The 115,343-nt window shown below is 43.2% G+C and carries 116 protein-coding genes, 2 pseudogenes and 1 riboswitch (2 of these 119 cut by a window edge); of the genes and pseudogenes, 45 read left to right on the top strand and 73 right to left on the bottom strand.

Going from position 1 to position 115,343, the window contains the following annotated elements:
* The 15 genes and pseudogenes from mnmM to AAIG11_RS02710 form a co-directional block, all read left to right on the top strand.
* Positions 1-359 carry the 3' portion of a tRNA 5-(aminomethyl)-2-thiouridylate-methyltransferase MnmM gene (gene mnmM, locus AAIG11_RS02780; protein ID WP_343184747.1) on the top strand. Its footprint begins 229 nt before the window's first position, so 359 of the gene's 588 nt are visible here — the last part of the coding sequence; its start codon lies off the left edge, out of view; the stop codon is at positions 357-359.
* Between the two features lie 88 nt (positions 360-447).
* Complete coding sequence (locus tag AAIG11_RS02775; protein WP_343184746.1) at positions 448-1,845, top strand: oxaloacetate decarboxylase subunit alpha; 1,398 nt, start codon at positions 448-450, stop codon at positions 1,843-1,845.
* A 55-nt stretch (positions 1,846-1,900) separates the two neighbouring features.
* Positions 1,901-2,668 (top strand): 5'/3'-nucleotidase SurE, encoded by a 768-nt coding sequence (surE, locus tag AAIG11_RS02770; RefSeq protein WP_343184745.1) that lies wholly within the window; start codon positions 1,901-1,903, stop codon positions 2,666-2,668.
* A 480-nt stretch (positions 2,669-3,148) separates the two neighbouring features.
* Positions 3,149-3,370, top strand: a complete 222-nt coding sequence (locus tag AAIG11_RS02765) for a 4Fe-4S dicluster domain-containing protein (RefSeq protein ID WP_343184744.1) — start codon at positions 3,149-3,151, stop codon at positions 3,368-3,370.
* Positions 3,363-4,502 (top strand): 2-oxoacid:acceptor oxidoreductase subunit alpha, encoded by a 1,140-nt coding sequence (locus tag AAIG11_RS02760; RefSeq protein ID WP_343184743.1) that lies wholly within the window; start codon positions 3,363-3,365, stop codon positions 4,500-4,502. The genes AAIG11_RS02765 and AAIG11_RS02760 overlap by 8 nt, the downstream gene beginning before the upstream one ends.
* A gap of 1 nt (position 4,503) precedes the next feature.
* The gene (locus AAIG11_RS02755) at positions 4,504-5,343 is read left to right on the top strand and encodes a 2-oxoacid:ferredoxin oxidoreductase subunit beta (RefSeq protein WP_343184742.1); all 840 of its coding nucleotides are present in this window, start codon (positions 4,504-4,506) and stop codon (positions 5,341-5,343) included.
* Entirely contained in the window at positions 5,336-5,893 is a 558-nt protein-coding gene (locus tag AAIG11_RS02750) for a 2-oxoacid:acceptor oxidoreductase family protein (protein WP_343184741.1), read from the top strand. The genes AAIG11_RS02755 and AAIG11_RS02750 overlap by 8 nt, the downstream gene beginning before the upstream one ends.
* Before the next feature lie 164 nt (positions 5,894-6,057).
* Positions 6,058-6,924, top strand: coding sequence for a MurR/RpiR family transcriptional regulator (locus AAIG11_RS02745; RefSeq protein WP_343184740.1), 867 nt, complete (start codon positions 6,058-6,060; stop codon positions 6,922-6,924).
* Positions 6,925-7,123: 199 nt separating this feature from the next.
* Complete coding sequence (gene aroH / locus AAIG11_RS02740; RefSeq protein WP_343184739.1) at positions 7,124-7,486, top strand: chorismate mutase; 363 nt, start codon at positions 7,124-7,126, stop codon at positions 7,484-7,486.
* A gap of 33 nt (positions 7,487-7,519) precedes the next feature.
* Positions 7,520-8,338, top strand: a pseudogene (ispH, locus tag AAIG11_RS02735) (4-hydroxy-3-methylbut-2-enyl diphosphate reductase); the annotation flags it as partial.
* 12 nt (positions 8,339-8,350) lie between these two features.
* On the top strand, positions 8,351-9,046 hold the full coding sequence (gene cmk / locus AAIG11_RS02730) for a (d)CMP kinase (RefSeq protein ID WP_343184923.1): 696 nt from the start codon (positions 8,351-8,353) through the stop codon (positions 9,044-9,046).
* Between the two features lie 128 nt (positions 9,047-9,174).
* Positions 9,175-10,497 carry a 30S ribosomal protein S1 gene (gene rpsA / locus AAIG11_RS02725; protein WP_343184738.1) on the top strand — a complete coding sequence of 441 codons (1,323 nt, stop codon included), beginning with the start codon at positions 9,175-9,177 and terminating at the stop codon, positions 10,495-10,497.
* A gap of 33 nt (positions 10,498-10,530) precedes the next feature.
* Entirely contained in the window at positions 10,531-10,995 is a 465-nt protein-coding gene (locus AAIG11_RS02720; protein WP_343184737.1) for a CheR family methyltransferase, read from the top strand.
* On the top strand, positions 10,967-11,377 hold the full coding sequence (locus tag AAIG11_RS02715) for a beta-eliminating lyase-related protein (protein WP_343184736.1): 411 nt from the start codon (positions 10,967-10,969) through the stop codon (positions 11,375-11,377). Before AAIG11_RS02720 ends, AAIG11_RS02715 begins: the two co-directional genes overlap by 29 nt.
* A gap of 146 nt (positions 11,378-11,523) precedes the next feature.
* On the top strand, positions 11,524-12,366 hold the full coding sequence (locus AAIG11_RS02710) for an IclR family transcriptional regulator (protein WP_343184735.1): 843 nt from the start codon (positions 11,524-11,526) through the stop codon (positions 12,364-12,366).
* 190 nt (positions 12,367-12,556) lie between these two features.
* Here the strand turns inward: AAIG11_RS02710 and pgmB are convergent, their stop codons facing one another.
* Positions 12,557-13,207 (bottom strand): beta-phosphoglucomutase, encoded by a 651-nt coding sequence (pgmB, locus tag AAIG11_RS02705; protein WP_343184734.1) that lies wholly within the window; start codon positions 13,205-13,207, stop codon positions 12,557-12,559.
* Positions 13,208-13,344: 137 nt separating this feature from the next.
* Here pgmB and AAIG11_RS02700 point away from each other — a divergent pair, with 137 nt between their 5' ends.
* From AAIG11_RS02700 to AAIG11_RS02630, 15 genes are all read left to right on the top strand, one after another.
* The gene (locus AAIG11_RS02700; protein WP_343184733.1) at positions 13,345-14,703 is read left to right on the top strand and encodes an MATE family efflux transporter; all 1,359 of its coding nucleotides are present in this window, start codon (positions 13,345-13,347) and stop codon (positions 14,701-14,703) included.
* A 474-nt stretch (positions 14,704-15,177) separates the two neighbouring features.
* The gene (locus tag AAIG11_RS02695) at positions 15,178-15,588 is read left to right on the top strand and encodes an ATP-binding protein (RefSeq protein WP_343184732.1); all 411 of its coding nucleotides are present in this window, start codon (positions 15,178-15,180) and stop codon (positions 15,586-15,588) included.
* Positions 15,585-15,887, top strand: a complete 303-nt coding sequence (locus AAIG11_RS02690; protein WP_343184731.1) for an STAS domain-containing protein — start codon at positions 15,585-15,587, stop codon at positions 15,885-15,887. Before AAIG11_RS02695 ends, AAIG11_RS02690 begins: the two co-directional genes overlap by 4 nt.
* 26 nt (positions 15,888-15,913) lie before the next feature.
* A complete protein-coding gene (locus AAIG11_RS02685) occupies positions 15,914-18,949 on the top strand; it encodes a hybrid sensor histidine kinase/response regulator (protein ID WP_343184730.1) in 3,036 nt (1,011 codons plus the stop codon).
* Entirely contained in the window at positions 18,946-19,401 is a 456-nt protein-coding gene (locus AAIG11_RS02680) for a chemotaxis protein CheW (protein WP_343184729.1), read from the top strand. The genes AAIG11_RS02685 and AAIG11_RS02680 overlap by 4 nt, the downstream gene beginning before the upstream one ends.
* 25 nt (positions 19,402-19,426) lie before the next feature.
* Positions 19,427-20,554: a chemotaxis-specific protein-glutamate methyltransferase CheB gene (gene cheB / locus AAIG11_RS02675; protein WP_343184728.1), complete on the top strand. Its 1,128-nt coding sequence runs from the start codon at positions 19,427-19,429 to the stop codon at positions 20,552-20,554.
* A gap of 5 nt (positions 20,555-20,559) precedes the next feature.
* Positions 20,560-21,405: a CheR family methyltransferase gene (locus AAIG11_RS02670; RefSeq protein WP_343184727.1), complete on the top strand. Its 846-nt coding sequence runs from the start codon at positions 20,560-20,562 to the stop codon at positions 21,403-21,405.
* A 5-nt stretch (positions 21,406-21,410) separates the two neighbouring features.
* A complete protein-coding gene (locus tag AAIG11_RS02665; RefSeq protein WP_343184726.1) occupies positions 21,411-21,794 on the top strand; it encodes a response regulator in 384 nt (127 codons plus the stop codon).
* On the top strand, positions 21,787-22,278 hold the full coding sequence (locus AAIG11_RS02660) for a chemotaxis protein CheX (RefSeq protein WP_343184725.1): 492 nt from the start codon (positions 21,787-21,789) through the stop codon (positions 22,276-22,278). Before AAIG11_RS02665 ends, AAIG11_RS02660 begins: the two co-directional genes overlap by 8 nt.
* Before the next feature lie 41 nt (positions 22,279-22,319).
* A complete protein-coding gene (locus AAIG11_RS02655) occupies positions 22,320-22,676 on the top strand; it encodes a response regulator (protein ID WP_343184724.1) in 357 nt (118 codons plus the stop codon).
* 11 nt (positions 22,677-22,687) lie between these two features.
* Positions 22,688-23,167 carry a chemotaxis protein CheX gene (locus tag AAIG11_RS02650; RefSeq protein WP_343184723.1) on the top strand — a complete coding sequence of 160 codons (480 nt, stop codon included), beginning with the start codon at positions 22,688-22,690 and terminating at the stop codon, positions 23,165-23,167.
* Entirely contained in the window at positions 23,167-23,634 is a 468-nt protein-coding gene (locus tag AAIG11_RS02645) for a chemotaxis protein CheX (RefSeq protein ID WP_343184722.1), read from the top strand. Before AAIG11_RS02650 ends, AAIG11_RS02645 begins: the two co-directional genes overlap by 1 nt.
* Positions 23,635-23,645: 11 nt before the next feature.
* Positions 23,646-24,800 (top strand): PP2C family protein-serine/threonine phosphatase, encoded by a 1,155-nt coding sequence (locus AAIG11_RS02640; RefSeq protein ID WP_343184721.1) that lies wholly within the window; start codon positions 23,646-23,648, stop codon positions 24,798-24,800.
* Between the two features lie 140 nt (positions 24,801-24,940).
* Positions 24,941-25,468 carry a PspC domain-containing protein gene (locus AAIG11_RS02635; RefSeq protein ID WP_343184720.1) on the top strand — a complete coding sequence of 176 codons (528 nt, stop codon included), beginning with the start codon at positions 24,941-24,943 and terminating at the stop codon, positions 25,466-25,468.
* 5 nt (positions 25,469-25,473) lie between these two features.
* Positions 25,474-26,358: a LiaI-LiaF-like domain-containing protein gene (locus AAIG11_RS02630; protein ID WP_343184719.1), complete on the top strand. Its 885-nt coding sequence runs from the start codon at positions 25,474-25,476 to the stop codon at positions 26,356-26,358.
* 25 nt (positions 26,359-26,383) lie between these two features.
* Here AAIG11_RS02630 and AAIG11_RS02625 read toward each other — a convergent pair whose 3' ends face one another.
* Entirely contained in the window at positions 26,384-27,130 is a 747-nt protein-coding gene (locus AAIG11_RS02625) for a LexA family protein (RefSeq protein ID WP_343184718.1), read from the bottom strand.
* A gap of 386 nt (positions 27,131-27,516) precedes the next feature.
* Between AAIG11_RS02625 and AAIG11_RS02620 the strand changes: the two genes are divergently transcribed.
* Both AAIG11_RS02620 and AAIG11_RS02615 read left to right on the top strand, forming a co-directional pair.
* On the top strand, positions 27,517-27,669 hold the full coding sequence (locus tag AAIG11_RS02620; protein WP_343184717.1) for a hypothetical protein: 153 nt from the start codon (positions 27,517-27,519) through the stop codon (positions 27,667-27,669).
* A 206-nt stretch (positions 27,670-27,875) separates the two neighbouring features.
* A complete protein-coding gene (locus AAIG11_RS02615) occupies positions 27,876-28,706 on the top strand; it encodes a ThiF family adenylyltransferase (protein WP_343184716.1) in 831 nt (276 codons plus the stop codon).
* Positions 28,707-28,730: 24 nt separating this feature from the next.
* Here the strand turns inward: AAIG11_RS02615 and AAIG11_RS02610 are convergent, their stop codons facing one another.
* Positions 28,731-29,903: a cation:proton antiporter domain-containing protein gene (locus tag AAIG11_RS02610; RefSeq protein WP_343184715.1), complete on the bottom strand. Its 1,173-nt coding sequence runs from the start codon at positions 29,901-29,903 to the stop codon at positions 28,731-28,733.
* An 85-nt stretch (positions 29,904-29,988) separates the two neighbouring features.
* A riboswitch (Fluoride riboswitch) is annotated at positions 29,989-30,051 on the bottom strand.
* Between the two features lie 384 nt (positions 30,052-30,435).
* Here AAIG11_RS02610 and AAIG11_RS02605 point away from each other — a divergent pair.
* The 9 genes from AAIG11_RS02605 to AAIG11_RS02565 all read left to right on the top strand — a co-directional run bounded on the left by AAIG11_RS02605 (position 30,436) and on the right by AAIG11_RS02565 (position 43,610).
* Entirely contained in the window at positions 30,436-31,428 is a 993-nt protein-coding gene (locus AAIG11_RS02605; protein ID WP_343184922.1) for an isocitrate/isopropylmalate dehydrogenase family protein, read from the top strand.
* Positions 31,418-32,866: a citrate/2-methylcitrate synthase gene (locus tag AAIG11_RS02600; protein WP_343184714.1), complete on the top strand. Its 1,449-nt coding sequence runs from the start codon at positions 31,418-31,420 to the stop codon at positions 32,864-32,866. The genes AAIG11_RS02605 and AAIG11_RS02600 overlap by 11 nt, the downstream gene beginning before the upstream one ends.
* A 173-nt stretch (positions 32,867-33,039) precedes the next feature.
* Positions 33,040-34,224, top strand: a complete 1,185-nt coding sequence (locus tag AAIG11_RS02595) for a trans-sulfuration enzyme family protein (RefSeq protein WP_343184713.1) — start codon at positions 33,040-33,042, stop codon at positions 34,222-34,224.
* A 497-nt stretch (positions 34,225-34,721) separates the two neighbouring features.
* Complete coding sequence (miaB, locus tag AAIG11_RS02590) at positions 34,722-36,065, top strand: tRNA (N6-isopentenyl adenosine(37)-C2)-methylthiotransferase MiaB (protein ID WP_343184921.1); 1,344 nt, start codon at positions 34,722-34,724, stop codon at positions 36,063-36,065.
* A 43-nt stretch (positions 36,066-36,108) separates the two neighbouring features.
* Entirely contained in the window at positions 36,109-38,871 is a 2,763-nt protein-coding gene (gene mutS / locus AAIG11_RS02585) for a DNA mismatch repair protein MutS (protein ID WP_343184712.1), read from the top strand.
* 60 nt (positions 38,872-38,931) lie between these two features.
* The gene (gene mutL, locus AAIG11_RS02580; RefSeq protein ID WP_343184711.1) at positions 38,932-40,893 is read left to right on the top strand and encodes a DNA mismatch repair endonuclease MutL; all 1,962 of its coding nucleotides are present in this window, start codon (positions 38,932-38,934) and stop codon (positions 40,891-40,893) included.
* Between the two features lie 157 nt (positions 40,894-41,050).
* Positions 41,051-42,016 carry a tRNA (adenosine(37)-N6)-dimethylallyltransferase MiaA gene (miaA, locus tag AAIG11_RS02575; RefSeq protein ID WP_343184710.1) on the top strand — a complete coding sequence of 322 codons (966 nt, stop codon included), beginning with the start codon at positions 41,051-41,053 and terminating at the stop codon, positions 42,014-42,016.
* A gap of 51 nt (positions 42,017-42,067) precedes the next feature.
* Positions 42,068-42,319, top strand: coding sequence for an RNA chaperone Hfq (hfq, locus tag AAIG11_RS02570; protein ID WP_343184920.1), 252 nt, complete (start codon positions 42,068-42,070; stop codon positions 42,317-42,319).
* 19 nt (positions 42,320-42,338) lie between these two features.
* Positions 42,339-43,610, top strand: coding sequence for a methionine gamma-lyase family protein (locus AAIG11_RS02565; protein ID WP_343184709.1), 1,272 nt, complete (start codon positions 42,339-42,341; stop codon positions 43,608-43,610).
* A gap of 105 nt (positions 43,611-43,715) precedes the next feature.
* Here AAIG11_RS02565 and lexA read toward each other — a convergent pair whose 3' ends face one another.
* The 12 genes from lexA to AAIG11_RS02505 form a co-directional block, all read right to left on the bottom strand.
* A complete protein-coding gene (gene lexA, locus AAIG11_RS02560; RefSeq protein WP_343184708.1) occupies positions 43,716-44,336 on the bottom strand; it encodes a transcriptional repressor LexA in 621 nt (206 codons plus the stop codon).
* 110 nt (positions 44,337-44,446) lie between these two features.
* Entirely contained in the window at positions 44,447-45,622 is a 1,176-nt protein-coding gene (locus AAIG11_RS02555) for a tyrosine-type recombinase/integrase (RefSeq protein ID WP_343184707.1), read from the bottom strand.
* Between the two features lie 100 nt (positions 45,623-45,722).
* Complete coding sequence (scpB, locus tag AAIG11_RS02550) at positions 45,723-46,289, bottom strand: SMC-Scp complex subunit ScpB (RefSeq protein ID WP_343184706.1); 567 nt, start codon at positions 46,287-46,289, stop codon at positions 45,723-45,725.
* A gap of 64 nt (positions 46,290-46,353) precedes the next feature.
* Complete coding sequence (locus AAIG11_RS02545; RefSeq protein WP_343184705.1) at positions 46,354-47,142, bottom strand: segregation and condensation protein A; 789 nt, start codon at positions 47,140-47,142, stop codon at positions 46,354-46,356.
* A 13-nt stretch (positions 47,143-47,155) separates the two neighbouring features.
* Entirely contained in the window at positions 47,156-47,785 is a 630-nt protein-coding gene (locus AAIG11_RS02540) for a site-2 protease family protein (RefSeq protein ID WP_343184704.1), read from the bottom strand.
* The gene (locus AAIG11_RS02535; protein WP_343184703.1) at positions 47,778-50,405 is read right to left on the bottom strand and encodes a CBS domain-containing protein; all 2,628 of its coding nucleotides are present in this window, start codon (positions 50,403-50,405) and stop codon (positions 47,778-47,780) included. Before AAIG11_RS02535 ends, AAIG11_RS02540 begins: the two co-directional genes overlap by 8 nt.
* A 59-nt stretch (positions 50,406-50,464) precedes the next feature.
* Entirely contained in the window at positions 50,465-51,772 is a 1,308-nt protein-coding gene (locus AAIG11_RS02530; RefSeq protein WP_343184702.1) for a pyrimidine-nucleoside phosphorylase, read from the bottom strand.
* 13 nt (positions 51,773-51,785) lie between these two features.
* A complete protein-coding gene (locus tag AAIG11_RS02525; RefSeq protein WP_343184701.1) occupies positions 51,786-52,607 on the bottom strand; it encodes a purine-nucleoside phosphorylase in 822 nt (273 codons plus the stop codon).
* A 13-nt stretch (positions 52,608-52,620) separates the two neighbouring features.
* Positions 52,621-53,439 (bottom strand): purine-nucleoside phosphorylase, encoded by an 819-nt coding sequence (locus AAIG11_RS02520; RefSeq protein WP_425499400.1) that lies wholly within the window; start codon positions 53,437-53,439, stop codon positions 52,621-52,623.
* A 108-nt stretch (positions 53,440-53,547) separates the two neighbouring features.
* A complete protein-coding gene (locus AAIG11_RS02515; RefSeq protein ID WP_343184918.1) occupies positions 53,548-54,723 on the bottom strand; it encodes a phosphopentomutase in 1,176 nt (391 codons plus the stop codon).
* Positions 54,724-54,795: 72 nt separating this feature from the next.
* Entirely contained in the window at positions 54,796-55,671 is an 876-nt protein-coding gene (gene xerD / locus AAIG11_RS02510; RefSeq protein WP_343184700.1) for a site-specific tyrosine recombinase XerD, read from the bottom strand.
* 24 nt (positions 55,672-55,695) lie between these two features.
* Complete coding sequence (locus AAIG11_RS02505) at positions 55,696-56,220, bottom strand: NUDIX domain-containing protein (RefSeq protein WP_343184699.1); 525 nt, start codon at positions 56,218-56,220, stop codon at positions 55,696-55,698.
* A gap of 160 nt (positions 56,221-56,380) precedes the next feature.
* Between AAIG11_RS02505 and AAIG11_RS02500 the strand changes: the two genes are divergently transcribed.
* Positions 56,381-57,061, top strand: a complete 681-nt coding sequence (locus tag AAIG11_RS02500) for a regulatory protein RecX (RefSeq protein WP_343184698.1) — start codon at positions 56,381-56,383, stop codon at positions 57,059-57,061.
* On the opposite strand, the gene recN is transcribed toward AAIG11_RS02500, so the two are convergent.
* The 23 genes from recN to AAIG11_RS02385 form a co-directional block, all read right to left on the bottom strand.
* Positions 57,058-58,773, bottom strand: a complete 1,716-nt coding sequence (gene recN, locus AAIG11_RS02495) for a DNA repair protein RecN (protein ID WP_343184697.1) — start codon at positions 58,771-58,773, stop codon at positions 57,058-57,060. The genes AAIG11_RS02500 and recN overlap by 4 nt on opposite strands.
* A gap of 23 nt (positions 58,774-58,796) precedes the next feature.
* Entirely contained in the window at positions 58,797-59,246 is a 450-nt protein-coding gene (locus AAIG11_RS02490) for an arginine repressor (RefSeq protein ID WP_283408510.1), read from the bottom strand.
* 40 nt (positions 59,247-59,286) lie between these two features.
* Entirely contained in the window at positions 59,287-60,096 is an 810-nt protein-coding gene (locus AAIG11_RS02485) for a TlyA family RNA methyltransferase (protein WP_343184696.1), read from the bottom strand.
* Entirely contained in the window at positions 60,077-62,014 is a 1,938-nt protein-coding gene (gene dxs, locus AAIG11_RS02480) for a 1-deoxy-D-xylulose-5-phosphate synthase (protein ID WP_343184695.1), read from the bottom strand. The genes AAIG11_RS02485 and dxs overlap by 20 nt, the downstream gene beginning before the upstream one ends.
* Before the next feature lie 166 nt (positions 62,015-62,180).
* Positions 62,181-62,777 (bottom strand): CNNM metal transporter family protein, encoded by a 597-nt coding sequence (locus AAIG11_RS02475; RefSeq protein WP_343184694.1) that lies wholly within the window; start codon positions 62,775-62,777, stop codon positions 62,181-62,183.
* A 709-nt stretch (positions 62,778-63,486) separates the two neighbouring features.
* Positions 63,487-63,939 (bottom strand): divergent PAP2 family protein, encoded by a 453-nt coding sequence (locus AAIG11_RS02470; protein ID WP_343184693.1) that lies wholly within the window; start codon positions 63,937-63,939, stop codon positions 63,487-63,489.
* Positions 63,940-64,000: 61 nt separating this feature from the next.
* Positions 64,001-64,888, bottom strand: coding sequence for a polyprenyl synthetase family protein (locus AAIG11_RS02465; RefSeq protein WP_343184692.1), 888 nt, complete (start codon positions 64,886-64,888; stop codon positions 64,001-64,003).
* Positions 64,888-65,127, bottom strand: coding sequence for an exodeoxyribonuclease VII small subunit (xseB, locus tag AAIG11_RS02460; protein WP_343184691.1), 240 nt, complete (start codon positions 65,125-65,127; stop codon positions 64,888-64,890). Before xseB ends, AAIG11_RS02465 begins: the two co-directional genes overlap by 1 nt.
* A 23-nt stretch (positions 65,128-65,150) precedes the next feature.
* Positions 65,151-66,371: an exodeoxyribonuclease VII large subunit gene (xseA, locus tag AAIG11_RS02455; protein ID WP_343184690.1), complete on the bottom strand. Its 1,221-nt coding sequence runs from the start codon at positions 66,369-66,371 to the stop codon at positions 65,151-65,153.
* Between the two features lie 21 nt (positions 66,372-66,392).
* Positions 66,393-67,337 carry a tRNA (adenosine(37)-N6)-threonylcarbamoyltransferase complex transferase subunit TsaD gene (locus AAIG11_RS02450; protein WP_343184917.1) on the bottom strand — a complete coding sequence of 315 codons (945 nt, stop codon included), beginning with the start codon at positions 67,335-67,337 and terminating at the stop codon, positions 66,393-66,395.
* 49 nt (positions 67,338-67,386) lie between these two features.
* The gene (gene nusB, locus AAIG11_RS02445) at positions 67,387-67,809 is read right to left on the bottom strand and encodes a transcription antitermination factor NusB (RefSeq protein WP_343184689.1); all 423 of its coding nucleotides are present in this window, start codon (positions 67,807-67,809) and stop codon (positions 67,387-67,389) included.
* 22 nt (positions 67,810-67,831) lie between these two features.
* Positions 67,832-68,212, bottom strand: a complete 381-nt coding sequence (locus tag AAIG11_RS02440) for an Asp23/Gls24 family envelope stress response protein (RefSeq protein WP_425499399.1) — start codon at positions 68,210-68,212, stop codon at positions 67,832-67,834.
* A gap of 74 nt (positions 68,213-68,286) precedes the next feature.
* The gene (locus AAIG11_RS02435) at positions 68,287-68,778 is read right to left on the bottom strand and encodes a CD1247 N-terminal domain-containing protein (RefSeq protein WP_343184688.1); all 492 of its coding nucleotides are present in this window, start codon (positions 68,776-68,778) and stop codon (positions 68,287-68,289) included.
* 72 nt (positions 68,779-68,850) lie between these two features.
* Positions 68,851-69,408 (bottom strand): elongation factor P, encoded by a 558-nt coding sequence (efp, locus tag AAIG11_RS02430; protein ID WP_283408521.1) that lies wholly within the window; start codon positions 69,406-69,408, stop codon positions 68,851-68,853.
* A gap of 43 nt (positions 69,409-69,451) precedes the next feature.
* The gene (locus AAIG11_RS02425) at positions 69,452-70,519 is read right to left on the bottom strand and encodes a M24 family metallopeptidase (RefSeq protein WP_343184687.1); all 1,068 of its coding nucleotides are present in this window, start codon (positions 70,517-70,519) and stop codon (positions 69,452-69,454) included.
* 376 nt (positions 70,520-70,895) lie between these two features.
* Positions 70,896-71,978, bottom strand: coding sequence for a TRAP transporter substrate-binding protein (locus AAIG11_RS02420; protein ID WP_343184686.1), 1,083 nt, complete (start codon positions 71,976-71,978; stop codon positions 70,896-70,898).
* A gap of 109 nt (positions 71,979-72,087) precedes the next feature.
* The gene (locus AAIG11_RS02415) at positions 72,088-73,344 is read right to left on the bottom strand and encodes a TRAP transporter large permease (protein WP_343184915.1); all 1,257 of its coding nucleotides are present in this window, start codon (positions 73,342-73,344) and stop codon (positions 72,088-72,090) included.
* A gap of 26 nt (positions 73,345-73,370) precedes the next feature.
* Entirely contained in the window at positions 73,371-73,949 is a 579-nt protein-coding gene (locus tag AAIG11_RS02410) for a TRAP transporter small permease (RefSeq protein ID WP_343184685.1), read from the bottom strand.
* A 47-nt stretch (positions 73,950-73,996) separates the two neighbouring features.
* Positions 73,997-74,875 carry a shikimate dehydrogenase gene (aroE, locus tag AAIG11_RS02405; protein WP_343184684.1) on the bottom strand — a complete coding sequence of 293 codons (879 nt, stop codon included), beginning with the start codon at positions 74,873-74,875 and terminating at the stop codon, positions 73,997-73,999.
* A gap of 69 nt (positions 74,876-74,944) precedes the next feature.
* A complete protein-coding gene (locus tag AAIG11_RS02400; protein WP_343184683.1) occupies positions 74,945-75,757 on the bottom strand; it encodes a sugar phosphate isomerase/epimerase family protein in 813 nt (270 codons plus the stop codon).
* A gap of 20 nt (positions 75,758-75,777) precedes the next feature.
* On the bottom strand, positions 75,778-77,604 hold the full coding sequence (locus AAIG11_RS02395; RefSeq protein WP_343184682.1) for a thiamine pyrophosphate-binding protein: 1,827 nt from the start codon (positions 77,602-77,604) through the stop codon (positions 75,778-75,780).
* A gap of 16 nt (positions 77,605-77,620) precedes the next feature.
* The gene (locus tag AAIG11_RS02390) at positions 77,621-79,093 is read right to left on the bottom strand and encodes an aldehyde dehydrogenase family protein (RefSeq protein ID WP_343184681.1); all 1,473 of its coding nucleotides are present in this window, start codon (positions 79,091-79,093) and stop codon (positions 77,621-77,623) included.
* A gap of 97 nt (positions 79,094-79,190) precedes the next feature.
* Positions 79,191-80,102 (bottom strand): hydroxymethylglutaryl-CoA lyase, encoded by a 912-nt coding sequence (locus tag AAIG11_RS02385; RefSeq protein WP_343184680.1) that lies wholly within the window; start codon positions 80,100-80,102, stop codon positions 79,191-79,193.
* A 279-nt stretch (positions 80,103-80,381) separates the two neighbouring features.
* Here AAIG11_RS02385 and AAIG11_RS02380 point away from each other — a divergent pair, with 279 nt between their 5' ends.
* Positions 80,382-81,293: a LysR family transcriptional regulator gene (locus AAIG11_RS02380; RefSeq protein WP_343184679.1), complete on the top strand. Its 912-nt coding sequence runs from the start codon at positions 80,382-80,384 to the stop codon at positions 81,291-81,293.
* Between the two features lie 88 nt (positions 81,294-81,381).
* Here the strand turns inward: AAIG11_RS02380 and AAIG11_RS02375 are convergent, their stop codons facing one another.
* From AAIG11_RS02375 to AAIG11_RS02250, 26 genes and pseudogenes are all read right to left on the bottom strand, one after another.
* The gene (locus AAIG11_RS02375) at positions 81,382-82,248 is read right to left on the bottom strand and encodes a shikimate dehydrogenase (protein WP_343184678.1); all 867 of its coding nucleotides are present in this window, start codon (positions 82,246-82,248) and stop codon (positions 81,382-81,384) included.
* A 4-nt stretch (positions 82,249-82,252) separates the two neighbouring features.
* Complete coding sequence (gene aroD, locus AAIG11_RS02370; RefSeq protein ID WP_343184677.1) at positions 82,253-83,041, bottom strand: type I 3-dehydroquinate dehydratase; 789 nt, start codon at positions 83,039-83,041, stop codon at positions 82,253-82,255.
* A 31-nt stretch (positions 83,042-83,072) separates the two neighbouring features.
* A complete protein-coding gene (locus tag AAIG11_RS02365) occupies positions 83,073-83,894 on the bottom strand; it encodes a shikimate kinase (RefSeq protein WP_343184676.1) in 822 nt (273 codons plus the stop codon).
* Between the two features lie 428 nt (positions 83,895-84,322).
* Positions 84,323-84,595 carry a late competence development ComFB family protein gene (locus AAIG11_RS02360; protein WP_343184675.1) on the bottom strand — a complete coding sequence of 91 codons (273 nt, stop codon included), beginning with the start codon at positions 84,593-84,595 and terminating at the stop codon, positions 84,323-84,325.
* A 53-nt stretch (positions 84,596-84,648) separates the two neighbouring features.
* The gene (locus tag AAIG11_RS02355) at positions 84,649-85,233 is read right to left on the bottom strand and encodes a hypothetical protein (protein ID WP_343184674.1); all 585 of its coding nucleotides are present in this window, start codon (positions 85,231-85,233) and stop codon (positions 84,649-84,651) included.
* A complete protein-coding gene (locus tag AAIG11_RS02350) occupies positions 85,230-85,733 on the bottom strand; it encodes a prepilin-type N-terminal cleavage/methylation domain-containing protein (protein ID WP_343184673.1) in 504 nt (167 codons plus the stop codon). The genes AAIG11_RS02355 and AAIG11_RS02350 overlap by 4 nt, the downstream gene beginning before the upstream one ends.
* 19 nt (positions 85,734-85,752) lie before the next feature.
* Positions 85,753-86,142: a prepilin-type N-terminal cleavage/methylation domain-containing protein gene (locus AAIG11_RS02345; protein ID WP_343184672.1), complete on the bottom strand. Its 390-nt coding sequence runs from the start codon at positions 86,140-86,142 to the stop codon at positions 85,753-85,755.
* A gap of 47 nt (positions 86,143-86,189) precedes the next feature.
* Positions 86,190-86,648 (bottom strand): prepilin-type N-terminal cleavage/methylation domain-containing protein, encoded by a 459-nt coding sequence (locus AAIG11_RS02340; protein ID WP_343184671.1) that lies wholly within the window; start codon positions 86,646-86,648, stop codon positions 86,190-86,192.
* A complete protein-coding gene (locus AAIG11_RS02335) occupies positions 86,645-88,519 on the bottom strand; it encodes a diguanylate cyclase (protein ID WP_343184670.1) in 1,875 nt (624 codons plus the stop codon). Before AAIG11_RS02335 ends, AAIG11_RS02340 begins: the two co-directional genes overlap by 4 nt.
* Before the next feature lie 73 nt (positions 88,520-88,592).
* Positions 88,593-89,783, bottom strand: a complete 1,191-nt coding sequence (locus AAIG11_RS02330; RefSeq protein ID WP_343184669.1) for an S-layer homology domain-containing protein — start codon at positions 89,781-89,783, stop codon at positions 88,593-88,595.
* Positions 89,780-90,334 carry a PilN domain-containing protein gene (locus AAIG11_RS02325; protein ID WP_343184668.1) on the bottom strand — a complete coding sequence of 185 codons (555 nt, stop codon included), beginning with the start codon at positions 90,332-90,334 and terminating at the stop codon, positions 89,780-89,782. Before AAIG11_RS02325 ends, AAIG11_RS02330 begins: the two co-directional genes overlap by 4 nt.
* A gap of 14 nt (positions 90,335-90,348) precedes the next feature.
* On the bottom strand, positions 90,349-91,461 hold the full coding sequence (gene pilM, locus AAIG11_RS02320; RefSeq protein WP_343184667.1) for a type IV pilus assembly protein PilM: 1,113 nt from the start codon (positions 91,459-91,461) through the stop codon (positions 90,349-90,351).
* Between the two features lie 16 nt (positions 91,462-91,477).
* Positions 91,478-92,242, bottom strand: coding sequence for a prepilin peptidase (locus AAIG11_RS02315; RefSeq protein WP_343184666.1), 765 nt, complete (start codon positions 92,240-92,242; stop codon positions 91,478-91,480).
* 60 nt (positions 92,243-92,302) lie between these two features.
* Positions 92,303-95,359 (bottom strand): InlB B-repeat-containing protein, encoded by a 3,057-nt coding sequence (locus tag AAIG11_RS02310; protein WP_343184665.1) that lies wholly within the window; start codon positions 95,357-95,359, stop codon positions 92,303-92,305.
* Between the two features lie 11 nt (positions 95,360-95,370).
* Positions 95,371-96,867, bottom strand: a complete 1,497-nt coding sequence (locus AAIG11_RS02305) for a VWA domain-containing protein (protein WP_343184664.1) — start codon at positions 96,865-96,867, stop codon at positions 95,371-95,373.
* 30 nt (positions 96,868-96,897) lie between these two features.
* On the bottom strand, positions 96,898-97,353 hold the full coding sequence (locus tag AAIG11_RS02300) for a hypothetical protein (RefSeq protein ID WP_343184663.1): 456 nt from the start codon (positions 97,351-97,353) through the stop codon (positions 96,898-96,900).
* A 294-nt stretch (positions 97,354-97,647) separates the two neighbouring features.
* The gene (locus AAIG11_RS02295) at positions 97,648-99,015 is read right to left on the bottom strand and encodes a copper amine oxidase N-terminal domain-containing protein (RefSeq protein WP_343184662.1); all 1,368 of its coding nucleotides are present in this window, start codon (positions 99,013-99,015) and stop codon (positions 97,648-97,650) included.
* A 151-nt stretch (positions 99,016-99,166) separates the two neighbouring features.
* Complete coding sequence (locus tag AAIG11_RS02290; protein WP_343184661.1) at positions 99,167-100,153, bottom strand: PilW family protein; 987 nt, start codon at positions 100,151-100,153, stop codon at positions 99,167-99,169.
* Between the two features lie 15 nt (positions 100,154-100,168).
* A complete protein-coding gene (locus AAIG11_RS02285) occupies positions 100,169-100,519 on the bottom strand; it encodes a type IV pilus modification PilV family protein (protein WP_343184660.1) in 351 nt (116 codons plus the stop codon).
* Positions 100,520-100,536: 17 nt separating this feature from the next.
* A complete protein-coding gene (locus AAIG11_RS02280; RefSeq protein WP_343184659.1) occupies positions 100,537-101,682 on the bottom strand; it encodes a type II secretion system protein in 1,146 nt (381 codons plus the stop codon).
* 217 nt (positions 101,683-101,899) lie between these two features.
* Positions 101,900-102,523 (bottom strand): hypothetical protein, encoded by a 624-nt coding sequence (locus AAIG11_RS02275; RefSeq protein ID WP_343184658.1) that lies wholly within the window; start codon positions 102,521-102,523, stop codon positions 101,900-101,902.
* A 391-nt stretch (positions 102,524-102,914) separates the two neighbouring features.
* Positions 102,915-103,226: pseudogene (locus AAIG11_RS02270) on the bottom strand (phage tail protein); the annotation flags it as partial.
* A 75-nt stretch (positions 103,227-103,301) separates the two neighbouring features.
* Positions 103,302-103,535, bottom strand: coding sequence for a hypothetical protein (locus AAIG11_RS02265; RefSeq protein ID WP_343184657.1), 234 nt, complete (start codon positions 103,533-103,535; stop codon positions 103,302-103,304).
* Between the two features lie 18 nt (positions 103,536-103,553).
* A complete protein-coding gene (locus tag AAIG11_RS02260; RefSeq protein ID WP_343184656.1) occupies positions 103,554-103,979 on the bottom strand; it encodes a hypothetical protein in 426 nt (141 codons plus the stop codon).
* A gap of 73 nt (positions 103,980-104,052) precedes the next feature.
* Complete coding sequence (locus tag AAIG11_RS02255; protein ID WP_343184655.1) at positions 104,053-105,030, bottom strand: MarR family transcriptional regulator; 978 nt, start codon at positions 105,028-105,030, stop codon at positions 104,053-104,055.
* Between the two features lie 398 nt (positions 105,031-105,428).
* A complete protein-coding gene (locus tag AAIG11_RS02250; RefSeq protein ID WP_343184654.1) occupies positions 105,429-106,208 on the bottom strand; it encodes a transposase in 780 nt (259 codons plus the stop codon).
* Between the two features lie 264 nt (positions 106,209-106,472).
* Here AAIG11_RS02250 and relB point away from each other — a divergent pair, with 264 nt between their 5' ends.
* Together relB and AAIG11_RS02240 are read left to right on the top strand one after the other, a co-directional pair.
* Entirely contained in the window at positions 106,473-106,691 is a 219-nt protein-coding gene (gene relB / locus AAIG11_RS02245; RefSeq protein ID WP_343184653.1) for a type II toxin-antitoxin system RelB family antitoxin, read from the top strand.
* Positions 106,688-106,954 carry a type II toxin-antitoxin system RelE family toxin gene (locus tag AAIG11_RS02240; RefSeq protein ID WP_343184652.1) on the top strand — a complete coding sequence of 89 codons (267 nt, stop codon included), beginning with the start codon at positions 106,688-106,690 and terminating at the stop codon, positions 106,952-106,954. The genes relB and AAIG11_RS02240 overlap by 4 nt, the downstream gene beginning before the upstream one ends.
* Before the next feature lie 251 nt (positions 106,955-107,205).
* On the opposite strand, the gene AAIG11_RS02235 is transcribed toward AAIG11_RS02240, so the two are convergent.
* The 9 genes from AAIG11_RS02235 to AAIG11_RS02195 all read right to left on the bottom strand — a co-directional run.
* Complete coding sequence (locus tag AAIG11_RS02235) at positions 107,206-107,595, bottom strand: type II secretion system protein (protein WP_343184651.1); 390 nt, start codon at positions 107,593-107,595, stop codon at positions 107,206-107,208.
* 23 nt (positions 107,596-107,618) lie between these two features.
* Positions 107,619-108,821 (bottom strand): type II secretion system F family protein, encoded by a 1,203-nt coding sequence (locus AAIG11_RS02230; RefSeq protein ID WP_343184650.1) that lies wholly within the window; start codon positions 108,819-108,821, stop codon positions 107,619-107,621.
* A gap of 15 nt (positions 108,822-108,836) precedes the next feature.
* On the bottom strand, positions 108,837-109,898 hold the full coding sequence (locus AAIG11_RS02225; RefSeq protein WP_283408553.1) for a type IV pilus twitching motility protein PilT: 1,062 nt from the start codon (positions 109,896-109,898) through the stop codon (positions 108,837-108,839).
* An 11-nt stretch (positions 109,899-109,909) separates the two neighbouring features.
* Positions 109,910-111,592, bottom strand: coding sequence for a type II secretion system ATPase GspE (gene gspE, locus AAIG11_RS02220; RefSeq protein ID WP_343184649.1), 1,683 nt, complete (start codon positions 111,590-111,592; stop codon positions 109,910-109,912).
* Between the two features lie 279 nt (positions 111,593-111,871).
* Positions 111,872-112,378, bottom strand: coding sequence for a YqeG family HAD IIIA-type phosphatase (locus AAIG11_RS02215; RefSeq protein WP_343184914.1), 507 nt, complete (start codon positions 112,376-112,378; stop codon positions 111,872-111,874).
* A gap of 29 nt (positions 112,379-112,407) precedes the next feature.
* Positions 112,408-113,028 carry a uridine kinase gene (udk, locus tag AAIG11_RS02210; RefSeq protein ID WP_343184648.1) on the bottom strand — a complete coding sequence of 207 codons (621 nt, stop codon included), beginning with the start codon at positions 113,026-113,028 and terminating at the stop codon, positions 112,408-112,410.
* Positions 113,025-114,290 carry a peptidase U32 family protein gene (locus tag AAIG11_RS02205; RefSeq protein WP_343184647.1) on the bottom strand — a complete coding sequence of 422 codons (1,266 nt, stop codon included), beginning with the start codon at positions 114,288-114,290 and terminating at the stop codon, positions 113,025-113,027. Before AAIG11_RS02205 ends, udk begins: the two co-directional genes overlap by 4 nt.
* Positions 114,291-114,301: 11 nt before the next feature.
* Complete coding sequence (locus AAIG11_RS02200; protein ID WP_343184646.1) at positions 114,302-114,970, bottom strand: O-methyltransferase; 669 nt, start codon at positions 114,968-114,970, stop codon at positions 114,302-114,304.
* A gap of 26 nt (positions 114,971-114,996) precedes the next feature.
* Positions 114,997-115,343 carry the 3' portion of a LysO family transporter gene (locus AAIG11_RS02195; RefSeq protein ID WP_343184645.1) on the bottom strand. Its footprint extends 250 nt past the window's final position, so only the last 347 of its 597 coding nucleotides appear in the window; its start codon lies off the right edge, out of view — the gene reads right to left on this strand; it ends in the stop codon at positions 114,997-114,999.

Below are 115,343 nucleotides of genomic sequence, written 5' to 3'. Positions count from 1 at the left end.
ATGAAGAAATTTCTCTCATCAACGACTGTCATAGCCGTCTTGCAAAATACTTACCCAGAACAGTGAATGCTGCCATGTTTAATCTGGGATATTTGCCGGGAGGCATAAAAGACACCACCACTTCTTGGAGCAGCCTGCAACCAGCATTACAATCTCTAATAGCGGGAGGGCTGCTTGAAAATGGCGGACTGATCTCCATTATGTCTTACAGCGGCCATCTGGGTGGCGCAGAGGAACAACAAAAATTGCTTGAGTATGTTAGACAGTTAAAGGAACCGGAGTGGCACGTAACAGAAATTACTAAAATAAACGCTGGCAGGAGTCAGTCCCCAATTTTAATAATCATTCAGAGGAACTAATAATACTCATTGCCGAAATCTGGTTCATCCAGTATAATAGGATTTAAATACCCTGAAACATTAGCAGATAAAAGAAGGAGGCACAACAATGGGACAGGTAAAACTAACAGACACAACCTATCGGGACGCCCACCAGTCATTAATGGCCACCCGAATGCCAACAGACGTGATGCTGCCCATCGCAGAAAAAATGGATGCAGCCGGCTACCACTCCCTGGAAATGTGGGGCGGAGCCACTTTTGATTCCTGCCTGCGCTACCTGAATGAAGACCCCTGGGAACGACTGCGCATCATCCGAAAAGCCATCAAAAACACCAAGCTGCAAATGCTGCTGCGAGGACAGAACATTCTGGGATACAAGCACTATGCCGACGATGTGGTGGAAGAGTTTGTCAAGCGTGCCATCGGCAACGGCATCGACATCATCCGCGTCTTCGACGCCCTCAACGACGTGCGTAATCTGGAAACCGCCGTCAAAGCCATCAACAAAGAAGGCGGCCATGCCCAGTGCTGTATCTCCTACACCATCAGCCCCGTCCATAACACCGCCTACTACCTGGAACAGGCCAAAGCCATGGCCCAGATGGGCGCCGATTCCATCTGCATCAAAGACATGTCTGGTATCCTGCCCCCCTACGTCGCCTACGAACTGGTGTCAGCCCTGAAAAAGACCGTTGACCTGCCCATACAGGTACACACCCACGACACCTGCGGCCTGGGAAGCATGACCTACATCAAAGCCATCGAAGCCGGTGCCGACATCGTCGACACCGCCATCTCCCCCATGGCCCTGGGAACTTCCCAGCCCGCCGCCGAACCCCTGGTGGCTGCCCTGCAGGGCACCGAATACGACACCCAAATGGACCTGGTACACTTGGACGAAATTGCCCAGTACTTCCGGCCCCTGCGGGAAAAATACTTTAACGAAGGCCTCATCGACTTGAAAGTCATGAGCGTGGACACCCGCACCCTCATTAACCAAATTCCCGGCGGCATGCTGTCCAACTTCATCTCCCAGCTGAAAGAACAAAAGAAGATGGAAAAAATGGATGAAGTACTGGCAGAAGTGCCCCGGGTCAGAGAAGAACTGGGCTATCCTCCGCTGGTGACTCCTACCAGCCAAATCGTGGGCACCCAGGCCCTCTTCAACGTACTGGCCGGCGAACGGTACAAAATGGTTCCCAAAGAAGTGAAAGACTACGTCAAAGGCCTCTACGGAAAACCCGCCAAAGAAATCGACACCGCCATGATTCAAAAGATTATTGGCAACGACACCGTCATTACCCACCGGCCGGCAGACGACATTCCGCCGCAGCTGACAAAAATACGGGAAGAAATGAAAGAATATGAAGAGCAGCCTGAAGACGTGCTCTCCTACGCCCTCTTTCCCCAAATCGCCATGAACTTCTTCAAAGACCGCTGGTCGAAGAAGTATCAGATCGAAACCACCCTCTACAACGAAGAAGAGAAGACGCATCCGGTATAAAGCCTGGTGGTGACATCATGCTTTCAGAGCGGTTCAGATTAAAGGAGCGGATACGATGCACATTCTCATCACCAATGATGACGGAATCTATGCTGAGGGTATCTACGCTTTGGCGATGGAGCTGAAGAAAATGGCTCGGGTAACAGTGGCTGCACCCAATCGGGAAAAAAGCGCCACTGGACATGCTATTACGATGCACTCTCCCATTACCGTTAAAAACATCAGTCGATTTGGGAAAGATGTGAAGGCTTTTTCAATAAACGGAACGCCGGCTGATTGTATTAAATTGACAATGGATGTATTACTGAAAGATGATTTGCCTCATTTGGTTGTTTCAGGCATCAACAACGGGCCTAACCTGGGTACTGATGTCATTTACTCCGGAACCGTTTCGGGGGCTATTGAAGCAGCGATTATGGGATTACCGGCTATTGCAGTTTCCATGGCACATCATCAGATTTTACAGTTTGATGATGCCGCAGCTTTCATCAGAGATATGATTCCACGAGTACTGACACCAAAGCAACGGTCACCAATTATTTATAATGTTAACTATCCGGTGTGTGATAAAACTTTCATTAAAGGTGTTAAAGTCACCCGCCTTGGGATACGACGATATGTCAATAACTTTGTACACCGTACAGATCCTCGTGGTAATTCTTATTACTGGATGGCAGGCGAACTAATGGACTTGCCACAGCAATCAGACAGTGATATGACAGCTGTCAAGAATCATTATGTCTCTATCACACCACTGCATTATGATATGACAGATATCTCATTGATTCCAGATATGGAGAAATGGGAGTTGAAAATTAAATAACATGAGTGAAAAAACGGTCTCTAGCAGGCCGTTTTTTAATTGCATATAAATATGTCTCACCGTTTTCAGATAAACACGGGGGATTAACTTTTACCAGGATGACTGCTTTCATAACTTTTTTGAAGCTTGCAGTCTTTTGACAACACTGTAAAGATGCTTACAACATATCTTATTTGCAAGATTCACATCCCATCGATGCACAAGCCAACAAGAAAACGTTTTCTTTAATGGCTAAAATGATTGATAAATCTCAATAGTAATATTGACACATAATTAACAAGCCTGCACGAATCATCAACTTTCTGCAAAGAATGAAACTATAATTGCAAATAGTGATAAAAGTAATAAGAAATGAAATATTTATTGCATTTATTGCGATGTTTTGCTATGCTTAGTGATAGATGATTCCGTCAAAATGATCTGAAAAACAAATGCAAGCAGCAAGAACCTAGTGAATGAAAATGCGAAAGGGATGAGATGATGGCTAAAGAACGAAAAAAAAAGCAACTGAAGACAATTACTTCATGGTGTAAGGGGTGTGGCATATGTGTAGCCTTCTGCCCTGTTAAAATTTTAGCGATTGAGAACGATAAAGTTCAAATTGTTAATCCGGAAAAATGTACCAGTTGTGGTTTGTGTGAAATGCGCTGTCCCGATTTTGCCATATATCTGGAAGAACAGGAGGATGAAATTAATGGGTGATAGAGTCGTCAAATTAATGCAGGGAAATGAGGCCTGTGTAGAAGGAGCAATTGCTGCTGGGATGCGGTTTTATGCCGGTTACCCCATCACACCATCAACAGAAATTGCTGAACTTTGTGCAGAAAAACTTCCTTTATTGGGAGGAAAGTTTATACAAATGGAAGATGAAATTGCCGGTATGGCGGCTACTATTGGTGGGTCACTGGCGGGATTAAAATCGATGACCGCAACCAGTGGGCCTGGTTTTTCTCTTAAACAGGAAAACATTGGCTACGCTGCAATGGCACAGATTCCTTGTGTTGTGATTGATGTTATGCGTGCAGGACCAAGTACTGGTCTTCCAACAGCGCCATCCCAGGGAGATGTGATGCAAGCAAAATGGGGGACTCATGGAGATCATCCCACAATTGCATTATGTCCTTCATCAGTGAGAGAAGCTTATGATTTGACAATCCGTTGTTTTAACTTGGCCGAGAAGTACCGCACGCCGGTATTTCTGATGATGGACGAAATTATTGGTCATTTGCGGGAAAGAATTGAAGTACCTAACTCGGATGAGTATGAAATATTTGATCGGTTAAAACCAAAAGCCAATGATCCCAACTACAAAGCTTTTGAGGTTCAACGCGGAGAAATTGTGCCACGCATGGCAGCATTTGGTGATGGATATCCATTTCATGTGACGGGTCTGGTATATGATGAGTACGGTTTTCCAAAAACTGACACTGATGTGGCCGAAAAACTGCTGTGCCACTTAATGAATAAAGTCTCGGACAATGTTGATGACATTATTACTTATGAAGAGTTTGAAACAGATGATGCTGAACTGGTCATCATAGCATACGGCGGTGTTGCAAGAGCTGCTCGCCAGGCGGTAAAAGAATGCAGAAAAGCAGGAATGAAAATTGGTTTGTTCCGCCCCATAACCCTTTGGCCTTTTCCAGAAAAACGCGTTCATACATTGACACAAAAAACCAAAAAGATACTGGTGGCTGAAATGAATCTGGGACAGTATGTGATTCCAGTGCACCGAGTTAAAACACCAGATTCAAAAGTATTCCAGTACGGAAAAGTGAACGGAGAAGCAATTACTCCCGAAGAAATAATCGCTAAAGTAAAGGAGGCATATTAAGATGAGTCAGGGAAGTCAATTGATCCAAGATAATTTCAGAAGTCATCGACTGCCACACATATGGTGTCCCGGATGTGGTCACGGGGTGATTATGCGAGGGGTTGCACAGGCAATCGAGAATTTAAAGCTGGATAAAACGAAGGTGTGCGTTGTTTCGGGAATCGGTTGTTCTTCACGAGCTACAGGATATATGAACTTCAATACATTGCATACAACTCATGGTAGAGCACTTGCTTTTGCCACTGGCGTTAAGCTGGCCCGACCTGAACTCGAAGTGATTGTCATCACTGGTGATGGCGACTGCACGGCCATTGGCGGCAATCATTTGATACACAGTGCACGTCGAAATATTGACATCACCACAATTGTATTCAATAATAAGATTTACGGAATGACAGGCGGGCAATCGTCACCTGCCACTCCATATCATGAGAAAGGGACAACAGCTCCCTACGGAACCATTGATCCAGACTTCGATATTTGCAAACTATCGACGGGTGCAGGTGCAACTTATGTGGCTCGGTCTACAGCCTATCACGTACCCCAGCTCATTAAGTACATTCAGACGGGTATAGCCCATAAAGGCTTTGCGATGATTGAAGCTATCAGTGGATGTCCAACCTATTATGGCCGTAAAAATAAAAAAGGGAATGCAGTTGACTTGATGAACTATTATAAAGAGAATGCCATTGATATTAAAATGGCCGACAAGTTGCCGCCCGAAAAGAAAGAAGATAAGTTTTTCATTGGTGAGTTCACCCGGGAAGAAAAGCCGGAGTACGTTTCAGAATATCAAAAAATCATTGATAATCTGCAAAAGGAGCTGACGGATCATGAGTGAAAAAATTGAAGTTAGATTGGGAGGATCCGGTGGGCAAGGGCTGATTCTGGCAGGCATCATTCTGGCAGAAGCAGCCATTTTGGAAGGCAAGAATGCCATTCAGGCCCAGTCATATGGTCCAGAAGCGAGAGGCGGAGCCAGTAAAGCGGAAGTGATTATTAGCGATGATGAAATTGATTTTCCAAAAGTACAGAATGCCGATGTTTTACTGGCTTTAACCCAAAAGGCCTGTGACAAGTACCTGTTGTCGCTCAAAATGAATGGTCTTTTGATTCTGGATGATTCCATTGATATCAATCCAACTACCTTTGAAAACTATCAGGTTGTCAGAATCCCAATCATTCAAACCGCAACAGAAAAGCTGAAACGTGTGATGGTGGCAAATATCGTGGCATTGGCTGCCATTCGTGAGCTTACACAGGCTGTGACAAGGGAATCTCTGGAAGCTGCAGTACTCAAACGTGTTCCGCCGGGAACAGAAACCTTGAATCGACAAGCTTTGCAAGAGGGCTATAAACTGATTCAGTCGGTTGATGATCTATCACGTTAACCATTAGCTTTCAAGGGTTTTGCTAGTTGAGAACGACTGTACCCAAATGTAATTATGGTGTATAATCATATAGACGGAAACGTTTTCAGTATAGACAGAGGAACCGGTACAGGTCTGATCAAGCACATTAACCAGAAGCATTATCTGACGACGGAGGTGACCCAATGGATGATCAGCATGATTTGATTCTCAGCATCCAGAAACAATTCCCCAAGCTGAGCAAGGGCCAGAAACGCATTGCACAGTTTATCATTGATCACTATGATAAAGCGGCATTTATGACAGCGTCAAAGCTGGGGGCTCAAACAAACGTGAGTGAGTCGACGGTTGTTCGATTTGCCAACAGTCTTGGGTTTGAGGGATACCCACAGTTGCAGAGATCACTTCAGGATATAATTAAAACCAAACTTACAACAGTTCAGCGGGTGGAAATGGGGAAAGACTACTCCAGTGATATGGAAGTGGTCGAAAAAATCATGAAGTCAGATATGGAAAATGTTCGACAGACCATAGAAGGTATTAATTATAATAATATAGAAAATGTCATTGATGAAATGATGAAAGCTGAACGTATCTATATTATTGGTCTTCGGAGTTCAAAATCACTGGCGGATTTTCTGGGATTCTATTTGAGTTTGATTCTGGGAAATGTCAGCATGGTTGGATTTGGAATAAGTGACATTTACGAGCAAATGTTACGCATCTCCGAAAAAGATCTGCTGATTAGTCTTTCTTTTCCCCGCTATTCAAGTCGAACCATCGAAGTGACAAGATATGCGAAAGAGCAGGGTGCTAAAGTGGTTGCGATTACTGACAGTGCGATTTCTCCCATTGCAGGTTTGGCCGATCACTATCTAACGGCCAAAAGCAGCATGGCTTCGTTTGTGGATTCACTAGTGGCGCCCTTGAGTTTGTTGAATGCCATTATTGTTGCCATTGGAATGAGGGAAAAGCGAGATATTACAGAGTACTTCAATAAACTGGAAACTATTTGGGAAAAATACAATATATACGATGGGCGAGAGAAGTAACTTCTAATAAGCGTGAATTTTTCTTCCAAGTCACCGTGTCTTTAGCTGTTCTTGAAATGCAATCTTTGTCGGTTGCATTTCTTTATGTTATAAGGATGATATTCCATGATGTTCGACTGCCCTTGTGAAAGTGAATTATTTCATGTATAATCGTTGTAGCACAAAGCAGGCAAGTTACTTTTGCAAGGAAGGTGATGGAGTGAATCTGATATCCCTCAGAGGAGCGATAACTGTTGAAGAAGATCAGGCAGAAATCATAGATGCGGCCATGATGGAGTTGATGAATGCGTTAGTTCAGCAAAATCAGCTGGATGAAGATCAGGTTGTCAATTTGTTTGTTAGCGCCACATCTGACTTGGTTTCCAGGTACCCTTCCGTTGTCGTTCGTGAACAACTTGGGTGGAATGAGACGGCGATACTGAATGTGGAAGAAAAAGTAGTGATCGGCCAATTGCCACGATGTATCCGGGTATTGTTGACTATTCAGACCCCTCGCACTAAATCTGAGGTGGTTCACGTTTATTTGAAAGAAGCAGTTAAGCTGAGGCCTGACTGGCAATGATTGAATAGGTTTCAGGAATAGGAGAGAGATGTCTTGGAAGTCATTTTAGCAAGCCATTCTGGGTTTTGTTTTGGTGTTGAAAAAGCAGTTCGTCGAACGACAGAAGAAGTGAATTCAACTGAAGCAGGTGTGCATCCAGTGTGTTCCCTGGGCCCTGTCATTCATAATCAGCAAGTTGTCGAGTCTCTTAAAAGAAAAGGATTATATATTATCAATGATGTCAGTGAAGCTGTAGAAGGAACTGTCATTATCCGTTCCCATGGTGTTGCGAAAGATGTACATGATGTTTTGGAGGCAAAAGGGCTGCGTGTTGTTGATACTACCTGTCCCTTTGTGAAAAAAATACAGACGATTGTTCAGGCGCGTCACCAGTTGGGTGAAACGGTGGTTATTGTTGGCAATTCGGAACATCCGGAAGTTATTGGTATCAATGGCTGGTGTCAAAACCAAGGCATCATTGTTTCTAATGAAAATGACTTGAAAAGGGTTCCGGAAGATGGACCGCTCTGTGTGGTTGCTCAAACAACGATGCCCGCTCAGGTGTTTGACAGAATCGCTTCAAAGCTTACTGAGTTGAATCCCGAAACACATGTCCATCACACGATTTGCCTGGCAACACAAGATCGGCAACGAGCAGCTGCAGAACTGGCATTGCTGGTGTCGGCGATGGTTGTAGTGGGAGGCAGACACAGTTCTAATACACGCAAGTTGTATGAAGTATGTCAGAAGCTTTTGCCAGAAAGCACCTATCTGGTGGAAACTCAAACAGATCTTCCAATTGGTAAATTAATAGGTTTAGAAAAAATCGGTTTAACCGCAGGAGCTTCCACACCAGGGGATGAAATTCTTTCTATTTATGACACTTTGTGCGGATTAAAGAATGACCACTTTTACCAAATTGCCATTGATGGACCAGCGGGAGCAGGCAAGAGCACGATTGCAAAGCTCTTGTCAACAAATCTGGCATTTACGTATATTGACACTGGAGCGATGTACCGGGCAATCACCTATAAAATTCTCAAACAAAATGTTCTCCTTGATAATGAACATGCGATGATTGCACTGGCTAATCAGACAGAGATCACCATAAAAAATGGGCGTATTTTTTTAGATCAGGAAGACGTAACTGAGTTGATTCGATCTGAAAAAGTGACAAAAGGTGTTTCAATAGTCGCCTCTGTTAAAGAAATCCGCGAAGAAATGGTGCGATTACAAAAACGCATCTCACAACATTCTCACGTTGTAATGGATGGAAGAGATATCGGAACGGTTGTGCTTTCTAAAGCAGACTTGAAAGTTTTTCTGACTGCTTCTGTGAAAGAAAGAGCCCGCAGACGTTTTGAAGAAATGCGTGAGCAAGAACCAGATTTGCAGCTGCAAGCCATTGAAGAACAAATAAGGCAAAGAGATTTTGTTGATGAAAATCGGGAACACGATCCGTTAACTCCGGCAAATGATGCCGTTCATATAGATTCGACCAGTCTTTCTATTCATGAGGTGGTGGAAAAAATCACTCAACTCTTTTGTGAAAAAATTAAGAAAAACCCCGCGGATGAATGAGTGGACGGGAAAAAGTAAAATAATTTGATTTTTTTACAAAGAATAGAAGGAATCTGGTGTTTTTTGTCGAATAGACAATGGAATCACTATGCTTCACCTGAAACTATTCAACCATAGGGGGTAATTGAATGAGCACCAACAACGACCAAAATAACGAAATGAATCACCTGATGGAAGAAATTGAAAAAACCATGGTTCGCCTACACAGCGGCGACATTGTGAAGGGCCATGTGATTAATGTAACCCGGGATGAAGTTACTGTTAACCTGGGCTATAAATCAGACGGTATCATTCCACGTGATGAAGTTGCCGGTGAAATTGCTTCTGACCTTCCTGCCCATTTTTCTGTGGGAGATGAAATCGAAGTATGTGTGGTTCAGGTTGATGATGGTGATGGCAATGTACTGCTTTCCCGCAAAAAAGTGGATGCAATGAATGAATGGGTTGAACTGTCAGATGCGAAAGAAAAAGAAGAAACCATTGACGTAACGATGAAAGAAGTTGTTCGTGGTGGAATGATTGCGTACTATAAAAATGTGAAGTGTTTTATTCCGGCCAGCCAATTATCTGATCGATATGTGGATGATCTGAATATTTTTGTGGACCAGCAGTCAAAAGTACGAATTCTCGAAATGGATCGCAGAAGAAGCAAGGTAATTCTATCGCGTAAAGTAGTAATCCAGGAAGAAAAAGAACAAAAAAAGAAGGAGCTCTTGGTAACACTCCAAAAAGGTCAAGTTGTTGAAGGCCAGGTGAAACAAATCACCAACTTCGGTGCCTTTGTTGATATTGGAGGTATTGACGGACTTATTCATATCTCTGAGTTATCTTGGGGACGTGTTAAACATCCTTCAGACGTTCTCTCAATTGGTCAACAAGTTAACGTGGAAGTATTAGATTTTGAAGAAAGCAGCGAACGTATTTCACTAAGTCTCAAATCAACTCAGCCTGAGCCTTGGAAAGTGGCAGGCGATAAGTACCAGATTGGTGAAGTCATTGAAGGCGTCGTTGTCCGTCTGGTTGATTTTGGTGCTTTCGTGGAAATCGAACCTGGACTCGATGGTTTGGTGCATATCTCACAAATTAGCGAAGCTCACGTAGCAAAACCATCGGATGTATTACAAAAAGGCCAAAAAGTACAAGTTAAAATACTCGATGTTAACGTGACCGATCAGCGAATGAGTTTGAGCATGGCCGCTGTGGAAAAAGACAGTAAGACTGATGAAAGCGTTGATGAGGCAGAAACAGCAGAGAATAGCGTTTCAGATACTGAAGAGCAAGCAGTGACCATTGGAGATGCTGTTGGTGATGTTTTTAAAGAAGAAGCAGCAATGGAGACGGCGAATCTGGATTCGGATGAAACTGACGCTGGTAATGAGATGAATGATAATTCTGAAGCTATTGAAGAAACTGAAACTGTTGAAGAAACAGAAGAAAGCAAGCCAGAATAATGTTCTGAACGATGCAACTAAAGGAGCACCGCAATGGAAGGTTATGAACAGTTTAAAGAACAGGTATATCGCTTGACTGGTATTGACTTGTCCAGCTATAAGGAACGGCAGATGAAGCGGCGGATTGAATCTTTGATTTCCAGAAACCGACTGAGTTCTTACGATGCTTATCTTAAAGCGTTGCAGAATGATAAACGATTGATGGAAGAATTTATCAATTATTTGACTATCAACGTATCAGAGTTTCGTAGGAATCCACAACAGTGGGAAGTGTTGGAGAAAGAGGTCATCCCGTCACTGATGAAAAGCACCAGAAAATTAAAAATCTGGAGTGCTGCCTGCTCTACCGGCGAGGAGCCCTATACGCTGGTCATGTTAATGTCCCGTTTTATACCCTTGACTGAAGTTGATATTCTGGCAACAGATATTGATGCAGGGGCGCTTGAAAAAGCAAATTCGGATTGGACAGATGGAGTATTTGGCAGGAAAACTACATGATGCCGGTATAGCTTTCCAATCTCCCGTCGGTGGACACGCACTTTTTATTGATGCTAAAAAAATGCTTCCCCATATTCCATATCATCAGTTTCCTGCACAAACATTGGCACTTGAACTATACATTGAAGCGGGGATTAGATCTTGTGACATCGGTTCCTATATGATGGGAAATCACCCAGACAGTGGAGAGCAAATTGAATCAGAGTTTGAGTTTACCCGGTTGGCAGTGCCTCGCCGTGTTTACACTCAATCGCATCTGGATGTGATCGTTGAAGCACTGAAATCGATTCGGGAGCGTGCTGATCAGCTTAAGGGATACAAAATTATCTGGGAGCCCGCTATACTGCGACACTTTACTGCAAAACTGAAGCCGCTTGATTGAACTGTTTCGATAATGACAGAGTATATGATCAACTGAATCGTCTGCATTCTTGATATTGGAGATGTGCTTGGTTGATGATGCCTGCCTCTTTGTCAGTTATGTAAGGTTGAATCATTCAAGATTTATGATGAACTGTCGCGCACCTATTGACCTGGCAATTGCATCATCCATCCTTGCCTTCCGATAACATTTGTGCATTTGATAAACAAAGAGAGTGTGATATGAGAGATGATCATATGAGTAATGGCAGCATTCAATCTGTTTTAAAAGCATTGCAAATGTTGGACCTGTTTGCAATTGCACCAGGATGGAATATGACAGATATTAGCAAAGAACTAAATTATCCTACGAGCACCACGCACCGTTTACTCTTGACGCTGGAAGAAGCTGGCTATATTCATCGGGATGTTCAATCTAAGATGTATTACCTGACAATCAAGCCTTATCTTATTGGCAGCAAAACAGAAATAGTTAATATGTTGGAAAAGCTTGCACTTGCATCCATCAGAGAGTTAGCACAGAACCTAAATGAGAGTGTGAACGTTTCCATAGCGTTGGGTCTGAATGCGGTGACAGTTCTAAAAGCAGATGCTGAGCGGCAATTTTCAGCCGTTCCTCATGTTGGTGATAAACGACAATTGCATGCCACATCTGTGGGAAAATGTCTGCTGGCTTACAATAGCAATGGTTGTTATGATCATTTAATGAAATCAAGCGAGTTATTAAAATCGTATACTCCAAATACCATTATCGAGAAAAAGGCGATTGAAAAAATGGGTGAAACTATTCGATATCAAGGTTTTGCAACTGATCATGAAGAAGTGGAAGTGGGCCTGACTTGCATAGGAGCTCCCATTTTTGATCAACTGGGTAATTGTATCGCGGCAGTGAGTGTGTCTATGCCCACCTTTCGAATTACAGACAAGGAAGCGGTTATATCCCAAGTTATCAAAACTGCTGGAAAAATATCTTCAAAGTTTAAGTTTTAATCTGCTGTTGTTTTATTCATGTGTCAGCATACAGTGAAATCATTTTTTATGGGCCCAGTTGTTGAACATGGGTGGAGTGTATATCGATCAAATAAAGACCGCGAAAGGATGATGCTCATCCTTCGCGGTCTTTATTGCATACAGGTATTTAACGCGGTTGACATGTGTACAATAGCTATCATAACTGTGCTTAGAGTAATTGAATTATAAGTGATTGAGGGGTTAATACTTGCAGTGAAGGAATTACGAGGGCGGCGCCCTCTAAGTGTTCAGGAAGGCCGACACCCACTGCAGTCATGCCCGCATTTAAAGCAGCATCAATACCAGCCTGGGCATCTTCAAAAACTACACAACTGGAAGGTGGTTCGTTAAGCGCTTTTGCTCCCAACACAAACACTTCCGGATCGGGCTTTGCACGTGTCGTGCTATTGCCGTCCACAATGACATCAAAATATGGCAATAGATCGAGTTTTTTCAAAATCGTTGATGCGTTTCGACTCGCTGAACCCAAGGCTGTTTTCAAGCCAAGCTGCCGACTTTTTTTCAAAAAATTGACAGCGCCTGGAAGCACAGCATCTTGATTAAGCATTTCCAAATATTCGACATACCATATGTTTTTTTGCTGTGCCAGTTGAATACGACGATCTTCTGTTAATGATAAACCTCCAATTTCAAGAAGGATGTCCAACGCCTGCATGCGGCCAACTCCTTTTAAACGCTCATTGTCAGTTTCGTCAAAAGAAAACCCCATTTCAGCAGCCAAACGCTGCCAAGCCAGATAATGATATTTTGCAGTATCTACAATCACACCGTCGAGATCAAATATAAAGGCAGTCTTCATTGACAGACACCTCCTGGTAAGATGATAATTGATGATGGCTGTGGTATACTCAATTATAGCATATGGCTGCAAAGTAGTCGTTGCACTGCTGGTTAAATGACACATAATCTTATCATAATATATTGGAGGCACTTCTGGTGACATATCAATCATCTCTCAACGACCCAACTGTCTCATTAAATAAACAAATCATGGTATTGGCTGGGCCTGCAATTATGGAAATGCTGATGCACACATTGGTGTGGACAGCTGATACTGCTATGGTGGGTCGATTGACGCCCGCAGACATTGCAGCTGTCAACTTAGGTGCGCATATGATGTTCACCATTGCTGCTATTTTTGGGGCTCTGGGTACAGGTGCAACAGCGATGGTAGCACGTGCCATTGGTGCTGATAATAGCGAAAAAGCAACTCACACTGCTTCACAAGCAATGGGATTAAGTATTATTCTAGGTCTGGTGATTGCAACTGTGGGCATGCTGATGGCTCAGCCTATTTTTGAAAAGTTGGTAGACGACCCGCTTGTGATTGATAAAGGATCTGAATACATGCGGATCGTTTATATCGGTGCCTATTTCTTAATTCCTCAAATGGTTGGAAATGCCATCATAAGGGGTAGTGGAAACACATTTATACCATTGCTTTCAGCAGTTGTAGCCAACGTTTTCAATATCGTTGCCGATTATGCTTTGATTTTTGGTAAATTCGGATTTCCTGCCATGGGATCAAGAGGTGCAGCGATAGCAACTGGAACGGCACAAATATTAGGAGCCTGTGTTACATTCTATTATTTATTTCGCGGAAGTGGAACCATCAGACTTTCGTTCCGGAATTTGTTTCACTTTGAGTCAACAAGTGTTAAAAATCTGGTGAAGCTTAGTATACCTGCTGGTCTTGAGGTGACAATGAACGAAGGAAGCCGGCTGGTTTCTTCGTTTTGGATCGCACAATTAGGCACCGTGTCTTACGCAGCACATTCTCTAGCGGTTGCGGGTGAATCAGTTTCATTTATGCCGGGCTACGGATTTGCGGTTGCTGCTGCAACGTTGATGGGACAGCGTTTGGGAGCGGGAAAACTAAAAGCTGCAGATGAAAGTGTACGACGCTGCGCTTTGTTTGCGGTGATGCTTATGGGAACAGTAGGTGTTCTGTTTTTTATCATGCCTCATCGGATCATGGGACTTCTAAGCACGAGCACTGAAGCAGTTGACTTGGCAGGCAAAAGTATTCGAATTGGTGCATTTGAACAAATTCCCATAGCAATTGCCATGGTGATTTCAGGCGCTTTAAAGGGAGCTGGCGATACGCAGGGACCCTTTCGCATATCACTTATCACAAATCTATGCATACGACTACCGCTCATTTTTTTGGCTGTGTTCATCTTTCGGCTACCTTTAACTGTCGTCTGGATAATTTCAGTCACACAATATATTGTTGAGGCTTTGCTTATGACTCGCCGTTACCGAAAAGGGCATTGGAAAACAATTAAAGTATAGTGTCGGCGGTTAGTAATAAGCCTGACTGGGTAGTAATAGCCAAGGAGTCTTAAGGTCAATGGACCTTGGAAGGGATGCATATCATCATTTATCAACTCACTTATGTTAATTTAATTCGAAGGGATCGACCTGAAAAAAATCAATGGGATCACTACTTCCAGAGGTGGTTCTTACAATGATAAATGTTGATGCCCTTATCCGAGTCCTGCTGTTGGGGCCCGGGATTTTATTGAAAGATTTTTAAGTACTTTCATATGGGAATGCGTTTAGTATTTTTTGAAGTTAAAAAGCGACTACAAACATCTGAATGATAAATATACATCAATCGATCAATGCGTTTGAAAACCCATGCAAATACGACACTTGCGTTGAAAAACAGACGTTTTGATCATAGAAAGATGCGTTTATATTCTGATACAGATGACAGAGTGAAAGATATTCCATGCTTGAAAACCCATTGAAAATGGTGATTAAATGGAACGGTATCAGGTATCTTTTTATTCCGATTTTAGTGAAGCAGATCGCTACGCAGTTATTCTGACGAATCGATTACAATCATACTACGGATCAAAGATGAACCCCAAGGTGAGTTTTCACATTAATTTTGTGTTGCGAGAACTGCTGAATAATGCAGTTGAACATGGCAATGCTTTCGACAGGAATAAGAAAGTGATGTGCAGCATTTGCTGCGATAACCAAATGGTAATAATCTGTGTCAGAGATGAAGGTGCAGGCTTTTCTTTAGATATGACTGCAGCACCAGAGACTAATGGAGCAAATCAGCAACGAAGTCGAGGTCTTTGGATGATTCAACAGTTAGGATTAACCCTGAATATAAAGGGGAATCAAGTTAAGGCAATTTATTATTGGAGGGTTTCAAGATGAAAAATGCAATTGAGAAAGAAACGTTAACCATTTCATTTGACAGTAATCTTACTGCAGCATTGGTGCCTGATCTGACTCGGGAAGTCAAGGCGATTCTAGAAATGGAACCTGGGTGCAAACGTGTAGTGGCAGATCTCACTGGCGTTGAATACATTGATTCCACAGGAATCACTTTGATTATTGGTATGTATCGATCCATCGATGCAGTGAACAAGAGGTTTTTGGTAAGTGGCGCGAGAGAAGAAATCAAGGATCTGTTCAGCATTATTCAGTTGGATAACATTTTTGATATTCAGTAGAAAATCAACGAAGCTGAGGTGATCTGATGATTCAAAATGAAGAATTCATCAATGAGTTTGTTGAAGAGGCAAAAAGTCATCTTGATATGATTGAAGCGGGACTTCTTAGTATGGAAGAGGGTTGTGGTGACTCGGACAATATCAACACAATATTCAGGTCAATTCACAGCATTAAAGGAACTGCCGGTTTTTTTGGATTAGAAAAAATTGTTGAATTGGCACATGTCATGGAAAACCTTTTGGGGGAAATCCGCAATCAGAACATAACCCCTGATTCAGCTATGATAGATCATCTGCTGCGTGGAAATGACCAATTGAAAATAATGGTAGATAATGTGACAGATAGCAATGACGCGGATGTGAACAATTATGTGGCTATTTTCACCAATTTGTTAAATCAGGAGGCTGCTCCTGAGACGGCAAAAAAATTGATGTTGTCCAGTGCCGAGAACAATCACCAAATAATGGAAATAGATCAACAGCAGAAAGATCAAATTAATAAAGCGCGTCAGCATGGGCACCATCTTTATAAAGTCACCATTGCAATGAATCGGGATCTGGGAAGTGAGATCAGTCCAATCAAATTTTTTAAAAAGATACAATCTGTGGGAGAGATTGTTGACTCATTTATTGATATCAGCGATATTCACGGACTTGACTCAGTTATGGAAGCAGACGTCGTATTTGCATTTGTCTTTACAACAGTATTGGAAAAAAACCTGTTACCCATTGCGTTGGATATTCAGGATGGGAGTATCGAAGAGCTCGAAACTGATACAGACTTATCAACGCTAAATTTATCGGACGAAGCCAATATTACAAAAGCCAAAATGTCAAAGTCAACCCTGAACCAAACTCCGTCAAATATTTTCAATGAAAATGAAAATGAAAACAAAGAAACTCAGAGTCAAATCATTACAGAAACAGTAGCTGCTGTAGCAGACGGCTTGTCAGCTGTTGGGAGGAAAGAAAGTGGTACAGCGGCAGAAGACAGTGTTCGTGTGCATGTATCTCTTTTGAATGACCTTCTCAACCTGGCAAGTGAAATGGTGCTGGGCAGAAATCAACTTTTGCGCAATATTGATGCACATCGAAAGCAAATCAATGGCTTGGATTCCATTCTTCAAAACATTGATCGCGTGACAACGGAGTTGCAGGGAAAAATCATGCAAACACGCATGCAGCCTGTGGGCAATGTGTTTAATAAAATGCCAAGAGTTATTCGGGATTTGTCCAAAAAACTTGGAAAAGAAGTTGATTTGATTATTGAAGGATCAGATGTTGAGCTGGATAAATCAATCATAGAATCTCTCAGCGACCCATTAACCCACCTGATAAGAAATGCTGCAGATCATGGACTTGAAATGCCTGCCGAGCGCAAAAAAGCAGGCAAACATACAAAAGGAACAGTTTTGCTTAAAGCTTATCATGAAAGCGGATACGTTCACATTGATATTGTGGATGATGGAGCGGGAATCGATGCTGACCGTATTCGAAAGAAAGGATTGGAAAAAGGTCTGGTTTCGGAATCAGAATTGAAACATATGGGTGAGCAGGAAGTGCTTCAGATTCTGATGAAGCCAGGTTTTTCAACTGCTGAGAGAATAACAGATGTTTCCGGCCGCGGTGTTGGAATGGATGTGGTGAAAACCAATATCGAAAAGCTGGGAGGTACCGTTGAAATTCAAACAAAGCTTGGTGAAGGAACAACTTTTCGAATGATTTTACCACTAACACTGGCCATTATTCCTTCCCTCATTGTGGAGGTTAACAACTATAAGTTTGCGTTACCGCAGGTAAATTTACAGGAAATGGTACGTATCAAAGCTGGTGATGAGAGTAAAAAAATTGAGTTGGTACATCGCGCACAAGTACTGCGGCTGAGAGGAAAGCTACTTCCTATAGTTCACTTGGGAGAAGTGTTAGGGTTGGATCAAAGGGAAACAGATTCAGGGGGAGCAACTGCCGAGATTACCCGTGTGCTGGTGCTAAAAGCAGGCTCGAAGAGATTCGGTTTAATTGTAGACCGCATTTTTGACGAAGAGGAGATACTGGTAAAGCCTCTTCCAAAGTATTTTATGAACTGCCAAGGATACTCAGGTGTGACGATCATGGGAGATGGAAAAACAGCCATGATACTTGATCCGGAGGGAGTTGTCACCAAAGCAAGTCTGCGCTTTACAGAAGACCAAATTGAAACAACACAGCGTGAACAGCAAGAGCAAACCGAAGAGCTGCGAGAAGCACAAAATCTGTTGATGTTCAAATGCAGCGGTGAAGAGACTTTTGCCATCGACCTCTCATTGGTTTCAAGAGTGGAAGAAATCCTACCCTCACAAATTGAGATTATTGGCGACAATGCATACATCAAGCACCGAGGCGAAGCCTTACGTGTGATTCGTCCAGAACAATACTTACCTGTTACCAGCAAACAAAACAATCCAGAAAAGCTATATGTTATTATACCCAAGCTTGTTGCCAATCCCATCGGTCTCATTATTGAAAAGATTCACGATACCATGATGACGAGCATCAAATTGAATCAGGAAGATATTAAAGGTAAAGGAATTATCGGATCAACTATTTTAAATGATCGAATTGTACTGTTGGTGAACATTTACGAAATTTTTGAAATGGCTTCGCCAGATGAATATGGGAATAAATCATTGAAAAATACGGCCGAAGGCACCGTTATTCTTTTAGCGGAAGATACACCTTTTTTTTCCCGCATGACAAAGAATTATTTGGAATGGGCAGGTTATCAGGTCTATGCAGTTGAGAATGGAAAAACTGCACTCGAGCTTCTTAAAGAAAAGGCGGTGGATTTGGTGTTGAGTGACATCCAAATGCCTGTGATGGATGGCTTGGAACTGGCCAGAGAGATACGCAAAGATCCTGACTTGGCCGCATTACCCATGGTAGCGCTCACTTCGATGACTGGTGATTTGGACCGTCAGGCTGGTTTTGAAGCAGGTTTCGATTTCTATGAGTTCAAGCTTGATAAAGTGACCATTCTTGAAACCCTTAAAAAAGCATTACAACTAAGGGGGAAAGCGGTATGAACGGAAAAGTACTGTCCTTTTACCTAAATCATAAAATGTTCGGGCTGGATATTAGCTTAGTTAAAGAGATAAGCCGACGCGTGGAGTATAGCCACGTGCCTGACTCAGACCCGACAATTGTGGGTTTAATGAACCTGCGCGGGCAGGTGGTGACATTGTTTGATCTGAGTCAAATTCTTGGGATTTCATCTGTGAAACATGAATTGAACAGAATAGAAAAACCTTCGTCAAAGAATATGGCCTGTATCATTCTTAAAGCTCAGGGAAATGGGTCAAATCAAGTAGGTTTTTTGATTGATGAGTCAGGGGATGTTTTGGACATTCAACATGAATGGTGTGAAAAAACACCCGCCAACGTTGAAGAAATACGCAGCGAATATATCAACGAAGTGGTGAAGCTCCATGAAAAACTGTTGTTGATATTAGATGCAGAGAAAGTCTTTGACAGATAATAATATTTGAAGATAGGTGATATGTGTGGCAAAACTGAAAGTACTAGTGGTAGATGATACCATCATCTACCGAAAAATTCTTTCTCAGGCCGTGGAGGATACTGGATTGTGCCAAGTTTCCAAAACAGCCCCAAATGGCGCCATTGCGCTTGACTGGCTGAAACAACGCTCCTTTGATGTGGTGTTGCTGGATGTCTTTATGCCGGAAATAGATGGTCTTGAAACATTGAAGCAAATAAAGATGGATTATCCACATATTGATGTGATCATGATCAGCAGCGACGGAAGTGAAAGTGTCAAAAACACCATGAAAGCACTGGAACTGGGTGCATTGGAGTTTATACTAAAGCCAACCGGAGGTGATGAAAACCATAACATTGCTTCCATTACTCGCATGCTTAAAATTCTCTTTGCACAAATTCAAATTAGACAAATGAGCCGGCGAACTTCTGATGGGGAAAGTCATTCGAATACGGCACATGTGAAAGCGAATCGATTGTTAGACCAGCGTCAGGTACCTCGTCAATTAGCAGTACAACAACCAACCAACAAACAAAAGGGAAGTTGGAGAGCAGATATGGTGCTAATTGCTTCTTCCACAGGCGGCCCTGTCGCGTTGGAAAGGCTGTTTTCCAGTTTGCCTCATGAATTGAATATCCCCATGCTGATTGTGCAACATATGCCGAAACACTTCACTCGGGTTTTGGCCCAGACTCTCAATAACAAGACACGTCTCAAAGTGATGGAAGCAGAAAATGAAATGGAAATGAATGCTTCCAGTGCGATCATTGCTGCAGGGGGATTTCATATGAGTGTTGTGCAGTCAGGGGGTAAAAGAAAAGTTCAACTCTTGGACACTGCCCATGTCAATGGTGTTAAACCGGCTGCAGACGTGCTTTTCAAATCTATTGCAGAATCCTGTCAAGGACAGCGGGTTTTAGTGGTGATACTTACTGGGATGGGCAGTGATGGCACTGCTGGTATTGCTCGGATGCAAGAAAGCTGCGAAGTTTACTGCATTACTCAGAATGAAGAGACATGTGTGGTATACGGTATGCCCCGAAGTGTTGAAGAAGCAGGATTTTCTGATGAAAGCTTACCCATAGATCAGATCGCAGAACGAATCGCAGCATTTGGATCGCGCAGGAGGTGAAGCAGATGGGCAGTGGGTTATCGACAAAAGCATTTTTACAGTTTCAGCAATACATAGAAGAACAATGTGGTATAGCAATTGGCGATGAGAAAGCCTACCTGATAGAGAGTCGTTTGACAAAACTGTTGGTAGAAGCTAATTTGAACACATTTGAAGAACTATATTCGATGCTGGCTCAGAAAAAAGACCCGAAACTTTCAGAACGGGTTATCGATGCTATCACGACCAACGAGACGCTTTGGTTTCGGGATAAAACACCATGGCAGGTTCTCGAATTGATGCTAATGCCAGTATACATTGATGAAATAAGAAAAACGGGTCGACGTATCCGTATATGGAGTGCTGCTGCCTCTTCCGGACAGGAAGCCTACTCAACGGTCATTTCAATAGATCAATATCTCAAACGCCATGCAATCAAAGATGTTAGTTTGAATGATTTTGAAGTGATTGGAACAGATATTTCCGGACCCATTCTTGAGATCGCCCGAGCGGGCCGTTATGATCCGATTTCTATTATGCGGGGACTTGATCCAAAATATAAGGATGCATATTTTAACAATGAAGGCAGGGTATGGATTGTTAAGAATGAGTTTAAACAACACGTCAAATTTCAACAATTCAATCTACAAAACTCCTTTATTGGATTGGGAAAATTCGATGTGATATTTTGTCGTTATGTGATGATTTATTTTTCGCAACAATTCAAACGTGAAATGACAGAAAAGTTGGCTCAGGCATTGAAATCAAAAGGTGTTCTCTTTATTGGAAATTCGGAAATTTTCCCTGACTATAAAGCCTGCTTCGAACTCCAACAGCACGAAAAAGGTGTTTATTACCAAGCAAAGGAGTGACAATCATGAAAATCTTATCTGTTGATGATTCAGCAATTGTCCGAAAAATTATCCGGGGTGCTGTTGAAGTTCTTGGCTATGACCTGCTGGAAGCCTCCGATGGTCTTGAAGGCATGGAAGTGCTGGAAGGAAATGTTGAAGAAATAGGTCTAATCCTGCTGGACTGGAATATGCCCGGCATGAACGGTCTTGAGCTCTTGGAAAAAATAAAGGCTAATAAGTTGTATAGTTATATCCCTGTAATGATGGTTACGACAGAGAGTGAGAAAGAAAATATCGTGAAAGCTATTAAAGCTGGGGCGGTTCATTATGTAGTGAAACCATTTACCATGGAAGAACTAATTAAAAAAATTATGGAATGCCTGGGAAGAGGTGAACTCCATGAGTGAACAGGACCATCGTTATCATGACGCTTTTTCGATGGCTGTGAGTGACGTAATGCTTACAATGACAGGATTTGAGATGGAAGAAGACTTAAGTTATGAAGGACAAGGATGCTGTGGACTTGACGGGGTACCGCAACCTTGTGAAATTTCTGGGGCCATGTTTCTAGTGGGAAAAAACAGCGGGATGGCTTCCATTACCATGACTCGGCAAACAGCCTTGATACTGGTATCCTATATGACAGGGATACCCTATTACGAACTTGAAAATGAAGATCTGTATGATGGTGTGGCTGAAATGATGAATCTCATCGCCGGCCGTTCGAAAGCGATCCTCAGAGAAACGGATTACTACTTTGAAATCACACCTCCGTTTACCATTGTGGGAGAAAATCATTTCATTGTTCACAAAAAACAATCACATTTCATACAGAAACGCTTTATTAGCAGCGATTTATCCTTTATACTGAAAGTGTTTCATATACGATAGTCACCGAGCGATCAATACATTACAGATTATGGAGGGATAAAATGAAACGAGTACTGATAGTTGACGATTCGCCAATTATTCATAATCTGTTGCGTAAAGTCCTTGAACGCAATGGATACGAGGTGTGTGGAGATGCCAAAAATGGCAAGGAAGGCGTTGACATGTACGAAGAGCTTAAGCCGGACCTGGTTTTCATGGATATTACCATGCCGGTGATGGAAGGTATTGATGCTGCACGTCTTATAAAAGAACAAGACCCTTCTGCCAAAATCATCATGCTGAGTGCAATGGGTGACGATGCCATCAAGGAAGAAGCACATTCAATCGGTGTTGATATTTTTCTGAAAAAGCCTTTTGATGATTATAAGATTGTGAGTGCCATTGCTAAAATTGTTTAGGAGGGAAGCCTATGAACCCGCAACTGACGAATCCTTTTTTAGAGAGTGCGAAGAATATGATTAGCCAGATGGCTTCAGTGCAGATTCAAGAAAATGATTCGTTCCAGGAACAGCAAGATGATATTGCATCCTATGGTGTATCTGCAATGGTTACTTTTGCAGGAGTTTTGAAAGGACGCTTGCTTCTTGATTTGGAACCATCTCTGGCAAAAGAAATAGTTCAACAGGTAATGGGTGAAACGTATGATGATATGAAAGATTCGACATTCATGGGAATGATGGGTGAGTTGAGCAATATCATCGGTGGCGATGCCCTCACTTTTTTGAATAACGAGCAGTCTTTTAATCTGCGTTTGGCTTCGCCGGCCGTCTTTATTGGGAAAGAAATGATCATTTCCATACCAAAAATTCAGTCTGCTACCATTCACTGCACCAGTAGGCACGGCAATATGCGGATTAATGTAGCCTTCGAAAAAGGGGGATTAGTATAATGGATGTCCAGTATATCACCCCATTTCTAGATTCGGTCAAGAGTATCCTGCAACAATTTGGAATTCAAAATGTGACCAGAGGCAGTATCAAGCAAAAGGAAACCATGAGCGTAGACAAAGATATTATTTCCATAGTCGGGCTGGTGGGTGATGTAAAAGGTAATGTGAGTTATGCATTTTCTGAAGTAACAGCCAAAAAAATCATATCTTCCATGATGATGGGGATGCCGGTCGATCAATTGGATGATATGGCACGCAGCGCCATGTCTGAATTCGCCAACATGATTACTGGCACAGCCATTGGATCGCTCTCAAGTTTGGAAGCAGTTAATGAGGTGATGCCAAGTCCCCCTTCAATTATTTATGGAAAGGACATCTTCATGATCATCAGCCCAGTGGAAACGCTGGCAATAGAATTAGAAACTGATGCAGGAAAAATTGAGGTGAACATTGGCCTCGAAATGTGAGGAGCCTGTCTATGTACAATATACTGATTGTGGACGACATGCTTGTAAATCGTAAATTGATGAAAAAAGTATTGAGCGACACCATTGCTGATATTTGCTTCGTAGATGCAGAGGATGGGTTTCAAGCTTTGGAAAGTCTTGATAAACAGGAAATTGATCTTGTGATTTTGGATTTAATGATGCCAGGGAAAGATGGATACGAAGTGTTGGCAGAGATGAAAAAAGACCAGCGCCATCAAGATATCCCGGTTATTGTTAACTCGGCAGTGACAGATATGGAGAGTATTAAGAAAACCCTTGAGCTCGGAGCCATGGATTACTTCACGAAACCCATCACACCCGAGCAAATGAAAGTCATCATTCCGTTAAAAGCAAATAATGCCCTTAAATTTTACGAACAACGAAAAAAATTGAAAGAAATTAATCTTCGAATGAAAAATGAATTGAAAATTGCAAGTATGTTGCAACGCTCTTTAATTCGTTCAAAAGATGAGCATCAACGGGTAAAGGTATATCAAAAGTACTTGGCCTGCGATGAACTGGGTGGCGATCTCTTTGATTACATTGAAACTCCTGATAAAGATTGGTTTATGATCGCCGATATTACTGGCCATGGCGTTGCCGCTTCTTTAGTTGCATCCATGCTGAAAGTGGTCTTTAATCATGCTATTCAGGCGAATGATGATCCAGCATCCGTTCTACAGGAAATCAATCTAACATTCTATCATTTAATGTCTGACAGTGCCAATCTGTGCTTCTCTGTTTTTGTCGGATGCATTAGCGGGGATATCATACGATATTCCAATGCTGGTCACCCATACCCTGTCTTGATTCGCAAGAACACAGATGACTGGCAAATGCTTGAAGTGAATGGATACCTGATAGGGCTTTTCGATGATGCTACATACATCAACCAAGAATGCCTGTGGCATCCAGGAGAGGCAATTCTAACATACACAGATGGTCTTTTTGAAAATCCGAGGAATCCAGAAAAAAGCAAAAGTTATCTGAGTGTGTTTCAGCACGCCAAATTATTGGATAATCGAGCACTGAACAACCCTGAACTTTTTATGGAACAACTGATGGCTTCATTTGGAAAAGCAGATAAAAATCAAATTGATGATGACATTGCCATTATGTATATGGTGCGCCATAATCACGAATAGCGATTATGGTATGAACAAACCTTCCATATGACATGTGTATGACATGTGACGGAAGGTTTGTTTTTTGTGTTGAAAACAAAATATGAAGATTGTCGTAGTTATAATTAAATGCATATCATACGAAAGGGGAACCATACCAAATGGAAAAACGATTTTACAGAGCAAGAACTGATAAAAAGCTGGCGGGTGTGTGTGCCGGAATTGCCAATTATTTTGAAATTGATCCCACGCTGGTAAGGCTAATCTGGATTGTCTTTACATTTGCAGGGGGGACCGGCATTTTAGCATACATTATTGCTGCCATTATTATGCCTGAAGAACCGTTTGATTATTTCGAAACCCGGCAGCAACAATATCAGTCACCCAGCAATCAGTCAGAAGCTGCAGATATTCATGAAGTTGATGATGAAAACACACATGAAGATCACGAGAAGCTATACGAGCATGAGCCGTTCACCGACACAGGAATAAAAACTCCCCAGGATAAACATCGGCATTCAAATGATCGTGAAAGAAACAATATGACAGTTGGTGCCATTCTGATCCTCATCGGGGTGATGTTCTTCAGTCGAAACTTTTTTAGATGGTATTGGATTGATTTTAGCTACTTATGGCCGGCTATCTTGATTCTTATTGGTGTTGTCATGCTCGTCAATAAAAGGAAGTGAGCATCATGAATCGCCACAAAATTACACCAGGAATTATTTTCATTGGATTGGGAAGCCTGTTACTTTTGCGTAATCTGGGATACCTCCATTGGTGGACACTTGGGAGTCTGTGGCGATTTTGGCCACTTATTCTTGTCATCATTGGCATCAACACTATCTTTTACCGTTCAAACTTTGTCCCGGCGTTTACGTGGACTCTTTTCTTTGCATTACTCATTGGTGTAGGATTAACAACTTCCGTACAGCCATTTTGGAAACATGCTGCGCAGAAAAGTGGCGAAATATCTCTGCCGGTTGAAAAAAATATTGATCAGGTCGCTCTTGAGTTGAATTCTGGTGTATTAAATTTAGAACTGGTGGCCACCGACCAAGCACTGTTTCAGGCAACTGGATTTCCAGGCCGGTTGGAAAAACGCATCGAACGTGACGGAAATGAGCAAATGGTCGTTGAGCTAAGTACGAAGAATGTTTCGTGGAAAAACAGCAAATATCGCATGGCAGATGGTCTGCTGGCTTTGAACCGTCAAATTATTTGGGATCTAACCTTTAAAATGGGCGCTGCTACAGCACACATGGATCTAAAGGAGATATCTTATCGTTCTCTTGATTTCTCCATGGGAGCTGGTGAAGCCACGTTGGCTTTTGGACATCCCCAAATGGATACTGATGTAAGAATAAGTACTGGTGCAAGTCATATCCTGTTACTTATTCCACGAAATGCCAATGTAATCATTCGAACCGATCATGTACTCACACAAACAGTAGTGGATGATCGTTATTGGGTGCGTCGTGGAGATGAATTATTTTCAGCTGGATACGACCCCGAGATGCCTACTCAAAGATTTGATATCAAAATAGGTGTTGGACGTTTGGAAATTGAGAGCGTGTAATAATGAAGCGACACTTGCGCTGACGCTATTGTCGATTAATTTGTCTGAATAACTCGATCATTTGAAGGACGCTTTCGCCATCCAGGTTATGTTGGGTGGCTTTTTCAATTGCTTTCGACCAACTCTCATCCAACATATATTTATGTGACAGCATTGCCTGATAATCGTGAAGTGACGGTGGCTGTTTAATCACTTTTACCAATTTTCCAATGATCCGATAATCCGAAGTATACGGTATATCTGGATATAGAGGATTTGCAGGCCGTAAGAATGTTTCTTTTCCGTTTTGAACAAAAAATTTCAGAGTTGCTGCCCAATAGTCATTCTCGACGCCTGCTGCCACAATATCTCCGTTCTGGGCCATTTGCTGACTTATTAGCAATGCTATATCACCTTCGTAGATTCCTGCCCAGCTCATCGAGTCGCCAATAACCGTCAGTGCGAAATCAGCTCCATATTCTGCCAGACTCAAAGCGTCATCCCAGTTTTCCTCTGCCAGCAGCGGAGTTCCTGCCCGAATGCTGCCAATTATGGGGACGGTTCCGGCGTGATTTTCTGGCCCTGAGTCATTGTTTAGTCCGATAAGATAGTCAACGCTTACCTCGAAAAATGCTGCTAACCGCTTCAGGTTATCAATGCTGGGAACTCTTTCGCCACTTTCATACTGAGAAATAGTGGAACTGCTGGAAAGGTTTAAGAGTTTGCGAATATCTGACTGGTTCATTCGATGCTGCTCTCGAAGCTGCTTAAGCCGTTTACCCAATACATACATTGTAATCCCTCCCATTACAGAATATCACATTTTGCAAAACAATCAACAAATATCACAAAAAGTGAAACAAAACAGTTGACAATCACATAACGTGAACATATAATGTTGTTATCGGATAAGAGATGTGAAATTTACTTATGTTTCACGTTCAGCGAATTAAATCAGCCGTATTATCGCAATCAATAGACGTGCATAAGTTCATTTGAACCAGTGGAAAGGATGGAACCTTCATGCGAAAAAGACAACATAGTAGACAGCGCCACCTTCAGCAAATAGCCCGTATATTGGTAATGATAACGATATTTCTTGTGCCATGCAGCATTGTATTCCATCACCTTCACCAGCGTGAAGTTCAATTGCAGCATAGACGACTAAGACTTGAAGAAATGCGTATGACATTAATTGAAATGGAAATGGAACGTAATGAACTGCTGGCACAAATCAACGAAGTTTATCGGGCGGCTCGACCCGTTGAGTATCGCACCGGTACAATCTCAGGAGAGGTCGCCAGTGTTTCCACGATCGAAACGAACCGTTAATAATATACAACTGATTATTTATCTTCATTTTTGTCAAATTATAAAAGAAATTCACTGTTATCTGGCAGGAGTTTCTTTTTTTTTGCCGAAGAGAACAGCTAGTATGAGTCGTTCAACAAAAATGAAATGATGGCGGCATGAGTAGGTGAAATTGTTACATGAACTTCAGATTGAGAGAGAATGTCACTCTAAGGGGGCGAATGTACATGTTGACAGATTATCAATTATTTTTTAACCGCAATATTGGCATCTTCACAGAAGCCGAACAGAAACGTTTGCAACAAGTAACCATCGGAATCGCAGGAGTTGGCGGTGTTGGTGGACTACTAGCAGAACGTTTTATTCGTTTGGGTGTGGGTTGTATAAAAATTTGTGATCCCGGAAGTTTTGAACCCAGCAATATAAATAGGCAGTATGGAGCGACATGTCATACAATGAATGATAACAAAGCAGCAGTCATCCAGAAAATCCTTTATGAAATAAATCCTGATGCCAGTATTCGTAGCGATCAGAATGGTATTACCGATGTCGCTTCAGCGGTATCTTTCATTGAAGGGTGTGATCTGGTGATTGATGAAATGGATTATGGTGCATGGAAAGAGTCTATTTTCTTGCAGAGAGCCGCCAGATCAAAAGGCATTTATTATATGTTTGCAGGAGCTATTGGATTTGGTGCATTGGTCTCAAGCTTTGATCCCCAAGGAATGACATTGGAAGAATATAATGGGCTTAAGCCTGATCAAAATCTGGATAACTTGACATCCAGTTCCATAACTTCTGAAAGGGTTATGCCTGTAATCCCTTCCTATGCTGAAAAGGCTATGACGAAAGACATGCTGAAAGAAGTTGTTGATGGGTTCAGGCCAGTACCCACTTGCAGCATTGGAGTTGGTCTGGCAGCTTTGTTGGCTGCAAGTGAAAGTATCAATATCATTTTAAAACGCAGAGAACCGGTTAGAGCCCCGCAATATCTATACACTGATTTAATGGATCATCAAATGCATCTTGGCAATATGGGTCACGCCAATGGTAGTTGAATGATAATTGGAATAGGTGAGGAATTACAAAAGATTTTGGCTGCCCCACTGAATTCCGAAGGCTCCAAGGGGAGCTGTTATAATAATAGACATCACAGCCAACGCAAGAATCTGATCTCCGTGGATTGCCCCTGCTGCAAGCGGCAGTGCGCCAGTTGCTGCCTGCACCGTTGCTTTCGGCAGATAAGCGATAATACAAAACCCAATCTCTCTGAAGGAGTAACCTTCCCGAGACACTGAAAGGAATACACCCAGACTTCGGGCGGTCAATCCGCAGACAATAATGAGCACTCCCCACCAACCGGCTTCGAGTGCAAGCGAAAAGTTAACGGCTGCACCCACCATGACAAAGAGCAGTATTTCTGCAAATATCCACACCTTTGATAATTTGTCTGAAAGGGCTTTTGCAACCTGTGGTTTTCGTTCGAGAATAAGAAATCCGGTGAACATCACACCTAATAGTGCAGCCATAGGAATTCGTTCATGGAATGCATCTTCAGCAGCTGTCATTAAAACACCAGTCCCCACTAACAAGAGTACTTTTTTTGTGTGTCTGATATCATATGCATTAAAAAGCCACAAAAGCATTTTGGCTACAAGACCGCCAACGATTAAACCGTTAATGATAGACAATGGAACAGAGGCTATTTGCCAAGCCAGATGAAAGGACTGGCCGCTGAATATGCTAATGAAAGAGGAAAGTATCGTTATTGCAATGACGTCATCAAGAGAAGCACCTGCCAGAATCAGTGTGGGAATCCGTTGATTAATGTTTTTCTGCTGGTTCATCAGTGCAAGCATAGCTGGTACAATGACCGCTGGTGAGACAGCTGCAACTATGAAACCCAGCATACCAGCTTCCAGAAAAGGAAATGCCAGCCAGTGCATGGCAAACAATGTGATCACAGTTCCTTCCAGCATACAGGGAAGCACACTCATTTTTAGAGCTTCGGAGCCGACCTCATTTAAATTGTCTCGACTGATACCCAGACCTGCTCTCAGCAGAATAATGATAAGCGCAATCTTTCTTAGATCACCGGAAATGGCTAAGGTCGTCGAATCAATCAAGTTGAATCCATACGGTCCTAAGATGATGCCCAACAACAGCAATCCCAATAGGCCAGGCAGCTTTATTTTTTGAAACGCTTTATGAAATAGTAAACCAAGTAAAGTGATCAGTGCGAAGCTTAATGCCATTGAGCGACACTCCTTTTAATTGAGATAGATTAATGTGATTTCGACGCAAAAAAATCCTGTAAATGCCGGTGAGATTACGTTGACGGCATTTACAGGAGTCATCATCTGCAGAGCAGCTTTTCGGGTGAACTCCATCACCCTTAGAAATCCATATGTACGCAGTATATCATAGATCGGCATGGATTTCAAATTATGGAAAAACACCATGATCCCATGCGCATACCTTCGTTAAACAATAATCGGTTCCCTGGTGGAGCCGGTTTTTATATTTCAATAAATGATTGTAAAATGAAGTGGATAATAAACACAGCGAAATAAAATGCAAGTCAAGCACATGGATATTGCATTAAAAGCAAATATACATTTAAAATATCCAATTAAATGATTGACAAAGACAGTGAACTTGCATATAATTTGATTAAAATATCCGAAAAAAGAATGCTAACGAGCGTCAAATTTCATTTAAACAGATGAATGGCTATCAGTAAAATTATAGTTGGCAAAAAATGAGGAGCAGCGAAAGGAGAATACCATGTATAAGGTAGTTTTAATTCCAGGTGACGGCATCGGTCCTGAGGTGGCTGAAGCAACTCGCAAAATAATTGGTGCAACAGGCGTTGAAATCGACTGGTTGGTGGTTGAAGCCGGAGCTGCAGTTCTTCATAAAACAGGTGAACTGATCCCTCGGTCAGTATTTGATGCTATTGAAGCACATCGCGTGGTTTTGAAAGGGCCAATTACCACACCCATTGGAGGCGGCTTTAAAAGCATAAATGTACTATTAAGACAACAATATGAACTGTACGCTAATATGAGACCAGTGATCAGTTACCCGGAGATTGGAAAATATTCAGAAGTTGATCTGGTTATTTTCCGAGAAAATACTGAAGATTTATATGCGGGTCAAGAGGTACGGGTATCAGATGACGAAGTCCATGGTATCAAAGTGATCACACGTCAAGCTTCAGAGAATATTGTCCGAGCAGCATTCGAATATTCAAAACAAAAAAAACGTCAGAAAGTATGCGCCGTACATAAAGCAAATATCATGAAGATGGCAGACGGACTCTTTTTGGAAGCAAGCCGGAGTGTGGCTGCTGACTATCCTGATATAGAGTATTCAGAAGTTATCGTAGATAATATGTGCATGCAGCTGGTCATGTATCCGGAAAAATTTGATGTCATTGTTACAGAAAACCTTTATGGAGATATTCTTTCTGATTTGGCTGCTGGTTTGGTGGGTGGACTGGGTCTCATTCCCAGTGCAAATATTGGGAAAGATTGTGCCATTTTTGAAGCCGTTCATGGAAGTGCACCAGACATTGCCGGTAAGGGAACTGCTAACCCCATAGCTCTGACATTAAGTGCAGCCATGATGCTGGATTATTTGGGAGAAACAACTGCAGCATCAAGAGTTCGCACAGCCGTTTATCAGGTATTGAAAGCAGGCATAGATTTGACGCCTGATCTTGGTGGAAAAGGAACAACAAAAAAGCTAACGGAGGTTGTTATTGATGCCTTATGATCTCGCAATTACATCTGCTTCAGCTGCAAAAATAAACAATGCTGCTGATGACACGCTGGCAACAAATTTATTAAAGAGAAATGTTTCGAGCTTTCGTGAATCTGTTTCCTTTGCATCATTAACTGAAAAAGTTGCAGCCAACAATGTGATTCATCCATCTTATTATGAACAATACGAAGTGAAGCGAGGATTGCGTAACAGCAATGGAACTGGCGTTCTTGTTGGTCTGACTCAAATCGCTGATGTCCACGGCTACCTCATGAATGAAGAGCGAAAAGTTCCAACGACGGGAAAGCTGTATTATCGAGGTATTGACATGACAGACTTGATGAGACGATGTCAGGAAGAGGAACGCCATGGTTTTGAAGAAGTGGCATATTTAATTCTGTTTGGCGAACTGCCTGTTGTGACAGCGTTGGAAGACTTTCAGGAACTATTGGACACAAGTAGATCACTGCCCCGTAATTTCACTGAGAATATGATTTTGAAGGCCCCCAGCAAAGATATCATGAACAAGCTTCAACGGAGTGTGCTGGCTTTCTATTCTTATGATGAAAATCCAGATGATATAGGTGTGGCTAACGTTCTCAAGCAAAGTATCGAACTGATTGCCCGGTTTCCCACAGTTATTTCCTATGGTTACCAGGCAAAAGCACATTACTTTGATGGCAAGAGTCTCTATATTCACGCTCCAGTGTCTGGCATTGGAACAGCAGAAAATATACTTCATATGATCCGAAAAGACAATCAATATACAAAAAATGAAGCGGAAATTTTGGATCTCTGTTTGGTGATTCATGCAGAGCATGGTGGCGGTAATAATTCTGCTTTTGCAAATCGAGTGGTTTCGTCCAGTGGTACCGATACTTACTCAGCTATTTCAACTGCTGTTGGGTCTCTTAAAGGACCAAAACATGGTGGTGCGAATAAACAAGTAAAATCCATGGTAGATGATATTAAACAAAACTGTCACAACTGGCACAAAAGAGAGGCTCTCAAAGATTATCTGATAAAAATACTGAATAGAGAAGCATACGATGGAGCAGGGCTCATATATGGAATGGGTCACGCTGTGTACACCATAACAGATCCACGTGCAGAATTATTGCGGGAGAAAGCACATGATTTGGCCAGAGAAAAAAATGCAGAAGAAATGTTCAATCTATATTATCACATTGAAACCATCACAAAAGAAATACTTTGCGAAGTGAAAGGGCCAGATTTTACCATTTGTGCCAATGTTGACCTCTATTCTGGATTTGTATATGAATTGTTAGGTATTCCTGAAGAGTTATATACGCCACTTTTTGCAACTGCCCGAATAGCAGGGTGGTGCGCACATCGCATTGAACAAATCATCAGCGATAATAAGATAATGCGTCCTGCGTATAAAAGTGTTTCTCCAATAACTGACTATGTTACACTAAATCAGCGTTAAGAATACTGATAAATAATAGACTTATGGGAGCTGCTCCTTCGGGAGTGGCTTTTTATTTGAACCTTATGACGTAATCACCTATAATAGTTTTAACGGATGAGAAAGCCTGCACATCAGACGGAGAATATTACATCAAATAAAAAGAAATATTCTAAATGAGAGGAAGGACTGAAATGGAAAAAAGGATGCAGACTTATCTGACACATATGGGAAGCAAACTGCCAGACTCTGTCTCAAGACCCAAATCACTGCCAATCACCATGAGTTCTGTTTTTGATTTCGAAGATGTGGAAATGCTCGATCGGGTTTATGCCGGGGATGCACCTGGCTACATCTATTCCCGCAATGGAAACCCTGTACATGATGCCCTGAAAGAAATCATGTCACAGATTGATGGTGGCGAAGCTAGCGGCGTCTACGCATCGGGTATGGCGGCAATTACTTTGTCCATCCTGGCGCATGTGGAGACGGGTGATCACATTGTTGCTGCCAATGTTCTTTATGGCGGTACTTATTCATTTATGAAAAACGAACTAAATCGCTTCAATATTGACGTCACTTTTGTGTCTCCAACGATCGAATCAATTACTGAGGCTGTACGTCATAATACTCGCCTGCTTTATGTTGAAACGATTTCCAATCCGATGATGGATGTTGTGGATCTAGAAAAAATGGTTGAAATTTGCAAGAATTGCGGGATCAAGCTTATTGTGGACAATACATTTGCCACAGCTGTTATTTGCAGACCGTTAAATCTTGGAGCTGATGTCGTGGTATATAGTGCCACAAAATACATTTGTGGACATAGCGATGTCACCGGGGGGATAGTCGTCACTCAAAAACGAGCGGTGATGGATAAAATTGATGAAATCGCTGCTTTATATGGTCCCATGATGAGCCCTTTTGATGCGTGGTTGCTGGTGAGAAGCTTAAGAACCTTGGAGTTGAGAGTTCGACAACATTCGATTAATGCCATGCAAATGGCTTCTTATCTGGAAAAACATCCGAAAGTTGAAAAGGTTTACTATCCAGGGCTTGCCAAATCGCCTACCCATGAAATCGGGAAAAAACTATTTCAGAAGGAGCTATTTGGAGGCATGTTGAGTTTTGACCTGAAAGGTGGAGAAACCGCTGCTTATCAACTCATTCGCGATTTGGACAGTATCAGACTTGTTCCAAGCCTTGCAGGCGTATCCACGACACTTTCATATCCGGCGAAAACGTCTCATAGAGCTCTCGATGATAAAGAACTGAAACGGGCAGGTATTTCGGCAGGCACATTGAGACTGTCCAGCGGACTTGAAGATTTTGATGATATCGTGGCAGAATTTGAAATAGCGCTGAATAAGCTTCCGTAAATGAAAGAAAGAAATAACATCAAAATGCTGACTCAAAATCAATGAGTCAGCATTTTGATTATTGCGGCTCAACCTTATGGTTGAGCGGGTGGTTGTCCACCAAAACATTCTGAAGGAACTGAAGTCTGTTCATTGAGTTCTTTTGGAATATTCTGAAGCTGTTTGCTGAAGCTTTCTGTCGAACCAGCAGGTTCCAGAGGTACCATTGGGGATATGCCTCACTGACGCCCACCACCAGACATCATATTTTGAGGAACAGGGGTGACACCTGATTCTGAAAGATCGATGACGGTGTTTTCAAGTGGTACGCTTACTAGTAGTAAGCCATCCCTACTAATAAAGATTATTACCATTGTCAATTCGAGCAACGGCAACTTCATGCTTTTCAAGATAATATGTGAAATATTCGACACAGGTCTCATAATGAAGAGGCCTTCCGATTAAGAGTGAAATAGGGTACAATGATAAAAGATATTTGAAGGATGGTGTCGAATGTGATAATGAATGAAAAGTGTTTTCATATTAAGACCTATGGGTGTCAAATGAATGAGCATGATTCCGAAAAACTGGCTGCCATGTTAGGGCAAATGAACTATTTGGAAGCCGACAGTCTTGATCAGGCAGACTTAATCATTCTTAACACCTGCTGCGTTCGCGAAAATGCAGAACTGAAAGTATATGGAAATTTGGGAGAATTGAAGCACTTAAAAGAAAAGAACCCTGATCTGATTCTGGCCATTTGTGGTTGCATGATGCAGCAAAAACATGTGGTGGAAAAAATCAGAAAATCTTATCCTTTTGTGGATTTAATTTTCGGCACTCACAATCTACACCGATTTCCAGAGTTGCTGGCCAATTCCCAGTCAATGGAAGGGTTGCTGGTGGAAGTATGGGACAATGAAGAAGAAATAGCAGAAGATCTCCCGGTGGAGCGCAAACATGTTTCAAAAGCGTTTGTTAATATCATGTATGGCTGCAACAATTTTTGCTCTTATTGTATAGTGCCCTATACCAGAGGACGAGAACGCAGCAGAGAGCCAGAGAAGATATTGGAAGAAATTCATCAACTGGCCGTCCAGGGGACGGTAGAGGTAACATTGCTCGGTCAGAATGTCAACTCCTATGGGAAGACTTTAGGTGGGAAAGTCGATTTCGCGGATTTGCTGTACTTAATCCATGATGTACCCGGCATTCAGCGGATCAGATTCATGACTTCACATCCGGCAGACTTCTCAGAAAAATTGATGGAAGCCATGGCCAGTTTGAAAAAGGTCTGCAATCATCTTCATTTGCCGGTGCAGGCGGGAAGCAATCAGATTCTGAAAGAAATGAACCGAAAGTACACCCGCGAAACGTATCTTGATAAAGTTCAGAAACTCAAATCAAAGATTCCCGATATCGCCATTACCACTGACATAATTGTGGGGTTTCCGGGAGAAACTGATGAAGATTTTGAAGATACTTTAACGCTGGTAAAAGCAGTGGGTTATGATGCAGCCTTCACCTTTCTGTACTCAGTGAGAACTGGGACTCCGGCAGCGGAAATGAAAAATCAGGTGGCAGATGAAGACAAAATGCGACGGTTCAATCAACTGGTTGCAGCGGTTAATGAGATGGGACTGGCGAATAATCAACGGATTATTGGTGAAACACTGTCCGTACTGGTGGAGGGAATCAGCAAAAATAACCCTGATCGCCTTACCGGACGAACAGAAACGCATAAATTGGTTAATTTTGCAGGAAGAAAAGAATTAATTGGACATATTGTACCGGTAACAATCACTGATGCGAAGACTTTCTCGTTATTGGGTGTATGCCCATTGGAAGATGATGATGTGTAATCAATGCGAAAGCTATTGGCACGCATCTTGAGGAGTGGTGATATTGTCAGGACTAACACCGATGATGCAACAATATCAGCAAATTAAGGCAGCATACCCGGATACGTTGTTGTTTTATCGACTGGGTGATTTTTACGAGCTATTTTTTGAAGATGCACAGGTAGCTTCAAGAGAACTGGAAATCACCCTTACAGGGAGAAATTGTGGAAAAGAGGAGCGGGCGCCCATGTGCGGTGTTCCTCACCATTCGGCACAGGGTTACATCGATCGTTTAATTCGAAAAGGCTATAAAGTGGCTATTTGTGAGCAGACAGAGGATCCAGCCATGGCCACAGGCATTGTTCGCCGAGAGGTCGTTCGCGTCATTACACCTGGTACAGTGACTGATTCCAGTCTTCTTGATGAAAAACAGAATCATTATCTTGCTGCCATCACATTAACAGGATCAAAATGGGCATTAGCTTTTGCTGATCTTTCCACCGGTGAAATGTCTGTCATGATTCAGTCGGAAGAAAGTACGGTTGAAACTCTATTAAACGAACTGGGGCGTATTAGGCCGGGTGAAATATTGGCAGATGCCGTTAATGATACTACTTTGAATAATGAAGATGCTGCCTCCCCGTTGCAACGTCTTCATAAATGGAGTCAGGGAGCAGGCATTTTTCTGACAGATGCCCGTTCTTACCGGGAAATGGCTCTCTCTGACAAAACTTATGAGCGATTGTACCGACAATTTCAGAGACCTGAGACAATAGCTGTTTTAGAGCAGTTGTCTGATAAAGCCATTGAGACGTTGGCGGTGCTTTATGAATATATTGAAAGCACTCAGAAACGAACATTGGAACACTTTACCCACATTCAGCTTCTTGTGCATCAGAAAACCATGGTGTTAGATCTTCATACCCGTCAAAACCTCGAACTGACAGAAACACTACGGGATAAACAGCGAAAAGGTACACTTCTATGGGTGCTAGATAAAACCAAAACAGCGATGGGTGGAAGAATGTTGAGGAGATGGGTAGAAGAGCCCTTACTTGATGCCACTGCCATTAATCAACGATTAGAAGCGGTCACATACTTTCTGGATCATCCATTGATCCGACAAGACATTCGAAAGTTGCTTCAATCAGTCTATGATCTGGAAAGACTTATCGGAAAAATATCCTTCCAAACAGCCAATCCAAGAGATCTTTTGGCACTGAAACAAACGCTGATCAACATTGCCCAAGTTCAAAATCGTCTTGGCAGCAGCACGGGCAGCCAACTGATTGACCAGCAAATGGGCCTTGTGGATCCTAAAGAGACATTAATCGATCTGCTGGATAAATCGATCCATGAAGAAGCTCCACTGCAAATCAAAGATGGTGGTGTTATTAAAGAAGGCTATCATCAGGAAATTGATGAGTTGCGAAGTGCTGCGAAAGAAGGGAAACAATGGATAGCCACTTACGAAAAAAATGAGCGGGATGCAACGGGCATTAAAAACCTGAAAACTGGATTTAACCGAGTATTTGGTTACTATATTGAAGTAACCAAGTCTAATGTTCAATTAATACCAGAGTATTACCAGCGCAAGCAAACACTGGCCAACTGTGAACGATATATTACAGATCCGCTGAAAGACCTTGAGGCCAAGATTTTAGGAGCAGAAGAAAAAGCTTTTTTGCTTGAATCCAGGGTATTTTCAGATATTCGAGATGTGCTTAAGACTCATATTGCTGATCTTCAGCAAACAGGTCGAGCCATTTCCACGATCGATGCAATTGCAGCGCTTGCAGAAACGGCCTTTCAAAACCGATATCAATGCCCGAAGGTGGAAAATCACAGTGGCATTACTATTCGAAACGGACGCCATCCGGTGGTTGAAAAAACCCTTCAGCATCATCAGTTTGTTCCTAATGATACCACGATCAATCAACAGCAACGGTTTATCCACCTCATTACAGGCCCCAACATGGCTGGTAAATCGACTTACATGCGTCAGGTGGCACTGATTGTCCTCATGGCCCAGATGGGATCTTACGTGCCTGCTGATGCCGCCCATATTGGTGTGGTGGATAGAGTTTTCACCCGAATTGGTGCCAGTGATGATCTATCTCAGGGACAAAGTACGTTTATGGTTGAAATGAGTGAAGTATCATCTATATTGCGATCAGCGACGCACCGAAGTTTGATCATTCTTGATGAAGTGGGAAGAGGTACCAGTACTTATGATGGTTTGAGTATTGCATGGTCAGTGATTGATTATTTGCACGAAAACATCGGCGCCAAAACACTATTTTCCACACATTACCACGAACTAACTGAACTGGAAGAAACCTTCGCCGGTGTGGCGAATTATCGGGTAGCTGTCAAAGAAAAGTCCCATGAAGTCATTTTTTTGCGCAAAGTGATTGAAGGAACGAGTGATAAAAGCTATGGGATTCAGGTTGCCAAGCTGGCGGGGTTGCCGGAAGAGGTTCTGGAAGAGGCGAAAGCTATTTTGAACGTACTGGAAAATAGGTTTGACGCTTCACAGCCTCCCATTTCCATCTTTGAAAAAAGACAGGAGTGCGTCAAAGTAAAAGCGCCGGCTTCCCAAATACTTCCGCAGGTACATCCACTCCCTCAGCATACTCGAAATTCGCAAATTCACTACAAGAAACTGAAGAATTACCTCGGATCCATACAGGATTTGGATGTAATGACAATGACACCGTTAGAAGCACTAAATAAGCTTTATGAACTGCAAAAGGAATCAATAAATCTATTGGAAAATACCCTTTCAGATCAGGAAGAACAGAATAAATCAATCAGAATTCCATAATCCCTGTGTATGTTGCAGTCACCAGATTGATGATCTGAGTCAACGTTGGGAGGTGTTAAGATGACACACAGCATTCGGCAGTTGGATGCCCATATGATTAATCAAATCGCGGCTGGAGAAGTAATTGAAGGTCCTTTTTCAGTGGTTAAAGAGTTGATGGAAAATGCCATTGATGCAAGAGCAACGATTATTCAGGTTGAAATACAGCAAGGAGGCAAACGTTGCATAGTGGTTACTGACAATGGGACAGGTATTCCGGGAGATGAAATTGAAATTGCCTTTAAGTCACATACCACTTCAAAACTGCGCACTATTGATGATCTGCAGCATTTGCATACACTGGGGTTCAGAGGTGAAGCACTGGCAAGCATAGCGGCAGTTTCAAGGGTTGAAATCACCACAAAGCAACAATCACGCATAAGTGGCTACAGGGCCATCTTTGAAAGTGGGCAGATGACGTCAATGGAAGAAACAGGTTGCCCAGATGGAACCCGGATCATCGTCCGGGATCTTTTTTATCAAACGCCGGCACGCCTTAAGTTCATGAAAAGCGATGGTGCAGAATCAGCACGTATATCCGAGTTGATCACACGGTTAGCGCTAAGCAGACCAGATATTGCCTTTCAGTACATCAACAATAATAATATTACGTTAACTACCCGAGGTGAAAATGGGCTTTCGCCTGCTGTTTTGTCGATATTTCCAGAAGAAATTGGTCGAAATATGTTTGAAACAGCTCAAAAAACATACTTTCTTGAGAACTATCGTTTATCAATCAGTGGTCTGCTGTGCCAACCCCATGCATCAAGAGGAAATCGTCAGTATCAGTTCTATTATGTGAATGGCAGAAGTGTACGCAGTGAAGTGTTGACACAGGGACTTGAGCAGGCTTATGAAGGTGCCTTGATGGTAAATCGCTTCCCTCTATGTGTTCTCTATATTGACATTACTCCAGAACTATTGGATGTTAACGTTCATCCATCAAAAGTAGCCATTAAATTTCAGTATCCACAATGGATCGTTGAGTCACTAGGTGATTACGTTAAGCAAGCACTTCAAACACAAACTACCATGGTTCACTCAGAACCATCCAGGACCTACGGTTTGGCTCATACACATGCATACGGCAAGTCACTATCAGGAGAGCAATTTCATTTGCAAAATCTGCAGCGAAGGTCTGATAAGATTGAAACAACCAACAAGGCATTGTCTGAGTCTCAAAGGGAGCAAAATGATGAATCATTGAATCTGAAAACTGATTTCATGCCAGATAGAGAGAAACGTGATGCGTTTAAACCTGATAACAGAGTGGTTCAGACATCTGCTCAATTTGAAGTCAGGCAAACTGAAGTGCATTATACTGCATCACATACGAATGTCATACCTCCCACGTCACCAATCAATCCCGCACTACAATCACAACAACAGTTTCTGGATGAAGTGCTGACAAATCGTCAATACCATCTTTTGGGGCAGGCTTTTAAGACATATATTATGCTTGAGTCAGGTGAGTATCTTTATTTAATTGATCAGCATGCTGCCCACGAACGCATCATGTATGAATCATTGTTAAGCGAGGCCCGTCAACAGGGTGTGGCAATTCAGGAACTAATGGAAGGACCCATCATAGACTTATCGATCTCAGAAATGGATTGGGTGATGGCTCATAATAGCAAGTTTAAACAAATGGGCTTTATTCTTGAATTATTTGGTCACCAGTCTGTTCGAATTACCGGTGTGCCATATCAAATGGGATTGCCGGCAGAAATCAACTTTTTAAAGAGTCTGATTGATGAGTTCATGAGAGAAGAGTGGCAGCATCATCCGCTACCTCTGGAAAAACTCATTAGACATGCTTGTCGACTTGCCATTAAAGCACACGATTCATTGAATCGCATGGAAATGACGGCCCTTTTAGATCAGATGATTCGTCTTCCGATTCCACTTACATGTCCACATGGACGCCCAATCGTTCTAAAAATGCGGGATTACGACCTTGAAAAACTCTTTAAGAGAGTTTAAGGAATGGATACATGGGTCTTAAGACGTGTTTGTGACTTGTGGATATTGAAATAGTAGACAGATCCGTTGGAATAATGGAAGATGATAACGAGTCTTCTGACAAAGTGATGTCAATTAACAAAGGAAAATTCCCTCAATTGTGAAAGGACGCATCTTTATGGCAACTTCGGAGCAACGACCTTTGGTTGTGATTATTACCGGCCCAACAGCAGTAGGCAAGACACATGTAAGCATCTTATTGGCACATCTAATCCACGGAGAAATTATTTCTGCCGATTCCATGCAAATATATCAACATATGGATATTGGAACGGCAAAGTCAAATGAAGAAGAACAAATGGATATTCCACATCATCTGATAAATTTGGTTAGTCCTGATCAACGTTTTACAGTAGCTGACTTTCAGCAGATTGCACTTCTAAAAATTGATGAGATTCTTCAGCGGGGTGCTGTTCCAATTGTGGTTGGAGGTACTGGCTTGTATTTACATTCCTTATTGTATCAGATGGATTTTTCCAGAGTAAACGGAGCGTCTGAAATTCGTCAACAGTTGGAAGAGGAAGCTGCACAGAAAGGCAACCACATACTCTACAAACGGCTTCAAATACTTGACCCCGCAGCAGCCCAACGCATTCATCCGCATAATGTCAAACGAGTGGTGCGCGCACTTGAAATAATAATGGAATCGGAAGAGGGCATCAATGATTTTTCAAACGAACTCACCCGAAATGAGAGATATCGATTTCTGACTTATGTTATTAATGAAGATCGCCAAGCCCTTTATCAACGAATTAATCACCGAGTGGATATGATGTTGAAACAGGGGCTTGAAGCGGAAGTACGTCATTTGCTGGATAATGGCTTTTCGGCCAAAGCACCTGCTTTATTGGGTGTCGGCTATAAAGAAATAATTCGTTATTTTGAGGGAGAATTTGGGTATGAAGAAGCCGTAGAAATGATTAAGCGAAACAGTCGACGATATGCCAAGCGACAATTGACCTGGTTTAAGAAGCTTCCTGAAGCCACATGGCTTTCCATTGATTCAGGCGAAAAACGGCAAATAGCGATGCATCGAATGGCAGACATCATCAGCCGCCAAATCAGAAAAATGATGGAAGGTTAAACAGGGAAATAATCCTGATCCAGCTAAAAAAACACAGAGAGGGGCAACATAATAATGAAGAACAGCATTAATCTACAGGATGTATTTTTAAATCAGGTGAGAAAAGAAAATACCCCCATCACTATTTTTCTGATGAATGGTTTTCAACTGAGAGGACATGTGAAAGGATTTGACAATTACACCATTGTACTGGACAGCGAAGGAAAGCAGCAAATGATTTACAAACATGCCATCTCGACTATCATTCCTGCAAAATCCGTGAACTTTTATCAGGCTCAACAGGACCCGGTGGAATCACTCTAGTTGAAGGGAGTTATCACATATGCAGGAAACCGAAGAGATTCTCCAGAAATTAGGGATCAGCTCGCGGGTTATTCGCTTGGTGAAAGCCGCAGAAGAAGCAGTTGAACCACTTTTTCGCAATCGGGAGAGCATTAAGGAATATAATCAGTATAAAGTATTGAGCGCCATGCAACAGGCTCAGTTGAGTGACCATCATTTTCAATGGTACACAGGTTATGGGTACAATGATCCTGGAAGAGAAAAGACGGAGGAGATTTTTGCCTCCGTTTTTGGTGCGGAAGACGCATTGGTCAGGCCAAACATTGTTAATGGCACACATGCTCTAAGTCTGGCGCTTGCAGGAAATCTATTTGCAGAAGACTCTTTACTGTGCGTCACTGGGGCGCCATATGATACGTTGCATCAACTGATTGGTCTAACTGGAGAGTATCCAGGAAGCTTAATGAAATCGGGTGTGCACTACCGTCAAATTAATCTAAAACCAGACAATTCTTTGGATCAACAGGCAATTAATCAGGCTATCCTGGAAAAAAAACCGACAATGGTGTATTTTCAACGATCTACAGGGTATTCATTTCGCCCTGCTTTATCATTGACTGATCTCGAAAGTCAGATTCAACAGATAAAACATCGCTGGCCAGAAATCATCATTATGGTGGATAATTGCTATGGCGAATTCTTAGACTTGAAAGAACCTATTGAATTGGGTGCAGATCTCATTGCTGGTTCACTGATCAAAAATCCTGGAGGCGGAATTGCATTAACAGGCGGGTATGTGGTGGGAAAAGCTGAACTGGTAGAACGCGCTGCCAGCAGACTAACTGCGCCTGGAATTGGTAAAGAATGTGGTTTAACTTTTGGAACAACGCGTACAGTATTGCAAGGGCTCTTTTTGGCGCCCATGATTGTATGTGAAGCAGTTAAGGGAGCTATTCTTGCGGCAAAAGTATTTGATAGTGCCGGTTACCAAGTTCAACCCACTTGGAATGCTTCCCGCAGCGATATTATACAAGGTGTTCAGTTGAATACGCCTGAAGCTGTGAAGGCATTTTGTCAGGGAGTACAGGCTGCTGCACCAGTGGATCATCACGTAACACCCATTGCGTGGGATATGCCAGGCTATCAGGATCCTGTCATTATGGCGGCAGGTGCCTTTATCCAGGGATCATCCATTGAACTAAGTGCCGACGGACCCATGCGTCCCCCATACCAGGTATATTTTCAGGGAGGGCTCACCTACCCACATGCAAAATTTGGGGTGATGAAAGCCCTTGATGCAGTGATTAAATGATAGACATTTGAGTCATATATCAAAACGCCGGGTTGCAGTAACCGTTCGACTTCGAATGGTCACTGCAACCCGGCGTTTTGATGATTATTATTATCTACGTATTCATCAATAGCGTCGTAGCAGGCCGATCACTTTACCAATAATGGAGACTTCTTGTACAATAATAGGTTCCATTTCAGGATTTTCAGGCTGGAGTCGATAATAGTCTTTCTCTTTAAAGAAACGTTTAACGGTTGCTTCATCATCCAGCATGGCAACGACGATATCACCATTGACTGCATTTGATTGTTTCTGAACCATAACGAAGTCATCACTCATAATACCGGCTGTTATCATACTGTTTCCTCTAACCTTCAAAAGAAAGATTTCTTCATCGGAGTTGACAAAATGATGAGGTAAAGAGAAGTATTCTTCAATATTTTCCACAGCCAGTATAGGTTCGCCCGCGGTAACAGTTCCAACAAGGGGAATATTCAACGGATTTCTGACGGCGGTTTCATTTCTGAAAGGTGTATCAAATATTTCTATTGCCCGTGGCTTTGTGGAGTCGCGTTTCATGTACCCTTTCTTCTCCAGATTGATCAGGTGGTTATGGACAGTGGAAGTTGAGCGAAGATTCACAGCCCGTCCAATTTCTCTGACTGAAGGAGGATATCCCTTTTCCCGCAGTGTTTGTTTCATATATTGAATGACTTCTCGCTGTTTAAGCGTTAAATCTTCGTACATGGGAAGGCTCCTTTCTATCAACAAGGATTAATTCACATAATATGATTATAGCATAGTCATTTACGGAATTCAAACAAACGTTCTTATCACCGGTGATTTGATAGGGGTATTTATGATTGATCGATATCATTGGATTCTTTATCCAGCCATTCAAAATTTTTAACTATCTCTCGTTTGACATCTTTTTTATGGGCAGCATATAATTGTGTTGTTGTTACATTATCATGGTCCAGTAAGTTTTGAACATCAAAGATCGAAAATCCCTGCTGAATCAGAGAAGTAGCAGCAGTAGCTCGAAGCTTGTGTGGACTGAATCCGTTTTTGGAGGTAGTGCCCAGAACCAGTGCTGTGTATTTCTTTACCAGATTTTGTATGGTGCGTATCGTCATTCGTTTCTTTTGAAGTGATAGGAATAATGCATCACGATGATCATGATCCACAATTTCATCTGAAGGACGTTCTTTGTTGAGATAATCTCGGATGACGCGTTCGCAGGACTGGTTGATAGGCATCAGAGATTCTTTGCCTCTTTTTCGATAAATTCTAAATTCACCACGACTAAAGTTGAATGATGAAATATTCAGCTGGTGAAGTTCTGTGACACGAAGACCATATGTTAAAAAGAGCACTAAAATAGCACGATCACGAAACCGTGTTTTTACCCAATATTTTTTCTCCTTTTCTGACAATTGCACACCCGTTTCTACAAGATCAAGTAAATGAACCACTTCATCAATATCCAATCGTTTAATAGCATCGGGCTGTGGCTTGGGAAGCTGAATGGGGTTAAACCCGTCTGTGATGTTCATTTGGAGCCATCCATCCCGATAAAGGTTTTTAAACAACACAGATAGAGAAGACTTTTTTCGTGCCAGCGCACGTTGATGGTTTTCCATGACCCGAATCTGATGGGCTTCCTGAATAGTATAGCGTTGACAATATTGACCGATGAAATAATTGATATCCCGTGCAGTAATGGATCTAAACTCATCGAGCGAGATTTCCTGGACGCTTGCCGCCTGAGTGAGTGATGTTTCCTCAACCAGGTACTGGCAAAAAAAGACGATATCTTCCAGATATGCAAGTCGAGTTGATGGCGCCACAGCATTCCGTAAATATAAAAAAAAATCCTGCATAAATGTCGGTAGCTTTTGCTCCGTTTCCATACTTCGTTGAATCAAGCTTTGTTCACGAAATACAATGTGATCAGGTTTATCAGATTTATTGTGAACATGAAGCGGCCGCTTGATTGCTGGTTTTGTTGATGAGGATAATTTGCGTTTCATGGAAATCACTCCCATAGAATATTCCATTGAACTGCGTAACTATTCGCTAAATACGCATTTAAAGAATAGTACCACAGAGCAGTATTTTTATCACAAGAGATCAATCGATGCTTTCTTGGGGCTCTTCACCACTCGCACCTTGTTCATCACTCTGGAAAAACGCACTTGTATCCGGCAGCTCACTTAGGGATGTGAAACCAAAAGTTTTTAAGAAATGCGACGTTGTTCCATATATGATTGGGCGACCAATTTTTTCCAATCGTCCCTTATCTTCAATCAGATGTTTTTCAAGCAGAGTGCGTATCGCCTGGTCGCATTTAACGCCACGTATATCTTCAATTTCAGCCTTTGTAATGGGTTGTTTATAGGCGACGATGGCAAGTGCTTCCAGAGAAGCCTGAGAAAGTGTCTTATAACTTCGGGGGGTGATTAGTTTTTCCAAGTAAGTAACATAAACCGGGTTGGTGGCCAGTTGGTAGTCATCTTCCATTTGCAGCAGAATCATGCCTCTATGATAAAAAGCATAATCTGCACGCAGTTCGCTAAGAAGCTCCCTGGTTTCTTTAAGCGAGAAGCCCGTCGCTTTGGATAGTTCTGGTGCGTTGATGGGCTCAGAATAGGCAAAAAGGAGTGCTTCCAGAACAGCTTTTTGTTTTTCTCTTTCCAAAATATGGTTCACCTCTTTATAGAATCCACAGCAAACAATTAATTCTGGCGATAAACATGAACGGTCAGTGATTGCCTCGATAGGATGAATGCCTTGAAACAATGATCAAGTCGTGACCTTTGGGATTAGTTGTCACCATTACCTGATTGGTACGCATTAATTCCAGCAGACTTAAAAAAGTGACAATAATTTTTTCGCTGTGATTTAGTGTTAGAAAAAAGGTTGTGAAATGAAGTGCTCGTTCTTTTTTTAATTGGTCAAGCACATATTCGCTTTGCTGTGCAATGGTAAATTGTTCCCGGGCCATTGTGATAGGTTGCTGCTTCTCCTCTCCTCTGCTGTTGAGATATATTCTCATTAAATCGCAGAAGGTACTGGCTAATACCTCGGGACCTGCGATATCAAGTATTTCAGGTTCAGCTGGTTCGGGAGAGGATAATGATTGGACAAACGCATAGAGATCCTCTGGTGGTTTGAAAAAATGGGGTTGTCCATTCTCAAAAGACTTTAGAAATGCCGCTGCTTGCTGAAATTGTTGATATTCAAGCAATTGTCTAACTAATTCTTCCCGGGGATCGTTGGATCCCTCTTCTTCTCCTGCTGCTGCAGCTGAACGGTTTGCCGGCAAAAGGGTTCGGGATTTGATTTCCATCAATGTTGCCGCCATGACTATAAATTCACTGGCCACTTCCATCTGAAAAGACTGCAGTTCATTTAGATAGGTCATGTATTGATGAGTAATCTCTGTGATGGGAATATCATAGATGTCAATTTCGTTTACCTGTATTAAATGACAAAGGAGGTCAAGCGGTCCCTCAAAAACCTTCAGCTTTAGGTTCAAGTCGGCGCCCATTGGAGACTCTCCTTCATACAATCATCATCAGAAGCATCATGAGACCATTAAACAGCACATTAACAATGGGAAACAGAATGCGTCTAATGACACCCAGAAACAATAACAGAATCAGAATAATGTAGGTGTACCGTTCCAACTCATAAAATGTATGTTCAAATCTTGAGGGAAAAAGCGATATAAGAATTTTTGAGCCATCCAGTGGCGGTATTGGAAAAAGGTTGAAAACTGCCAGCACCAAATTGATGGAAATGGCTGAGAAGAATAATTGTTGCACAAGAAATCCAGGCCCTCCGGTGATCCGAATGACCATTCCAAGAATCACTGTCAGTAGGGTAGCCGTCACAATATTTGAAACCGGGCCAGCCAGTGATACCAGCAAAGTTCCCCGGCGCCGGTCGCCGGTAAAATAATAGGGGTTAACCGGGACGGGTTTTGCCCAGCCAAATCCTGCAAACAGGAGCATTAAAAATCCAAAAGGATCTATGTGAGCAATAGGATTCAGAGTCAGTCTACCATTATTTTTTGCTGTGGGATCTCCCAATCGGTAAGCCATGTAACCATGGGAAAACTCGTGAATGGTTAAACCCAGCAAAATGCCAGGCAAGATCATGACGATTCGGTTCAAGTCAAAATTAAGCATGTAGTGCCTCCTTCAGTCTGTTATATAAGTTTTCAGCGTATTTTAGTTCACCATCATGATCATAAATGGTGCCAAGCACCTTAGCTTTTAGCACATTATCCAAGATGCGACGATATATTGGACCTGGATTGATTCCCAGTGATTTGAGATCATTACCTGAAATAGTCAGCTGAATATGCCTCAGTTTAAGTAAATAAAACGCAATGTAGTGCCGAATGTATGGATCATCAGAATCATTATAGAAAAACATAAGTGCCTCTTCAGTATGTGCTCGAAGCAATTGGTATATGGTAAAGCGATCTACCTCGTCCTCTCTCAAAATCAGATAAATGGTGTCGCGTTGGTTCATTGACTTCATCATTTGTTGAATGAGTGTTTGGTTGGCAATCAAAATCTGGCATACTTCTTCCAAATCTGTTGGCAGCACTTCAGACATGATTTGCATCAACATCACAACAGTTTGATTGAAGGAGGATGGCGATAATTGCCTAAACCCTTCCATTGCAAAACGAATACCCTTCAGGCGTTCCAGTGTATGGGACTGTACAATGAAGCCAGAGTGGAGGGCCTGGAAAATACCAAGTTCCCTCATCAGCGTCATGCTGTTGTGAAGGGATTCCTGTTCTCTAATCATATGAAGAAACTCTTCGCGAATACGATCATGACTGAGGCGTCGAATCATATCGTTTTGTAGTGCTTGTTGCAAAAATTGACGAGTAGAAGCTTCCAGGTGAAAACCAAGTCGAGCAGCAAAACGAATAGCTCTAAAAATGCGTGTCGGATCTTCAATGAAACTTAAATTATATAGAACGCGAATAGACTTGTTTTGAAGGTCTTTCATACCACCAAAATAGTCACTCAAATCTCCAAAAGAGGACTGATTCAAAGAGATGGCCATACAGTTAATGGTGAAATCACGTCTAAACAAGTCACTCCATATGTTGCTTTTTTCCACTTTCGGCAATGCAGCGGGATACTCGTAGTACTCCCTTCGTGCCGTGACAACATCCAGTGTGATATGACTGGATAAACGAATGACAGCAGTTTCAAATTGTGGATGAACAGTGAGTTTGCCGCCCACAGCCTGGTGAAGGGCTTTGGCAAAGACGATACCGTCACCTTCAGTGACGAAGTCAATGTCCCAGTTGTCGGTTTTCAGCATTAGATCTCTGACAAACCCGCCCACTACATAGACATTCTGATTGAGTTCATCACCGACAGTTCCCGCTGTTCGCAGCAATTCAAAGATATTGCTTGACAGTTGTTCCAATGCTTGGCGGCAGTTAAAGGTTTCGACATCAGGGTCAAGAAATATTTTCTGATACCAGTAAGAAGCATGGCTTCCATGTAGATATTTTAACAAATCAGTTCTTGTGACAATGCCAATAATCTGTTCGTTTTCCATCACCGGCAACCGACCGATGTTATGAGTTACCAATAATTCATTTATGTCACCCACGGAGGTGTCGGCAGAAATACTGATAACCTCGTGACTCATAAAGGCCTTTACCGGTGCATGACCCAAGTGATGATTCATGGCCTTGTCGATGTCGGTTCTGGAAATAATTCCACAAATTTGTTGCTGTTCATTCATCACAGGCATTCCTGTATGTCCGTACCGCAACAGAATTTTGTTCGCTTCTTCTATCGAAAGACTGGACTGAATAGTTTTAACCGGACGGCTCATTATTTCACGGGCCACCACCTGGGGTTTGACTCGTTCTTTCAATGAGGTCAGCAACTGAGGTTTCAGTTGAAAAGGAAGACCATCCTTGATAGTGGCTGAAGCAGCCCGGGGATGTCCAGCACCGCCAAAAGGTTCCAGCACAAAAGGAATATTGACGTTGTTCTCCATGCTTCTACCAATGATATAGCAACGTGATTCCATACGAACAATCATAAAAACTGCATCTGCGCGAAGAACTTCCAGCATTTTATTGGCAATAATACCGATTTCATTGACAAATGTATCACTTTCGTACGTGGCAATACCAATTCTAAAGTGATTAATCTCATGAGTTTCAGCATTGTTAAGCAATGTGGAAAAAATGTGTTCATGATCATGACTCCAGGCGTCCCGCACGTACTCATTAACAATCTCCAGATTTGCTTCCATTTCCAAAAGCCAGGCTAATGCTTTGGCATCATTGCTGGTAGTATTGCTAAAAGTGAGGCAGTTAGTGTCGGCGTAAATGCCAAGAGTAAACAATGTTGCTTCAAAGGGATTAACAGGAATTTTTGCCGCCATGAGCTTTTCTATCAGAAGTGTGACGGTAGCGCCATATGGTTTCATGTCCAGCAGCGCCCCTTCGATGGCATTGTCTGCTGGAAAGTGATGATCATAGATGGTGACGGGAATGCGATTGATAATTTCACTGAATTTTCCAATGCGATCAGAGGTGTGAATATCCACCAGAATCAGCTCTTTCACCATTTCAAGGCGAATCTTATTGGAGTATTTGATGGGCAGCACATTTTTGTAGAAACTGTAAAAACGTTTCACTTCCTGTTCCAGATTGCCGGAAAAAGCCATTAAGGCATCAGGATGCAGTTTTGAACAAGCCACCATGCTGGCGAGTCCGTCGAAATCCAGATTTTGATGGCTGGTGATGAGTTTCATGAAGCTGCCTCCTTGCCACAAACGACTTTTACACTTAAGTGACTCAATGAAATGGCATTCTATGCTTGAATGACTTCATAAATCAATGGGTTTTGCTCAGGTGCCTGTTCTCCAATGAGGTATGATGCACGCAGGATCATTGTTGATTCTTCAACCTTTGAAAGATCATTTACATGAAGTGTTGCCATTGATTCGCCCAGTGCAACCTCATCGCCAACTTTCTTATTGAGAACAATACCGACTGCCAGGTCAATCAGACTGTCCTTTTGTTCCCGACCGGCTCCCAATATCAGAGCGGCTCGACCGATTCCTTCCGCATCAATATGCGTTACAATACCGCTTGCGGGTGAGGCAACTTCAATTAAATGGCTTGCAGCATCAAACAAAGAGGGATCATCCACATATCGAGGATCACCGCCTTGGCTGGCAATAAATTGGCGCATGCTTTCAAGGGCACTGCCCGAAGTGATACTCTTTTGCATTGCTGTTTTACCCTCATCCAGATCAGCAGCACGTTCGCCAAGCACCAGCATCCATGCACCCAGCTGTATACATAATTCAGTGATGTCTTTTGGTCCCTGACCTTTCAGAACATCAATGGCTTCTTTCACTTCAAGTATATTGCCCACAGATTTTCCAAGAGGCTGGTCCATGTCTGTCACTAATGCGACGGTTTTCCTTCCCATATGTTTTCCAATTTCCACCATTGTGCGGGCCAAATTGACTGCTTCTTCTTTTGTTTTCATAAAAGCACCGCTACCGGTTTTGACATCCAAAACAATGGCATCGGCACCACTGGCCAATTTTTTCGACATGACACTGCTGGCAATCAGAGACACATTTTCCACTGTACCGGTGACATCTCTTAAAGCATATAGCTTTTTATCAGCAGGTGCAAGGTTGGCAGTCTGGCCGGCTACAGCCAGTTTGATTTCATTGACCTGATTCATGAATTGACTGATGGGAAGTGCTGTTTGAAATCCTTTAAAAGACTCCAGTTTATCGATGGTGCCTCCTGTATGGCCCAGACCCCGCCCTGACATTTTGGCAACAGGAATACCACAGGCGGCAACCATAGGTCCCAGCGCAATGGTTGTTTTATCGCCTACTCCGCCGGTACTGTGTTTGTCAACTTTCACTCCGTGAATCTCAGAGAGATCAATAGTATCTCCAGAATGCATCATCGCTTCAGTTAATGCGGATGTTTCCTGTGGCGTCATGCCCTGAAAGCAAACAGCCATGAGAAAAGCAGCCGTCTGATAGTCGGGTATGGTGTCATGGGTTACTCCCTGAACAAAAAACTGAATTTCTTCTTTTGATAAAGCATCGCCATTTTTCTTTTTAAAAATCAAATCCAACATACGCACGGTGGTATCCTCCCTAAAAAACGTCTTTGATAATTTGTTTCACCAACTTGATGAAAGTAGGTTTCGTTTTATCAGCCATGGCCATTACTTCCTCATGGCTGATGGATACCAGCGAATCAGGAATTGCCATATCCGTAATGCATGAAATACCCAGCACCCGAATTCCTGTATGATTGGCCACGATCACTTCAGGTGCGGTTGACATTCCTACGACATCAGCACCCAAATATGTTAACATGGCAAGCTCTGCCCTTGCCATGTAGTTTGGGCCGCTGATGGATGCATAAACGCCTTCAAATAGATCGATATTCAACTGCCGGGCAATCACGCCGGTTTTTTTTCTAAGGCTTGCATCATAGGCATTGGAAAGATCTGGAAAACGGGGGCCCCATTCATTCACATTTGCACCGACGAGCGGGTTATCTCCAGTCAGATTCAAATGATCAGAAATCAACATCAAACCACCAGCATGAAAACTGGGATTCAAACCACCACAGGCATTGGTAACAATGAGTGAGGAAATGCCCAGTGCTTTCATAACCCTTATCGGATAAGTAACTGCTTGCATCGAGTAACCTTCATAATAATGGAATCGACCTTTCATTATTGCAACAGATTTTCCACCCAGAAACCCAACAACTAAATGGCCGGCATGACCTTCCACTGTAGATGTCGGAAAATGGGGGATGGTTTCATAAGGAATCACCACAGCATCTGTCATGTGGTCTGCCAAATCACCTAAGCCTGAACCTAAAATGCAGCCAATCGTCGGCTTTGATTTGATTTTGTCATTCAAAAAAGCAGTTGATTCTGCAACCATTTGCAATGGTGTCATCATGACAGCCTCCTTAGAGCGTGTGAAGAATATCGCGAATCAATTGTTTGAAAGCTTTTTCCACCTGTTGAGCTGTCTCCATCACTTCGTGATGGTTCAATGCCTGATCGAGAATACCTGCCGCCATATTGGTGATGCAAGATATACCAAGCACTTTTAATCCACCATGAACAGCCACCAGTACTTCTGGAACAGTGGACATTCCCACGGCATCAGCTCCAAGTTTTCGCACCATGCGAATTTCTGCAGGGGTTTCGTAGTTTGGCCCTGTCATCCAGGCATACACGCCTTCGCGAAGTAGCAAACCCTGCTTTTTCGCAGATTCTTTTGCAATCTGCCGCAGATGAAGGTCATAAGCATTGGACATGTCTGGAAAACGGGGGCCCAGGCGATCATCATTTTTTCCTATTAAAGGATTAGTACCTGCCAAATTCAAGTGGTCTGTTATCAACATCAAGTCGCCGGGCGAAAATGATTCATTGACACCACCTGCGGCATTGGTGACAAACAGCTGATGAATGCCCAAGGCTGCCAGTACCCTAATGGGGAAAGCAATGAGGGAAGGATGATAACCTTCATAAAGATGAAAACGCCCTTTCATCATCACAACAGGCTTTCCGCTTAAGGTACCAATCACCAGTTCACCGGCATGCCCTTCCACAGTTGAGAGAGGAAAATGTGGAATATCAGCATAAGAAATGGTGACAGATTGTTCTACTTCATCTGCCATGACACCAAGGCCCGATCCGAGAATCAGCCCAACAGATGGTTTGATCGAGCATCGCTCTTGAATGGCACTTGCAGCTTCATGAATCATTTCCTGAGAAATCATCATTATCACTCCTGTCAGGTATAATATGGTGATTAACGAGCACTCACAATATAAGGAAATGAATGCCGACAGTGAACCGCCGGCATTCATAGGGGAGACTGATGGCGGCTACACTTTGTCAAAAAGCTCAGCAGCAAAACTTGATCCCACACCTGTGTCTTTTGTTTTCAGTACTTCTGAAACAGTGCTGGAAATGTCGGCAAAGGTTCTTCGGGTACCCAAATCAGTTCCTTTTCTTACCAGATCACCAGCTACCAGAATCGGTACATACTCCCGTGTATGGTCACTGCCCTTGAAAGTCGGATCGTTGCCATGATCTGCAGTGATGATTAACAAATCCTGCGGTAACATTCGGGACAAAATCTCTGGCAATCGGGCATCGGCCTCTTCAAGAGCTTTTCGATAACCGATGGCATCACGGCGATGACCAAATTTCATGTCGAAATCTACGAGATTAGTGAAAATCAGTCCTGTAGGGAATGCTTCCATCATTTGAAGCGTTTGATTGATGCCATCCATGTTATTTTCTGTGTGGACTGCATGGGTAATGCCTTTACCATTGAAAATATCTTCGATTTTTCCAACTGCAACCACCTCATGCCCCGCTTCTACAGCATAATCCAGCATGGTTTTACCGGTAGGATCAAGGGAGTAATCTTTACGGCGGTGAGTGCGTGAAAAGCTGCCGGGTTCTCCAATGAAAGGACGTGCAATAATACGGGCCAGCGCATAGTCACCACGCATGATTTCTCTTGCGATGACGCACATTTGGTAAAGCTCATCGATGGAAATCACTGATTCGTGGGCAGCAATCTGAAACACACTGTCGGCAGAGGTATATACGATGGGTTTGCCTGTTGCCATATGTTCGGCTCCCAGTTCTTCAATAATCGCCGTACCAGACGCTGCATAATTTCCAAGCGTTCCCCGACCAATGGCTTTCTCAAACTTTTCCATAACTTCCCTGGGAAAACCATCGGGAAAAGTTCTAAAAGGTTCTTTAATATGAAGCCCCGCTATTTCCCAGTGGCCTGTAGTGGTATCTTTTCCGCTGGAGATTTCTGCAGAACGACCATAAGCACCCTGAGGAAGGGCTACGGAATCAACTCCTTCGATTCCTTCAATATTTCCAAGGCCCAGGGCCTGCAGATTGGGGAGGGCAATGCCACCGGTGCTTTTGATGATATTTCCCAGTGTATTCGCTCCCACATCTCCAAAATCATGGGCATCTGGCAGAGCACCGATCCCGACACTATCCATAATCAATAGGATAACTCGATTAATCATGAGCAAAACTCCTTTCATTGTCCTGTACAGCAACCATATCGTTGCGGAACAGGCACTGATATGTATCGATTATGCCCGGGGATGAGCTTTGTTATAGACATCTTTAATCCGGCTATGAATCATTTGCGCATAAACTTGGGTAGTGGAAATATCTGAGTGCCCCATCATTTCCTGAACAGCTTGGAGATCAGCCCCATTCTGCAGCAGGTGAGTTGCAAAAGAATGCCTAAGTGTATGCGGGGTGATGGGCTTATCAATGCCGGCTTTCACCGCATAAGATTTGACTATTTTCCAAAACCCTTGACGCGTCAACGGTTTTCCCTGCACATTAAGAAATAAGAGCGTCTGATCACTATGTGGCCTGTATTTTTCCAGATATCTGCGAACAGATTCAATGGCCTTAGAACCAAGTGGAATAATTCGTTCCCGGGAACGTTCCTGACAACAGCGTACAAATCCCAATGAAAGGTCCACATCCTTTAAATGCAGAGAGATCAACTCAGAAACCCGGATACCTGTTGCATACAGAAGCTCAAGCATCGCCTTATCTCTGTAAGCTTTAAAACCTTTGCCGGAAGGTTGGTGCAAGAGTTTTTCTACTTCGTCGAAAGACAGTATGCTGGGAAGACGCTTTTGACTTCTGGGAGATTCCAGTTGTTCTGCCGGATTCTGCCGGATCATCTGTTGTTGTAGAAGATAATGATAAAAGCAGCGTAACGAGGCTACATTGCGTGCTATTGTTGAAGGTGCCCGGCCCTTGTGTTCCATCGAAAGACAGTAGCCAATCAGTGTTGTCTGGCTGGCATCACTTGGATGAGGGACACCCTGTTCGCCAAGATATGCGAAAAATTGCTGCAAATCTCGCTGATAAGATTCCAGCGTGTTGGATGACAGCTTTCGATCTTTTACTAGATACGTTCTGTACTGCTGCATCAAAGCTTCCATGACAGTCTCCTTACTGTTTTATTGTCACACCCTGCTGGCGGCCATCAACAATCCAATGATGGTTTTGCTATCCTGTATTGATCCGTTATGAATCATCGTCAATACTTCAGTCAATGGAATCTTGGTGATTTCCAGATATTCATCTTCATCAGGCTGTGCTTGACCTTCTGTCAGATCCCTTGCCAGGTAGAGATGGATTACTTCATTGGAGAAACCTGGACTCGAGAAATAGGCTGTCAGTTTATCCAGTTGCCCGGCACGATAACCCGTCTCTTCCAACAGTTCCCGGAAAGCGCAATTCTCTGCTGACTCTTTGGGTTCAAGTCTGCCTGCTGGTATTTCGAGCAAAACGTCTTCCACTGGTTTTCGAAACTGCTTCACCAGAATGACCTCACCTTCTCGGGTGATGGGAACCACAGCTGCTGCACCGGCATGTTCGACGATTTCCCGTTTAGAATACTTTTGATCAGGAAGTTCTACTGTATCGACTCGCACATTGATGATTTTTCCTTCATAAATTCGTGCCGACTTCAGAGTCTTCTCATGCATTAATTCCAACGGCTCCTTTCAGAATCACCCTTTGCAACATTCTTCAGTGACTTCATCATACCTTTTTTGAGGATGATTGACAAGTTGTTCGGTTCCGGTACAATGAGAGTAATCAAAGAAAGAAATCAAAATGATGTGCACATAAAGAGAGGTGTGTCTCATGAAGAAAAAGCCCGAAGCCATTTCAGCTGCACTAAACTACTTATCCTATCAGTCACGTACCCGACAGGAAATGGAAAAATATCTAAAATTAAAGGAATACACTTCAAATGAAATTGCTGAAACCTTGAGCAGACTAACCGATTATGGATATATAAACGATGAAAGTTTCACTCGGCGAGTATCAGAGATGACAATGCAGCATCCACTAAAAGGAAAAAACAGTCTGCCCGGAAAACTGGCCCGCAAGGGAATTGCTGACGAACTGATTCAGCAAGCTATGGAAGTTTATGATGAAAAGGAAGACGAGAAGAAAGCTTTGGCACTGGCTCGGAAATTCATGCTGTCAACACTGGACAAGCCACTTAGAAAAAATCTGGACCAACTGACTCACAAACTTTTCAGTCGTGGTTTTACGAGTGAAGTGATTTACCGTGTGATCAAGGAAATCGAAAGCGATGAATCGCTGGTAAAAGCTCGTGAAGATGCTGAACCTGCACTGTATGATCAGGCACTGGCCTTAGCAGAAAAAACCCTTCAGCGCTGGGAGGCGAAAGAACCGGAGGAACCCATGCTGCGACGCCGAATGATGAAAACGCTTTATCAACGCGGGTATGAGACAGACATAAGTCGTCGAGCCGTTGAGAACGTCTTAAGCACTTGGTCGATCAAACAGTACTAAGAACGTTGATAGTTCTTAGTAATTTGCAAGGCTTTCTGGCGCATTTCACGGGCATGAGTTATAGTTATCTCCGATATATTCCCATCCATAAGTCTTCCCAACTCATAGAGTCGTTCTTCTTCAGAAAGATATCTGACACAGACTTGTGTTGTGTCCTCCACCACCTGTTTTTCAATATACAGGTGGTGATCTGCCAGGGCAGCAATCTGTGGTAGATGTGTGATGCAAATGACTTGGTGATGACCTGCGACAAATGACATCTTTTCGCCGACAACCTGAGCGGCACGTCCGCTGATTCCAGTATCTATTTCATCAAAAATGAGTGTTGGAATGGCATCGATACGGGCAAAAATGGTTTTAAAGGCCAACATAATTCGGGACATTTCCCCACCAGAAGCAATTTTTGAAAGAGGCTTAACAGGTTCTCCCGGGTTAGTAGAAATGAGGAAAGCGACAACATCAATGCCATTTTCATCTAAAGCGGTATTTTCTGAAATGGTGTGGTCAATCTTAAAAATGGTTTTACCCATTTTCAAATCATGCAACACTTTCATCATTTCTTCTTCCAGTTGGGATACAATGATTTTGCGCTGATGACTTAAACTCCGTGCCATTTTCAAAGTTCTATCCTGATACTCACTTAACTCGGCCAATATTTTCTGATAATGCGCTTCACTGTTAACTAAAGATTCATATTGTTGCTGAAGCTGTTTCTGAAACGCAAGTATGTCGACTACAGAAGCACCATATTTTCGTTTTAAATCATGAATAAGGTCCAAGCGCATCTGAATGCGTGTGATTTCTTCAGGGTCAAACTCAATGGATTCAAGATATCGCTTCATATCCTGAGATAAATCCTGAAGCCTGATCTGGAGTTCTTCTGCCTGACCAGCAAAATCTTCCAGTTCAGGACTGTAGCCAGAAACAGTCCAAAGTGTTTTGGTATTTTTGCTTAAGGTATCAAGCACCGCGGATCCCATGGACCCTTCGTAAATTTCTTCATGAAAAGTACCCAAGGCGGTGGTGATTTGCTGAGCATGACGAAGCAGATCATTTTTATTGTTCAGCATTTCTTCCTCATCAGGCTGAAGTTGGGCTTCTTCTATCTCCTGCATCTGAAACGATATAAAATCCAGTTCGCGTGCGCGTTCAGTCTCGCTGGATCCCAAATGGTGCAATTTTTGGCGCAGGCGACAAAGTGCATGATAACATTGAAGGTAATCTTCTTTGACCTTCTGAAGCGTGTCTCCACCAAAGCTATCCAACATATGCATGTGACTTTCCTGATGAAGCAGTGACTGATGTTCATGTTGACCGTGAAGGTCTGCCACATGTTGCATTACTTGTCGTAATAACTGTTGGGTAACAATAATACCGTTGATTCTACTGACACTTCTACCGGTAGCATGAATTTCACGGCTGATTATCAACTGGTGTATGTCTTCGCTGACAACACCAGCTTCCTGAAGCATCCTGACGTGGGTTGCCTCTGGTTGCCAGTTCACTTCGAAAACAGCCTGAATATGCGCTTTTGCGGCACCACTCTTAACCAGATCCCGATCTGCGCGTCCGCCAAGACACATACTGACAGCATCCACCACAATGGATTTACCGGCACCAGTTTCTCCGGATAACACAGTTAATCCGGGACTGAAAGATAGCTGCAATTCATCAATCAAAGCAAAATCGTTGATTTTCAGTTCCAGCAGCATAGACATCCCCCAATAATCGAATCCTATTCTGTCAATTTCCTGAACCGTTCTTTGACTTCATCCACATCTTCGGCCTGACGTATAAGCACGAAAATAGTATCATCTCCTGCTATGGTGCCAACCACTTCATCAAAACCGGCAGCATCAATGGCAGAAGCTGCTGCCTGAGCAGCGGCGGGGATGGTGCGCAACACAAGAATGTTGCCTGCATGATCCAACGATACAATGGATTCTTTAAACAGGCGCACCAGTCGATCTGTCAGCATCGATTCCTGACTTGCCAGAGAAGCATATTTGTAGCGTCCATTTCGAGACATTTGTTTGATTAGCCGCAGTTCTTTTATATCCCGTGAAACTGTGGCCTGCGTCACGTTCATGCCCAACTCTTTCAGAGCGCGTGTGAGCTCCTCCTGAGTCTCAATATCACGTTGGTTAATGATTTCAAGAATTTTTGCGTGACGTAAATATTTCATAATTTCCTCCTTCTCTGACCAGCATCTCCGAAATGACCAGTCACCATTGATGTTGATGAGCTTTGAGAACAACTGCTTTCACTTTTTCTGGTGATCCGACAGCTTTTGAGGAAATAGAATCTTTTGACAGAAGCGTCAGAAATTCCATATTTCCTTTTGGGCCACGAATAGGGGAAAAATCAAGTGCATCAACAGAAAATCCCAGTGATGTGGCAAAGCTGGTAATTTCTGTGATGACATGCTCATGAATGATGGCATCACGCACGACACCGTTTTTGCCCACCTGGTTTTTTCCTGCCTCAAACTGTGGTTTAATAAGTGCGACAATGACACCGCCAGACTTCAATAAATGATATGCTACAGGCAACACCAGCTTAAGGGATATGAATGAAACATCAATGGAAATCATATCCATGGCTTCATTCAAATCCTTCGGTGTGACATAGCGAATATTAGTACGTTCCATGACCACTACTCGTGGGTCATTGCGAAGGTTCCAATCCAACTGACCGTAACCCACATCAACTGCATAAACTCTTGATGCGCCGTGTTGAAGCATGCAGTCGGTAAATCCCCCGGTGGAGGCACCAATGTCCATGCATACCTTTTCCTTCAGAGATAGGTGAAACTGCTCAATGGATTTTTCCAGCTTCAAACCACCTCTGCTGACAAAAGCGAGAGGTTTGCCTTTAATTTCAATAACTGCATCTAAATGCACCTGTGTACCGGCTTTGTCAATCCGTTCTCTGTCAGCGAGAATCTGACCAGCCATAATGGCGGCCCTGGCTTTCTCTCTGCTGGAGAACAGACCTTTCTCAACCAGCAACAGGTCAATTCGCTGTTTTGCCATAAGATCGCTTCTCCGTTAAATTCATTGAAACCACTTTATGTGGTTGTCGGGATGACTGACAACTATCCTTTTGAATGCGCTGCACCAATTTTTCAACAGTTAATTCAAGATGCTGATACAAGTGGTTCATGTCTCCCTGTGGTGTGAAGTTGTCTGGAATCCCCAGGGTGTGTACTTGGCAAGTGAGTTGATTCTCCTGATAAAGTGCCTGCACTTGTCTTCCTAAACCGCCAATCTGTTGGTTCTCCTCAAGTACGTATACCTGTCGAACTTGCTGGCCATGGCGAAGCAACAAAGTGTGATCCAGCGGTTTGACAAAACGGGGATTAATCACCTGACCAAAGAGGCCGTTTGCTGCTGTTTGATTAAGTACTTCCATGGCCCTGTGAGCCATCGTGCCAAGCGCAATGATCAGATAATCATTACCCTCCACCTGCAAGACAGAACCCTTGCCAAATTGAATAGGTTCTCTAATGACAGGAAGTGCGTGTGCTTCACCTCTTGGGTAGCGAATCAAAACAGGACTATTCAGCTCTAGGGAGTATCGCATCATGTCAGCAAGTTCTGTACCATCTGCCGGTGATAGAATTGTCAAATTAGGAATGGCAGAGAGACATGAAATATCAAAAACGCCATGATGGGTTTCGCCGTCATTTCCCACCAGCCCTGCACGATCTACCAAGAAAGTGACGGGCAAATCTTGCAAGCAAACATCATGAATCAATTGATCATAGCCTCTTTGCAAAAAAGAAGAATATACTGCAAAAAATGGTCGCAGGCCCGCCGCTGCCTGTCCTGCAGCAAAAGTAACTGCATGTTGTTCTGCAATGCCAACATCAAAAAAACGATGGGGAAAGCGGTGTTCAAAATTGGTTAAACCAGTACCATCTGGCATGGCAGCGGTGATGGCAACCACCCTTGAGTCACTCTCTGCCAGCGATTCCAAAGTGCTTCCAGCAATTTGTGAAAATGTGGGAATCTGTGTCAGTAAAGGTGTTTTACCTGTTTTAGGATCAAAAGCTCCAATGCCATGAAACTTGGCAGGAAACTTCTCTGCAGGCGCATACCCTTTTCCCTTGACAGTCATCACATGAACCAGTTTCGGGCCTCCAATACGTCGGGCGAGACGAAAAGCTTCCTTTAAATCATGTATCTGATGTCCATCGATCGGGCCGATATAAGTAAAGCCTAACTCTTCAAAAAGAATTCCTGGAACAAAAAAATATTTAATGGAGTCCTTCGCTTTTTCTGCAGTTCGATAAAAAGATTTTCCTATTGCAAAGTGGTCCATTAAATGTTCCAGGTCTTCTTTCAATCTGGAATAAACCGGCATAGTACGTATGCGAGTGAGATAGTTGGATAATCCACCCACATTTCTGGCAATGGACATTTTGTTGTCGTTTAGGACAACAGTCAGATCCAACTGGCTCTGGCCAGCGTGGTTCAATGCTTCAAAAGCCATTCCTCCTGTCATGGCTCCATCGCCAATGACTGCAGCTATTTGATGCTTTTCACCTCTTAAATCACGGGCTGTAGCCATGCCTAATGCAGCAGATATAGAGGTGGCACTGTGGCCGGTGTTAAAATGGTCATGAAGACTTTCATGTCTTTTGGGGAATCCGCTCATGCCACCATACTGTCTCAGTGTATGAAACGACTGCAATCTTCCTGTCAGCAACTTGTGAACATAAGTCTGATGTCCGACATCCCAAACAATTTTATCCTGAAAAGTATCATAGACCTGATGCAGTGCCAGTGTTAACTCAACAACGCCCAGGTTGGAAGCTAAGTGGCCACCCGTTTTAGAAATGCTGTCAACCAGAAAATGTCTGATTTCTTGCGCCAGCATTGTCATTTCGATTTCGTTAAGAGCCTGGAGATCCTTTGGTGACTGAATCTGTTCCAGTAAAGAAGTCATGAAATCCTCTCTCTTTCCATTACCATTATAAATATTTCGATTTGAACCATTATGAGTTCATTGTAACCCTTGTGTCAGTCAGAATCAATCATTTGAGAAGATTTTACTGAAAAACAGCCTTTCTATAAAGTAAAGGCTGCATTGAAGTTCGTTTAAAAACGAAAAATTAGTTTGTCGAACGTGTAAATACCCATGAAATTTTTGCAACAGCATGAACAATCTCATGAGATTTTTCAAGGGCTATATTTTTTCCAATGGCCTTACCGCCCACAGTTAATGAAGCAACAAAACCGCCCAGAACCAATGTCAATATCAATTGATGAAGCATTGGCATCTGCGGTTCGATTTTAAGTAAAATGGTAGCAGCTGCGACACCACTAATGATTCCGCAAATGTCCCCAACAACATCATTACAGATATTGGAGACTGCTCCAGCATTTTTGAGCAGACGAATGGCGGCCCGGGCAGAAGGTACTTTATCTGCTGCCATGGCGTGAAAAGGTTTTTCTGAAGCGACAGCCACAGCGATTCCCACCATGTCAAAAAAAACACCCAACAGGATAATGCTGATGAGAATGAAAAAAGAAGCAACAAGTTCAGCTCGAATCAGTAACTGTTCTGACAGGTAGTTGAACAACGCTGCTAAGAAAAAAGTCCATATTGAAACGGTGACAACCCATTTGATGTTATATTTTTTAAACAGTTCTTCAATATGCCCCTGCTCACCACGTCCATTTCGAGGGGTTTTTTTAATTTTCGACACTATTCGTTCCTCCAGATTCAAAATAAAAGAGCCAGCTTACCAGGATCTAAAGTCAAAAAGGAAAACTGATAGCATGACTCAGCTATCAGCAGAACCCACAGTGGTAACCCGTCAGGTTAATTTTACGGCTTAGGTCCAGTAAGTTTTCCCAGACTTCTACTGCGTGTCGCCAACACAGCGGTTTCCCTTTAAAGATGTCCCTGCCTTGTCGCCAATGGCAGAACTGGATTGCCACTTAGTCCGCACTGTAATCCCTGAAAGGTCTCTTGCGAACAGTCTAGGAGATTTCCTCTACAATACTGCCGGTTCTTAGCCTCTTTTGCAGCATAAGTTTCAGATGGCAATAATCCCCTTTACCGGGCCCTGGCTCAGAGAACCTGATCCACCTATCTGCTTACCCCACTCAAGGCAGGCTACGCTGTGCGCTACGCTGTCTCTCAAGACGCCTGCACAGGTTTCTACCTTCTCAGTCTGCACTGAATAAGGCCTCCACGAAGCGAGGGTCAACGCCCGCATGCCATTGCGGATCGCCCCCATCTTCTTACTCCCAGAAAGGACCCACGACTGGGCGTCGCAAGCCGAAACCAGGAACTTCATCGATGTGCCCTTTGACGGATTTTTAGGCCCGCCCTCAGCAACCGGCAGAACTGACTAGAATACTGCACCACTGCAGTTTCTGACTATATTATACCATAATGCAGGCGTATCATCAAACCAGCCACCACGCGATGGTAATTCCAAGTACAGCGCCTGCAAACACTTCATAGGGTGTATGCCCCACTAACTCTTTCAATCGATTTTCAGTGAGTTTTTTATCTTTGCGATGATGATGAAAATCTTCAATAATTTGGTTAAGAATCACTGCCTGACGTCCAACAGCATACCGAACACCTGCAGCATCGTACATCACCACTAAAGCAAATACCAGTGATAACGCAAAGATCGATGAATCCCACCCATGCAGTTTTCCAACACCCGTTGCAAGACTCATGACAAACGATGAATGCGAACTGGGCATACCGCCAGACCCGACAAGACGCAATAAATTGAGATGCTTATCCATTAGGAGCGTGGTTATGACTTTTAAGACCTGGGCAATAAACCAGGCGATAATAGTGATCCAGAGAACACGATTGCTTCCGATTCCCGCCAGAATATCCATGGCATCACCCCTTTATTTAAAGTTACCCCAATTGCATTTTCATACGCATATCTGAGTTTCATCAAGAGCGACGATTAACCAGATAACGGGCCAGTGACTGCAGAAACTCTGATTTTTCTCCATAGGATCTAAAGACTTCAAGCGCTTGATTGGTCAAAGATTGCACCTGTTTTCGAGAGTCTTCAATGCCATAGAGTGAAGGAAAAGTAGCTTTATTATTACGCAAATCACTGCCAATTGGTTTTCCCATTTCTTCAGCACTGCCGTCCAAATCGAGCAGATCATCTTGAATCTGAAATGCCATACCCAAAGCATAACCTGCCGCTGCTAATTCTGATGCAGTTTGTTCACCGGCTTCGGCCGTAAAGGCACCTGCAGAGAGTGAAGCTGACAACAACGCACCTGTTTTTTGTCGATGAATGTAGTTCAGCGTCTCGGCCGTTACTGATTTTCCTTCATTTATCAGATCAGTGGTTTGGCCGCCAATCATTCCTCGTACTCCCGCAGCATTGCCAATGCATTTCATGGCGCGAACAAATGAATCGGGATTTTTCTTTAGGAGTACATCTTCAAGCATAATTTCATAAGCAAGATTCAACAATCCATCTCCCGCCAGAATGGCAAGTCCATCACCAAATATTTTGTGATTGGTAGGCTTGCCCCGCCTGAAATCGTCATTATCCATAGCCGGCAGGTCATCATGAATCAATGAATACGTATGTATCATTTCCAGAGCACAGGCGTACGGCATCGCTTCTTCCACTGTTCCGTTCAACATTTCAGTAACAGCCAGTGTCAACACTGGGCGAAGTCTCTTTCCGCCGGCAAATAAACTATAGTGCATGGCTTCAACAACCACATGATTGTTTTCATCACCAATACGCGTATATTCACTCAATGAGTGGTTTATCATTTCGATGTAATGATTCAGCTGATCACGCCATTCCATCAGGCATCCTCCATTTCATTCTGGAGTGAACTGGTGGTCTCGGAGTCAGAATCTGATAGAACGACGGTAAGTGTTTCTTCTGCCTTTGTCAGCTTCTCGTGACACTGACGGTAAAGTAAAATTCCCTCTTGAAAGAGGGCTAACGATTCTTCCAGGCCCAAGGATTGATTTTCAAGCTTGTCGGTAATTTCTTCTAATCGTTTAAACGCAGTTTCATAAGTGTTTTTTCGGGCGGCCATTAATTGCTTCCTCCTTCAACAGCTCATTCCTTACTTGTTTTTTCCACATTGGTTACCTGTGCCTGAAAGTGACCATCATGTAACTGGACGCAAACAGTTTCGGCAGTTTTCACTTGCTGTATGGTTGCAATCATGTTGTCTGACTGGTCTCGAACAAAGGCATAGCCCCGCCCAAGGACGTTTAAAGGGCTTAGTTGATTTAATTGTTCTCCTTTATGTTGAAGAACCATTTGATGCTCTCGAAGTGTTCCTTTGATATGAGTGATCATTCGATGTTGTACCATGTCCAGTGCTTGTTGCCGTTCTTCAAGAAAACTGCGGGGAGAACGAAGCGGCGTGCTGTGATACAAATTATCTAGCTGATGTCTGTGACGTTCAATTCGTTCATTGGTACTGCGTTTCAAGCGAGTAACGAGTTGATTCAGCTGACGCTCAAGCAAGATATGATCTGGGACCGCAAGTTCTGCTGCGGCAGTAGGTGTGTTAGCTCGTTGATCTGCCACAAAATCAGCAATGGTAAAATCTGTTTCATGACCAATGCCGGTCACGACAGGAATCGGTGATCGTGCAATGGCATATGCCAGGGATTCACTGTTAAATGCCCACAGCTCCTCGACTGATCCGCCACCGCGACCTAATAGAATCAGATCGAGGGGATGAGTAGCTGCTATATTCACAGCAGCTGTGAGTGAAGATGGCGCCTGTTCACCCTGAACCTGTGCCGGAAAAAGATACAGCTTCGCAATGGGCCAGCGACGTTTTAACACTGTTAGAAAATCCTGTAATGCAGCACCTGATTGAGATGTAATGATGCCAATGTTCTCAGGAAAAGGGGGCAGTGTCTTTTTTTGAGATGCATCCATTAATCCCTCTTTGTCCAGTTTTTCTTTCAATTTTTGGAAAGCCAGAAACCAGTCTCCCAAACCTGTTTCTTCTACATGTGTTGCTATAATCTGGTATTGTCCATCGCGTTCGTAAAGTGAAACAGCTCCTGAAACAGTCACTCGCATCCCATCCTTCATACGAAAGGATTGAAGTTGTACCTGTTGGCGAAACATGACACATCGGATCCGACTGTTTTCATCTTTAAGTGAAAAATAGACATGTCCACTACTGTGATAAGTGCAGTTGGAAACTTCCCCTCCCACCTGCACCATATGTAAAATGGGGTCTGCCTGAATGAGTCGTTTAATATAAAGATTCAGCTGTGAGACGGACAGTGTTTTGATGCGAATGTCAATCACCTCCTCCACCAGCCATAATGGCTATTGGTCTATCAAAACTCGATTGATATGGACAGCTGTTAAAACGGCAGTTCCTGCAGCGTTATCACTGCAAAATTCTTTTTGGGCGTGGTGGATGTTTAATCGAAGCTTTTTTAGAAAGGCTTCCATCGTTTCACGTACCAGACAGTTCGATGCAACTCCCCCAACAGTGAGTACTGAGGCAAGTGGTTCCAAAGTCAATGCTTTCTTCATCAATGTTCCTAATAAAATGCCGGAAAAATGAAAAATACTGGCAGCCAGCTGTTCATTCGAATACGAACTTGACTGCAGGCATCGTTGTAAAAATGTTTCTGGACCTGAAAGACTTAACTCCAGGTAAAAGCCATCTTTATGGCTGCTCTGATTATGATGGATAGAGAAAGGAACATCTATCAAAGGAAGTTCATTCTTTTGAGCTAATTTTTCCAAGTCGGGCCCTGCAGGGAAAGATAAACCCATGGCAACACCGAGGCGGTCAATGAGCTGCCCCAGGCTGATATCACTGGTTTGCGCAACGACAGCGGCAGTGTATCCCACTCCACGCATTGGTGTTACACGAAGTAATTCCGTTGTTCCACCGGAAAGGTGAAGTGCATAGAATGGATGATTCATTTCAAGCCCTAAAGACCAAAGCCCTGCAGCCAGATGTCCCTCCTGATGACTGTAAGAAAAGCAGGGAACCTGATGAATAGCAGCTACAGATCTTGCCAGAGATTCTCCAGCCAAAAAAACAGGCATGTACGAACCTTCGATATTGCGTGGTCGATTGCTGTATCCCACTGCTTTTAGTTGCACCTGGTTCAGAGAACTTTCCATGGATTCCAGCAAAACCGGCAATTCCCGAACATGCTGAAAAAGGGCTTCAGATTGTCTGAGGCCCCGTTTTCCTTCTGGTACCGCTAACACTTGACGTCGTTGATCCAAGAGCTGATAGGAAGTGTCCATTAAAGCGACTGAGGTGGTATAGTTACTGGTATCAAAAGCTAATACTGCTTCAGGGAGTGGCATGACGATCTTCCCCCCGGTCTTTCAGGTAGGTGCCCAAAATACCATTGACAAAGGCTGATGAGTTTTCTGTGCTAAACTTTTTTGCCATCTCAATTGCCTCATTCACCGAGACATAGCTGGGAATGTCATCTAGGTCCAGCAACTCCGCTATTGAAACACGAAGAATTGCCAGATCCACCCGGGCAATACGTTCCATCTGCCAATCGATGGCATAGGATCGAATCATTTGGTCCACTTCATCATGACGTTCAATCACAGAGGAAAGTACCTGTCTAATGTAACCATCTTGATCAGGCCTTTCAGGGGCGTTCTCAAGAAAATGCTGATACCCCGCCAAACTAAACTCATTCTTGATGATCATTTCATACACTAACTGCATACACAGTTCTCTGGCTTCTTTACGCTTCATGCAGGGTACCTCCACTCACAGGTTAAGACGATTCACGGGCAGTATCGACGCTTTCTTCGGGAAACCGGACTGCCTGCACATGAATGTCTACAGCACCTACTTTCAGTGCTGTCATGGTTTCAACCATGGTTTTAACTTTGTCCTGAATTTCCCAGGCAATATCAGGGATGGCAATGCCGTATTCCAGCACCAAATTCAAATGAAGATAGACCACCTGATTTTTAACTTCAACTTTAACACCCTTGGAAAGGTTTTTCTTACCCAAAACATCAGCAATACCGCCGGTAAGGCCGCCGCTCATACCAGCAACGCCCTTCACATCAGTGGCACTTAAACTGGCAATTGTGGCAATCACATCTTCAGCAATGTGAATTTCTCCACTGCGATGCTCTTCCATAACCATTTAGCATCCTCCTTAACAAAGAAAATCCCATGAGTGATCAAAGGATTTTCTTTCGCCAACACATGTTTTCAGCATTATTTCTGTTGATGATCCTCTGTTACTTCTTCTACTTCTTCTTCGTCATCTTCATCATGGCAATCGCCGCCGCAGCAGCATCCTTCTTCACAAAAGTCATCTTCGGCAAACTCGATGAGTTCGTGGCATTGTGGACACAGTATTTCAGCATCCTCATCATATAAAATGTCCTCATCAAGATAGATGGCTTCACCACACTTTGGACACTCGATTTCCATAAAGTCGATTTCTTCGTCTTCATAATCATCGTCATCATTTTCGTCAAAATCGTCAGAAATAAGTGACTCAGCTTCTGCCAAATCATCATCCAGCGCTTCAACATAATCAGCAAGATCGTCCTGCTCTTCCTGTAATTCTTCCATCGAGGCAACAATTTCTTCCAGGGTGTCCAAAATCCCCAGCAGCAGTTTTCCTTCTTTAGATGATTCTTTAATATTTAAGCCTTCTGCCAGTCCTTTGAGGTAAGCCACACTTTCAAAAAGATGGTTCATATTACGCCTCCTTGTCTTAACACCCTAGTTTATAAATGACATTCTTGTTTTAAAACATACCGTCAATATGACTTATACCCGGGACATATACTCACCGGATCGGGTATCGATACGAATCACATCACCTTCATTAACAAAAAGGGGCACCTGAACAATAGCGCCTGTTTCCACAGTGGCAGCTTTAGTTACGTTAGAAGCTGTATCTCCTTTAATTCCGGGTTCACATTCAGTTACCTGAAGTTCCACAAAATTGGGAGCATCCAACTGAAACGCACTGCCTTGATAAAACTTAACAGTGGCACTATCATTTTCTTTCAGATAAATAATCGAATCTTCCACAATTTCTTTTGTCAAGGGAACCTGTTCATAGGTCTCATTATCCATGAAGAAATATAACTCGCCATCGCTGTAAAGATATTGCATTTCCTTTGTTTCAATAATCGCCAATTCAAATTTGTCGTTGGGGTTAAACGCTTCTTCCCGAATGGCTCCGGTTTTAAGGTTTTTGTATTTAGTGCGAACAAAAGCAGCACCTTTGCCTGGCTTCACATGCTGAAAGTCAACCACAACACATGGTTCACCTTCTTTTTGAAATGTTTTCCCCTTTCGAAAATCACTTGCATAAATCATAGTTCATCCTCCGCATCTCGTTAGAATAGACTGACTCCGGTTTCTACACAGGAATTTCCACCAACTCTTTATTGGAATGAGATAACACCTCATAGCCATCAGCAGTTACTAAAACCAAATCTTCAATGCGGACACCACCCTCATCAGGGAGATAGACGCCCGGCTCAATGGTGATCACCATGCCAGGCTCCAAAGGAACCTTCCCAAGGTGGTTCACATGGGGCAGTTCATGAATTTCGAGACCAACCCCATGCCCCAGTCCGTGGCCAAAATACTCTCCAAAGCCTGCTTCAGTAATGATCTGTCGCGCAATTGCATCCAGTTCAATACCTGTGATCCCGGGCCGCACTGCTTTCAGTGCAGCTTCTTGTGCTTTCAGAACGGTGTGGTATATTTCTTTCTGACGATCAGTTGCTTTTCCCACCACGACGGTTCGTGTCATATCTGAGCAGTATTTGTCAACCAGATTACCAAAATCAAATGTTAGAAAATCGCCAGCCTCAATCAGTTTATCAGAAGCAATGCCGTGAGGCAAGGCTGACCGCAGCCCTGATGCAACAATAAATTGAAAGCTGACGCCATCGGCACCATTCTGACGCATATAAAACTCGAGCTCCAACGCCAATGCATTCTCAGAAATGCCTGGTTGTATTTTATTTAGAATCATTTCCCAGCCTTTATCTGCAATGGCAGCAGCACGGCGAATGATTTCTGTCTCGCCGGGTTCTTTGACTGAACGGAAAAGCGTCATTTGGTTATTCATTGGAACCAGTTCAATCCCAGGAATATCTTTTTCGTACTCACAGGCAAGTGAGTAACTGATGAACTCTTCTTCGATCCCTACTCGCTTAAGTCCAAGTTCCCGAAGATGCTTAGTGGCCGATTCATGCTTATCGATCTGTAGATATGTAAAATCAGGGCTCTGTTCCGACGCCTGATTTTTATACCTGAAATCAGTTATCAGATATTGTCGATCAGGTGTCAGCACCACTGTTCCTGCAGATCCGGTAAAACCGGCAGTGTAGTAACGATTGGCTGGTTTTGACAACAAAACAGCATCCAGTTTTTCAGAAGTTATCCAATTGCGAATGGCAGTTAGTCGAGTATTCATTTGATTCCTCCAGATTTTATGATGGCAGCACCCGAAATCCTTTGTATGTTCAGCTTGTTAACGATACAAGTATATCATATTAACCCATTATTGAACAGATTGCAATCATCCGGAAATCAAAGACACTTCCTTCGATATTAAACGAAATAAAGCAAAGAGGTATCGTCAAAGCATCATTGAATGAAAAAGCGGGACTGGCAGATTGGATCTATAATGGCCCAACCGCCGGTCCCGTCAAACAAAGGGGGTGTCACATATGAAGTAGCTTCACCAAATACTTCTCGAATTATTAAGCGATGAGTTTTCGCTTAATAGTGTGGAAATGCAGCCAGAGACTAATCCGACTGCATGCTGAAATCTGTTGATTGCTTCAAAACTACTGTGCACTTTCCAGCGCATTCAAGAGCGCATCGACATATTCTTGTCCAATGGCTGCGCCAATGGAATCATATACTCCCTGTGCCTTTACAAGAACTTCATCAACGAAGCTTTCGTCAAACTCAATGAGCTCCATGCCACCATCAATTAAAATCTGCTTGTTGTTTTCATCAACTTCTGCAAGTCCAGCCTCAATTTCAGCAGCAGCTTCTTTAACTGCCTGCATCAGTGCTTCTTGATAAAGCGGGTCGAGGCTGTCAAACTGACTTGCATTAATCAAGAATTGGTTGCAGTACAAAATGTGGTGGGTCATAATCAGATAATCCTGGACTTCCTGGAAGTTAGCACCAACATTGGTATCAGTTGCATTCTCCTGTGCGTCCACAAGCCCTTGCTGAAGTGAGACATATACTTCAGGCCAGGGAAGTGGCGTTGGTGATGCACCCAGTGATTGCCAGAATGCCATGTGGTTTTGGTTTTCCATCGTTCTAATTCTCAACCCATTAAAGTCGTCAATGGAACGGATCGCTTTGTTTGACGTGGTTTCGCGGAAAGTTCCACCTTGAAGGTAATGCAAGATATACATATTTTTATCTGCATAAGCCTGGTTAATCAGATCATAAAACGGACTTCTATTCAGCGCATAATCAATTTCATCAGCACTGTATTTGGCAAATACCATGGGCAGGTCGAAGATAGCGACTTCAGGGACGAACGACACTGTTTGAGCTGTTTGCGCAATGACAAAGTCAATGTCGCCGGCAAGCATTTGTCCTTGGAGCTCTTGGTCATTTCCCAGTTGACTGTTGGGGAAATAATCAATTGTCAGTTGACCGCCAGTAATGGCTGCCACTTTTTCGGTCACAAGTTCACCGTATAGTTGGGCGATTGCACCTACTCCTGAGTTATCCGCACCAATAAGTACTACCGGATCCAAAGAATCAAAGCCTGAAACATCTGCAGGTTGCTCTGCAGGTTGGTCTGACGGTTGCTCTGCTGGTTGAGCCGGTGCCGGTGCTGGTGATCCGCATGCTGCCATTAACATTGAAGCGACTAATAAAAGTACGAGCAGTTTTTTCATTTTGTATCCTCCCTTGTTTTATCTTATTTGTAACCAATGCCGTTACTGGAGTTGCATATTAATACATCGCATCACTCCTTTGACTGATGGGATTAACATCGATTTCTTCTTACAGAAAGACGAGACTGAACCAAGGTATATAAGTGATAAGAAACAATGCTATTGCAAATGCCAGAATAAAGGGTATAGCCGTCTTGGCAACATTCATGGGTGCGGTATCAGCCAATGTTCCAGCAACAAAAAGGTCAAGACCAAATGGTGGTGTTGCCAGGCCAATAGAAAGACAACAAACCATGATGACGCCAAAATGAACAGGATGTACTCCCATTGCCTGAACGGCAGGGAGAAGAATGGGAGATAAAATAACAATGGCTGGCCCGGTGTCCATGACCATACCTAAAACAAGAAAAACCACTACAATGCCTGTAAGAACAGTAAAGCTGGATGTGAAGTTGCTTAATATGAAGTTTTCTATTAAAGCAGGTGCTTTGGCCAGTGCCAGCACACGTCCGAATGCGATGGCAAAAGCAAGCACAAAACAAAGAGGAGCATAAGTTTTGACTGCTTTTCCCAGGAATGGAACAATGCTTTTTACAGTAAAAGACTTGTAGATTACCAGCGATACAAAGAGTGAGTAAAAAACAGAAATAACGGCTGCTTCAGTCGGGGTGACAATCCCTGAATAGATCCCCCCCAAAACAATGATGGGAGACATTAACGCCCAAAAACTCTCCTTAAGCAAACTGAGAAATCCTTTTGCCCTCAGTTCACTCATTTTGATATTGATCTTCTCTTTATCTTCTCCGTTTCTGATGCAGTAAATCACTGCGTAAACCATCATTGCAAGCCCGATGAGAATTCCCGGCAAAATCCCTCCCAAGAACAGTGCGCCAGTGGAGACTCCTGTAGCAAGAGAATAGAGAACGAATGGAATAGATGGCGGAATGATAACGCCAAGCCCGCCTGCCGTTGCAATCATTCCTGCTGACCATGTCTTGTTATACCCCATTTCAACAAGAAATGGGATGGTCATGGAGCCTACTGCAGCGGTGGTTGCTGGGCCAGATCCAGAAATAGCACCATAAAATAGACAGGTAAGAATGACTGCACATGGTAACCCGCCAGGCAGATTTCCAACAAAATAAGCGAAAAAATTGAATAATCTCCGGGAGATACCACCTTCGGCCATTAAAACACCACCAAGGATAAACAATGGAACTGCCAGTATGGGTGTTGTGTCTGACCCTGAAAAACTGTTGGCAATCAGCTGCTGAATAGAGCTTCCCGTTCCTCCGAGTATGAGAGGCGTTAGGGCACCCAGTACCATACTCATGGTAATGGGAATGGCAAAAATTAAACTAACCATAAACACCAAAAAAATCCAGAATGCCACTATACGTCACCTCCTGTAAAATTGGTCGCATCAGAAAGTGTCGTACCGGTGGATGCAACTTCCTGCTGTGCCTCTTTAAGCGTAGCCTCAACTGTTGTTTCTATTTTTTGATTGAAATTTTTAAAGTTGTTGATCATTTCCTGAATCATGCGAATGACCGCAAGAGCGAATCCAATGTTGGTGGACAGATACATCATCCACATGGGAACTCTCATTGCCGGCGAGAGTTGTCCTGTTGTTTTGATGATGCCAGTATAGGTGATGGAGTATCGAAACAAGATAGCAAACAAAACCAACACAATCAGGTTTGTAAGAATCTCAATGGTTCTTCGCAGCTTTTGGGGAAGCATGTCCATCACAACTGTCACTCGCAACATATTTCCTTTTTTAATGGTATAGCCAAGGGAAAGAAAAACAGTCCAAATATAACAGTATCGCGCAAATTCTTCTGGCCAGGGCATGGAACGCACAAAGGTTCTTGCCAAAATCTGAGCCATCATCACGGTGGAAATGGTCGCCAACAGGATAATTAAGATTGATTCTTCAAAGTGATTGTCCAACCATTTGAGAACTTTCATAACATCGACTCCTTTCAACTATGGAAGTATAACCTTGATCCATTATGTCATACGTCGCCTCTATGTGAAAGGATCGTAAACAGCTCTTCGCGCATGACTTCAATAGGAGCTTTCTGGCCGCTCCACAGCTCTATTTGTTCTGCTCCCTGATAAAGAGACATTCCAAGACCATTCATCACCTGACAGCCTACCTGCTCGGCTTCGAGCAGAAATCTGGTTTTCGATGGGTTGTAAGTAGCATCAAAGCAAAGCTGATCAGCATTTAGAAATTCTTTTGGAACAGGCGTTTTATCTGCGCTGGCAGCCATTCCCAGACCCGTGTTATTCATCACCACGTCCGAAAGTGCAACTTTAGCCTTTAGCGCATTTGCTTCTTCGGGGTGAACCATTTCTGCCACCGGTGCAAACCGCTCATTGATGTCCTTCGTCAATTCTTGAGCAGCAGCGATATTTAAATCATAGATATATATCTTTTGGGCCCCATGGTAAGCCAAAACGCTGCAAATAGCTCGGCCTGCACCACCGGCTCCAAGACACATAAATGTTGAGTCAGAAAGACTGACATGGGGTGCTTCTTCCATCAGAGACCTTAAAAACCCGGTTCCGTCTGTGTTGTAAGCAATCAAACGACCTTCTTTTAGAACAACCGTGTTGCTGGCATTCATTTTCTCACAGAGAGGATCCATTTCATCAACGTATTTCATCACTTCCACCTTGTTTGGCTTAGTAACTGCAAAACCAGCAAAATTCATATGTCGAATGCCATTAATGACATCTTTCAGATGATCATTTTCCACCTCTGCGTAAAAATAGAGCATATTAAGTCCAGTGGCTCGATAAGCTGCGTTTTGCATACGTGCTGCATATGACTGAGATAACGGTTTGCCAAGCAGTGCTATCATTTTTGTATGGATATTAACCGGCACGTTTAATCAACTTCCTTTCCATCAATTTCCCTCTTGCCGTCATACGGAGTACGGTTTTCATGACACCACCTAATAGTCTTCCAGCAATTGTTTCGCTTTTTCAAGGCATTGGAGTGCATGTCCCAAAGTGCCACGCATTTGAATCTCTTTAGAATTTGGCAGTTCTATGGAAATTGGATTTTGGGGCATTGCCTGAAGCATTCCCTTCAAGTCAATCTCACCGTCACCTGGATACAACCGACCTTCTCTTGCGACGCCAATCATTTCAGGATCATCCAGAGAGGGGATATAGTCTGGGCCATCACACAAATGAATAAATCCATAGAGTGCGTTTTCGACTTCTGCCAGGTCTTTCGCCGTAACCTTTGATCGGTGAGCGTGAAGGGTGTCCACCATAAGAACTGCATTGGGACGATTGACCGTCTTCAGTATTTCCAGTGCTTCTGGAAGTCCCGGGACTCCAGAAAAAGTCACAAATTCAAGATTAACACGAAGGTTGTATGAGGCAGCCAGATCGCATATTTTGGCAAATTTTTCGATTGCAAATTCCTTGTTACTTGTCCAGACGCTGGAAAGCACATCTGAGGCACCCAATTCAGCACCTGCAGAAAAAGCTGACTCATAGTCTTCCACTTTCAAGTCTTCTCTTACTCGCGCCAACTCAATGTCCATGAGTTGAATACCTGTATCTGATAACGTTTTCTTTATCGTTTTAAACAATCTGGGATCTCTGTCAAACTGAAACAGCGGTTCGTTGGGCAAATGCATGGGGATTGGGCGAAGGCCGACACAATCATAGCCGGCTTTCGCGGCAATCCTGATCTGCTCAATGGGATCTGTTCCAGGAATCGTCAAATAGGCAAGCGAAAACTTTCTTGACATCAATGACTCTCCTTTCGGACTCAGAGCCCTTTTTTATGGGAGGTAGAATGACTGGGAACCACATACTCACCCTGTTCATTTTTGACAATTTTTCCGTTAATAATACTTTCTTTTGGTGTATAGATATCATTGATATTCCAGCAACCTGGTGTAGGTACAGGGATGTTTTCCATGGGAACATCCAGCAGGAACGGTTTATTGCTGGATAACGCTTGCTCGAGTGCCGGTTTGAACTCTTCGGCAGATTCGATTTTTATGGCATCTACGCCATAAGCTTTCGCAACAGCTGCCCAACTTGGAGAATATGGCTCCCCGTCAGGAGTAGTGAAGACGGTACCGAACTTCGTTTTGTAATTGGCATACTCAAGACCGGCAATAGTACCGAAGGCTGCATTATTCATCACAATCCAGATGACGGGTATGTTTTGCTCAACTGCTGTTGCCAACGTGCTGGGGTTTATACCAAAGCCACCGTCACCCACTAAAGTGATCACAGCCTTTTCCGGGGCTGCCAGTTTACCACCAATCAGCGCGGAGGCTCCAAAACCCATGGTCGCCAGACCTGAACTATGGTGAATGGATCCGGCCAGGGTAATATCAAACTGCTGAGCGACACCATTTTTATTCCATCCCACGTCAGTAAATATTAAACTGTCTTCGGGAAGAGACTCCTTGACATCTTTAAGAATACGCTGAGGAGTCATGGGGAAACGATTGTCTTCAGAGATGGCCACATTATCCTGTTTGAAAGATTCTCGGTTTTCTTTGATCATCTGACGAAGCTCAGGTTTACTAATCCCTTCAGGCTTCAGTATTTTCGCTTCACCCAGAATCTGTGCCAGTGCCTCTTTAAGATCAGCGATGGCACCGATACTCACCGGATAGTTGCGGCCAATTTCAGACGGATCAATATCAATCTGTAAAAATTCAGTTTTGCTCATGTCAAAAGTGACGCCGGGGTACCAGCTGGAGCTGTCAGCTTCAGCAAAACGGGTTCCAAGTCCCAATAACACATCGGCATTGGCGGTAAACTGATGAGTAAATTCCAAGCCCCAGAAACCTGTTTGACCAAGCATCAGCGGATGTTTGTCAGAAAGGCACCCTTGCCCCATCAGTGTTCTTGATACAGGAATATCAAGAAATTCAACTAGTTCAGCAAGTTCCTGAGAAGCGTCTGCCAATAAAACACCGCCACCTGCATGTATAACAGGGTTTTTCGCTTCAATCAGCTTTCTGGCAATTGATTTAGCTGCCGAAGGTGCTAATGCAGGTTTAATGGTTTCATGACTGTCACGATAAGTGCGTGCAAAAAGGTCTTCTTCGATCTCCACAGAGAAAACGTCCATGGGAACAGAAATCAGCACTGGTCCGGGCCTGCCACTTTCAGCCAGTCGAAAAGCTTTATCCAGTATTTCAGGCATTGCTTCAGCGTCATCCACACGCCAGGCTCGCTTAACGATAGGCCTTAACATTTCATATTGTGAACCATCGGCATGCATGTTGACTTCCTGGTGAGGATGCTTTCCATAATAATAGCGTGGTACATCTCCAGCAATTACCACCATGGGAATCGAATCAAATGATGCATTGGCTACTCCGGTGATCACGTTGGTTAAGCCAGGCCCCAGATGACACATGACCACGCCCGCTTTCTTTTTAATACGGGCATATCCATCTGCAGCCATGGCAGCTAACTGTTCATTTCGAAATGAAATGTACTGAAGTTTTTCTGATTTTGATAAAGCATCAAGAAATCCAATCACTGTATGACCACAAAGGCCAAAAATATACTCGACGCCACGGCGTTCAAGGTAATCCACCATTTGTACAGAAATCAATTTTTTCAACAGTCTGCCCCCTTCTTTACGCCCGACCTTCTCTATCGGGCTGGTAAAACTCCCCAAACAATGTTTCGTCACTGGGCTTATCTTCAGTGATTTCTGTCGATACCCAGGTGACATTCATGTAATGATGCAAATGAACATTTTCCGAGGTGGCATTTCCACCCCAGGTTCCACAGCCAATACTTGATGTCATAGGCATTCCGTTTGTGAAGGCGCCGGCGTTGGCTTTTGACTGAGGCTGGCGCACCATGATTCGGCCAACATGAGCTTCAAGGGCAAGTCTGTGAATATGATTTTCATCAAAAGAGAAAATGCCAACACTGTGACCGACTCCGCCAACTTCATGGATCGCCATGATAATATCGATGGCATTTTGAAACTCACCTTCATATTGGTGAACCGCCAGAAGAGTTGTGAGTTTTTCCCGGCACCAAACATCATCGTAGCTTTCAGTATAGGACCCAGTACCTGTGGCAATCAGGAACTTGCGATCTTCTGGAATTGAAAATCCTGCCAGTTCGGCCATTCGCTGAGGTGACAGTGCGACCGAGTTAGACAATCGGTGGCAAGCTTCATCCCACATAACTTGTTTGACCGCTTCTTGCTCCTGTTTGTTCAACAGATAGCCGCCAACTTCAACCAGTGCCTTCACAGCCTCTGCATAAATACTGTCATGAATGACAATGTTCCCATCGGCAGAGCAGCCAGAGCCGAAATCAGACGTCTTTGACAGCATTGTGTTGTGTGCTGCCTGGTGCAGCTCATTTTTGGCAGTTTCATCCCAGATCATAGTGGCATTCCCTGCGCCAACACCATAAGCTGGTGTACCTGAGTGATAGGCCCTGCGCACCACACCTTGACCTCCGGTAGCGATGACCAAATCACATTTTGCATTCAAAGCTTCCGAAAAATCTTTGTTGATTTTGGCTTTTCCCTGCCCTAAAATTTGAATTAAGTCTTCAGGGGCACCTACCTGGCGAAGGCCTTCCCGCATTAGTTCAATGGTTCTGCCACCGGTTTTTGCCGCGCGTGGATGGGGCGAAAAAATGATGGCATTCCGGGCTTTCAGCGCATAAATGGCATTGCCCGCAGGTGTCAAGTCAGGATTTGTTGCCGGGACAACACAGGCAATAACCCCGACAGGTTTCGCGTATTTTACAATTCCTTTTTCCGGAATCTCCTCAATGACACCTACGCTTTTCTGGCGAAGCGCGTCTCTGAGAACGCCCCTGATTTTAAATTTTTTGTTTTCACGGCTTACCGGGTCTCCAAACTGGCTTTCTTCAATACCCATTTTGACAAGCTCTTTAAATGTCTGAGTATTGGCCACTTTCCAGGCAATTGCCTGAATCGTTCGGTCGATGTCTTCCTGACTCCATTTTTCAAAAATCTTTTGCGCGGCATCGGCCTTTGCAAATTTTTCTTCGATCTCTTCGATCTGATCACTTGACAATTTTGCGTATATTTCTTCCATCGAATTCATTCTGCTCATTCATATTCCTCCCTACATTTTCATAGAACAATGATCAGTTTTCAGGAAACGTTTTCCATTAAATATCGATAACTCGATATTATTGATGAACTTGTGTTTATTTGACTAAATCCTTGGATCGGCCGGCTTTCAACACATAAGAATCAGTTTCGTGACCAACCCAATGCTGAAGTTTTTTTGCTGAACTTATGATCTGAACCAAATCGATACCGGTACTGATGTTCATTTCATCAAGCATGTGAATCACATCTTCAGAAGCTACATTGCCAGCCGCTCCCGGTACAAAGGGACATCCCCCGAGGCCACCCAGAGAAGAATCAAAATGTGTGATACCCGCCTGCATGCCTGCCAGAATATTCGCCATGGCCATGCCTCTGGTGTTGTGGAAATGCAACCACCATTTTACATCTGAATAACATTCCTGCAAATGTTTGCACATTGTATATACCTGATTGGGTACTGCCATTCCTGAAGCGTCTGATAGAGATATTTCTTTTACCCCAACCTTCAGATAAGCGTCAATAATACTTTGGATGGCATCCAAAGAGATGCTCCCTTCCCAGGGAGATCCAAATGGCATTGAGATAGATCCAGACACTTCGATACCACTTTTTTCTGCCAGTTCAACACTTTCTGCAAACCTGGCAACGCTTTCCTCTGGAGTCATGTTAATGTTCGCCAAATTATGGCCAAGACTTGCAGATACATTCAGCTTAATCTTGCGACACCCACAGTTGACGGCACGCTCAACGCCTTTTTTATTGGCAACTAATGCGCGTAACTCCACATTTTTAACATCACTGAAGTGGAGAAAAAGTGCATCAGTATCAGCCATTTGAGGAACCGCTTTGGGGCTCATGAATGAACCCAACTCAATGACCGTTAATCCTGCAGCAATCATCTCTTTTGTTAGCGTTATTTTTGACTGAGTATCCAATATGGTTGCCTCGTTTTGCAAGCCATCTCGAAGCCCGACTTCACAAAGCGTAATGGCTGTTGGAAGTTTCATTATTTATCACCTCTTTCATAACTATTCTGAATAATGAATGAATAATTTCTTGTAATTAAAGATTATAGTATTTTTACTTGAAAGTCTAATACTCATTTTGTATAATGATGATAGAAACTCTCTATAATTTATCGATAATGATCTATCATCATGATTACTTTTTCCAATGAATGGCTTTGCTGCTGACGATATGAATCCATACAGTATATTGATGATTTTTTGTCAAAGGTTGAATGAATTAAATGGCTGAAAAATGTCAGATGCTCAGGAGGATATGATATGACCTTGCACCAGTTGCGATATTTCGTAGAAATGTGCAATACCTTACATTATACAAAAACGGCTGAACAACTCAATATTTCACAGCCCAGCTTGAGTTATGCCCTTTCCGAACTCTCAAAAGAGCTCGGAGTCCCCTTGTTTGGGAAAGATGGTAAAAAGGTTTTTTTGACAGAGTTCGGTGAAGCCTTTCTTCCTTATGCAGAGAGTTCGCTGCACATCCTGTCACAGGGTGAAGCCCAGATTTCAAATATGAAAAATCCATCGGGAGGAATCATTAACCTGGGCTACATTTACAGCGTGAGCTTTGATGCCATTCCCCATCTTGTGGATGAATTCTACGGTTCTCAGGGCAATCGAAACATTCATTTCAACTTACAGGTGAGCATGACCAACACCCTCATTGAAAAACTGCTGGACTGTACCATGGATGTTGTCATGGCACCACATCCAGAAGTCCTCAGTGAAGGAATCTCCTCGGTGCCTGTATTCAATCAGGAATTGTATCTGGTGGTTTATAATGATCATCCACTGGCAACCCGTACATCTGTCACAGTTGAAGACTTTAAAAATGAAAAATTTGTCATGATCCACAAAAACACAGATCTCTTTCTTCAAACAGAAGCACTTTTCAAAAAACATGGCATAAGGCCCGAAATAGCATTTAAAGTCGACGAGTGCAATTCAATGGCAGCTTTTGTGGGATCACAGCTGGGAATTGCCATCATGCCAAACATCCCTTCTCTTGACAGCTACAAAGTGACAGCGATTCCCTTTGAAGGAAGAAGCATGAACCGTTCAATTTGTCTTCTCTGGAACACAAAATGCCGTGCGAATCCTGTTGTCAGCAGCTTTATCAATTACTTCACATCTCATCATGAACGTATACGTTTGAACGGTGATTCGCAATGACCATTTTTTTGCAGTGGCTTCAGCAAAAACAGGCTGCCCGTCGATGGGGAGCCTGTTTTGTTGAAGCTGTTATGAAAATAGCAAAAAACTATGAGTTTGCTAGAATACCGGACTTAACATCAGCTACGGGCATATGCGCACCTGTCCAAATATGAAAGGCGAGTGCACCCTGTCCAACCACCATCCCGATTCCATTCACTGTCTGACAACCGGCAGTTTCAGCGATTTCCAACAGCTTCGTTTTTGAAGGAGAGTAGATAATGTCAACTACTTTCAGTTTAGAATGCAGCCAATTCGCATCTTTGACAAGACTGAGATTCTTCAAATCACCCATGCCAACGTTGGTTGTATTCACGAGTACGTCTGCAGTCGATAATGCTTCCTTTAGAACTGTTTCATCCAAAAGATGCCAGGAAACTTGGCAGGTTGGAATTTTTTCATTGATTAACCGACAAAGCGCCTCTGCGGGTGCAGCACTGCGATTAAAAATCATCAGTTCTCCAACATTCTCAAGTGCAAGCTGTGTGGCAACGCTCTTACCCGCTCCTCCTGCCCCAAGAACAATCACTTTTTTACCCGAAACAGGAATATTTTCTTCTGCCAGTGACATCATGAAACCCATTCCATCAGTATTATAGCCAATTAACTTTCCATTGTCATTTTTCACCGTATTCACAGCACCGATGATTGATGCTTCTTCAGACAGTTCATCAAGATAAGGAATCACTTTTTCTTTGTGGGGCATGGTCACGTTGAATCCCGCAACATCTAAGGTCTTCATCGCCTGAACAGCTGCTTCCAGTTCACTTTGCTGAATATCAAAAACCATGTAAGCATAGTTAAGATTCAATGCCTGAAAGGCAGTGTTGTGTATTTGTGGTGATTGACTGTGGCGTACCGGAGAACCCAGAAGTGCCACCAAACGTGTATTGCCGGTTATTCTGTACTCTGTCATGTCATCACTCCTTCTGTTCATTGATTGCAGGCATATTCTGATGAATCAACTGAATCACCTGTTGCAGTTCAGCTGCAGCGATTTGGCCAGGTGCTGAGGCTGCTTTTGCAGCACCAAAAGTGAGATCTGAACCATATACTTCTCCTGCAAGACGGCTAATCATTCCCAATCCTCCCATGGCCATGGTGATAAGGGGCCCAACGCCATTATCTTCCTTCACACAGCGGGTTGCTTCCATCAGTGCCAGCACATCTGCAGAACACCGGGGCATCACTGCCAACTTTGGAATATCGCCTCCCAGCTCTGCAGCTTTCAGCATCCGCTGAACCATCTCTTCTACTGAAGGTGTTCGATTAAAGTCATGACTCGAAATAATGACACTCACCTGATATTTGCGAGCAGTGGTTACCAAATCAAGAATCATGGCATCTTTCATCATCAGCTCAACATCCACCAGATCAACCAGACGCGTCTGCATCACTGCTGAAAGCAGTTCCTGATAATAAACAGCATCTATCTCACATTGGCCGCCTTCTGCTTTATTTCGAAAGGTGAAAATCAGCGGTTTTTCCATTAAGATACTTCTGATGTGTTTGAGTGCTTTCTTCACAGAATCAATACTCATCACACCACTAAAAAAATCCACTCGCCATTCAACCAAATCACAGGCAAGCTCATTGATTATTTCAGCTTCTTCTTCCAGTAAAGACAACGTATCGCCAACCATGGGAGCGCATACTTTTGGTGGTCCCTCACCGATGGAAACATCTTTGACACGAACAATCCGTTTCATGAGTGATCATCCTCTCCATTAGAACTTTCCATTAAAGATTGCTGGCATGATAGTGATGAGCCTTTCGATTAATATCCAGCTGCATCAATTGTTGAACAATTTCATGACTCACCTGTTCCACATCTTTGCCATCGGTATTCACAACAAGATCAGCAGCATCTTCATATAATGGGAGTCGACTTTCCAGCATTTGGCTGATTTTATCGACAGACATATTGTCTTTCAGGAGGGGACGACTATGATCATCACAAATACGCCGGTAAATCTCGTTAGGACTCGCTTTTAACCAGACAATCACCCCGGTTTCTTTTATGTTTTCGATGTTCTTCTCGTTCAAGACGACGCCACCACCGCTGCAGAAAATAATCACATTCTCCCGTTTGGAAAGTTCTTCCACCACATTGCTTTCCAGCTGGCGAAAAACCTGTTCACCATAAAGCTGAAAAATTTCACTCACCCGCATGTTCATGCGCTCCTCAATCACTCTGTCAACATCAATTTGCTCCATCGCCAGCATATTTGAAAGCTCCACTCCCACAGTGGTTTTACCACTTCCCATAAAGCCCACCAGGGTAATATGATAAGGGAACAAGCGTTTTGACTGAATCCGTCGACAGCTTTGAAGCACATGTTGCTGAATAAAACGCACCTCTTCCCGCAAATCAGGATTTGTCACATAGTGACCGATTTGATTGATCACTTTCTCTTCCCGATCTTTGTTAAAAATGGGCATCTTCTGCGATTTCTTTTCCTCCATGATCTCCATGATGATCTCAAGCCGCTTTTCAAGAACAGCAGCCAGCTGGCGGTCGCAGAGGTCCACCTTCTCACGCAGGTCTTCCAGTCTGGTCATGTGTGATTACCCCTTTCATCAACTATTCGTTATTAGACTGTCACAATGATTGATAATAAACATAGCGGGTCAAAATAAAAAAAGAGAGATTTCGATTGAAATCCCTCTTATCTTGCAATTCATATCATGCGGTTATTAGATCGGCAGCTGTCAGGTTAGAGCTGGCGATGCTTCATACGAATGATAGTTGAGGGATTTATTCAATGTCAAATAACCGGCGCTAAAATAAAAATAGCCCCAGCTAAAGAAAAAATAATAAGCACGCTGCAAATTTGACATTGAAGATCCGTTCATCTGAACCATTCCCGTCTTTTATAATTAGAAACAGTTTATTCCTTGCCATAAATAATGTCAAGAAAATATTCTAAATGATGAAAAAGAAAGCAAGTTTGTCGAAGTCTTCAACACATTTTGGTTTAAACTGGCGATCATTCAGCCTCATGCCGGGGGTGATCTTTAATCACCACCATAGCCAAAACCAGTTCCCGCATCACATCTGCCTCAAACTGAATACTTAACTCATTGGCTTTAGAGTAAGCGGCTCCCTCATCAGTCACATAATACTTGGGCGGCAAGTGATTCAGCGCAACGGCCATCATGTCTGCCTGGCATTTTTCACATCGACACACGTTGGGTTGGTCTTTTAATAGATCTGCCAGTACATATTGTACGACGATTTCCATATGATTGCGTAATTGCATGGATGACTCTCCTCTCTTAGGTGTTTTACCATTGGAAGTTGTTACTACAGTGTTTATGGCCAGGTGGCCAGTACCTGACTACGGGAACGCAAAATCATTGTTTTCACATGTAGTCCTTCTGCTACAGATTCATTTAGAAGACCATCAACGATGACCGGAAGCTCTACCACTGCCCGTTGCGCAACACGGGCATTTCCATAATTCCCCTGCACAGTGATAACGATTTCCTTTTCATCTATGGAAGCTTCCGCAAGCATCCTTAACGCATGTGGAGTCGGGTCATCTTCAAAAATCTGTTGAAGGGGTGCGTTGCGATATGCATTAATCTGATGCAACTGAAAAATCACTTCGTGACGTACATGATCAGCCAGCAGTGCTGATGACCAGCTATCGTATGATTCATTCTCAAGAAAAGTTTCCACTGCTCGATCAGTCCATTCGCTTAACTGCCACAACGCGAGATCCATGCCTGATTCTGTCAAATAATGGGCCTGCAAACGATTTTCAAAAGAACGAACAGCCTGCTGTTCTGTCAACTGCCGCGTCAACAGAGACAATGTCAGCAAAATGAGAAGTGTTCCCATCAAGAGCACAAACAGACTTGCCGCCCCCTGTCGACATCTGAAAGTGCATTTCATGAGTCATCACATCCATAAGAAAGCTTAAGAGTCAGAGTTTGCTCCCGGTTAACCCGCTGGCCAATCAGTGTTATTTCGACGAGCTTTCCCGAAATAACCTCTGTTATCAATATATCCTCAATGCCAGTGTACAAAACATTATGTTCGTTGTTTTTATTCACCCTGAGTGTACCTGAGGTGCGGTCAAAATAAAGCCATGTATTGAGACGATTCCGGTTTATGCCGCTGAAATCGATCCAGACAGTAGTCATCCCCGGAAAATCTGTGCGGGGAACTCTGCTTTTAAAAGATTGTTGTGCAGGGTGAAAGGTAATTTCCTGTTGATTCATTTCACGAAAGCGTTTCTCAATGGCGTCCATCGCCTGCCGCAGGTTTTGCTCCTCTTTAAACTGATGGCTCTGTTGGCGATGATGGCTAAAGACGAATAGAGAGCCTGTGTAGGTAACCAGTAGCAATAACGAAATCAGTGCCAGTGAAATCATGACTTCTATCAATGTCAAGCCAGTCCTGCAGAAATGGTTACTCTTCATAGGCGTCACCTTCGGGCAGCGGGTAGTACCGTGGTGTATTCCAGGGTTTTTCGCCAGGCAACTGCAACACACGTAGTGTTGGTACATTTACCGTCAAATTGTCGTCATCCATATCTGAAGATGTACTGCTCAACTGAATAAAAGGTGTATGATGAAAAACCTGTTGATGAATTTGGATTGGTTCATCTGCCTCCAGTAACACCATGGCTTCTTCCAACTGTGCCTGTTGACCTCTCATGGCTGTGATGCGTTGATGGGACTGCGCATTGATCTTGACAGACAGTACCACTCCATGGCTTACAGGAATGAAAAAAAGCCCGAGCATCAATAATGCCAATAACACTTCAATAAGAGTAAAACCTCTCTTGTTTTTTACCATCTCAATCTCCTGTCATATCCAAGGCTGTCGAAGCACCGTCAAAATGATTACTCATAAAGATCTGAAACAATCACACGGCCAGTACCAATATGCACTTCTATATCAATGAGTTGTCCGCGCCGGTTTTCCAGAGTGAATAAACCGTATCCCGTCAACCCATGGCGGTTGTAAGTAATCCGCTGAATCGAAGCCTGGTTGCGTGTGATTCCAGGTGGAAGCACCTGCTTAAATATCAGGGGAGAACTCAGACGGTTTTCCCGCACATGAAACTGCTCATCAGTCAGTTCCACCACATATTCCCGACATTCATCGGCACTTAACTGTCGAGCCAATTGCAGCGCGCTTTCCAGTTCTGATGCCGTTGTTCGCAGTTGAGCTTGCTGACGCAAAGAAGCGATATCAGGAAAAGCAATACTCATCAAAAGGCTTAGAATTGCCAAAACAAGCAGCAGTTCAAGGAGTGTGTATCCCCGTTGATGATAATTGCCGGTTTTATAATCAATCATAGCGTCATTTCCAAAAGCTGCGGCCAGTCAATGCGAATAAAAGCCTTTACCATTTCCGGGTCAAATTGTGTGCCAGCACACTGCTTCAACTCCCGGACAGCGTCACCATGTGACCGGGGTTCTTTGTATACCCGTTCATGGGTCATCACATCATAAGCGTCAATAATGGTGAGTAAGCGGGAAAGCTTTGGAATCTCTTTTCCTTTTAAGCCTTTGGGATAGCCGGTGCCATCCCAGCGTTCGTGGTGAAAAAGGATGTAGTCAGCAATGTGTTCCAGTTTGCTGGATGATTTGGCAATACGGTATCCAATCTCCGGATGCTTTTTCATTTGATGCCACTCATCCAGTGTCAGAGGCCCATTTTTCGTGAGAATACTATCGGTAATGGCAATTTTTCCTATATCGTGTAGTACACACAACAAGCGAAGCGCATCCTGTTCACTGGAACTCAAATTAAGAACCTGACCCAAATGAAATCCCATGGTTTTCATGCGCTGTGCATGTTCTTCCGTCTCATTGCTGCGCTCAAAAAGAGTTTTCTCAAGAGAAGCAATAACAACATTCTGATTACTGCGGCTTTCCAAAAGCTTGTGGCGGTACATGAGATCTTCCGCTTCTTTAATCACAGCGTTTATTTTCTGGTCCATGCGCACTTTGGCTGAAGCTCCCAACGAGATATTGGGACGGATTACTTCGTCATCAAAGTTGCTGCAAGCATTGGTAATGCGCTGGCAGATATCTTCTGCCACAAGTACAGGAGTTCTGGGAAGCAAAATGGCAAACTCATCGCCGCCCCAACGTGCCACAATGTCTTCTTTGCGACAGGCAGTTTGAAGAATTTCAGCAATTTTACTCAATAGTTGATCTCCAACCAAGTGTCCAAAAATATCGTTGGTGACCTTTAAGCCATTAACATCACCAATAATCACCGAAAGAGGCAACATTCTTTCTGTATCCATGCGTCTCATAGCATCATCGAAGTAGGCACGGTTATACAATCCGGTTAGTTTATCATGAAAAGTCAGGAAACTGATTTCTTCCTCTCGAAGTTTTCTCTCGGTGATGTCGGTGTGAGAGCCAGTCATGCGAATAGCTTTACCAGAATCATCCCAAGTGGCTTGAGCCCGTCCATGAATCCATTTGTACTGTCCTTCATTGCACTGCATTCGATATTCCATGGAAAAATGGTTGGTTTTTTGAGCCATGTGGTCCTGCAACCCTTTCATCACTTTTCCGATATCAACCGGGTGAATCAGCATGGTAAACGTCTGAAAAATGCTTTTCAACTGACCATGTTCATATCCCAGCATTTCCACCCACCGGTCAGAAAAAAACACTTCATTGCTGCGTATGTTCCAGTCCCAAATACCATCATTGTTTCCCTCAAGTGCCAATTGCCAACGTTCTTCACTTTCTTTTAAAGATCGCTCTGTTTCCTTGTACTGAGTGATATCGGAAATAAATTCAACCACAAATAGTATTGAGCCAAAATCATCCTTCAGTGGAATACTGTTCACTTCAACCCAGCGACCATTTCCCAATTGAATCTGTTTACCTAAAACATGATTCCCTGTGGTGAACACTTTTTTAGCAAAACATTCATCCGGGCTGTTTTGTATGTATTTACAATGTTTAAAGCATTTATCACCTGACAAATCCTGATGATCAATGCCCACGTTCCGCGGTTTAAGGTTGGTATACACCAAATTATAATCAGCATCAATCACGGATAAAGAACCGGGAAAAATACTGATAACACTTTGAAGCAGACGATTTAATCGCTGATAATCTGACGTTAAATCAACAGGATTCATAGGCGTCCTCTCTATCTCATCCAACAGTGCATCAAGGATTCTTCTTGATTTTACCATAGATAAAAAAACCCGGCAATCATTGCTGCTCACAATGATTGCCAGGTTAGAAATTGCGTTTCAAATTCATTGCTTACTCAGCGATTCGATAAAGGAAATAAGCCGCTTCGCCCCGAGTTAAATAAGCTGCAGAATCAGTAATACCTTCTGACACATGTCCAGCTTCATCCTGAATAAGCTGGGCAATTTCAGGCCAATCAAAGCTTTCATCATTCAAGATTTTTCTCATGACAAACTCCACTTCCCGATAAGCAATGGGGGCGTTTGGCCGCAGGGTGTTATCCTGATGCCCCACAATGAAGCCGCTTAAATAACCGCTGAAAATTGCCCGTGAAATAGAGCTCTCATAACGACCCAGATCTTCATAATCATCAAACTGTGTCAGATCAACCGGTTCCGATGGCATAGGCCAATCAAAGAGCCGGTCCAATAAAATGATAAACTCACCCCGGCTAATGGGAAGGTCAGGTTCAAATATCAGGTTACCCGAAGGTGGGAAAGCACCCCTTTCTCCAAGGGCATGCACAGCCGTTTCAGCCCAGTGGCCTTCCAGGTCTTCAAAGGGAACGTAGGGCATTTGTGTCAGCAAAGCTGCATCGGCATCCAGAAACATGTATCGCATTTGAAATGCACCGGCTGGTGCTGCTGGTGTAAATGGGTTTGTTTTGAAATTTTCAGCACTTTGCAGCCACATGAACAGGTTATCCACCTCACCAGTCATATGAGTCAGATCATAAAGGTTCAGTTGAAGATTACCTGTCAAACGATCTCCCTCAATGGCTGAGATAGCCAGTTGGTTCACCACGATTTTTCGGTCGAACTGCCACATGGATCGAAGCAAATTAACCAACGAAGCATAATCGGCTTCGTACGTCACCAAAACGTTCATGGAAGCCAGTTCAGTATCACCCGTTGTTTCCTTTGAAGGAGGCGTAAAAGAAAATGCTGTTGCACTGACATCCGGATTTAAAAGAAACTCATTCATTAACAAAATAATTTCTTCCTGTTCTTCAATTAAAGAAAAATAGTTGGTCTGAATGGCCAGCTGCCGTTCTAACGCTTGTGATATTTCCTGATCCAGGCGTTGTTCCTGCTCTTCCAATGTGGACAATCGGTCAATTTGCAACTGCAGTTCATTGAGTTCTGTTTTATAAAACGCCATCTCACTCATTTGAGGAATGACTAAAAATCGATAAGAACCGTAAAAAAGCAGCGAAAAAATGAGAATGGAAAGCAACAGCTTTTCGCGTTTTGTCATTCTCATCGCACATCGCCCCCTTTCACTCTGAACATGAAGCTAAATTGCCAGCCTTCTTCCGACTCAGAAATATTGGGGATGAAAAGTTGCTCAAAATAACCGGATTCACGCACATTGAACTCAAACTCGGCAATCGCCGGTTTGCTGCGCGCGATTCCCTGAAGCTGAATGTCTGGTCCAGTAATGGTCATCCCAGATAAAGCTGTGTCGGCAGGCATAGCTGTCGCAATGGTATACAGCAAAGACTCATCGATAATCTCGCGAGCTTCAATTGCCAGTACAGCAGTTTCCATTTGTTCCAGCTGCCGGCTTACCTCACCCTTTTGAGTTTCTTTTGCTTCCACTGTTGCTATTAGAGGAAATCGCGGGTCTGATTGCAGCACCTGTCGATGATCATCAATGCTGCCTCTCAACTGGGAGAGGGAAATAAAATTGTAGACAGGCCATACAGATGCCAGAAGCAACAAGATGACCAAAACTACGGGAAAGCTGATTTTCAAGCCTTCCGACCGTTGACTGCCTTCATCATAGACTTCAAAAAAGTTAAAATCGCGCATCTACCCATCCCCCCTTATCTTCTGATCATGGTGCCCAGTGCATTAATATAAGATCCCAGCGCTGCTTCACCGGTATACTGACTGATATTGACATTGGTCAAACTGCTGATACAGCTGGTGGGGATACCAAAAGCATCCTGTAAATATGAGTCAAGACCATTGAGTTGCGAAGACCCCCCGTAAAGATAAATCTGCTCAATGGTATTACCCATGCCCCGTGTGGTGTAGTATTTAAAGATGCGATCAATGTCATCAACCCAGCTGTCTACAGTATTTCGGACGATGTTCAGTACGCGCATTTTCTGCGCCTGAGGATCGATCGGATCAAGAAATTCATCAGGTAAATCAAACTCCTTGTTTAAATGTGCAATATCAGATTTTAGTTTTTCAGCTTCATCAAAAGACACATCCATGAAACTCACTAAATTCTGGTCGATGCTCTGTGACCCCTGACCAATGAATCGATTAAACTTGTAGTGGCCTTTCTCGAACACGATCACATTCAAATGAGAAAAACCGATGTCCAGTACGGCTATTGCATGATCTCTGATGGAACTGTCACCATTAATAAGAAAATTAGAACTGATAAGCTTATCCAATGCATTTGATTCAATGTCAAAAACTGTCGGCTGTAAATTAAGGGATTTGATCAGCTCATAATAAGTCCGTGATAAATCCTTCGGTACTGCGGTTACCAGCACCCGAGATTTGGCTACGCCATTCTCCACCACTTCTTCGAGCACTTTTGACTGTACCATATAATCACTCAGTTCAATCGGCATATACTGTTGTATTTCAAAAGCCAACATTTTTTCGATTTGTTCTTCTTCCGCTGCCGGCAACAATACCTCGCGGGTGATGATTTCGTTACTTTCAACCACACACAGGGCAGTTTTGGTTCTGATTTTCAATGAATCAAGAGTGGTACCAATGCTGTTTTTCAGGGTTTCCATGTCGGTAATGCGTCCTTTTTCGTAACTTCCCTTTGGGGTGCGCAGTGAAATAGCGTGTTTGACATCAATGCTGCCATTGCTAGGTTTTCCAACCACCATTTGAATGGAATGCTGACCAATATCAAGAGAGATCACTTCTTTTCCTGCCAGTTTAAGGCCTTTGTGTCGACTCAATCCAGTTACCCCCTTTTTAGATGAACATTGCAAAATACCATTGAACAATCTGGTTTCCATATACAGCTGTTAAAAAAGCACCAATGCCTATGAACGGACCAAAAGGAACCATGGATTTTCGGCCTTTTCTGCGGGCGATGAGAAGCTCCACTGAAACAATACCCCCAATAATGAAAGATAAAAACATCACCAACAAAATACCCTGCCAACCAAACCACAGCCCCAAGGCCGCCATGAGTTTGATGTCACCGCCACCCATACCGCCATTGGAGACAATGGCGATGGCAAGAAAAAAGCCTCCGCCAATCAGTACTCCCAAAGCTGCCTGCCCAATTGTGATGCCAGTGTTACCGATTAGCCCATAGGCCAACTGAAAAACGCCTCCCACTGCCACCATGATGGTTAGACCATCAGGAATAATCTGGTGATCCAGATCAATAAAGGTCATCACAATGAGCAGCAGGGTTAAAAAGGATATGGCAAAAAAAGAAACCGACAAACCATATGACAGGTAGATTAATGTGACGAGAAAACCTGTCAGCAGCTCCACTGCCGGGTACCGTGCTGAAATCCTAACGCCGCAGGTGCGGCATTGGCCCCTGAGAGCCAGCCAGCTGACCACCGGCAGCAGTTCAATAGGCTTGAGCGGTGTATTGCAGCCGGGGCAATGGGACCCCGGGAAGACAATGGATTCTTCCCGGGGGATACGGTAAATGCATACGTTGAGGAAGGAGCCGATGAATGTGCCGAGAAAAAAAACAATTAACAATAAAGGTGTCATTTTCAAGTAACCAGCTCCATTATGAATTCAGATATTACTTTCTATCGAAATAGTACTAAGTTAATTACGAATTAGTCGATATGGATCAGAAGCCGTTCCGCTTCCGCTTTCAACATACAAATCATGAACTAATGTCACTGCTGGTCTTATACCAAAAGTTTCATTAGAGCCTCTTCCGGTGAAGATATTTCCAGTCTCATGACCAATTACCACACCATTTGTATCCGTCCACCAAGCAAGGCTACCCAAATTTGTCCGTACATCAAGCGGAAAGTTCTCAGCTTGCTGTCGTGTAACAAGACTGGAACTTAAAGCCCATTGATAATTTGTATGATAGTTATTTCCATTTGCCCTAGCATTCCCTTGATTTCCACTACCAATATTATTCCTTACTATTGCCCAATTATCTCCAATCTTTTGGAAGACTACATTGTTCCCATTATTGTGCGCTAAAAATAGATAATCGCCAATGTTGAGATCTTGAAAATATTTGCTGTACTGTGCAGATACAGTTAAATCGGTGTTTGGCATGACCGAAGGGATCACAGGATCCCAACCAACGAAAGTATAACCTGCCCTAATTGGGTCAGAAGGTGGAGAAATTGGCATGCCAGCTGGTTGTATAATGCTATCAATATGATTCCCTCCATTGGTGTTGAAAGATAGCGTATATAGATCTCCAAAACCCACATTAATATAACCCTTTGGAGCTTGCAATCCAGTAGCCATTGACAAGCCAGGTGGAAGTGCTTCGAAAGTACATTCAAATAAATACTGAGATGGAGCAATATTTCCATTGTATTCTGGTGTTGAATTAGTGCTCCATGCAACCGGAACATTTGTTGTTGCAGTGATACCCCCGTCATAAGTAACATTAACGAGAACTGTGCTCCCCAATGCTTTGCGTGCATCTTCCAAAGACGTGCCATATAAAACGGTTCTCTCAATGGGGTCATGAACTAAACTGGTGATAGTGCCATTTAACCCAACAATAATGGTAACATTGCCATCATCATCTGAAGTAAAAGCAAATGGTATTTGATTCTCTATTATGGGCAGATTAGTATTACCAGTGTATCTGAATCTCGGATCTTCAACAGTTAGCGTAACTGGAACAAACAGGTTTGGTTCATCAGCGATACCCGTGATGGTGATAATCCCCCCATCAAGAGAATAATTGATTGTATTAATACCATCCTCTCCGCCTGCTTTATTTGCTCGAATGCGAAGATTACCCAAAGGGGTCCAAGTATTAACTGAAGGAACAACGCTGCCTGATCCAAATGAACTATCATACTTCACCGATGAAAGTTCTACCCGGTTTTCGAAGTCAGTACCACTCATAGGACTAAGATTAATTCCAAAGGGGTGATTAACAGAGTCAGTCATAATAAGGTTGTTAAGTCTTACCAAGCCACCATCGCCAATATCTAATAGCCCTTGATTATCAACGGGGCTACTTCCATTTTCCAACAGAATGGTTTTACCATCTGGAACAAAGATGGTTCCATTCTCCCATTGGCCGCCTTTTATTTTTAACTGAGATACATTTGATCGATTATCGAAATAAATATTCAAATCAGCAAATTGAGATTCGTAGATTTCAATACTGGACGTGTTGCGTTGAGATAAAATCTCCAGCTTGTTATTTTGTCCTGTTACTCCTTTAAACTCTGTATTTTCAATACGAATATCATTTCTTGATTGCATTTTCATAACGCGGTCTGAACTACCATTAGATGCAAACTCTATAGAGCTGCCGTCTGATATGGATATATTTCTCTCACCAGTAACAGCAACATCTTGTGTTGTGTCGAAGTTTATATTACCTTTGGCAATAACTATTGCCTTTGTCAAACTCAGGTCTCCTTTGGGAACCAGTGAAATCTCTCCGCCCTCGATGGCTGTGAATTCATTCATGGTAATGTTTCCGTGTTGTTCGGTCTTTAAAATGACATCTTCGGTTCCAGCGCTAAGCTTTGCACCATTGTTAATGGTAACAGCTCTGCCGTCGCCATCGATAACTGCATTTCCATCTGTGTCAATGTCAACGAACTGATAAAGGATGATGCCGTCTTTTCTGGAAACAAAATCAATTCTATTCCCCTCTAAAGATTCAACATCCTTTGCAATATGAATGTATCTATCAGCAACAAGGGAGCCGTGCACTGTAATCGGAGTATTCTCCAAGCCATCAACCCTCATGGGTATATATAGGTCTCCGTTTGCAGTGTTTTGAAAAGTGCCTTCGATATCAGTAAACCCATTACCTGTATCAAATGAAGCCGAAACAATGTGGTTCGGCACAACAATATCCGGATCACCTATTTGTAAACTGCCATCATTATTTTTGTCAATCCAAGCCAACATACCTGGGCGCCATTCTTCGCCAGCCACCCACACCCGTTGACTTACTCCAGCAGGGCCTCGCTTTCCATAGATATCTACGGGTGTCACTTTCAAAATAACATATCGATTCGCACCCACTCGGGTTCGAAGGCTATTTAGTTCATCTAAATTCTGTGGCAATAGCAACTCATCATAATCTTCAGGATAACTCGGGGAATTAAAGCCAACTTTTGAAACATACCAAGAAAAAAGATTTGTAAAAAAATCGTTATGCTCAGGATTCTCATACGAAGCGTTCAAAGTATCCGTCAATTGGACAGAACTTATCATTACATCATTGGAATCTACAATGCTTACGTTTTCTACCTGCACCTCTCCGTGACGTTCGTTTTCTGCCAGTCGTTGAGAAACGTAAGCATAGTAAACCTTAGCAGGATTTGAGGGATCAACAATCTCCATGCGATGTAAATCAATATCATTTCCATTAAAAGAAACACTTTGTACACCTGAATAACCTGTTATCCCTGACAGTAAATCGCTTAAATCAAGAGAATGATCTTTGAAGGCATCATGCATCTTGGAACGAACCTCAAAAATGCGTGATTCAAGAAGTCCCTGTGAATCAAATGCTCCAGCTGTGATGCCGCGAGATCTTGTCATTATCAAAAAATGAGATGAAAAGGCAGAAATAATACCGAGAGAAATAATTCCCAGCAATGCGATGGCTATAATGATCTCTATAAGGGTTAAGCCTCGGTCATTTCGCATGATATCACTCCTTAGTTACCTGGCACAGGCAGGTAAATATGCCACAAGTCAGCTGGAAATGTATTAACAATGGTTTCGAATGTTTCTTCAAGGGCAACAGCATCTGCTGCTTCATAATATGTTCCACCTAATGAAGCCCCCGGACCTTCTGCTAGTTCTCTAGCTCGGTCTATTTCAGCTCCGATATCTGAAAAACCAATAACGTAGGAAGTGATATCAAGATTATGAGGGTCATTAGCATATAGAGTAGACGCAATGTGTTTCGCATAGTTTAAAGAGTTTTGAACATTGTTTGCTGGTACATATTGGCCAGAACCCGCAATCATATTAGAAAAATATGACCATTCAGTGTACCAAGTTCGCGTTGTACTCCACGAATTCCGAAAACCATAGTACCAATGGTGTCCATTTGAATAGGTAATGGGTCTATCGTCAGTTATATAGTTACCAGGATTGTCTCGATGAAATGCATCTACAGTGTAGAAAGTAGGGTTACCATCCATTAATAACAGCATATAGTACAGAACCTCTGTATCGTCGGGTTGATTGGCATCATGCTGCTTTATTAAGTGATAGGCTCTCCTTAAACCATCACCGGTATTTGTGCCACCCGCCATACCACCTGGTGTCTGAAGTGAATTAACGGCAGCCGTTAAGTCATCTTTTCTTTCAGCAATATCTAAAAACTGGTGATTTCCGTTTGCGGTTGTTGCATATGGGATAATGGCTACTTCAATTTTTGCATTGTCGATTTCGCTGAGTCGATTAAGGAGGCCTTTGGTTTTATCCTTAAGATGTGTAATTCTGCGTTGTCTATTATCTCCTGTACCCATCATCTCATCCATACTGTTTGAGATATCAAGAACCAGCACCATAGCTATGTGTCCATCACCGCCAATTTCCTCTGTTTCTGTTCCAGGTGCTGGGGTTGTGCGATAAGCAAGAACTGAGCCTGGTTGTGAGGGTGAACTGAAGTCCTGAATGAACACTGAATTAAGACCGATTATTTCAGAAACCACGGTTGTTACTGGCGTATTACTACCTGGTCGATAACCATTCAATTCAAAGTAGACAACATTCTCATCCATGTCATGTTTATAGAAGGATAAGCCGTATGACAAATCCGAGTCCGGTTCAGCGATGATATGCTTGATATGGCCTTCGCCTTCAACCCAACGCCAATCAACCAACACAGTTTTTCCATTCTCTTCTTCAAGCGCCAAGTAGTTAAACCTGTCAGCTCTATCTGCAACACCGCCTGGTCGATACTGGTCATCGGTGTAGATGGTCCCAACTGTCATATGCCTAAGATACTGCGTTAGTTGTTCAGAGGCTAATCGCATATCCGATTGCATGTCAAACTCTCTAACAGTGGTTTTGTGCACATTCGATGAAAATCCAATCATTGGCCAAGCAACGGCTATTACAATGCCCAGTAACGCCAATACAATGATCAGTTCAATTAAAGTGACTCCCTTTTGACTTCTTATATTTGTTGATGCAACCATATAGATCCCCCTTTTCAGGTAATAACGGTATTAACGACTCCATACAAAACGTCCGTTGTTTTTATGTTCAACAGATAACACTACAGTTCTCTCGACACCTTCAGCCATTCCAATTGAGGTAATACGCACTCGTCTAATATCATTAACGGTGTCAGCAGTAATGATTATTGTTGCTTCTCCTTCTGGAAAGGTGATGGTTTGTGGATTGTGATTCCAATCATCATTATTCTCAAAGTAGTTCCATTCGGCTGGGTCACTAACGATTGCTTCATATGCCAGTTCTGCTCCAGAACGTGCAATGTAGTAGGATTGAATGCCTTGCTGTTGACGATGCGCCATTGCTGTATTGGATTGAGTTAAAAAAGCCACTGAAAGAACTAGTATTGTTGAAACCATTAAAAGAAGCACTACCAAAACAAGAGCAGCAGCTTCTTTGTTTTCAATATGATTTTTAATTGATTTATAGTTAATTATACGTTGTATCATAATTTCACCTCAGTCTACAGTATGTAAATGACGAAATCGACAATCAACAGGTACAACAACAAAAAAACCGGCTATTCAGCCGGTTACGCCACTGGATCACCACAGCATGAGGCGTCCATCTATAGCTGCGGGTCAAATCCTCAGTTACCATATTGAGGAATATAAATAGGTCTTATGTCCTTCAATTATATCATAGGGTTTTTGCTGTGTATACTCAATATTCATAAAATAGCTTGGTAAATCAGAAATAGTTGACGAAAACTGACTAATATGGAATCATAAATGGGTAACGTCTTATATCAGCCACAATATAACAATATCATATATCAGATCACCATCGGTATCGTACAGCTCAACATAATCATAAAATGACAGGCCTATCATATCAATGGTACCTGTGAAAAAGATCCCATCATCACCTTCCACATAAACCACTACTTCTTCTGAAAGCATCATGACATCTCCATTGGCAGGTGTCAGCTGATCATTCATGATGGTTGAGAATCCCGGGAGGTCATCGGGGTCTTCACTATTAAGCAGATCATCAATACTGGTTAACGTAACAATATTACCGTCGATTTCAAAGATATCAGCTAAGGTTTTTTCGGCATAATAATCAGCGAATATCCCAACAATGTCAGCAACACCTTCACCATACTCCAGAGTGACCACACGGTCATAATCATCAAACCCGGCTTCATACAGACCCCAATGACTGTAATGATCCCATTCTTCTATAACGGTTTCAAATAAGTCAAAGTCTGCTTCATATTTAAACAGTTCTCCATCAACCAATAATGCAATTAAAGGGCGTGTATCATCCCAGGTAGTCTCAATAATGACTCCCAGTAAAGTGTAGGCTATTTTGGTATCATCATCAGTAACATCTGTATCAATTGCAAGTTCCATAGGCGTAAATGCAGCGGGCATTTGACCGTCCAGTCGGCCGATGACGGTAATTTCTCGAGTTTCTTCTTGCCAGTCAACCAAAAAACCCATGGTCTCACTGACAAATCTCAAAGGAACCAATGTACGACCATTGACGATGACAGGTGGGACCCCCAGATCAATCATGTTGCCATTTACCATTGCAGTTGTTTCATTGAGGTATAAAACGATTTCCAGCGGACCTTTGGTGTAGGTAATTCTTCGTTCAGCATCATTCCAATTGACTTCGGCTGCTAGGGATTCTGCGACAAAACGAAGGGGCACCAAAGTGCGACCAGCTTCCGTTATGGTGGGTGGTTGGTCCAATGGAACTGGTGTCTGATTCACCCAAGCCTGTGACTCACCAATCATTAATCTGATTGATGAAACAGCTGGTGCAAAAGCAAGTTCCAGTTCATCAATGATTTCTTCCAGTTCCATTAGATACTTGTTCAACAAGGCTTCAACTGCCTCATGGTTTGATTCACTGGCATTTACTCCCAGCTTTTCCAACTCATCGAAGAATGCCATGGAAAATCTGAAAATTTCTTCATCAACACGCTGCTCAAATTTTAATCTTTCTTCTTCTGTCATTAAACGGCTGAAATCTTCAACGCGTAATTGAATTTTGTCCAGTTGTGCTTCAAAATCATCTAAATATTCATCAGAAAGCAGTGATTCGTCAATACATCCAGTTAGAAGAGCACCTATTAGTATCAACACTAATACAAGCATGAACCATTTCCTTTTCATGAAATCACCACTCCCTGTCTTCTTATTATCACTATCATACCACTACATCTAAAAAGTAATCACAAGATATTGAACACAAAAAAACACTGATCAGCTCATAAGAACATATCTCAGTGTTTAATGGAATACATCGTTAGGTTGAAGGAAAATCTGCAATAATGGTATTGGCGTTTGATTGGTTTGTGGTGGAGGATGCACCTGTGACAACGAAGAAGTTAAGTGGTATTCCAGATATTGTGTATCCCGTTTTGGGAGTAATGATAATGGTTGCTCTATATGCGGTGTTATTCTTAAACTTTCCCGAATCATCAAATGGATTGGGATGCCAGGATACAGTTGATGTATATTGTGTCGTTTCAAATACTGTTACAGGCGTTGCGTTATGGACAGGTTTCGGAACTCCGCCAATCAGGGCATTGGATATTGTCTGATTCTCGGAAGTTTCTTCATCGTCATGATCTGAGCCTTCTTCAGAACCACCACCTGAACCCACTTCCCCCGATATCAGTCCGATCAGTTCAGTATTTTTTGAAAATAAAATACCCTTACTGCCATCTGCCTCTATCGCATGGTTAGCCAATTGCATATTTGGCAAGTTTATTTTGTAAGCCAATTGATAAGAGGCATTTCTATCATCTGCATCCACCTGAATGTGAATCATATGATTATCGGGTACAATAATTGAGCCAGGCAGAGTATAGGAAGATTTAAAACGCAATAGATTATACGTATCACTGGAAGTATCATAAACAAGATGATTCAACTGATGATTATCATCAAAATAAATATATTCAAGATTTCGTTTAATCTCCATTAACTCAACCGCATCACCTTCATCGAACTCCTGAAATTCGTTGAATGTTGGTGTATCAATGAGTTTTAGAAAAGTGGCGTAACGAACATGGTTTTGAATATAATCAGCAGCCATACGAACATCACTTTGAATGTCATATTGATTTACACCGTTTCTAAAAGTATTGTTGCCAAAACTGAAAACAGAAAAAGATATCAGTAAAACCACAAGCGCAATGGCCATGGCAATGATTGTTTCAATCAAAGTTATTCCTTTGCAATCGCTTTTCATAAAGAGCAATGAATATTTTATCTTTGGCATCTTCATATAATAGCACCCTTTCTAAGGCACAAGTCCGGTGAGTGTCACTGATCGGGAGCCATTACGATAAAGAACCGTAATGGTTATTTGGTTGAGGCCGTCATGGCCCATTTGTCGGTTACGCTGTACAGTATAGGGCGGCACGCTTGGTATACTCGGAAGATGATTAATATCAAGGGGTTCAAGGGCGTAGTGTTCATCCATGAACTCCTGAGCGATTCTGGTGGCTTCAGTTCTTCTTCCCATTGAAAAAACGGTGTCAAACCCAAAGGTGAACATGGTCAGTAGAGAAATAATGACGATGCCGATGATCGCCAATGAAATGATCACTTCAATCAAGGTAAGCCCGCTGCTTTTTCGATGTTTCTTCATCACGTCACCTTCTCCATTTACTCGGCACTGTAAATCATTTTTTCTGTTCCGGCACGATAGGTTCGAATACTTTGCCGGTCTGCCAGGCCTTGTTTGATGGGATCATCACTTCGAACACGAATCAGTTCCACTCCAGGTTCATACGCATCACGAATCACTACTGAAGATTTGTTGATGTTGGTATTTTGTGCAAAATAATAGTAATCAGGGCTGATCACTGTGCCAACACCATCTTTTACAACAGCGTCTTCAAAATAAACCAGGCCAAACTTGACATCATTTGCGACAGCTTCACCAAAATTATATTCTGCATAATCGTCATAGACCCCTGAAATAAATGCATTATACCGGCCTTCGTCTTCAAAGCCGACCTGACCGGCATATGTCCATGGGTTGATGGAACCCGCAAGCATGGTGTTACTTAGATCGAAAGTGATTTTTTTATTAGCATCTCTTAGACGCACACTTCCTTCAAAAAGAAGAATTTCAGCATCAAAGGTTATATCGTTGGTGTTTTTTTGCTGTTGAAATGTCACACCACTGTTGTTTGTACCGCGGAATAGAATTACATTGGCCCGGAATATGGAAAGATTCCTCCCATTTTGAGGAGATTTTGTCGGCGAACCGCTGAAAGCCACTGCACGACTGGTCATATCCACGGTGCCATCTACATCTGGGTTGATGCTATCCCATAGATTGGAAGCCCGCCACCAACTATTTGGGGGCTCTGTCCAAGGGGTTGTGTTGAAAATGACATTTGTAGGTACCTGCAGCGTTACAACGCTCGATAACGGTGCGGAAACATGCTGTGCTTCTGACCGAATGGTGATGAGAGCAGACTGGTCAGGGTTAAAGATATAGTCAATGGAGTAAGTACCATTTCCAAAGGGAATGCTTTGAAGATTGCTGGGGCCCAGATTATTTGCCGCAGAAACAAGCTCTGAAACGCTGGAACGGGGTGATATACCTAATAGTTTCTGATAGCCTGCTTCAACCCCAGATCGGGCAATATAATCCACCTGAATATGGTGTTCTGATCGCATTGTGTGCCTTGTTTCTGCCAAACTGACAGACAAAAGAGCCACTCCCAAAATACTAAGAACCAACATCACAACAATCACCCAGACAAGGGTAAATCCTTTGTTGCAGGGTTTGATTTTCAAGTTTCTCCCCCTTCCGCTTCATATTTTTCAGAGTCGATACAATACCGAAAATTCATGTGCCCCCTACTATTAACAGAATATACGAAAACATCATCCGTTTTGGGGGGCGGTGCATCCTATGATATGCAAAAATCACAAAAAAGTCAGCATTTCGCTGACTTTCAAAGTCATATCAGAATGATCATCTTGTAAATGTGTCGTCCACAATCCTGTTATACTAATCCGCAGCCTCTTCCCCCGCTAAAACAGTTATTCTATTCAGAAAGTCACTGAAAGATCCTGTGTAAACACGGGTGCCGTGATGCGAGTCACGCCTGTAAGATAAACCAATTTTGCGGGCAAATCTTTCTCCCTCTTCTGTGACACAATCACCGGCCACCTTGTGAAAGACAACGCCCCGTTCCAATAGTGTATGAAGCTGCATCAGATATGCTTTCATCAAAAACATCAGCGCATCGGTGCCCCGGAAATCCTGACGGATGACCGCGCAGGAAAAAAACAAGTGTCTGGGATTTCCATCGTGTTGAAAAAGTACTTTCTCTGAAAGAATATGATCTGTTGTCATTTCCCGGTCATTGAGACGGCCTTCTTCAATTTGATGAAAGACAGATTCTCCCACTGGAAGCACGTCGATAAAGCCAATAATTTCATTATTGCAGGTTAAAACCACTCCCATCCAGGGATTATGATTTGACCAGCGAGCTGCTTCTTCTGCCGGTGTAATATGCTTCTCTGTGTAGTATTCCGCCTCTAAACGCTGCATTGTTCTGTAATCTTCCAACGTTAAGTCATTTTTAACAGCATAGCAAGTTTTGTGAAAGGGATGTATGGGAAAACTCATGAGATCCTCCTGCACACATATATTTATACACATAAACAGCATTAGATCAAGGTTACATACTCATGATAATTGTTATACGGATATTTCAATATATTTAGCAGTGCTGTGGCTGGGGAAATGTTGCATCACCTCCGTTCTGCTAAGTTATCTATTTTGCATTCTGAACTATCCTAATTCCCAAACCAGTTATCCGCGCAATTTGTCGTAGGGATGCTCCTTCTACGTATTTGTCTTGGCACGTGTCTATCCCCTTTGTTGAAAAGTTCAGGTTGATTATGGCTGTCATGTAGTATTCGACATGTGTGTTTCTTCTCCTGCACATTTTTGCCGAAAACTAGAAAAAGAGTCAGCTCCGAAAGGCTAACTCCTGTGGTAGTGCGCTGGGGTAGATCAGATCTGCATTGGCATTATTCTGCTGAATCTGCCAGGCTTTTGTCCGTTTATCGTTTTCCCCAAAGGAGTCGGCGGCATTTTTCAGAGCGGCTTCCAGGGTGGATACTTTATTCTTTTGGGCATCTATTTCTTTATTTAAGACTTCGTTCCTCGCTGTCACTGCCTGGATGGATTTATCCTGTTTATCGAACTGGGATGTGACCAGCTTCATTTCAGAGCCTAAGACCTTGAAATCTCTGTTGATATCCCGCAGTGCATTTTTAAATTTCTTTTCCCCTTCCACACCGATCTTAAAACCAAAATCAGACATCTCGCCTCACCTCATCCCAGGCATGAAAAAAGGCACCTCATTTGAAGTGCCTTAGTCCTAGCTTAATTCGATTCATTAAGCTTCTGATTTTTCTAAGAAAATATTCCTGAGTAGTTCTAACAGTTCCTCAAGATCAGTTCCTCTTATTCCAAAATTCTTTAAATCTGGTTTATCATTGACAATCATCTCCGCAAATTCAATTATATCTTTTCGAATTTCTTCTGGGGTTTCAATTTTGCCGGAAGGGACCACATTCAATAAAAGCCTAAAGATATCATTTTTATGCTTACGAATGTTTTTTGAATTCACTTTCTCTCCGGCTTCTTTTCATTTTTTCATATCCAGCCAGGCTTTAATTTTGAAAAGAATGACGGTTTCAATATCAATAATGGAGCAACCATCCACTGTTCGCTTGCCTTTCACCAGTGAATCGCAATAGACGTCATTTAGCAGTATTGCAGAAAGACTGACAATGCTTTCATCGATGTGGATCGGCGTTAACCCGGTATCAAATTTCAGCTCCATATTCCTGGGCTGCCTGCTAAAAAGCTCGATCATTTTAGGAAAAGATGCATCCTTCGGCTCCGTAAATCGATAGAATTGATACTCACCTTCGCTCTTCTCACGATGCTCACACCCACCATCTTCAATGAATTTCCAGAAAGCCTCTCCAAAAGATGAATCGAGAGCCTCGATAATCAGCACCATATCCAAATCCTTAGTGGCTCGAAATGGGGCTCCCAGTTCATCCATAAGAAGATCGCAAGCTGTGCCACCTATAAAAACATATTGATTGGTATAATCTCCAAATACTCTTTAAACTTCTCTAGTCCGTGTACCATAGTTCACCTCGCAAAGCCTCTTCTAGTGCTTGCTCAACCCTTTCATCAGTGTCTTCCCTCAAAGATGCGTATAAAGACAGTAAATCCACATGCTGGTTTTCTGCAAAGAACTTAGGGTCATAATCCCAAAGTTGAAGTTCAACCAGCTTCGTATCTTTAATCAAATCCTTGTTCCTAACAATTTCAAACTGTTCTTCATTGAGCTGTTTTCTATCGATTGCCATAACTGGATGATCGGGCGTATTGATCATGGATAACCTTGACAGTGCGTCAAGGCCGGCATTTAAAGCGCCTAAAGGTTTTGTTCTTGTATAGATGGTTTTTCTCACTGGTGTTTTAAGATACTTTCTTCCATTCAGAAAATAGTCTGGATCTGGAATTCTTTTATATTCCTTGCTTCTCCCTGTTTTTCCACCAACCTCATAAGTGATTAGATTCGCGTGGTACAGTTCATTGAGCGCCCTGGAAGCTGTCATATAATTAAACCCCATCTTCTCTGCGAACCTGGTCATGTTCACCACTTCGTCTTTATGATACAAAAAGTACAAATACGCAATCTGTGCTGGTGTTGTAAAGCGTTTTACTTCTTGCTGAGCTTGTTCTTGTGCCTTTTTCAAATCAAGCCCTAAAAATGGCAAATACATCTGTCCATCTTCAATGACGAAAGCGATTCTCTTTTCGATTAAGCTTCTTCTTCTATACCTTGAAAGGTCCTTGTAAAGTAGAACCACTTGACATTCTGCAATATTCTTAATTTGCTTGATATGCTTTTGTACTTGATCGATATTTGGTGTCTCATGAAGAACCTCCATTAAAACACATTGCGTTTCAAGAATCTTCATGTCATAAAAACGATAGTTATTTCGTAAAAACAGCGGAAAATGATTCTTCTTATCCCATGTTTTCACGGTTAACTGTTCATCAATATTTTCCTTTAAGTAAAGTTCAGCAGCTATAATCAATGAAATCAACTCCTAATATAACATTTATGCTTCAAATATATCAACATACTTGTTGAATTGCAAGTTAATTTGTTATATTAGGCTCAATTTAACTAATTTATTTTTAATGTAACAGTATCAATATTATATCGAAAGTTATTTTGATAATTTTGGCTTTCTCATTACCGTTTGTATATTTCTTGCTATCTACGAACCAAAATGACATTAGAGCCATTCAGGAATCGCCTCATCAATAAAGAGTTCCCGCTTGGGTTTCGCAATACCGATAAACTGCTTATGGCATTCCCATAGGTCCATCAAACAACCAATGGGCATCTGCCATACTTCATCTTCCTTGCGGTTTAAATGGGCGGTACCAAAGTTAAAGAGCCACCCGGTTTGCTGGTTTCACTGCGTATTCACGCATTCTGCACAATCCGAATCCCCAAACCCGTAATCCGAGCAATCTGCCGAAGAGACGCCCCTTCAATGGATTTTATTTGTTTCAAGGCCATGTTCCGATTTTCCTTTGAGAGCTGCTTCAATGTCTGGTACTTTATCATTGGGTACCGCTCTATGATCCGGTTGCGCAGGTCTTCGTCCGAAAGTCTGACGCCGGATTCAATGTCTAGGCAAATATCGTTGTTTTTCGTTTCCAAAAACGTCTTGATTTTTTCAATGGCTTCTTCTCTGCTCTTACTAAACATATTCAGCAGAAAAGAAGTATCCGTCAACCCTACGGGGTATTCTTCATTCTTTTCGTAGCTTTTCCAGCTGCTCCATCGGTAGTCAAAAGGTGTTTTAGAGAGCTTAGCTTTTATGGGATTCTGCAGAATATATCGAAAGACTGTCAGCAGATAGGTATCATCTTCCACCGGCTCACTCTTATACCTGTCCTGGAACACATGACCAGTTCGTCCGTACTTGCGATTCACCCACAGGGCATAATGAGCAGTGGCCCGGCGCATAAAGTCTCCCAGATTCACTTGGTTCTCACAGAGCAACAGGTGTACGTGGTTTCCCATGAGACAGTAGGCATACAAGTCAATTTCAAAGCTCATCTTTTCTTTAGTTTCGTGGAGTATTTCAAGAAACCGCTTGTTGTCTTCATCGTCCTCGAAGAGGGTTTGGCCGCTGTTCCCCCTGATCATTACATGATAGATCCCGGTTTTGCTTCTTCTACGTATTTGTCTTGGCACGTGTCTATCCCCTTTGTTGAAAAGTTCAGGTTGATTATCGCTGTCATGTAGTATTCGATATGTGTGTTTCTTCTCCTGCATATTTTTGCCGAAAACTAGAAAAAGAGTCAGCTCCGAAAGGCTAACTCCTGTGGTATTGCGCTGGGATAGAAAGGTTGCATTACCTCCTACCCGTTATCATGGTGGATTAACATTGACATTCGTCATACAATGTATTACAATGATGATGATAATGAATCGTATGCAAGTATCATGTAGGAGGCGATGAAAATGCTATCCGTAAGATGCACAATGGAGGATGAAAAAATAATAAAGACCTATGCTGCTGCTCAAGGTAAAAATGTCTCAGAATTGTTGCGAGAACTGGTGATGGAAAAAATCGAGGAAGAGTACAACCTGAAAATAATTCAGGAATACCTCGCCCAAAAGGAAGAAATGAAGCTCCTTACCGCCGACGAAGTTGAAAAGGACCTTGGTCTATGAGTTATCGCCTGATGTACACGGAAAAAAGCGCCCGGCAGATTAGAAAAATGGACCCTGCTGCCCAGCGGCTCATCACCACTTATTTACGCAAGCTGGAAAACCTGGAAGAGCCACGCTCTAAAGGAAAAGCCCTTTCCGCTCACCTGAAAGGATTCTGGCGGTATCGTATTGGGGATTACCGTGCCATCTGCGAGATCAATGAAGATGTGATCATTATTGTAGTGGTCGATATCGGCCATCGAAAAGATGTGTATGCACCATAGACGATTTAATCGTTTGCTCCAATGAGTATGACGCGCCCTTATCTTGGCGCACTGCCTTGGCATGAGTAGTTCTGTGGAGTGGGGAAAAGGTTGCATTACCTCCGTCCCCACTGTGCTCTTCAAAAACTGAGAAAGAGCCAGCCCCGAAAGGCTGACTCATGTGGTAGTGCTGTAGGATGGGGAAAAGGTTGCATTACCTCCGTCCCCCTGTATCCTGGAAAAAGGTTACATTACCTCCGTCCCCAATGTATCTAATCAGCTGGATCAACGTTAGGTTTGAATTCAGTACCTTCGACATGAATTTGAGTTTCGTCATGTGCAGGGGAGGCAGTAGTCCATGTTACTCTGTAAGGGTCAGTTCCTCCGCCAGATAAAGTGTATCCTGAAGGTTTAACCATGTATTTTTCTTCTAAATCATCGTTACCTACGACTTCTCCTGTATCTGCTTCTTGAATTCTAGCGGCAGAGGCAATCGATACAGCTGTAGATCCTTCTGCTTTTACGGTAGCTTCATGTCTCATTCCAGTAAATCTCGGTACTGCAATAGCAGCCAATATCCCTAAAATAGCAATAACCACAATCAGTTCAATCAACGTGAAGCCTTTTCTGTTTTTTAACTTCTTGTTAAACCATTGAATCATTCAAGTCCCTCCTCAAATTTTGATTAAACCGTTTGAAGCACATCAAACATTGGCAGTACCATACTGATGACAATGAAGCCGATGATGACTCCCATGACCACAATCATGATGGGCTCCATAAAGGTCAGCATCCGCTGAATTTCTGTCTCCACCTCCTCGTCAAAGAAATTGGCGGTTTTATCAAGGATATCATCCAGTGTACCGGATTCTTCGCCAATTTTAATCATGTTGTCCACCATTGGCGGGAAGAATCCCAGTTTGCGAATGGGTACCGACAAAGCCGCCCCCTTTCTTATTTCATCTTTTGCGGCAATGATGCCATCGCCAACAATTTTATTGCCAACTGCGCCAGCCACGTTATCAAGAGACTGTAGCAGTGGAATACCACTGATTAAAAGGGTTGAAAGGGTGCGGCAAAACCGGGCGCTAACCACCTTGCGGGTGAGCCCTTTCACAAGGGGCAGGCGAAGTTTCCAGCGATCAAATGCGCGACTGCCTTCCGGGGTTGAGGCTACCCGCCGCATGATAAGCGAAAAGACAAGCAGGGCTGCCAGCAAAATATGCCAGAAAGACTGGAGAAAACCGCTGATGGCCAGCAGCATGCGGGTGGGGAGGGGCAACTCAACGCCGCTTCCCTGAAACATGCCGATGAAGGTGGGCATGACCACCACCAGGAGGAAGATCACCACCAGGGTTGCGACAACCATAAGTATAATGGGGTATACCATGGCGCTTTTCACCCGGTTATTGACTTTAAACTCTTTTTCATAATGATCGGCCATGCGTTCCATGACCACATCGAGACTGCCAGAGGCTTCTCCCGCTGCCACCATGTAAATCATAAGCTGAGGAAAAACGCCAGGGTGTTTTTCAAGAGCTTCGGAAAAGGTGAAGCCTTTTTGCACATCTTCATACAGATCACTGATAATACCTTTAAAGCGTTTATGCTCTGTTTGCTGTTTTAGAATATCGAGGGTATTCATAATGGTGACCCCTGCTGCCAGCATGGTATAAAACTGTCGGCAAAAAACAGCGATATGTTTGATGTTGATGTGGCCAAAAATCTGAATGTCGCGGATATCTTTTTCGATGACTTCTTCAATGGAAACCGGATAATGCCGTTTGTCACGCAACCGCTGGATTATATCTCCTTTGGAGGCAGCGTTTTCTGTACCTTCAATGTTTTCACCAGACGCTGAGACTGCTTTGAACTTGTAAAGCGGCATTGTTTCACCCCGTTTCTACAGTATGGTGGCCAGTTGTTTTTTAATATAGTCAAGGTCTTGTGAATAGGAAAGGCAGGTTTCTCTCGAAATATCATTGTTTTTGTAAAGGCTTAACAAGGCGTTATCCATGGTGATCATGCCATGCTTGCCGCCGGTTTGCACTGATGTCTGAATCTGATGGGTTTTTCCTTCTCTCACCAGATTACGAATGGCGGGGGTGGCCGTCATGACCTCAAAAGCGGCCACCCTTCCCTTCCCTTCTTTTCGAACCATCAATTGCTGGGAGATGATTCCCTCAAGCACTGCAGCCAGTTGCACCTTGATTTGTTCCTGCTGATATGGCGGGAACACATCAATGATGCGATCGACAGTGTTGGCTGCCCCGATGGTATGAAGGGTGGAAAGTACCAGATGGCCGGTTTCAGCAGCTGTGACGGCAATGGCGATGGTTTCTAAATCACGCATCTCACCCACCAGAATCACGTCTGGGTCTTGGCGCAGGGCGGCCCGGAGACCGTTGGCAAAACTGTGAGTGTCTTCGCCGATTTCACGCTGATTAATCACACTTTTGTTGTGCTTGTGAAGATACTCAATGGGATCTTCCAATGTGAGCACATGGCAGTTTCGCTCCTGGTTGATTAGTTCAATCATGGAAGCCAGTGTGGTGGATTTACCAGAACCTGTGGGACCGGTAACCAGCACCAGCCCTCGCTGTTTTCGCGTAAAATCGGAAACATTTGGCGGCAGTCCCAGCTCTTCAAGTGTGGGAATCTGAGAGTAAACCACGCGAAAGGCCATGCCGTAACTGCCTCGCTGCCGATACGCATTCACTCGGAAACGTCCCAGTCCGGGATGTGAAAAAGAAACGTCCATCTCCCCTCTTTCCTGCAGCTTGATGAGCTGTTTTTCAGTGAGCACCTGTTTCACCAGCATGGCGGTATCTTCGGGGGCAAGAGGGGCATCAGTGAGCTTCTCCAACCGTCCGTCAACGCGTACAATGGGGGGAAGCATAGCCGTAATATGCAAATCGGAAGCTTTGAGCTCAATGGCTCTTTTCAAAAATTGCAGAATGTCCACGTGATCCCTCCTTATTCCAGTGAGTATGTCATTTTAACCAGTTCATCCACAGTGGTGATGCCACTCAACACCAACTGACGGCAACTTTGGCGCAGGGTGATCATGCCTGACTGCATGGCCTGCTGGCGAATGGATTCGATGGGTTTTCTTTCATCGATCATGGTTTTAATTCTATCGTACATGGGCAATATTTCATGAATACCGGTACGGCCCCTGTACCCAGTGTGATTGCAGGCATTACACCCTTTTCCCCGATAGATGGCAACACCATTGTCAAGGCCCAACAGTTCTTTTTCTTTTTCATTGGGTTCATAGGCAGCTTGACAATCGGGACATATTCTTTTCACCAGTCGTTGAGCCATAATGCCCACCACCGAGCTTGAGACCAGAAATGGTTCAATACCCATATCAATAAGGCGTGAAATGGTTGAAACAGTGTCGTTGGTATGAAGGGTGCTGAGTACCAGATGACCGGTGATGGCAGCACGAACGGCTATTTGTGCTGTTTCTGTATCACGGATTTCGCCAATCATAATAATGTCTGGGTCTTGGCGCAATATGGATCGCAGCCCGCTGGCAAAAGTAAGGCCTGCCTTTACATTTACCTGTGACTGATTGATTCCGTTGATTCGATATTCCACCGGGTCTTCCACCGTGATAATGTTTTTATCTATCTTGTTGAGTTCCTGAAGCACAGTGTAGAGGGTGGTGGTTTTTCCGGAACCGGTGGGTCCGGTGACCAGAATAATGCCGTGGGGGTGCTGAATAATGCGGTCAAAAGTTTTCATGTTATTCTCGTTGAAGCCCAACTGATCTTTACTGAGCAGAATGGCACTTCTGTCAAGAAGTCGTATGACAATTTTTTCACCATAAACCGTGGGCATCACCGCCAGACGCATGTCAATTTCACGCCCGTCAATTTCCATTTCAACCCGGCCGTCTTGGGGAACCCGTTTTTCTGCAATATCCATTTTACCCATGATTTTGATTCGGGTAACAACAGCTGAGTGACTGGCTTTTTGCGGTTTCATTATTTCCTGCAGATCGCCATCGATTCGGAAACGCACCCGCAGACTTCGTTCCAACGGTTCAATGTGTATATCACTGGCTTTCATTTTGATGGCCTGTCTAATGACAGAATTCAACAGTTTAACAACGGGTGCTTTTTCAACATTTGCCAGTGTTTCTTCATTCAGATCATCAAAAAATTCACTGGTATAGGTTTCATCAAATTCCTCAAGTGCTTTTTCGGCACTTTCTTTTTCATAATAGAGGCCAATGGCGTTAAGGATATCTTCTTTACTGGCGATCACCGGTTCCACCTGCATGCCGGTGGCAATTTTTACATCATCAACCGCAAAAATATTCAGTGGATCGGCCATGGCCACCATCAACCGATTGTCTTTTTGGCTGAGGGGAATCAGGTTGTGTCTTCTGGCCATTTTTTCTGAAATCAAACGGGGCATTTCTGGGTCAATATAGGTTTTTTCCAGATCCATATGGGGGATTCCCAGTTGAAATTCCAGCACCTCAATAATTTGTTTTTCTGAGATGAACCCTTCTTCCACCAGTACTTCGCCTATTTTTTTGTTGGATTCCTTTTGAATGGTAAGTGCTTCTTTCAATTGATCCGGTGTGATGATGCCGGTTTCCACCAGCAGGTCGCCAAGCCGTCTGTTCTTCAATGTCTTCATGTCGATTCCTCCGGTCATAAAAAAATAAAACCGACGAATATGTCTATTCAGCCGGTTACGCCACTGGATTACCACGGCATAGGCGTCCATCTGTAGCCGCGGATCGTTTCCTTCTGTATGAATTTCTTCAAGTTGTAACCGGGCTTATTTTCCTATTTTTACAAGATACCCGTTATGATCCTATTATACCATTTTTTTATCATTCGTAAAGTGAATATTTCCATAAATTAATGACGTAACGTGACGTCACGCATTTGGCGAATGAAATGACTTCTCATTTCAACCATGATTGCGGAACTTTTTCATGCGATGAAGCACCCGGGCTTCCACTGGTCTCACCAGTGTGGTCCACCAGAATTCTTTGCTTTTAATGGGGGTCACCAGGATGGTGTAAACTCCCAAACGATTTCCCCCCAGCACATCGGTGAAAATCTGGTCGCCAATCATGGCTACCTGCTGTCGCGGGAACCCCATGAGACGTATGGCTTTTTTCAAAGTTCCCAAAGTGGGTTTTTTGGCTTTAGAAAAACCATGAACCATGAAAAAAGCCTGCATTTCATCAACACGAAGTGAATGGTTATTGGATACCAGCACCACTTGAAAACCCAGTGTTCTGGCACGGGTGACCCACTGGCGCACCTCTTGGGCAGGTTCAGACTGGTCCCAGGCAACCAGGGTATTATCAATATCAATCATGAGGCCTTTAATGCCGATGCTTTGAAGCTGTTGAAGGGGTATTTCTTGAAGGTTGTCCACCCATAGATTTGGCTGCAATAGTTTCATTATATCTATAATCTCCTTTGTCGGCTCATGACTTAGTCTTCGAGAATGGCCTTGATTTTTGTGACGATAATATCAATAGCCACCTGGTTTTTGCCGCCCTCAGGGATAATAATGTCAGCATATTTTTTATTGGGCTCCACAAACTGGAGATGTGCCGGCCGAACGGTGGTCATGTACTGGTTGATGACAGAATCAAGTGAACGCCCCCGTTCTTTGATATCTCTCATGATGCGGCGAATGATACGCACGTCGGCATCGGTGTCGACAAAAATTTTGATATCCATCAGTTCTCGCAAGCTGGGGTCATCAAAAAGCAAAATACCTTCAAGGATAATAATGTTTCGGGACTCAACAGTGAGCGTTTCTTTCTTTCGGGTATGGCGTTCAAAATCATACTGGGGCATTTCAATGGACTCACCTCTCAACAGCGCTTTCAGGTGACGAGTGAGGAGATCGGTTTCAAAAGAAAAAGGATGGTCGTAATTGACTTTAATTCGCTCTTCCAGAGGCAGATGGTCTTGATTCTTGTAATAGGCGTCTTGGGGAATGATGACAATGCTCTGTTCCGGCAGATGTTTTAGAATTTGACGGGAAACGGTACTTTTACCGGAACCAGTGCCGCCGGTAATCCCAATGAGAATGGGTTTGCTCATTTCGCTGCCTCCTTTACCCTTCGTTCTTTTCGTATCAGTGCTTCGGGGACCACTTCAAACGGGACCTGAAAAGTGACCATTTGCTGGGGGTGTGGGGCCTGTTCAATTGACTCACCAGTTTCATCTCTCAGATTTGTGATGGTGAAGCATTGCAATACTTGGTGCGGTGCAATGATTTCCACCTCGTCACCTTCATAGAATCGGTTTCGCTGTTCGGCTGTGGCCGTCATGGTACGCGGATCGAAATCAATGATTTTGGCAATGAAATCATAGCTGCGAGGCTGGGCGGCATCCTCATAAATGTGGTCATCGGGCCCCGGAGGATCAAAGTAAAATCCTGTGGTAAAAGGGCGGTGGCTTGCTTTTGACAGTTCTTGCATCCAATCGGGATCTGGTGTCCAGTTGTCAGGATCGGTCAGGTAAGCATCCAATGCCATACGGTATGCCCTTACCACTGTTGCAACGTAATGAACGGTTTTCATGCGTCCTTCGATTTTCAGACTGGTGATGCCTGCCTTGATCAACTGGGGCAAGTGCTGAATAAGACAGAGATCTTTGGAATGAAAAATGTACGTACCTGTCGCATCTTCGTATACAGGCATGTATTCTCCAGGGCGCTTCTCTTCCACCAGATGGTATTTCCAGCGGCAGGGATGAGCACATTCCCCCCGGTTGGCATCCCGCTGAATCATGTAGTTACTCAACAGACAACGGCCCGAATAGGAAATACACATGGCACCATGAACGAAAGCCTCCAGTTCAAGGGTTGCCGGAACTTCATTACGAATGCAGCTGATCTCCTGAAGACTCAGCTCCCGGGCAAGCACCACCCGCTGGGCGCCCAGCCGGTGCCAGAATTTCAGCGTCTGGCTGTTGGTGGTATTTGCCTGTGTGCTGATATGCATGGGAACTTGGGGTGCCAGTTCCTGCACCATGTCAAAGGTGCCTGGATCTGAGACAATGAATGCGTCCAGGGGAATATGGCTGATGCTGGCCAAGTACTGGGGCAGCGCTTGTAAATCTTCTTCATGAGGGATGATATTCAGGGTTAAATAGACTTTAGCTCCATGTTCATGGGCAAAAGCGACGCCTTCTTCCAGCTGGCTAATACTGAAATTTTTTGCGGCTGCCCGCAGTCCGAAAACCTGCCCGCCCAGATACACGGCGTCTGCTCCATAAATCACGGCGGTTTTTAATCGTTCCAGATCACCGGCAGGTGCCAGCAGTTCAATTGATGGTGATGGTTGCACAAGATGAGTCATGGGATCCCCCGTTATTTTAGATTTGATGATGTTTCGATCAGCTTCAGGCTAATGGCAAGGCCGTCGCCTATGGGTAATAAGCTGGTTTGAAGTTGTGGGTGACTGGTAATGGTTTCTAGATATTGGCGCATACGGGTCACGATGGTCTTTTTTCGCCGCTTCACCATGGTATCACTGGCAACCATACCCCGGAACAGCACATTGTCGGAAATTAACAAGCCGCCTGGTTTCAATAATTTCAGACAGTGTTCCAGCATCTGATGATAGTGTCCTTTGGCACCGTCCAGAAAAATCATATCCATTGGTTCGCTGAGACAGGGAAGAACTGCTGTCGCGTCACCGGGCATTACTTTGATCTGTTGGGAGCAGCCAGCCTCTTCTATATGACGTCTGGCAGCATCGATCAGATGAGGTTCTCTTTCAATGGTAATCAGCCTGCAGTTTGGGCCGGCTGCGTAGCAAAACAAGATGGCAGAATAGCCAATGGCTGTGCCTACTTCAAGAAGGTGTCGGCTGTGGGTTGTTTTAATGAGGATTTCCATCAGTGAAGCCACTTCAGGGGTAATGATGGGGATGTGCTGGTTCTGCGCCTCCTGCTCCAGCTTATTGAGTATACCTGAACGTTGAGGCAGTAGTGTCTTTAAATAGTCTTCCACATAGGGTTGTGTAATAGGGTTCATCAAATAACTCCTTTTGTGCTTTCTGGTTACCCGAAAGTCATGAGAAAGGGTACCAGCACCGGCACAATGGCTGTCAGAACAACACCGGTAATAAAAGCAATGATGGCCACATTGCCATCTGTCGAACGGGAAATAATAGGCAGGGTGACATCCATACTGGTGGCGCCGGCAGGGGCTATGCTTTCCAGTTTTCCGATATAACGAGCGACAAAGGGGATGGAAATCAGTGCCATGACTTCTCTTGAAATATTGGTAATAAAAGCCAGGGTTCCTAATTGAGCACTGTGTTTTGACAGCTCAATGGCCGAAAAGGAATACCAGCCAAATCCGGCACCTACGGCCCCAGCCTGATACCAGGGAATGTGGAGGAGCA

It is taken from the genome of Anoxynatronum sibiricum (assembly GCF_039414295.1).
Taxonomy (GTDB): Bacteria; Bacillota; Clostridia; order Peptostreptococcales; family Tindalliaceae; genus Anoxynatronum; species Anoxynatronum sibiricum.
The sequence above is the reverse complement of the archived record's forward strand: the minus strand, read 5'-3'. Positions and strand labels throughout refer to the sequence as shown.

Excerpts from the sequence above, each read along its gene's own strand:
- surE (WP_343184745.1), top strand. The coding sequence starts at position 1,901 with ATGCACATTCTCATCACCAATGATGACGGAATCTATGCTGAGGGTATC.
- AAIG11_RS02680 (WP_343184729.1), top strand. The coding sequence starts at position 18,946 with ATGAACGGAAAAGTACTGTCCTTTTACCTAAATCATAAAATGTTCGGG.
- AAIG11_RS02615 (WP_343184716.1), top strand. The coding sequence starts at position 27,876 with ATGTTGACAGATTATCAATTATTTTTTAACCGCAATATTGGCATCTTC.
- AAIG11_RS02765 (WP_343184744.1), top strand. The coding sequence starts at position 3,149 with ATGGCTAAAGAACGAAAAAAAAAGCAACTGAAGACAATTACTTCATGG.
- AAIG11_RS02200 (WP_343184646.1), bottom strand. The coding sequence starts at position 114,970 with ATGAACCCTATTACACAACCCTATGTGGAAGACTATTTAAAGACACTA.
- AAIG11_RS02595 (WP_343184713.1), top strand. The coding sequence starts at position 33,040 with ATGGAAAAAAGGATGCAGACTTATCTGACACATATGGGAAGCAAACTG.
- aroD (WP_343184677.1), bottom strand. The coding sequence starts at position 83,041 with ATGAAACGGATTGTTCGTGTCAAAGATGTTTCCATCGGTGAGGGACCA.
- rpsA (WP_343184738.1), top strand. The coding sequence starts at position 9,175 with ATGAGCACCAACAACGACCAAAATAACGAAATGAATCACCTGATGGAA.
- AAIG11_RS02610 (WP_343184715.1), bottom strand. The coding sequence starts at position 29,903 with ATGGCATTAAGCTTCGCACTGATCACTTTACTTGGTTTACTATTTCAT.
- AAIG11_RS02300 (WP_343184663.1), bottom strand. The coding sequence starts at position 97,353 with ATGATACAACGTATAATTAACTATAAATCAATTAAAAATCATATTGAA.
- AAIG11_RS02470 (WP_343184693.1), bottom strand. The coding sequence starts at position 63,939 with ATGGATATTCTGGCGGGAATCGGAAGCAATCGTGTTCTCTGGATCACT.
- AAIG11_RS02365 (WP_343184676.1), bottom strand. The coding sequence starts at position 83,894 with ATGACCAGACTGGAAGACCTGCGTGAGAAGGTGGACCTCTGCGACCGC.
- AAIG11_RS02285 (WP_343184660.1), bottom strand. The coding sequence starts at position 100,519 with ATGAAGAAACATCGAAAAAGCAGCGGGCTTACCTTGATTGAAGTGATC.
- udk (WP_343184648.1), bottom strand. The coding sequence starts at position 113,028 with ATGAGCAAACCCATTCTCATTGGGATTACCGGCGGCACTGGTTCCGGT.
- AAIG11_RS02660 (WP_343184725.1), top strand. The coding sequence starts at position 21,787 with ATGAGTGAACAGGACCATCGTTATCATGACGCTTTTTCGATGGCTGTG.
- relB (WP_343184653.1), top strand. The coding sequence starts at position 106,473 with ATGAAAATGCTATCCGTAAGATGCACAATGGAGGATGAAAAAATAATA.
- AAIG11_RS02565 (WP_343184709.1), top strand. The coding sequence starts at position 42,339 with ATGCAGGAAACCGAAGAGATTCTCCAGAAATTAGGGATCAGCTCGCGG.
- AAIG11_RS02620 (WP_343184717.1), top strand. The coding sequence starts at position 27,517 with ATGCGTATGACATTAATTGAAATGGAAATGGAACGTAATGAACTGCTG.
- AAIG11_RS02605 (WP_343184922.1), top strand. The coding sequence starts at position 30,436 with ATGTATAAGGTAGTTTTAATTCCAGGTGACGGCATCGGTCCTGAGGTG.
- AAIG11_RS02380 (WP_343184679.1), top strand. The coding sequence starts at position 80,382 with ATGACCTTGCACCAGTTGCGATATTTCGTAGAAATGTGCAATACCTTA.
- AAIG11_RS02260 (WP_343184656.1), bottom strand. The coding sequence starts at position 103,979 with ATGGATGAACTGGGAGCCCCATTTCGAGCCACTAAGGATTTGGATATG.
- AAIG11_RS02670 (WP_343184727.1), top strand. The coding sequence starts at position 20,560 with ATGGGCAGTGGGTTATCGACAAAAGCATTTTTACAGTTTCAGCAATAC.
- AAIG11_RS02450 (WP_343184917.1), bottom strand. The coding sequence starts at position 67,337 with ATGGACACTTCCTATCAGCTCTTGGATCAACGACGTCAAGTGTTAGCG.
- AAIG11_RS02205 (WP_343184647.1), bottom strand. The coding sequence starts at position 114,290 with ATGACTCATCTTGTGCAACCATCACCATCAATTGAACTGCTGGCACCT.
- AAIG11_RS02230 (WP_343184650.1), bottom strand. The coding sequence starts at position 108,821 with ATGCCGCTTTACAAGTTCAAAGCAGTCTCAGCGTCTGGTGAAAACATT.
- AAIG11_RS02485 (WP_343184696.1), bottom strand. The coding sequence starts at position 60,096 with ATGGCAAAACAGCGAATTGACCTGTTGCTGGTTGAGAAAGGTCTGTTC.
- AAIG11_RS02715 (WP_343184736.1), top strand. The coding sequence starts at position 10,967 with ATGGAGTATTTGGCAGGAAAACTACATGATGCCGGTATAGCTTTCCAA.
- recN (WP_343184697.1), bottom strand. The coding sequence starts at position 58,773 with ATGCTGCTGGAACTGAAAATCAACGATTTTGCTTTGATTGATGAATTG.
- AAIG11_RS02410 (WP_343184685.1), bottom strand. The coding sequence starts at position 73,949 with ATGAAAGTTCTCAAATGGTTGGACAATCACTTTGAAGAATCAATCTTA.
- AAIG11_RS02345 (WP_343184672.1), bottom strand. The coding sequence starts at position 86,142 with ATGGTAAAAAACAAGAGAGGTTTTACTCTTATTGAAGTGTTATTGGCA.
- AAIG11_RS02295 (WP_343184662.1), bottom strand. The coding sequence starts at position 99,015 with ATGCTTGTATTAGTGTTGATACTAATAGGTGCTCTTCTAACTGGATGT.
- AAIG11_RS02635 (WP_343184720.1), top strand. The coding sequence starts at position 24,941 with ATGGAAAAACGATTTTACAGAGCAAGAACTGATAAAAAGCTGGCGGGT.
- AAIG11_RS02555 (WP_343184707.1), bottom strand. The coding sequence starts at position 45,622 with ATGAAACGCAAATTATCCTCATCAACAAAACCAGCAATCAAGCGGCCG.
- AAIG11_RS02275 (WP_343184658.1), bottom strand. The coding sequence starts at position 102,523 with ATGAGTTTTCCCATACATCCCTTTCACAAAACTTGCTATGCTGTTAAA.
- AAIG11_RS02465 (WP_343184692.1), bottom strand. The coding sequence starts at position 64,888 with ATGGAATGGCGTGATCAGCTGAATCATTACATCGAAATGATAAACCAC.
- AAIG11_RS02755 (WP_343184742.1), top strand. The coding sequence starts at position 4,504 with ATGAGTCAGGGAAGTCAATTGATCCAAGATAATTTCAGAAGTCATCGA.
- AAIG11_RS02645 (WP_343184722.1), top strand. The coding sequence starts at position 23,167 with ATGGATGTCCAGTATATCACCCCATTTCTAGATTCGGTCAAGAGTATC.
- AAIG11_RS02545 (WP_343184705.1), bottom strand. The coding sequence starts at position 47,142 with ATGGGCGCCGACTTGAACCTAAAGCTGAAGGTTTTTGAGGGACCGCTT.
- xerD (WP_343184700.1), bottom strand. The coding sequence starts at position 55,671 with ATGGAAGCTTTGATGCAGCAGTACAGAACGTATCTAGTAAAAGATCGA.
- AAIG11_RS02490 (WP_283408510.1), bottom strand. The coding sequence starts at position 59,246 with ATGAAATATTTACGTCACGCAAAAATTCTTGAAATCATTAACCAACGT.
- AAIG11_RS02520 (WP_425499400.1), bottom strand. The coding sequence starts at position 53,439 with ATGATTTCTCAGGAAATGATTCATGAAGCTGCAAGTGCCATTCAAGAG.
- AAIG11_RS02505 (WP_343184699.1), bottom strand. The coding sequence starts at position 56,220 with ATGCATGAGAAGACTCTGAAGTCGGCACGAATTTATGAAGGAAAAATC.
- pgmB (WP_343184734.1), bottom strand. The coding sequence starts at position 13,207 with ATGAAGACTGCCTTTATATTTGATCTCGACGGTGTGATTGTAGATACT.
- AAIG11_RS02500 (WP_343184698.1), top strand. The coding sequence starts at position 56,381 with ATGAAGAAAAAGCCCGAAGCCATTTCAGCTGCACTAAACTACTTATCC.
- AAIG11_RS02630 (WP_343184719.1), top strand. The coding sequence starts at position 25,474 with ATGAATCGCCACAAAATTACACCAGGAATTATTTTCATTGGATTGGGA.
- AAIG11_RS02775 (WP_343184746.1), top strand. The coding sequence starts at position 448 with ATGGGACAGGTAAAACTAACAGACACAACCTATCGGGACGCCCACCAG.
- AAIG11_RS02690 (WP_343184731.1), top strand. The coding sequence starts at position 15,585 with ATGAAAAATGCAATTGAGAAAGAAACGTTAACCATTTCATTTGACAGT.
- AAIG11_RS02330 (WP_343184669.1), bottom strand. The coding sequence starts at position 89,783 with ATGAGAATGACAAAACGCGAAAAGCTGTTGCTTTCCATTCTCATTTTT.
- AAIG11_RS02385 (WP_343184680.1), bottom strand. The coding sequence starts at position 80,102 with ATGAAACTTCCAACAGCCATTACGCTTTGTGAAGTCGGGCTTCGAGAT.
- AAIG11_RS02310 (WP_343184665.1), bottom strand. The coding sequence starts at position 95,359 with ATGCGAAATGACCGAGGCTTAACCCTTATAGAGATCATTATAGCCATC.
- AAIG11_RS02440 (WP_425499399.1), bottom strand. The coding sequence starts at position 68,212 with ATGGTTATGGAAGAGCATCGCAGTGGAGAAATTCACATTGCTGAAGAT.
- AAIG11_RS02390 (WP_343184681.1), bottom strand. The coding sequence starts at position 79,093 with ATGAGCAGAATGAATTCGATGGAAGAAATATACGCAAAATTGTCAAGT.
- AAIG11_RS02720 (WP_343184737.1), top strand. The coding sequence starts at position 10,531 with ATGGAAGGTTATGAACAGTTTAAAGAACAGGTATATCGCTTGACTGGT.
- AAIG11_RS02360 (WP_343184675.1), bottom strand. The coding sequence starts at position 84,595 with ATGCAATTACGCAATCATATGGAAATCGTCGTACAATATGTACTGGCA.
- AAIG11_RS02240 (WP_343184652.1), top strand. The coding sequence starts at position 106,688 with ATGAGTTATCGCCTGATGTACACGGAAAAAAGCGCCCGGCAGATTAGA.
- xseB (WP_343184691.1), bottom strand. The coding sequence starts at position 65,127 with ATGGCCGCCCGAAAAAACACTTATGAAACTGCGTTTAAACGATTAGAA.
- AAIG11_RS02760 (WP_343184743.1), top strand. The coding sequence starts at position 3,363 with ATGGGTGATAGAGTCGTCAAATTAATGCAGGGAAATGAGGCCTGTGTA.
- mutL (WP_343184711.1), top strand. The coding sequence starts at position 38,932 with ATGACACACAGCATTCGGCAGTTGGATGCCCATATGATTAATCAAATC.
- gspE (WP_343184649.1), bottom strand. The coding sequence starts at position 111,592 with ATGAAGACATTGAAGAACAGACGGCTTGGCGACCTGCTGGTGGAAACC.
- AAIG11_RS02425 (WP_343184687.1), bottom strand. The coding sequence starts at position 70,519 with ATGAATACTCGACTAACTGCCATTCGCAATTGGATAACTTCTGAAAAA.
- AAIG11_RS02340 (WP_343184671.1), bottom strand. The coding sequence starts at position 86,648 with ATGATTGATTATAAAACCGGCAATTATCATCAACGGGGATACACACTC.
- AAIG11_RS02235 (WP_343184651.1), bottom strand. The coding sequence starts at position 107,595 with ATGATTCAATGGTTTAACAAGAAGTTAAAAAACAGAAAAGGCTTCACG.
- AAIG11_RS02375 (WP_343184678.1), bottom strand. The coding sequence starts at position 82,248 with ATGACAGAGTACAGAATAACCGGCAATACACGTTTGGTGGCACTTCTG.
- AAIG11_RS02685 (WP_343184730.1), top strand. The coding sequence starts at position 15,914 with ATGATTCAAAATGAAGAATTCATCAATGAGTTTGTTGAAGAGGCAAAA.
- efp (WP_283408521.1), bottom strand. The coding sequence starts at position 69,408 with ATGATTTATGCAAGTGATTTTCGAAAGGGGAAAACATTTCAAAAAGAA.
- AAIG11_RS02435 (WP_343184688.1), bottom strand. The coding sequence starts at position 68,778 with ATGAACCATCTTTTTGAAAGTGTGGCTTACCTCAAAGGACTGGCAGAA.
- AAIG11_RS02745 (WP_343184740.1), top strand. The coding sequence starts at position 6,058 with ATGGATGATCAGCATGATTTGATTCTCAGCATCCAGAAACAATTCCCC.
- AAIG11_RS02525 (WP_343184701.1), bottom strand. The coding sequence starts at position 52,607 with ATGACACCATTGCAAATGGTTGCAGAATCAACTGCTTTTTTGAATGAC.
- AAIG11_RS02750 (WP_343184741.1), top strand. The coding sequence starts at position 5,336 with ATGAGTGAAAAAATTGAAGTTAGATTGGGAGGATCCGGTGGGCAAGGG.
- miaA (WP_343184710.1), top strand. The coding sequence starts at position 41,051 with ATGGCAACTTCGGAGCAACGACCTTTGGTTGTGATTATTACCGGCCCA.
- lexA (WP_343184708.1), bottom strand. The coding sequence starts at position 44,336 with ATGTACGAAGATTTAACGCTTAAACAGCGAGAAGTCATTCAATATATG.
- dxs (WP_343184695.1), bottom strand. The coding sequence starts at position 62,014 with ATGACTTCTTTACTGGAACAGATTCAGTCACCAAAGGATCTCCAGGCT.
- AAIG11_RS02535 (WP_343184703.1), bottom strand. The coding sequence starts at position 50,405 with ATGAAACTCATCACCAGCCATCAAAATCTGGATTTCGACGGACTCGCC.
- AAIG11_RS02415 (WP_343184915.1), bottom strand. The coding sequence starts at position 73,344 with ATGGTTAGTTTAATTTTTGCCATTCCCATTACCATGAGTATGGTACTG.
- AAIG11_RS02420 (WP_343184686.1), bottom strand. The coding sequence starts at position 71,978 with ATGAAAAAACTGCTCGTACTTTTATTAGTCGCTTCAATGTTAATGGCA.
- nusB (WP_343184689.1), bottom strand. The coding sequence starts at position 67,809 with ATGAAGCGTAAAGAAGCCAGAGAACTGTGTATGCAGTTAGTGTATGAA.
- AAIG11_RS02640 (WP_343184721.1), top strand. The coding sequence starts at position 23,646 with ATGTACAATATACTGATTGTGGACGACATGCTTGTAAATCGTAAATTG.
- AAIG11_RS02665 (WP_343184726.1), top strand. The coding sequence starts at position 21,411 with ATGAAAATCTTATCTGTTGATGATTCAGCAATTGTCCGAAAAATTATC.
- AAIG11_RS02650 (WP_343184723.1), top strand. The coding sequence starts at position 22,688 with ATGAACCCGCAACTGACGAATCCTTTTTTAGAGAGTGCGAAGAATATG.
- AAIG11_RS02325 (WP_343184668.1), bottom strand. The coding sequence starts at position 90,334 with ATGCGCGATTTTAACTTTTTTGAAGTCTATGATGAAGGCAGTCAACGG.
- AAIG11_RS02335 (WP_343184670.1), bottom strand. The coding sequence starts at position 88,519 with ATGGTAAAATCAAGAAGAATCCTTGATGCACTGTTGGATGAGATAGAG.
- AAIG11_RS02290 (WP_343184661.1), bottom strand. The coding sequence starts at position 100,153 with ATGAAGATGCCAAAGATAAAATATTCATTGCTCTTTATGAAAAGCGAT.
- AAIG11_RS02305 (WP_343184664.1), bottom strand. The coding sequence starts at position 96,867 with ATGGTTGCATCAACAAATATAAGAAGTCAAAAGGGAGTCACTTTAATT.
- AAIG11_RS02625 (WP_343184718.1), bottom strand. The coding sequence starts at position 27,130 with ATGTATGTATTGGGTAAACGGCTTAAGCAGCTTCGAGAGCAGCATCGA.
- AAIG11_RS02655 (WP_343184724.1), top strand. The coding sequence starts at position 22,320 with ATGAAACGAGTACTGATAGTTGACGATTCGCCAATTATTCATAATCTG.
- AAIG11_RS02400 (WP_343184683.1), bottom strand. The coding sequence starts at position 75,757 with ATGTCAAGAAAGTTTTCGCTTGCCTATTTGACGATTCCTGGAACAGAT.
- AAIG11_RS02355 (WP_343184674.1), bottom strand. The coding sequence starts at position 85,233 with ATGAAATGCACTTTCAGATGTCGACAGGGGGCGGCAAGTCTGTTTGTG.
- AAIG11_RS02540 (WP_343184704.1), bottom strand. The coding sequence starts at position 47,785 with ATGCTTAATTTTGACTTGAACCGAATCGTCATGATCTTGCCTGGCATT.
- AAIG11_RS02695 (WP_343184732.1), top strand. The coding sequence starts at position 15,178 with ATGGAACGGTATCAGGTATCTTTTTATTCCGATTTTAGTGAAGCAGAT.
- AAIG11_RS02315 (WP_343184666.1), bottom strand. The coding sequence starts at position 92,242 with ATGACACCTTTATTGTTAATTGTTTTTTTTCTCGGCACATTCATCGGC.
- AAIG11_RS02600 (WP_343184714.1), top strand. The coding sequence starts at position 31,418 with ATGCCTTATGATCTCGCAATTACATCTGCTTCAGCTGCAAAAATAAAC.